Source organism: Streptomyces antnestii, from assembly GCF_004005495.1.
In the GTDB taxonomy this organism is placed as follows: Bacteria; Actinomycetota; Actinomycetes; order Streptomycetales; family Streptomycetaceae; genus Streptomyces; species Streptomyces antnestii.
Genome location: NZ_RZYA01000009.1, coordinates 1 through 111,127 on the forward strand (window position 1 = coordinate 1; position 111,127 = coordinate 111,127).

The 111,127-nt window shown below is 71.5% G+C and carries 108 protein-coding genes and 1 pseudogene (1 of these 109 cut by a window edge); 45 read left to right on the forward strand and 64 right to left on the reverse strand.

Features of this window, described 5'->3' with window-relative positions:
* Positions 1–318: 318 nt before the first annotated feature.
* Positions 319–1,011 carry a helix-turn-helix domain-containing protein gene (locus EOT10_RS19800; RefSeq protein ID WP_127829581.1) on the forward strand — a complete coding sequence of 231 codons (693 nt, stop codon included), beginning with the start codon at positions 319–321 and terminating at the stop codon, positions 1,009–1,011.
* A 127-nt stretch (positions 1,012–1,138) separates the two neighbouring features.
* A complete protein-coding gene (locus EOT10_RS19805; protein ID WP_127829813.1) occupies positions 1,139–1,594 on the forward strand; it encodes a pyridoxamine 5'-phosphate oxidase family protein in 456 nt (151 codons plus the stop codon).
* Between the two features lie 4 nt (positions 1,595–1,598).
* Here EOT10_RS19805 and EOT10_RS19810 read toward each other — a convergent pair whose 3' ends face one another.
* Positions 1,599–2,483 carry a universal stress protein gene (locus tag EOT10_RS19810; RefSeq protein WP_127829582.1) on the reverse strand — a complete coding sequence of 295 codons (885 nt, stop codon included), beginning with the start codon at positions 2,481–2,483 and terminating at the stop codon, positions 1,599–1,601.
* A 267-nt stretch (positions 2,484–2,750) separates the two neighbouring features.
* On the opposite strand from EOT10_RS19810, the gene EOT10_RS19815 reads away from it, so the two are divergent.
* On the forward strand, positions 2,751–3,434 hold the full coding sequence (locus tag EOT10_RS19815; RefSeq protein ID WP_127829583.1) for a CBS domain-containing protein: 684 nt from the start codon (positions 2,751–2,753) through the stop codon (positions 3,432–3,434).
* Between the two features lie 63 nt (positions 3,435–3,497).
* On the opposite strand, the gene EOT10_RS19820 is transcribed toward EOT10_RS19815, so the two are convergent.
* From EOT10_RS19820 to EOT10_RS19835, 4 genes are all read right to left on the reverse strand, one after another.
* Positions 3,498–4,151, reverse strand: coding sequence for a CBS domain-containing protein (locus tag EOT10_RS19820; RefSeq protein WP_127829814.1), 654 nt, complete (start codon positions 4,149–4,151; stop codon positions 3,498–3,500).
* Between the two features lie 57 nt (positions 4,152–4,208).
* Positions 4,209–4,667, reverse strand: coding sequence for a cyclic nucleotide-binding domain-containing protein (locus EOT10_RS19825; RefSeq protein ID WP_127829584.1), 459 nt, complete (start codon positions 4,665–4,667; stop codon positions 4,209–4,211).
* A 385-nt stretch (positions 4,668–5,052) separates the two neighbouring features.
* The gene (locus EOT10_RS19830) at positions 5,053–6,054 is read right to left on the reverse strand and encodes an Acg family FMN-binding oxidoreductase (RefSeq protein WP_127829585.1); all 1,002 of its coding nucleotides are present in this window, start codon (positions 6,052–6,054) and stop codon (positions 5,053–5,055) included.
* Positions 6,055–6,313: 259 nt separating this feature from the next.
* The gene (locus tag EOT10_RS19835) at positions 6,314–6,679 is read right to left on the reverse strand and encodes a hypothetical protein (protein ID WP_127829586.1); all 366 of its coding nucleotides are present in this window, start codon (positions 6,677–6,679) and stop codon (positions 6,314–6,316) included.
* Between the two features lie 229 nt (positions 6,680–6,908).
* On the opposite strand from EOT10_RS19835, the gene EOT10_RS19840 reads away from it, so the two are divergent.
* The 7 genes from EOT10_RS19840 (at position 6,909) to EOT10_RS19870 (ending at position 13,029) form a co-directional block, all read left to right on the forward strand.
* The gene (locus EOT10_RS19840; protein ID WP_189491826.1) at positions 6,909–7,523 is read left to right on the forward strand and encodes a CBS domain-containing protein; all 615 of its coding nucleotides are present in this window, start codon (positions 6,909–6,911) and stop codon (positions 7,521–7,523) included.
* Positions 7,523–8,149 carry a CBS domain-containing protein gene (locus EOT10_RS19845; protein WP_127829815.1) on the forward strand — a complete coding sequence of 209 codons (627 nt, stop codon included), beginning with the start codon at positions 7,523–7,525 and terminating at the stop codon, positions 8,147–8,149. The genes EOT10_RS19840 and EOT10_RS19845 overlap by 1 nt, the downstream gene beginning before the upstream one ends.
* A 9-nt stretch (positions 8,150–8,158) precedes the next feature.
* A complete protein-coding gene (locus tag EOT10_RS19850) occupies positions 8,159–8,815 on the forward strand; it encodes a CBS domain-containing protein (protein WP_127829588.1) in 657 nt (218 codons plus the stop codon).
* Between the two features lie 377 nt (positions 8,816–9,192).
* Positions 9,193–10,362: a site-2 protease family protein gene (locus EOT10_RS19855; RefSeq protein ID WP_189491829.1), complete on the forward strand. Its 1,170-nt coding sequence runs from the start codon at positions 9,193–9,195 to the stop codon at positions 10,360–10,362.
* Positions 10,363–10,509: 147 nt separating this feature from the next.
* The gene (locus tag EOT10_RS19860; RefSeq protein ID WP_127829589.1) at positions 10,510–11,178 is read left to right on the forward strand and encodes a CBS domain-containing protein; all 669 of its coding nucleotides are present in this window, start codon (positions 10,510–10,512) and stop codon (positions 11,176–11,178) included.
* A gap of 139 nt (positions 11,179–11,317) precedes the next feature.
* Complete coding sequence (locus tag EOT10_RS19865) at positions 11,318–12,832, forward strand: nicotinate phosphoribosyltransferase (protein WP_223281106.1); 1,515 nt, start codon at positions 11,318–11,320, stop codon at positions 12,830–12,832.
* Positions 12,784–13,029, forward strand: a complete 246-nt coding sequence (locus tag EOT10_RS19870) for a DUF1918 domain-containing protein (RefSeq protein ID WP_262985427.1) — start codon at positions 12,784–12,786, stop codon at positions 13,027–13,029. The genes EOT10_RS19865 and EOT10_RS19870 overlap by 49 nt, the downstream gene beginning before the upstream one ends.
* A gap of 38 nt (positions 13,030–13,067) precedes the next feature.
* On the opposite strand, the gene EOT10_RS19875 is transcribed toward EOT10_RS19870, so the two are convergent.
* Entirely contained in the window at positions 13,068–13,238 is a 171-nt protein-coding gene (locus EOT10_RS19875; RefSeq protein ID WP_223281107.1) for a hypothetical protein, read from the reverse strand.
* Positions 13,239–13,400: 162 nt separating this feature from the next.
* On the opposite strand from EOT10_RS19875, the gene EOT10_RS19880 reads away from it, so the two are divergent.
* The 3 genes and pseudogenes from EOT10_RS19880 (at position 13,401) to EOT10_RS42880 (ending at position 15,380) form a co-directional block, all read left to right on the forward strand.
* Positions 13,401–14,270 (forward strand): universal stress protein, encoded by an 870-nt coding sequence (locus EOT10_RS19880; RefSeq protein WP_127829591.1) that lies wholly within the window; start codon positions 13,401–13,403, stop codon positions 14,268–14,270.
* A gap of 163 nt (positions 14,271–14,433) precedes the next feature.
* Positions 14,434–14,844, forward strand: a pseudogene (locus EOT10_RS43000) (AMP-binding protein); the annotation flags it as partial.
* Between the two features lie 242 nt (positions 14,845–15,086).
* On the forward strand, positions 15,087–15,380 hold the full coding sequence (locus EOT10_RS42880) for an AMP-binding protein (RefSeq protein WP_317617353.1): 294 nt from the start codon (positions 15,087–15,089) through the stop codon (positions 15,378–15,380).
* Between the two features lie 203 nt (positions 15,381–15,583).
* Here the strand turns inward: EOT10_RS42880 and EOT10_RS19890 are convergent, their stop codons facing one another.
* Positions 15,584–16,483 (reverse strand): universal stress protein, encoded by a 900-nt coding sequence (locus EOT10_RS19890; protein ID WP_127829592.1) that lies wholly within the window; start codon positions 16,481–16,483, stop codon positions 15,584–15,586.
* A 280-nt stretch (positions 16,484–16,763) separates the two neighbouring features.
* Between EOT10_RS19890 and EOT10_RS19895 the strand changes: the two genes are divergently transcribed.
* The 3 genes from EOT10_RS19895 to EOT10_RS19905 all read left to right on the forward strand — a co-directional run bounded on the left by EOT10_RS19895 (position 16,764) and on the right by EOT10_RS19905 (position 18,789).
* Positions 16,764–17,444 (forward strand): CBS domain-containing protein, encoded by a 681-nt coding sequence (locus EOT10_RS19895; protein ID WP_127829593.1) that lies wholly within the window; start codon positions 16,764–16,766, stop codon positions 17,442–17,444.
* Between the two features lie 659 nt (positions 17,445–18,103).
* Positions 18,104–18,349: a DUF1918 domain-containing protein gene (locus EOT10_RS43170; protein ID WP_127829594.1), complete on the forward strand. Its 246-nt coding sequence runs from the start codon at positions 18,104–18,106 to the stop codon at positions 18,347–18,349.
* Entirely contained in the window at positions 18,331–18,789 is a 459-nt protein-coding gene (locus EOT10_RS19905) for a CBS domain-containing protein (protein ID WP_127829595.1), read from the forward strand. Before EOT10_RS43170 ends, EOT10_RS19905 begins: the two co-directional genes overlap by 19 nt.
* Positions 18,790–19,061: 272 nt before the next feature.
* Here the strand turns inward: EOT10_RS19905 and EOT10_RS19910 are convergent, their stop codons facing one another.
* The gene (locus EOT10_RS19910) at positions 19,062–20,027 is read right to left on the reverse strand and encodes a pirin family protein (protein WP_127829596.1); all 966 of its coding nucleotides are present in this window, start codon (positions 20,025–20,027) and stop codon (positions 19,062–19,064) included.
* Between the two features lie 125 nt (positions 20,028–20,152).
* Here EOT10_RS19910 and EOT10_RS19915 point away from each other — a divergent pair, with 125 nt between their 5' ends.
* Together EOT10_RS19915 and EOT10_RS19920 are read left to right on the forward strand one after the other, a co-directional pair.
* Positions 20,153–20,503: a tetratricopeptide repeat protein gene (locus EOT10_RS19915; RefSeq protein WP_127829817.1), complete on the forward strand. Its 351-nt coding sequence runs from the start codon at positions 20,153–20,155 to the stop codon at positions 20,501–20,503.
* A gap of 217 nt (positions 20,504–20,720) precedes the next feature.
* Entirely contained in the window at positions 20,721–21,905 is a 1,185-nt protein-coding gene (locus EOT10_RS19920) for a methyltransferase (protein ID WP_127829597.1), read from the forward strand.
* A 58-nt stretch (positions 21,906–21,963) separates the two neighbouring features.
* Here the strand turns inward: EOT10_RS19920 and EOT10_RS19925 are convergent, their stop codons facing one another.
* From EOT10_RS19925 to EOT10_RS19935, 3 genes are all read right to left on the reverse strand, one after another.
* Positions 21,964–23,169, reverse strand: coding sequence for an MFS transporter (locus EOT10_RS19925; RefSeq protein WP_127829598.1), 1,206 nt, complete (start codon positions 23,167–23,169; stop codon positions 21,964–21,966).
* Between the two features lie 4 nt (positions 23,170–23,173).
* A complete protein-coding gene (locus tag EOT10_RS19930) occupies positions 23,174–23,752 on the reverse strand; it encodes a winged helix-turn-helix domain-containing protein (RefSeq protein ID WP_127829599.1) in 579 nt (192 codons plus the stop codon).
* 122 nt (positions 23,753–23,874) lie between these two features.
* The gene (locus EOT10_RS19935; RefSeq protein WP_127829600.1) at positions 23,875–25,302 is read right to left on the reverse strand and encodes a dihydrolipoyl dehydrogenase family protein; all 1,428 of its coding nucleotides are present in this window, start codon (positions 25,300–25,302) and stop codon (positions 23,875–23,877) included.
* Between the two features lie 127 nt (positions 25,303–25,429).
* On the opposite strand from EOT10_RS19935, the gene trxA reads away from it, so the two are divergent.
* A complete protein-coding gene (trxA, locus tag EOT10_RS19940; protein WP_127829601.1) occupies positions 25,430–25,843 on the forward strand; it encodes a thioredoxin in 414 nt (137 codons plus the stop codon).
* A 137-nt stretch (positions 25,844–25,980) separates the two neighbouring features.
* Here trxA and EOT10_RS19945 read toward each other — a convergent pair whose 3' ends face one another.
* Positions 25,981–27,078 carry a LacI family DNA-binding transcriptional regulator gene (locus EOT10_RS19945; protein ID WP_127829602.1) on the reverse strand — a complete coding sequence of 366 codons (1,098 nt, stop codon included), beginning with the start codon at positions 27,076–27,078 and terminating at the stop codon, positions 25,981–25,983.
* A 118-nt stretch (positions 27,079–27,196) separates the two neighbouring features.
* On the opposite strand from EOT10_RS19945, the gene EOT10_RS19950 reads away from it, so the two are divergent.
* Positions 27,197–27,655, forward strand: a complete 459-nt coding sequence (locus EOT10_RS19950) for a type II toxin-antitoxin system PemK/MazF family toxin (RefSeq protein ID WP_127829603.1) — start codon at positions 27,197–27,199, stop codon at positions 27,653–27,655.
* Here the strand turns inward: EOT10_RS19950 and EOT10_RS19955 are convergent.
* Positions 27,640–28,530: a TIGR02452 family protein gene (locus tag EOT10_RS19955; RefSeq protein ID WP_189491832.1), complete on the reverse strand. Its 891-nt coding sequence runs from the start codon at positions 28,528–28,530 to the stop codon at positions 27,640–27,642. The two genes, EOT10_RS19950 and EOT10_RS19955, sit on opposite strands and share 16 nt — an antisense overlap.
* 216 nt (positions 28,531–28,746) lie before the next feature.
* Between EOT10_RS19955 and egtA the strand changes: the two genes are divergently transcribed.
* From egtA to egtD, 4 genes are read left to right on the forward strand one after another with little or no spacing between them, the layout of a single operon-like run.
* Positions 28,747–30,042, forward strand: coding sequence for an ergothioneine biosynthesis glutamate--cysteine ligase EgtA (gene egtA, locus EOT10_RS19960; protein WP_127829605.1), 1,296 nt, complete (start codon positions 28,747–28,749; stop codon positions 30,040–30,042).
* Positions 30,039–31,376 (forward strand): ergothioneine biosynthesis protein EgtB, encoded by a 1,338-nt coding sequence (egtB, locus tag EOT10_RS19965; RefSeq protein WP_127829606.1) that lies wholly within the window; start codon positions 30,039–30,041, stop codon positions 31,374–31,376. The genes egtA and egtB overlap by 4 nt, the downstream gene beginning before the upstream one ends.
* Positions 31,376–32,131 (forward strand): ergothioneine biosynthesis protein EgtC, encoded by a 756-nt coding sequence (gene egtC, locus EOT10_RS19970; RefSeq protein ID WP_127829607.1) that lies wholly within the window; start codon positions 31,376–31,378, stop codon positions 32,129–32,131. Before egtB ends, egtC begins: the two co-directional genes overlap by 1 nt.
* Positions 32,128–33,090 (forward strand): L-histidine N(alpha)-methyltransferase, encoded by a 963-nt coding sequence (gene egtD / locus EOT10_RS19975; RefSeq protein WP_127829608.1) that lies wholly within the window; start codon positions 32,128–32,130, stop codon positions 33,088–33,090. The genes egtC and egtD overlap by 4 nt, the downstream gene beginning before the upstream one ends.
* Positions 33,091–33,096: 6 nt before the next feature.
* Here the strand turns inward: egtD and EOT10_RS19980 are convergent, their stop codons facing one another.
* A complete protein-coding gene (locus EOT10_RS19980; RefSeq protein ID WP_127829818.1) occupies positions 33,097–34,398 on the reverse strand; it encodes an extracellular solute-binding protein in 1,302 nt (433 codons plus the stop codon).
* A gap of 244 nt (positions 34,399–34,642) precedes the next feature.
* On the opposite strand from EOT10_RS19980, the gene EOT10_RS19985 reads away from it, so the two are divergent.
* Positions 34,643–34,861 carry a dodecin gene (locus EOT10_RS19985; protein ID WP_127829609.1) on the forward strand — a complete coding sequence of 73 codons (219 nt, stop codon included), beginning with the start codon at positions 34,643–34,645 and terminating at the stop codon, positions 34,859–34,861.
* A gap of 19 nt (positions 34,862–34,880) precedes the next feature.
* Here the strand turns inward: EOT10_RS19985 and EOT10_RS19990 are convergent, their stop codons facing one another.
* Positions 34,881–35,369 carry a phosphatase domain-containing protein gene (locus EOT10_RS19990; RefSeq protein ID WP_127829610.1) on the reverse strand — a complete coding sequence of 163 codons (489 nt, stop codon included), beginning with the start codon at positions 35,367–35,369 and terminating at the stop codon, positions 34,881–34,883.
* Positions 35,370–35,463: 94 nt separating this feature from the next.
* Between EOT10_RS19990 and EOT10_RS19995 the strand changes: the two genes are divergently transcribed.
* Positions 35,464–36,474 (forward strand): LLM class flavin-dependent oxidoreductase, encoded by a 1,011-nt coding sequence (locus EOT10_RS19995; RefSeq protein WP_127829611.1) that lies wholly within the window; start codon positions 35,464–35,466, stop codon positions 36,472–36,474.
* A gap of 61 nt (positions 36,475–36,535) precedes the next feature.
* Positions 36,536–38,890 carry an ATP-binding cassette domain-containing protein gene (locus tag EOT10_RS20000; RefSeq protein WP_127829612.1) on the forward strand — a complete coding sequence of 785 codons (2,355 nt, stop codon included), beginning with the start codon at positions 36,536–36,538 and terminating at the stop codon, positions 38,888–38,890.
* A gap of 37 nt (positions 38,891–38,927) precedes the next feature.
* Here EOT10_RS20000 and EOT10_RS20005 read toward each other — a convergent pair whose 3' ends face one another.
* The 5 genes from EOT10_RS20005 to EOT10_RS20025 form a co-directional block, all read right to left on the reverse strand.
* Entirely contained in the window at positions 38,928–39,782 is an 855-nt protein-coding gene (locus EOT10_RS20005; RefSeq protein ID WP_127829613.1) for a lysophospholipid acyltransferase family protein, read from the reverse strand.
* Positions 39,779–40,549, reverse strand: a complete 771-nt coding sequence (locus tag EOT10_RS20010; protein ID WP_127829614.1) for a GNAT family N-acetyltransferase — start codon at positions 40,547–40,549, stop codon at positions 39,779–39,781. The genes EOT10_RS20005 and EOT10_RS20010 overlap by 4 nt, the downstream gene beginning before the upstream one ends.
* A gap of 288 nt (positions 40,550–40,837) precedes the next feature.
* Positions 40,838–41,587, reverse strand: coding sequence for a succinate dehydrogenase/fumarate reductase iron-sulfur subunit (locus EOT10_RS20015; RefSeq protein WP_127829615.1), 750 nt, complete (start codon positions 41,585–41,587; stop codon positions 40,838–40,840).
* Complete coding sequence (locus EOT10_RS20020; protein ID WP_127829616.1) at positions 41,584–43,533, reverse strand: fumarate reductase/succinate dehydrogenase flavoprotein subunit; 1,950 nt, start codon at positions 43,531–43,533, stop codon at positions 41,584–41,586. Before EOT10_RS20020 ends, EOT10_RS20015 begins: the two co-directional genes overlap by 4 nt.
* 2 nt (positions 43,534–43,535) lie before the next feature.
* Complete coding sequence (locus tag EOT10_RS20025; protein ID WP_127829819.1) at positions 43,536–44,207, reverse strand: succinate dehydrogenase; 672 nt, start codon at positions 44,205–44,207, stop codon at positions 43,536–43,538.
* Between the two features lie 131 nt (positions 44,208–44,338).
* Between EOT10_RS20025 and EOT10_RS20030 the strand changes: the two genes are divergently transcribed.
* A complete protein-coding gene (locus EOT10_RS20030; RefSeq protein WP_127829617.1) occupies positions 44,339–45,217 on the forward strand; it encodes a LysR family transcriptional regulator in 879 nt (292 codons plus the stop codon).
* Positions 45,218–45,459: 242 nt separating this feature from the next.
* Here EOT10_RS20030 and EOT10_RS20035 read toward each other — a convergent pair whose 3' ends face one another.
* The 3 genes from EOT10_RS20035 to EOT10_RS20045 all read right to left on the reverse strand — a co-directional run bounded on the left by EOT10_RS20035 (position 45,460) and on the right by EOT10_RS20045 (position 49,675).
* The gene (locus EOT10_RS20035; RefSeq protein WP_127829618.1) at positions 45,460–47,613 is read right to left on the reverse strand and encodes a putative bifunctional diguanylate cyclase/phosphodiesterase; all 2,154 of its coding nucleotides are present in this window, start codon (positions 47,611–47,613) and stop codon (positions 45,460–45,462) included.
* Positions 47,610–48,422 carry an SAM-dependent methyltransferase gene (locus tag EOT10_RS20040; RefSeq protein ID WP_127829619.1) on the reverse strand — a complete coding sequence of 271 codons (813 nt, stop codon included), beginning with the start codon at positions 48,420–48,422 and terminating at the stop codon, positions 47,610–47,612. The genes EOT10_RS20035 and EOT10_RS20040 overlap by 4 nt, the downstream gene beginning before the upstream one ends.
* 257 nt (positions 48,423–48,679) lie before the next feature.
* Positions 48,680–49,675, reverse strand: a complete 996-nt coding sequence (locus tag EOT10_RS20045) for an SCO0930 family lipoprotein (RefSeq protein WP_127829620.1) — start codon at positions 49,673–49,675, stop codon at positions 48,680–48,682.
* Positions 49,676–50,480: 805 nt separating this feature from the next.
* Here EOT10_RS20045 and EOT10_RS20055 point away from each other — a divergent pair.
* Positions 50,481–51,242, forward strand: coding sequence for a bestrophin-like domain (locus EOT10_RS20055; RefSeq protein WP_189491835.1), 762 nt, complete (start codon positions 50,481–50,483; stop codon positions 51,240–51,242).
* Between the two features lie 225 nt (positions 51,243–51,467).
* Here the strand turns inward: EOT10_RS20055 and EOT10_RS20060 are convergent, their stop codons facing one another.
* Positions 51,468–51,680 (reverse strand): helix-hairpin-helix domain-containing protein, encoded by a 213-nt coding sequence (locus EOT10_RS20060; protein ID WP_127829622.1) that lies wholly within the window; start codon positions 51,678–51,680, stop codon positions 51,468–51,470.
* Between the two features lie 64 nt (positions 51,681–51,744).
* On the opposite strand from EOT10_RS20060, the gene EOT10_RS20065 reads away from it, so the two are divergent.
* On the forward strand, positions 51,745–51,999 hold the full coding sequence (locus EOT10_RS20065; RefSeq protein WP_127829623.1) for a hypothetical protein: 255 nt from the start codon (positions 51,745–51,747) through the stop codon (positions 51,997–51,999).
* A 139-nt stretch (positions 52,000–52,138) separates the two neighbouring features.
* Positions 52,139–52,666, forward strand: coding sequence for a hypothetical protein (locus EOT10_RS20070; protein ID WP_127829624.1), 528 nt, complete (start codon positions 52,139–52,141; stop codon positions 52,664–52,666).
* A 110-nt stretch (positions 52,667–52,776) separates the two neighbouring features.
* Here the strand turns inward: EOT10_RS20070 and EOT10_RS20075 are convergent, their stop codons facing one another.
* A complete protein-coding gene (locus EOT10_RS20075; RefSeq protein WP_127829625.1) occupies positions 52,777–53,271 on the reverse strand; it encodes a hypothetical protein in 495 nt (164 codons plus the stop codon).
* Positions 53,272–53,605: 334 nt separating this feature from the next.
* Here EOT10_RS20075 and EOT10_RS20080 point away from each other — a divergent pair, with 334 nt between their 5' ends.
* Entirely contained in the window at positions 53,606–54,262 is a 657-nt protein-coding gene (locus tag EOT10_RS20080) for a class F sortase (protein WP_127829626.1), read from the forward strand.
* A gap of 20 nt (positions 54,263–54,282) precedes the next feature.
* On the opposite strand, the gene EOT10_RS20085 is transcribed toward EOT10_RS20080, so the two are convergent.
* Positions 54,283–55,125, reverse strand: a complete 843-nt coding sequence (locus EOT10_RS20085; RefSeq protein WP_189491838.1) for a polysaccharide deacetylase family protein — start codon at positions 55,123–55,125, stop codon at positions 54,283–54,285.
* 173 nt (positions 55,126–55,298) lie between these two features.
* Between EOT10_RS20085 and EOT10_RS20090 the strand changes: the two genes are divergently transcribed.
* Together EOT10_RS20090 and EOT10_RS20095 are read left to right on the forward strand one after the other, a co-directional pair.
* Positions 55,299–55,760, forward strand: a complete 462-nt coding sequence (locus tag EOT10_RS20090; RefSeq protein ID WP_127829627.1) for a universal stress protein — start codon at positions 55,299–55,301, stop codon at positions 55,758–55,760.
* Between the two features lie 120 nt (positions 55,761–55,880).
* Entirely contained in the window at positions 55,881–57,320 is a 1,440-nt protein-coding gene (locus tag EOT10_RS20095) for an amino acid permease (RefSeq protein WP_127829628.1), read from the forward strand.
* A gap of 3 nt (positions 57,321–57,323) precedes the next feature.
* Here EOT10_RS20095 and EOT10_RS20100 read toward each other — a convergent pair whose 3' ends face one another.
* The gene (locus tag EOT10_RS20100; RefSeq protein ID WP_317617355.1) at positions 57,324–58,469 is read right to left on the reverse strand and encodes a CapA family protein; all 1,146 of its coding nucleotides are present in this window, start codon (positions 58,467–58,469) and stop codon (positions 57,324–57,326) included.
* A gap of 322 nt (positions 58,470–58,791) precedes the next feature.
* On the opposite strand from EOT10_RS20100, the gene EOT10_RS20105 reads away from it, so the two are divergent.
* Together EOT10_RS20105 and EOT10_RS20110 are read left to right on the forward strand one after the other, a co-directional pair.
* Positions 58,792–59,346 (forward strand): sigma-70 family RNA polymerase sigma factor, encoded by a 555-nt coding sequence (locus EOT10_RS20105; protein WP_127829630.1) that lies wholly within the window; start codon positions 58,792–58,794, stop codon positions 59,344–59,346.
* A 145-nt stretch (positions 59,347–59,491) separates the two neighbouring features.
* The gene (locus EOT10_RS20110; protein ID WP_127829631.1) at positions 59,492–60,007 is read left to right on the forward strand and encodes a hypothetical protein; all 516 of its coding nucleotides are present in this window, start codon (positions 59,492–59,494) and stop codon (positions 60,005–60,007) included.
* Between the two features lie 39 nt (positions 60,008–60,046).
* On the opposite strand, the gene EOT10_RS20115 is transcribed toward EOT10_RS20110, so the two are convergent.
* The 7 genes from EOT10_RS20115 to EOT10_RS20145 all read right to left on the reverse strand — a co-directional run bounded on the left by EOT10_RS20115 (position 60,047) and on the right by EOT10_RS20145 (position 68,275).
* The gene (locus tag EOT10_RS20115) at positions 60,047–61,246 is read right to left on the reverse strand and encodes a sensor histidine kinase (RefSeq protein WP_127829632.1); all 1,200 of its coding nucleotides are present in this window, start codon (positions 61,244–61,246) and stop codon (positions 60,047–60,049) included.
* The gene (locus EOT10_RS20120; RefSeq protein ID WP_127829633.1) at positions 61,243–62,778 is read right to left on the reverse strand and encodes a sodium/solute symporter; all 1,536 of its coding nucleotides are present in this window, start codon (positions 62,776–62,778) and stop codon (positions 61,243–61,245) included. Before EOT10_RS20120 ends, EOT10_RS20115 begins: the two co-directional genes overlap by 4 nt.
* Positions 62,775–63,161, reverse strand: a complete 387-nt coding sequence (locus EOT10_RS20125) for a hypothetical protein (protein ID WP_127829634.1) — start codon at positions 63,159–63,161, stop codon at positions 62,775–62,777. Before EOT10_RS20125 ends, EOT10_RS20120 begins: the two co-directional genes overlap by 4 nt.
* 171 nt (positions 63,162–63,332) lie before the next feature.
* Entirely contained in the window at positions 63,333–64,082 is a 750-nt protein-coding gene (locus EOT10_RS20130) for a LytR/AlgR family response regulator transcription factor (protein ID WP_127829635.1), read from the reverse strand.
* 54 nt (positions 64,083–64,136) lie between these two features.
* Entirely contained in the window at positions 64,137–64,997 is an 861-nt protein-coding gene (locus tag EOT10_RS20135; RefSeq protein ID WP_127829636.1) for an Fpg/Nei family DNA glycosylase, read from the reverse strand.
* A gap of 54 nt (positions 64,998–65,051) precedes the next feature.
* Positions 65,052–67,145, reverse strand: a complete 2,094-nt coding sequence (locus EOT10_RS20140) for a SpoIIE family protein phosphatase (protein WP_127829637.1) — start codon at positions 67,143–67,145, stop codon at positions 65,052–65,054.
* A 62-nt stretch (positions 67,146–67,207) separates the two neighbouring features.
* Positions 67,208–68,275: a DUF6777 domain-containing protein gene (locus EOT10_RS20145; protein WP_127829638.1), complete on the reverse strand. Its 1,068-nt coding sequence runs from the start codon at positions 68,273–68,275 to the stop codon at positions 67,208–67,210.
* A gap of 118 nt (positions 68,276–68,393) precedes the next feature.
* Here EOT10_RS20145 and EOT10_RS20150 point away from each other — a divergent pair, with 118 nt between their 5' ends.
* A complete protein-coding gene (locus tag EOT10_RS20150; RefSeq protein WP_127829639.1) occupies positions 68,394–69,824 on the forward strand; it encodes a lipase maturation factor family protein in 1,431 nt (476 codons plus the stop codon).
* On the opposite strand, the gene EOT10_RS20155 is transcribed toward EOT10_RS20150, so the two are convergent.
* The 7 genes from EOT10_RS20155 to EOT10_RS20185 are packed head-to-tail and all read right to left on the reverse strand — an operon-like array spanning position 69,812 to position 76,688.
* Positions 69,812–70,657, reverse strand: a complete 846-nt coding sequence (locus EOT10_RS20155) for an amidohydrolase family protein (RefSeq protein ID WP_127829640.1) — start codon at positions 70,655–70,657, stop codon at positions 69,812–69,814. The two genes, EOT10_RS20150 and EOT10_RS20155, sit on opposite strands and share 13 nt — an antisense overlap.
* The gene (locus EOT10_RS20160; RefSeq protein ID WP_127829641.1) at positions 70,657–70,968 is read right to left on the reverse strand and encodes an L-rhamnose mutarotase; all 312 of its coding nucleotides are present in this window, start codon (positions 70,966–70,968) and stop codon (positions 70,657–70,659) included. The genes EOT10_RS20155 and EOT10_RS20160 overlap by 1 nt, the downstream gene beginning before the upstream one ends.
* On the reverse strand, positions 70,965–71,960 hold the full coding sequence (locus EOT10_RS20165; RefSeq protein WP_127829642.1) for an aldo/keto reductase: 996 nt from the start codon (positions 71,958–71,960) through the stop codon (positions 70,965–70,967). Before EOT10_RS20165 ends, EOT10_RS20160 begins: the two co-directional genes overlap by 4 nt.
* A 5-nt stretch (positions 71,961–71,965) precedes the next feature.
* Entirely contained in the window at positions 71,966–72,739 is a 774-nt protein-coding gene (locus tag EOT10_RS20170; RefSeq protein WP_127829643.1) for an SDR family NAD(P)-dependent oxidoreductase, read from the reverse strand.
* Positions 72,736–74,091: an L-fuconate dehydratase gene (locus EOT10_RS20175; protein ID WP_127829644.1), complete on the reverse strand. Its 1,356-nt coding sequence runs from the start codon at positions 74,089–74,091 to the stop codon at positions 72,736–72,738. The genes EOT10_RS20170 and EOT10_RS20175 overlap by 4 nt, the downstream gene beginning before the upstream one ends.
* A gap of 40 nt (positions 74,092–74,131) precedes the next feature.
* The gene (locus EOT10_RS20180; protein WP_127829645.1) at positions 74,132–75,166 is read right to left on the reverse strand and encodes an ABC transporter permease; all 1,035 of its coding nucleotides are present in this window, start codon (positions 75,164–75,166) and stop codon (positions 74,132–74,134) included.
* Positions 75,159–76,688 carry a sugar ABC transporter ATP-binding protein gene (locus EOT10_RS20185; protein ID WP_127829646.1) on the reverse strand — a complete coding sequence of 510 codons (1,530 nt, stop codon included), beginning with the start codon at positions 76,686–76,688 and terminating at the stop codon, positions 75,159–75,161. Before EOT10_RS20185 ends, EOT10_RS20180 begins: the two co-directional genes overlap by 8 nt.
* 144 nt (positions 76,689–76,832) lie before the next feature.
* Here EOT10_RS20185 and EOT10_RS20190 point away from each other — a divergent pair, with 144 nt between their 5' ends.
* Positions 76,833–78,038: an RNA-guided endonuclease InsQ/TnpB family protein gene (locus EOT10_RS20190; protein WP_223281108.1), complete on the forward strand. Its 1,206-nt coding sequence runs from the start codon at positions 76,833–76,835 to the stop codon at positions 78,036–78,038.
* A 30-nt stretch (positions 78,039–78,068) separates the two neighbouring features.
* Here EOT10_RS20190 and EOT10_RS20195 read toward each other — a convergent pair whose 3' ends face one another.
* A complete protein-coding gene (locus EOT10_RS20195; RefSeq protein ID WP_127829648.1) occupies positions 78,069–79,145 on the reverse strand; it encodes a sugar ABC transporter substrate-binding protein in 1,077 nt (358 codons plus the stop codon).
* A 179-nt stretch (positions 79,146–79,324) separates the two neighbouring features.
* On the opposite strand from EOT10_RS20195, the gene EOT10_RS20200 reads away from it, so the two are divergent.
* Positions 79,325–80,038, forward strand: a complete 714-nt coding sequence (locus EOT10_RS20200) for a FadR/GntR family transcriptional regulator (RefSeq protein WP_127829649.1) — start codon at positions 79,325–79,327, stop codon at positions 80,036–80,038.
* A 19-nt stretch (positions 80,039–80,057) separates the two neighbouring features.
* On the opposite strand, the gene EOT10_RS20205 is transcribed toward EOT10_RS20200, so the two are convergent.
* Positions 80,058–80,750: a TetR/AcrR family transcriptional regulator gene (locus EOT10_RS20205; RefSeq protein WP_127829650.1), complete on the reverse strand. Its 693-nt coding sequence runs from the start codon at positions 80,748–80,750 to the stop codon at positions 80,058–80,060.
* 129 nt (positions 80,751–80,879) lie between these two features.
* On the opposite strand from EOT10_RS20205, the gene EOT10_RS20210 reads away from it, so the two are divergent.
* Complete coding sequence (locus EOT10_RS20210) at positions 80,880–82,358, forward strand: APC family permease (protein ID WP_127829651.1); 1,479 nt, start codon at positions 80,880–80,882, stop codon at positions 82,356–82,358.
* 63 nt (positions 82,359–82,421) lie between these two features.
* Positions 82,422–84,074 carry an amidohydrolase gene (locus tag EOT10_RS20215; protein WP_127829652.1) on the forward strand — a complete coding sequence of 551 codons (1,653 nt, stop codon included), beginning with the start codon at positions 82,422–82,424 and terminating at the stop codon, positions 84,072–84,074.
* Positions 84,075–84,120: 46 nt separating this feature from the next.
* Here EOT10_RS20215 and EOT10_RS20220 read toward each other — a convergent pair whose 3' ends face one another.
* From EOT10_RS20220 to crcB (EOT10_RS20245), 7 genes are all read right to left on the reverse strand, one after another.
* Entirely contained in the window at positions 84,121–85,692 is a 1,572-nt protein-coding gene (locus tag EOT10_RS20220; RefSeq protein ID WP_127829653.1) for an alpha-L-fucosidase, read from the reverse strand.
* A 193-nt stretch (positions 85,693–85,885) separates the two neighbouring features.
* Complete coding sequence (locus EOT10_RS20225) at positions 85,886–86,365, reverse strand: GNAT family N-acetyltransferase (RefSeq protein WP_127829654.1); 480 nt, start codon at positions 86,363–86,365, stop codon at positions 85,886–85,888.
* A 57-nt stretch (positions 86,366–86,422) separates the two neighbouring features.
* Positions 86,423–86,596: a hypothetical protein gene (locus EOT10_RS41355; RefSeq protein ID WP_189491842.1), complete on the reverse strand. Its 174-nt coding sequence runs from the start codon at positions 86,594–86,596 to the stop codon at positions 86,423–86,425.
* 322 nt (positions 86,597–86,918) lie between these two features.
* Positions 86,919–87,695, reverse strand: a complete 777-nt coding sequence (locus tag EOT10_RS20230; protein WP_127829655.1) for a DUF4142 domain-containing protein — start codon at positions 87,693–87,695, stop codon at positions 86,919–86,921.
* A gap of 123 nt (positions 87,696–87,818) precedes the next feature.
* The gene (gene crcB / locus EOT10_RS20235; protein WP_127829656.1) at positions 87,819–88,193 is read right to left on the reverse strand and encodes a fluoride efflux transporter CrcB; all 375 of its coding nucleotides are present in this window, start codon (positions 88,191–88,193) and stop codon (positions 87,819–87,821) included.
* Complete coding sequence (locus tag EOT10_RS20240) at positions 88,190–88,546, reverse strand: DUF190 domain-containing protein (protein ID WP_127829657.1); 357 nt, start codon at positions 88,544–88,546, stop codon at positions 88,190–88,192. Before EOT10_RS20240 ends, crcB (EOT10_RS20235) begins: the two co-directional genes overlap by 4 nt.
* Entirely contained in the window at positions 88,543–89,028 is a 486-nt protein-coding gene (gene crcB, locus EOT10_RS20245; protein ID WP_127829658.1) for a fluoride efflux transporter CrcB, read from the reverse strand. Before crcB (EOT10_RS20245) ends, EOT10_RS20240 begins: the two co-directional genes overlap by 4 nt.
* Before the next feature lie 170 nt (positions 89,029–89,198).
* Between crcB (EOT10_RS20245) and EOT10_RS20250 the strand changes: the two genes are divergently transcribed.
* Together EOT10_RS20250 and EOT10_RS20255 are read left to right on the forward strand one after the other, a co-directional pair.
* The gene (locus EOT10_RS20250) at positions 89,199–89,804 is read left to right on the forward strand and encodes an HD domain-containing protein (RefSeq protein ID WP_127829659.1); all 606 of its coding nucleotides are present in this window, start codon (positions 89,199–89,201) and stop codon (positions 89,802–89,804) included.
* 38 nt (positions 89,805–89,842) lie between these two features.
* The gene (locus EOT10_RS20255; RefSeq protein ID WP_127829660.1) at positions 89,843–90,664 is read left to right on the forward strand and encodes an SDR family oxidoreductase; all 822 of its coding nucleotides are present in this window, start codon (positions 89,843–89,845) and stop codon (positions 90,662–90,664) included.
* Here EOT10_RS20255 and EOT10_RS20260 read toward each other — a convergent pair.
* The 6 genes from EOT10_RS20260 to EOT10_RS20285 all read right to left on the reverse strand — a co-directional run bounded on the left by EOT10_RS20260 (position 90,643) and on the right by EOT10_RS20285 (position 99,935).
* Complete coding sequence (locus tag EOT10_RS20260) at positions 90,643–92,160, reverse strand: SDR family NAD(P)-dependent oxidoreductase (protein ID WP_127829661.1); 1,518 nt, start codon at positions 92,158–92,160, stop codon at positions 90,643–90,645. The two genes, EOT10_RS20255 and EOT10_RS20260, sit on opposite strands and share 22 nt — an antisense overlap.
* Positions 92,161–92,446: 286 nt before the next feature.
* Positions 92,447–93,862, reverse strand: a complete 1,416-nt coding sequence (locus EOT10_RS20265; protein WP_127829662.1) for a wax ester/triacylglycerol synthase family O-acyltransferase — start codon at positions 93,860–93,862, stop codon at positions 92,447–92,449.
* A gap of 202 nt (positions 93,863–94,064) precedes the next feature.
* Positions 94,065–96,416, reverse strand: coding sequence for a GH92 family glycosyl hydrolase (locus EOT10_RS20270; protein ID WP_127829663.1), 2,352 nt, complete (start codon positions 96,414–96,416; stop codon positions 94,065–94,067).
* 258 nt (positions 96,417–96,674) lie between these two features.
* Positions 96,675–97,895 carry a glucose-1-phosphate adenylyltransferase gene (gene glgC / locus EOT10_RS20275; protein ID WP_127829664.1) on the reverse strand — a complete coding sequence of 407 codons (1,221 nt, stop codon included), beginning with the start codon at positions 97,893–97,895 and terminating at the stop codon, positions 96,675–96,677.
* A 95-nt stretch (positions 97,896–97,990) separates the two neighbouring features.
* Positions 97,991–99,154, reverse strand: a complete 1,164-nt coding sequence (gene glgA, locus EOT10_RS20280) for a glycogen synthase (RefSeq protein ID WP_127829665.1) — start codon at positions 99,152–99,154, stop codon at positions 97,991–97,993.
* A gap of 43 nt (positions 99,155–99,197) precedes the next feature.
* A complete protein-coding gene (locus EOT10_RS20285; RefSeq protein ID WP_189491844.1) occupies positions 99,198–99,935 on the reverse strand; it encodes a (2Fe-2S)-binding protein in 738 nt (245 codons plus the stop codon).
* Between the two features lie 218 nt (positions 99,936–100,153).
* Here EOT10_RS20285 and EOT10_RS20290 point away from each other — a divergent pair, with 218 nt between their 5' ends.
* Positions 100,154–101,230, forward strand: coding sequence for a DMT family transporter (locus tag EOT10_RS20290; protein ID WP_127829667.1), 1,077 nt, complete (start codon positions 100,154–100,156; stop codon positions 101,228–101,230).
* On the opposite strand, the gene EOT10_RS20295 is transcribed toward EOT10_RS20290, so the two are convergent.
* Positions 101,220–102,182: a M23 family metallopeptidase gene (locus EOT10_RS20295; RefSeq protein ID WP_127829668.1), complete on the reverse strand. Its 963-nt coding sequence runs from the start codon at positions 102,180–102,182 to the stop codon at positions 101,220–101,222. The two genes, EOT10_RS20290 and EOT10_RS20295, sit on opposite strands and share 11 nt — an antisense overlap.
* Positions 102,183–102,313: 131 nt before the next feature.
* Positions 102,314–103,285, reverse strand: a complete 972-nt coding sequence (locus tag EOT10_RS20300) for an acetylxylan esterase (protein WP_127829669.1) — start codon at positions 103,283–103,285, stop codon at positions 102,314–102,316.
* A gap of 176 nt (positions 103,286–103,461) precedes the next feature.
* Here EOT10_RS20300 and gndA point away from each other — a divergent pair, with 176 nt between their 5' ends.
* A complete protein-coding gene (gene gndA, locus EOT10_RS20305; RefSeq protein ID WP_127829670.1) occupies positions 103,462–104,901 on the forward strand; it encodes an NADP-dependent phosphogluconate dehydrogenase in 1,440 nt (479 codons plus the stop codon).
* A 417-nt stretch (positions 104,902–105,318) separates the two neighbouring features.
* Here the strand turns inward: gndA and EOT10_RS20310 are convergent, their stop codons facing one another.
* The 6 genes from EOT10_RS20310 to EOT10_RS20335 all read right to left on the reverse strand — a co-directional run.
* Entirely contained in the window at positions 105,319–105,774 is a 456-nt protein-coding gene (locus tag EOT10_RS20310) for a nitroreductase family deazaflavin-dependent oxidoreductase (RefSeq protein ID WP_127829671.1), read from the reverse strand.
* 39 nt (positions 105,775–105,813) lie between these two features.
* On the reverse strand, positions 105,814–106,464 hold the full coding sequence (locus tag EOT10_RS20315; RefSeq protein WP_127829672.1) for an aspartate/glutamate racemase family protein: 651 nt from the start codon (positions 106,462–106,464) through the stop codon (positions 105,814–105,816).
* 4 nt (positions 106,465–106,468) lie between these two features.
* Positions 106,469–106,825 carry a GNAT family N-acetyltransferase gene (locus EOT10_RS20320; protein ID WP_127829673.1) on the reverse strand — a complete coding sequence of 119 codons (357 nt, stop codon included), beginning with the start codon at positions 106,823–106,825 and terminating at the stop codon, positions 106,469–106,471.
* 28 nt (positions 106,826–106,853) lie between these two features.
* Entirely contained in the window at positions 106,854–107,282 is a 429-nt protein-coding gene (gene panD, locus EOT10_RS20325; RefSeq protein ID WP_127829674.1) for an aspartate 1-decarboxylase, read from the reverse strand.
* Positions 107,283–107,498: 216 nt separating this feature from the next.
* A complete protein-coding gene (locus EOT10_RS20330; protein ID WP_127829675.1) occupies positions 107,499–108,473 on the reverse strand; it encodes an antibiotic biosynthesis monooxygenase in 975 nt (324 codons plus the stop codon).
* Positions 108,474–108,479: 6 nt separating this feature from the next.
* On the reverse strand, positions 108,480–111,127 hold the 3' portion of the coding sequence (locus tag EOT10_RS20335) for a molybdopterin-dependent oxidoreductase (RefSeq protein ID WP_127829676.1). The gene runs 70 nt beyond the window's last position; the window shows 2,648 of its 2,718 coding nt (coding positions 71–2,718); its start codon lies off the right edge, out of view; the stop codon is at positions 108,480–108,482.

Sequence of the window (111,127 nt, forward strand, 5' to 3'; positions counted from 1 at the left end):
CGGCCGGCGGCAGGGGCCGGTCGGACCGGGTTCCGGGCCAGGTGGTCCCCACGCGCGTCGAGAAGGGGCCGTTGGTGCCGGGAGGTTCCGCTCGGCCGGTCAAAGAGGGCCGCCCGGCCCATGTGGCCAGCGTCGGCCGCAGGCACGCTGGACACACGGGCGCGCTCCACGCGAGAGGGCACCGGGTGCAGTTCCTGCCGTCTTGCCGGAACGGGGCAGGAACGAACGCGGAGGGCGAACGAGCTGCCCCTGGCCGTCGTTCGCGCGATCAGCAGCCGTCAGGCATAGAAAGGGATCGCCATAGAAGGGTTAGGCGCCATGTCAGAGCATGCACAGCCGGATACGGGGGCAGCATCGGCAGGCCCACAGGGCGACATCGGACGCCGCATCGCCCAACGCCGACAGGAACTCGGTCTCACTCGCGAGGAAACGGCCGCCAGAGTGGGCACCGCCCCGGATTACATCCAATACCTGGAGGAGAAGCCCAGCGCCATGCCGGGCATCGGCGTCCTGATCAGACTCGCCGACGCACTGGGCATCGCCGTATCGGCTCTACGCGGTTCCGACGCGGGCCTTCCCCCCGGCATCGGCACGGCGGCAGACCATCCCGAGCTGGCCGAGATGAGCGTGGACGAATGCTGGGAGAGGCTGTCGACGCACGGTGTGGGCAGGGTCGCCATCGACGGTCCGGCCGGACTGCTGATCGTCCCCCTGAACTACACCGTCGTGGACGGCGCGATCGCCTTCAGAACGGCGCCGGACGCGACGCCCGCCACCGCCGTCGGCAACCAGGTCGCCTTCGAGGTCGACCGGATCGACGAGGCACTCAGCCAGGGATGGAGCGTGCTGCTGCAAGGCCGGGGCCGGGCCGTGACGGATCCGGACACCGTGCGGCGGCTGAACGCGCTTGCCTACAGCGGCCCTTGGGCGGGCGGCGAGCGGGACATGTGGGTGCGGGTCGAACCGGACGCCATCTCCGGGCGCCGGATCGTGGTGCGTCGAGAGGCGTGAAGCCATCGATGCCGAGTGAAGAGGATGGGGCCTCATCCGGACGCGGGCCGATGACCGCGGACCCGTCGCTCTTACCCGGCAGGACCCAGTCGGCGGCAGGTGTACAGCAGGAGAGTTGACCGCGGTGATGTACCCCAGGGACGGCATCCGAGAAATCGACCGGCAGGAGTGCCTGCGGCTCCTGGCCACGGCCCATGTCGGCCGCATCGTCCACACGCACCACGCCCTGCCCGCCGTGCTGCCGGTCGCCTTCAGTCTGGATGACGACTTCTCCGTGGTGGTGCGGACATCGGCCCTGTCACCGCTCGCGAACGCGATCGATCAGGCGGTGGTCGCCTTCCAGACGGACGAAGTGGACCCCTCCACGGCCAGCGGCTGGAGTGTGCTGGTCACCGGGCGCGCCACCGTGGTGACCGACCCCGAGGACCACCTGCGACTGAGCCGGACCGGTCCACCCGCCTGGCGGTCGTCGCGCCACGACGTCTTCTTCCGCATCGAACCCGTGCTGGTCACCGGGAGCGCGCTCGGAGCAGGGAGCGGGGTCCCGAGGGAGACGGCTCGGCCGGGTGGCGCCGGGCGCTGAACGGTCAGTCGAAGGGGACAACGGCCACGGGCGCCGGGCTGTGGTGGATCACCGCGTGTGCGACGTGGCCGATGTGAGACCCCAACGGGGGACGCCTCCGGTGGCGCCCGACGACCACCAGGTCCGCGCCCCGCGCAGCATGCAGAAGTTCGCCCGCCGCCACGCCGACCACAGCCTTTTCCGTGACCTGGACCCCCGGAAACGTGGACCGCCATGGGCGCAGCATGTCCGTCAGCCCCTCGGACGCGTGCCGTTCGAGCTCTACGCCGATGCCCGGGTCGGTGATGGCGGCGTACCCGTACGAGGCGGGCAGGGCCCAGCTGTGCAGGACGTGCAGGGTTCCGGGCCTGCGGGCGGCCTCGCCGAACGCAAAAGCGATGAGCGGGTCGCACGGCTGGTAGATGTCGAGACCAAGAACGACATCTCCCGAGTCCAGTTCGCGAGGAGCCGGTGGCGTCGGTGACGGTGCGCCAACCTCCCTGCGCACGAGCACCACGGGTTGCGTGGACGCCGCGACGACCGCGAGGGAGACCGAGCCGATGAGGAAGCCGACGATGCCCCCGAGGCCACGCGACCCGAGCACCGTCAGATCTGCCTCGTTCGCGGCGACGGTGAGTACCTCCCCCGCCCGGCCGTGTACGTGCCGCGTGACGACCTCCAGTCCGGGGTGGTCTTTGCGTGCCTGGTCAGCCGCGTCACGCAGCAGGTTTTCGGACCACACGTCCGTGGACGGGGCGAAGGCGAGCGGAACCGACGGCGTTGTCGGCCACTCCTCCACGTGGACGAGGTACAGCGGTACGTCACGCAGAACAGCCTCTCGAGCGGCCCAACAGGAGGCCGCAAGGCTTTCGGGCGAACCGTCCACACCGGCGGTGACGTGGGGGGTCATGACAAGCCTCCTCGTGGTGCACGGGGGTTCCGGGCGCGGGAAGTACCGGGTCGGGAAAGGGAATCCGGGAGCGAGAACCCGCCATCCAGCTTCCTCGCTCCGCATGCGATGAAGGAGGGCCGACAGGGCTTGATCGGGTCCGAAGGGCCCATCCCCGGGAGCACGGTTCGGCGGGGCCGAGAGTCGGGCCCACTTGGCCCATGCCGTCGACGGGCCTCGGGCCGCAGTCTGAAGATGTCCGCAGCACCCCAAGCTCGGGAGGGCGTCATGAACGGCACGCCGACCCTCGTGAACGACGTGATGACCCGTCGGGTCGTCGCTCTGAAGAGGGGTGCCGCCTTCAAGGACATCGTGAAGGCCATGCGCGAGTGGCGGGTCAGCGCCCTGCCGGTGCTGGACGACGCGGGACACGTCGTCGGCGTCGTCTCCGAGGCCGATCTGCTACCCAAGGAGGAGTACCGCGAAGGAGACGTGGGCCGCTACGGGCAGGTGCAGAATCTGGCGGAGGTCCGCAAGGCGGACGCAGTCACCGCCGCGGAGTTGATGACTGCCCCGGCCGTCACCGTGGCGCCCGATGCCACCCTCGCCCATGCCGCCCGCGTCATGGCGCGCCACAAGGTCAAGCGGCTGCCGGTGGCGGGCCCCGACGGCGTCCTGAAGGGCATCGTCAGCCGCTCCGACCTCTTGAAAGTCTTCCTGCGGGACGACAGGGCCATCGCCGAGGAGGTCCGGAGCGAGGTCGTCGAAAGGATCTTCGGCACACACACGGAGACGATTCGTGTCGGAGTCCAGGACGGTGTCGTCACGCTTGCCGGCCGGGTCCACCAAACCGCCCTCATCCCACTCGCCACCCGGCTCTCACGTGCCGTGGCCGGTGTGGTGGACGTGCGGTGCGCACTGATTGGCGCGCCCCGCCATCCGGACCTCGACCCCGACCTCCCAGGTGCCTGAAGAACGGTCACGAGGAACGGTCACGCCGGAAGGCGATCGGGCTGAGGGGGCACCCCGTGCCGTTCACCCTCCGTCGGCCGCCGTGAGCCGGCAGTCCACTCCGACGATGCCCTCGACGCCCCGCACAAGGCGCGCGGCGAGCGGAATACGGGTGGCGTCCTGCACCGTCCCCGTCAGGGTCGCGACGCCGTTGACGACCGTGATGTGAACGGGCACCACGGGGGCCTGGAACAGGACGTCGATGACATCGCGCCGTATCTCGTCGGCGAGGTCGTTGTCCGGGCGGAGGAACACCTTCAGCAGGTCACCTCGGCTGACGACACCTTCGAGCAGGCCCTGCGTGTTCACGACGGGCAGCCGTTTCACGTGCCGGAGCGCCACGATGCGCGCCGCCTCGGCGAGCGTGGCGTCGGCGTGGACGGTGACGGCCGGAGTACTCATCAGCTCCTCGGCGCACAGCGCCCCGGCCTTGGCCATGTCGGCCATGCGGTGCAACTGGGTGAGGCGGTCCGGATCGCTGTCCCGGAATTCTTCCTTCGGCAGGAGATCGGCCTCGGACACCACTCCGATCACCCTGCCGTCGCCCTCCAGCACGGGAAGGGCGCTGACCTTCCACTGTTCCATGCGTTCGACGACGTCCTTGAAAATGGCCTTGCGGCCGACGGCGACGGCGGCACGCGTCATCACGTCACTCACACGGTAGGCACTGCTCTCCACGGTCTCCACGTTCTCCTCCTCAGAACGCCGACGGCCTCCGACCAAAAGGGCGGTCGGTCATACCCACTCGCCGCTGCCGTGAGGCGCGTAGAGGTCGAGCAGCCTGATGCGGGAGGCGTGCAGTCGGTCGGCGACCACCAGCCCGACCCAGACCGCGATCGCCCGGCCGAACTCGGGGTCGTCGGCGCACAGCGCCCGCACGGCCTCGGCGTCGAACTCCCAGGCTCTCACCGGGCTCATCGCCTCGGCGCCCAGGTGCCAGTGGTACGGCGGGAAGTGCCAGGACCAGCCGATCAGTTCGCCGTGCCCGAGCGTCTCGACAGCTGCGGGCTGACGGTCGGGTACGTGCAAGTCGAGGGCCACGGTGCCGGTCCGTACGATCCAGAAGCGGTCGGCGCGCCCGCCCTCCTCGAACAGGCGGTCCCCCACTTCGAAGGAGACCTCACGGGCGAACTCCATCAGGCGTTCGCGCTGCTCGGCGGAGAGCGCCGCGTTCATGGTGGTGGCGGTTGTCATCGCACCCGCTCCCTTCGTCGCTCGTGATTCCAGCGTCGGCGCGCCGGGGACCTCGCACAACGGGCCGCACGGGCCCGGAGGGGGGCCGTTCGGCCTGGCCGCGGGGGCCTTCGTCGCACGAGGAATCCCTGAAGCCCTACGCCGGCCGGCTGGACATCACGGCTTCCCAGGGCCTCTCGTTCGGATCACGCCGGGCTCGACGAGGACGCGCCACGAGGAACGGGCCTTTTCGGGCCGCGCACCGCGCGATCAGGATCCGCGAGAAGCGGATGACCCTTCTCCCTGCCGGCACCGACGAGACGTGAACGACGGCAGGATGAGGCCTCAACCCGGTTACCTGGAAGACCCATTGAGGCCCCCGGCTCAAGGCCCCCGGCATCCGGAGTCACACGAAGGTGAGCACGTCCTCGGCCGGCCGACGCGGCGTAGCGCGCCCCTTGGGCCCGTAGCCGAGGCGGATCACCATGTGGACATAGCCCGTCGTCGCCCCGGGATCCCGTGTGAGGGAGCGGAGTTCGGGCCACTCCACGGGCTGGGACATGAGCGACGTGGACAGGCCGTCGAGGGTGGCCTGGAGCAGCACCCGGTGCAGTGCCTGGCCGGCTGCCAGCCACTGCTCCGGTGTGTCCTGCGCCGTCCCCAGCAGAGCGATCTGGGGTGTCTTCTCGAAACGGGCCGATACGCGGCCCTGGGCACCGCGCTGGGTGTCAAAGTCACGGACCGGGGAGGTCACGTCGTACTGCCGCGGACCGAAGGCGTACGCCGGGATCCCTTCCGTCTCGGTCCCGTCGTCGGTCGCGCCGGTGCGCGTCCAGGCTGCGATCTCCGCCCGCACCGACGCGTCCGCCGACTCGAACAGCTCGGATACGTGGACCAGATCGAGCACGGTGTCCGTGTGCCACGCTCCCGGCACACCGAGCCGGCAGCCCTCCAGGAGGGCCGCGGCACGCAGCCCGTCGAGGATTTCGGCGGGGACCCGCTCCTCGGTGAACGGGAAGCGGCTGGTGTGCCGTTTCCGCAGTACGGAGTGGAGAGAAGACAGGGTCTCGTCCTCGTCCCCCTCCCCGGCGGCGTTGGGGCGGAGGCGGACGTCGGCCAGATACCAGGGATCGCCAGGGTCCGGCAACAGGTGCCCGGCGGCGTGGAGGCCGTGGTGCGCGGCGGCTACGCGCAGACCGAACAGAGCGGCGCCACAGCCGAGATGGAGGGCTCGGTGGTCGGGGTCCTCGCGCGGCATGCCGCGGGTGGGGTCTCCGTACAGTTCGACGGTGCCGGTGCCCACCCGGTGCACGAACTTCCACGGCTGCGCGTTGTGCATGGACGGTGCTGTACTGGCGTCCTCGACCAGCGAGGTGACGAGTTTGCGGGTCAGAGCGGTGATGGTCACGGTCTTTCCGTCCCGTCTTGCGTACGTGCTGCGGCCATCGTCAGGCGGACTTCGGGGGCGGTGGGTGTGGGCCGCGTCCCGGCGGCCAGATGACCCCGAGAGGCCACTGATCCGCCTCCCACCAGGTGATTCATCGCCGGGCCTCCTGTTCGAACATCCGAACGATGAGTCTCCCCTCCTACCAGCGTCCGCCTCACAGCGGTGGACCGGGTAGGGCTGAACGGTTCCACCTTCTCCTGACTTCGACCCCGGTCGTAGGTCACGTCGTCTCGCAGGACAAGCTCTGGTTCATGGCCGTCAACTTCGTGAACCCGCACGACATCACGACGACCTCACCGGCGCCGCGCCCGCGATCCGCGAGTACGCCAAGATGCTGGACGCGGTCTTCGGCCCGGCCGCCGACGACCAGCGCTGGTACGACGCCCTGAACTTCTGCCTCAACGCCATCCGCGATGCGGACCGCAGTATCGAATTCGTCCGCCGACCACGGCGAGACGGCGGGCTCCCACGGCCGAGGCCCCGCCACCCTGCGCTGAAGGGCCACTCGCTCCTGCCGGCGCTGCACGGGCAGTCCGTGCGCGATGGTGACGGCGTCGCGGCGGACGATGTGCAGGTCGACGCCCACAACTCACTAAGGTGGGGAAACAGATCGCCGAAGAGCTCATCGCACCGGGTCGAGGTCCCGGATGACGCTACGTCACAGTAATCGCGCCCCCAGTCCGTGCGCCGCACCACTGCCGCCCGCTGACCCGCAGAAGGACTGGTCAGTCCCCAGCTGAAACCCCGGACGGCCCTAGCCCATAGGGACAGCGATGCCCAGGCTCGAAGGTGAGGCCGATATTTCAGGAGGCGTGATGAAGCACCTGCGCGTCGTCGACGACGTGATGAACCACGCCGTCATCTCCGTCGGTCCAGGGACAGCGCTCAAGGACATCGTGGAGACCATGCGCCGGTGGCGGATCAGCTCCTTGCCCGTTCTTTCGACGGAAGGGCGGGTGGCCGGCGTGGTCTCCGAAGCTGACCTGCTGCTCAAGGCACGTGGCGCGGACGAGTCCCGTACCGTCACCGCCGGTGAGCTGATGACAGAACCCGCGGTCACGGTGAAAAGGGATGCCACCATCGCGGGCGCTGCCCACCTGATGGCCCGGGGCCGGCTGAAGCGGCTTCCCGTGGTCGACGACGAGAGCCGCCTCGTCGGAATGGTCAGCCAGGGAGATCTCCTCAAGGTCTACCTCCGCCCTGACGGGGACATTGCCGAGGAACTCCGTGAGCTGATCTTGACGGAGCTCATCCCCGACGGTTCGGCTGAGGTGCGCGTCCACGTCGCGGAGGGCATCGTCCACCTGACGGGGGTCATCCCCGACGCGTCCCTGAAGGACGTGCTGACGCGCGTCGCCCGCACGGTACCGGGAGTCGTGGACGTCACCACACAGTTCGACGTCGAGGTCCCCGCCGGGAGAGGACGATGATGAGGCACCGAACCGTCGCCGATCTGATGGCCCCGATGGCCGTCAGTGTCCGGCGCGGCACCCCGTTCAAGGAGATCGCCCGGCTCCTCGACGAGTTCGACATCACCGCCGTGCCCGTCGTGGACGAGGACGAACGTCCCGTGGGTGTCGTCTCCGAGGCCGACCTGCTCCACAGACGCGAGGCCGCGGGTGGCGCGATCACCGCCGCCGACATCATGACCAGTCCTGCCATCACCGCCTCACCCGAGTGGAGTGTCGTCCGTGCGACCCGCGTCATGGGCAGACACTCGGTCAAGCGTCTGCCCGTGGTGGACGCCACCGGCCGCCTTGTCGGGATCTTGAGCCGCAGCGACCTCGTGCAGCTCTTCCTGCGCCCCGACAGGTCGATCCGGGAAGAGATCGTCGAAGACGTCCTGACCCGCACGCTCCAACTCGCACCTTCGGCTCTGTCCGTCGAAGTCGACGATGGTGTGGTGACCCTCAGCGGCACGGTGGGGCGACGCATGCTCATCCCCGTGATCGTTCGGTTGTGCCACAGCGTCGACGGAGTGGTGGACGTGGTCGATCGGCTCGACTACGAGCGTGACGACATGCCGATCGGCTCGCCGACAGCCAGAGAAAAGTAGGAGAAGGCCATGAGGCATCGAAACGTGGGCGAGCTGATGACGCGGGAGGTCATCACCGTCGCCCGGACCACGGCCTTCAAGGACATCGTCCGGACACTGGCCGAACACCAGGTGTCGGCCGTCCCGGTCGTCGACTCAGAGGGGCGTCCCCTCGGCCTGATCTCCGAAGGGGACCTCCTCCGGAAATCCTCGGGCCAGGGCGACTACTTCCGGTCGCTTCCCAAACGAGAAACGGTGCCGGAGGACAAGGCCGCAGCGCTGTGTGCCGAGGAACTGATGTCCGCTCCCCCTGTGTGCGCCGGACCGGACTGGACCGTCGCCGAAGCCGCGAGACTCATGGAAGCCCAGGGCGTGAAACGCCTGCTCGTCGTCGACGAGAAGGACACCCTGCTCGGCATCGTCAGCCGACGCGATCTGCTGCGCATCTTCCTCCGTGACGACGACGAGATCCGCCACGAGATCAAGGGGGACATCCTCGACCGCACCCTGCGCCAGGACCCCGCCACCATCACCGTCGAGGTGGCCGATGGTCGCGTCGAGCTCCGCGGAACGGTGCAGTTCAAGAGCCTTGTCCCGGTCATCGAACGGCTCTGCGGCACCGTGGACGGCGTGGTCTCGGTAAGGGCGCGGCTCGCCTACGCCGTCGACGACACCGTAGATGACTGAAGGAGTTGACCAGCTCCACCGGGCATCAGCACCGAGTCGCGCAGCGCCCCGCCGGCGAAGGCACCGGTTTCACCACACCCGGGCACCTGTGGCCGTCATCGCACACCGACAGCCTCATGCGGACACTTCCTCAGCCACCACGGGCACTGACCGGACTCAGCGATCTCCCGCGCGCCCGCCGATGGCATCAGGGCCGGGCTGTCCCGCAGGAGAGCCGACCGGCCCCTCCCTGCGCGAATGAGTGCCGCCGCACTGTGAAGGTGTCGAGGACGTTGCTCCGCGTCACACGACGGCGTGTCACACGTCGCCGCGTGGCCCACGCCCGGCACACGCGTGACGGGTCTGTACGGCGAAGACCGGAGGGCGAGGCGAGATTCATGGACGAGACACTGCCCCTCGGTCGGATCGCCGGGATCCGGGTCGGCCTGCACTGGAGCGTCCTGGTCATCGTCGCGTTGGTCACCGTCGCCCTGGCGAACGGCCGGTTTCCCGACGCCCACCCGGGCCACTCCGCCGTCGCGTACTGGTCGCTCGCCGTACTGACCGCGGTGGTCTTCCTCATCTCGCTGCTTGCGCACGAGTTGGCACATGCCGTGGTCGCGCGCCGCAATGCCGTTCAGGTGGAAGGCATCACCCTGTGGATGCTGGGAGGAGCCGCGCGGCTGCGCGGCGAAGCCCCGTCGCCGGCGGCAGAAATGCGGATCGCCGGGGTGGGGCCGCTCACGAGTCTGCTGGCCGGTGCCGTACTCGCCGGAGCCGCCGTGGGACTGCACACGCTGCACGCGTCCGGACTCGTCGTGGAGGCGGTCGCCTGGCTGGCGGCCATCAACGTCCTGCTGGCCGTGTTCAACGCGCTTCCCGCTGCCCCACTGGACGGCGGACGGCTGCTGCGGGCTTACCTGTGGCACCGCACCGGCGACCGGCTGCGGGCCACCAGCGGCGCTTCCGCGGCCGGCCGGGCGCTCGGCTGGTTCATGGTCCTGATCGGGTTCGCGGACGTACTGTTCGCCGGAGACCTGTCCGGTCTGTGGCCCGCTCTGATCGGCTGGTTCCTCATCGCCGCAGCGACGGCCGAAGCCCGGCAGGCACAGATCCAGGGTGCGCTCGACGGAGTCCAGGTCAGCCGGGTCATGACGCGGGACCCGGTCACCGTCCAAGGGACAGCGACTCTGTCCGACTTCCTGGCGGAAGGACCTTTCGGCGCCTACCGGCACTCAGCATTCCCGGTCGTGGCGGCGGACGGATCCGTGGCCGGTCTGGTCACCGTGCGGCGAGTGAACGCGGAAGCACCTCAAGCCCGTACGCACACGACGGTCAGCGATGTGATGTACCCCCTCGGCGAGGTCGTGACCGCCGCTCCGGAGGATCCCGTGCTCGACCTGCTGCCTCGCTTGCAGGAGAACTCGACGCATCGCGCCCTGGTCCTCGATCACGGCCGACTGGTCGGCATCCTCGCCGTCGCCGACATCACCCGAGCTCTGGCCTGGCCCACCCCGGCCGCGCATCCCCGACACGACGGGACCCGCTGGCACCGTCCCGCAGCCTGAGCGTGCCGGCTGGTCACCCGGTCCGTGCCGCCGACGTCGGGGGACACCGCCCGGCCCGCCTCGAAGGGCCACGTGGCCCCTGTCCACCACTGCCCCACCGGCAGAGGCTGGAATCGGCAGGACCGACGCAGACCTTACGGAGTCATCATGTACGGCACCCCGCACATCGTCAGCGACGTCATGACGCACACCGTCGCCGCCGTCGGCTCACAGGCCGGCTTCAAGGAGATCGTGCAGCTCATGCAGGACTGGCAGATCAGCGCCCTTCCTGTGATCGAGGGCGAAGGACGAGTCGTCGGCGTTGTTTCCGAAGCCGACCTGCTGCCCAAGGAGGAACTCAGGGACGACCCCGATGTGGCCTACCTCCAACTGCGTAAGCCGGTCGACGTGGCGAAGGCCGACGCTCTCCGCGCAGGGGACCTCATGTCCTCACCCGCCGTCACGATCCGGGCCGACGCCACGCTGGCCGAGGCCGCGCGCGTCATGGCCCGGGAAGGGGTCAAGAGGATGCCCGTGGTGGACGACGCAGGTCTGCTGGCGGGGGTCGTCAGCCGTGCCGACCTTCTCAAGGTCTTCCTGCGCGGGGACGACAAGATCGCCGAGGAGGTCAGACGAGAGACCGTGTCCTACCTCTTCCCGCCGCCGTCGGCCATTCAAGTCGAGGTGCATGACGGGGTGGCCACGCTGACGGGCGTCATCCACGACACCGCCATGGTGCCCATCGCGGCGCGCCTGGTGCGGTCCGTCGAAGGAGTCGTCGACGTGCAGTTCGACCTCGCGCACAAGACCGCGACGCAGCGCGAGACCGCGGAGTAGGTGGGCTGTTCTGGGCGCCGCGGGCGGTCCCCGCGCTGAGGCCGAACAGACCGGGCCAAGGTCCCGGAGGCCCCTGTTCTTCCGCACATTCGCCGTCAGACTGGTTTGGGGGGACCACGACCTTGCGGCGGCGATCATCATGTCCGACGTCACCACCACCGATCTCTACGAAGTGACCATGGCCCTGTCCTACCTCCGCGAGGACATGCGGGCCCCGGCCACCTTCAGCCTCTTCGTCCGCGACCTCCCTCCTGGCCGGGGATTCCTGGTCGCGGCGGGCCTGGAGCCCGCCCTGGACTTCCTCTCCGAATACCGTGTCGAGCGGGAGGACGTCGAGGAGTTCGCCGCCGCACTGCACCGCCCGGTGCGGGACCTCGAACCTCTCCTCGGCCTCGCCTTCGACGGTGACGTACGAGCTGTACCCGAGGGGCACGCGATATTCGCCGGGGAGCCTCTGCTGGAGGTGACCGCGTCGCTTCCCCAGGCCCAGCTCGTCGAGACCTACCTCCTGAACCAGCTCTGTCACCAGACGGTGGTGGCGTCCAAGGCGGCGCGCTGTGTGCTGGCAGCCGCCGGACGGGACGTGGTGGACTTCTCTCTGCGCCGCACGCACGGTCCGTGGGCCGGCACGCAGGCGGCCCGTCTGGGGGCCATGGTCGGCTTCGCGGGAACCAGCAACGTGGCCGCGGCAGGCGCCCTCGGCATTCCGGCCTCAGGGACCATGGCGCACTCCTACATCGAGACCTTCGCGAGCGAAGAAGAGGCCTTCCGCGCCTTCGCCCGCTGCCACCCCGGCCCCGTCACCTTCCTCGTGGACACCTACGACACCGAGACGGGCGTGCGGGTCGCGGCTCGTGTCCTGTGCGACCTCCGGCGTGGTCCCGGCTGCGCGATCCGCCTGGACAGCGGTGACCTGGACGCTCTCTCGCGCCGGTCACGGGCCATCCTGGACGATGCCGGTCTGCCTGACGTGCGCATCGTGGCCAGCGGCGGACTCGACGAGTACGGCGTGGCCCGGCTCGTCGAAGCCGGTGCCCCGATCGACGTGTTCGCCGTGGGCACCCGCGTCGGTGTCGCCGCTGACGCCCCGTACCTGGACGCCGCGTACAAGCTCACCGAGTACGACGGCCGTCCCGTGATGAAGCTGTCCTCGGCGAAAGTCACGGCCCCTGGCCCCAAACAGGTCTACCGGCGCGCCGGACAACCGGACGTCATCGCCCTGTCGTGGGAGGACCCGCCGGACTCGGCGCGGCCACTGCTGCACACAGTGATGCGTGGCGGAAGGCGAACGGGTCCGGCGGACCGCTGGCAGGACGCACGCGGACGGTTCCGGGAAGACATCGCCGCCCTGCCGGCGTCGGCCCTGCGGATCCACGATCCCGAACCCGTGCCCGCGAACCGGTCCAGGGCGCTGGAGGAACTGACCACGCGGGTCCGCTCGGACATCGAGGCCAGAATTCCCTCGATGGGCTCCGCCGCACCGTCGAAGCACGGGGGCCAGGAGGCGAGCGCGCCCCCGTCCGCGCAGGACGCGACCGTGCGACGCCCAGAACCGGGATACCGAGCGGCACCCTCGTGTACGCCTGCGCCGGAGACGAGATCGTCGTGCGCGGCACGACGGCGGGCGTCATCACCCGGGACGGCGAAATCGTAGGCGTTCACCACCCCGACGGCAGCCCGCCCTACGACGTGCGCTGGGCCGACGACGGGCGGGTGAGCCTGTACTTTCCCGGGCAGGACGCCTACATCCGCCACCTGTCACATGCGCCGGGCTCAACGGAGAAGCGCCCCGACATGCCGTCGGCGCCCGTCACCCCTCGGGCCGGGCAAGACCATGTCAGCGCGGAGTGACCGCCGGTTCGGCAAGAGGCCCGAGTCGTACGCGGAACTCAGCACGGCTCGGCGAGAGTGCCCCGCCGGAGGTCCTCGGCGATCCCGTCCGCCCAGGCATCGATGGCCTGCCAGTCGCGGTGGTCGCCGTAGCGGCAGCCCATCAGCCGGAACATCGCCCGGCCGCCGGGCGTCAGGTGGCCCGCGCGCGGATGATCCCCGTTCCACACTTCCGGGCTCCGCTCCGCAGGGGTTTCCACATGCGCCGCGCAAAGGTTTGGGGTACTCCTCGAATGAGACGAGAACCGTGCAGGGCGTGCCCGCGCTGTCGCGACGGGGCGGACTCTTTCGCCCTCACCTTTCCGTCGTCGTGCGAGACGGAGGAAGTCGTCATGGAGCCAGTCGTCACCGTGGGCCTCGACGGCTCACGCGAGAGCCTTGCAGCCGCCCACTGGGCAGCCGGCGAAGCGGAGCGGCGCCATCTCACACTGCGCCTGCTGCACGCATGGCCACTGCTGGTGCCGGAGCCGACCCACACTCCCTCTGAGGTCGATCAGAACTACTGGGCGAAGCGGCTCGTACACAACGCGCGCACGGAGCTCCAAGCGCACCACCCGAGCCTCACCATCGTCGGCAGTCTGATCGCCGACGACGCTCAGAATGCTCTGCTGCAGGCGGCGGCGGAGTCCGACATGACCGTGCTCGGCTCGCGGGGGCTGCAGGCCATGGCGAGCTACTTCCTGGGCGACATCAGCATGCCCGTCGTGGCACGGGCCGAGCGCCCGGTGGTCCTGGTCCGCGCCGAACAAGAAGAAGGGCCGCAGCCGACACCAACTACGGCAGGCGATGTCGTGGTGGCGCTGAAACTGCACGGCCCCTGCGACGACCTGCTCGAATTCGCCTTCGCCAGCGCCGCGGCGCGCGGCGTTCCCCTTCGCGCCGTCCATGGTCAGAGCCTGCCTGTCAACGCCTACGTCCCCTGGGGCGTGGACCACGAAGTGGCCGACGAGATCAGACAGGACGCGCAGAAGGAACTGGTCCGGGCCCTCCGTCCCTGGCAGGAGAAGTTCCCGCAGGTGAAGCTGGTCGACAGCCTCGCGCTCGAAAGCGCCGCCAAAGCCGTCGTACGGGCTGCCGAGGGCTCCGGGATACTGGTCGTCGGCCGACGCGCACACCGTCCCGCCCTGCCGCGTCTGGGCCCCGTCGCCCAGGCCGCCCTCCATCACGCGCGCTGTCCCGTCGCCGTCGTCCCCCATCAATGAGCCGCAAGACGGGCTGGCCAGTCCCTCGGCCCGGACCGTTCGGCCCTACGGGCTCGCCGGTGAGCGGTGATGGCATGGAGGTGAGCCGAGGACAACAAGCGGCGCGCGCCCCGCGCCTGGCTCGTCGACCGCGGAACAGCGCCTGGTGCCGGGAGGAGCGCACATGCACTGGGAGACGATCCACAAGGACATCACACCGGGCGTCACACCGAATCTCACCGACTACGACCGGGCCCGTTCCGATTTCTCCTGGTCGCGGGCGCGCGCCACGCCGGCCGGTCTGCCCGGCGGAGGGCTGAACGTCGCACACGAGGCGGTCGACCGGCATGCGGGCTCGGATCATCGTGACAAGGTCGCGCTGCGGTGCGTCGCCCGTGACAACTCCGTTTCCACTGTCACGTATGCCGAACTGGCCCACCGTACGGACCGCTTCGCGAACGTCCTGCGGTCACTCGGTGTCGGCCGCGGGGACCGCGTGTTCACCCTGCTGGGCCGCTGTCCCGAGCTGTATACCGCCGTGCTGGGCACGCTGAAGAACACCAGCGTGCTGTGCCCCCTCTTCTCCGCCTTCGGCCCTGATCCGGTGGGGCAGCGGTTGCGTCTCGGTGACGCCCGTGTCCTGGTCACCACCGCGGCCCTGCCCCTGGCACCTTCACGATTCCGCCGACCTCGCCCGAGGACATGGCCCTGCTCCACTTCACCAGCGGAACCACCGGCGCGCCCAAGGGCGCAATCCATGTCAGGCCGTGGTGTGGGGCCAGGACGTGCTGGGCCTGCCCGTCCACGACAACTGGTGGCGAGGACGGCCGGGCTCTGGTGACCGAGGGGAGGGTCACCGAGGAGCAAAATCCCGGTGCCGAGGGCGAGTTGGCGCTACGTCCGGGCCGGCCGTCGATGTTCCGCGGCCATCTGCACGACAAGGAGCGGTACGAGGCCGCCTTCGCCGACGGCTGGTATCTGACCGGCGACCTGGTCAGGCGGGACGCCGACGGCTGGTCCTGGTTCGTCGGCCGCGCCGACGACGTCATCAAGTCGGCGGGACACCTGATCGGCCCGTTCGAGGTGGATCGAGAGGGCAGGGGCGGCGGGTTGACCGGAGGTGTCGGCTGATCCGGATCTGCTGCATCGCGCTCACCTACGCGGGAACCGGACGACGGGACCGAGGTCTGGTCCTGTCTTCCCACCATGCCGTCCAGGGGCGGAGCGCCCCCGGTGCCGAGGGGGGCAACCGGCCGGACCGGTCGGTCCGTACACACCGGAACCGGTCGGCCCCGGCCTGGCTCGGCCCATGTGAAGCCGGACAGCCGCATTCGTCATGGGGCACTCTCGGCAGGGGACGGGTGGTGCTGCGAGACGACGGCGACCGGGCATGCGGCATGGTGCAGCGCTCGGTGGGCGACTCTGCCGAGCTCCAGGCCGAAGAGGGCGTCCCGACGTCGCGCCCCGACGACCAGCAGGTCGGCTGCGGCGGAGCGCTCGGTCAGGACCCGATGGGCGGGTCCCTCGACCGTGTTTCTGCTCAGCCGCACCTGGGGGTGCTCGCGCACCATCGCCTCAAGGGCCTTGTCGAGGAAATCCGATGCCTGTTGCTCGAAGTGCGCAGCGAACTCGCCGGTCATGAGCGGGTGGTGCATGGGTTCGTGGGCCGATCGTCGCCAGGTGCGGACGACATCGAGTTCCGCGTCCCGGACCGCTGCCTCGCGGAACGCGAACCGGATGGCCGGCGAGTCCACGTCGTGATCACCGACGCCCAGCAGGATCCGCTCGTGGCGCGCCTCCAACGCATGCCGGTCCCCACGGACGACGACGACCGGTCCGCTGGCGCGCGCGGCCACGACGAGGCCGACCGACCCGAGCAGAAGGCCGGCCACCTCTCCCCTCCCCCGGGACCCGACGACCAGGACCATGGCTCCGTGTCCCTCGCTGAGGAGCGCACCGGACGCGTCCTCGGGGATGACGTCCATGGTGACGGAGAGGCCGGGTGCGCGTCGCCGGGCCCGCTCTGCGGCCGTGCCGACGATGTTCTCGGCGAGGACCTGGGCCGAGGGCAGGTCGGTGCTCGTCGCCGGTACGACGCCTTCGTATCGCTCCCACAGCGAGGCGTGCACGATGCGCAGCGAGCGACCGTGCCGTCTCGCTTCGTCGACTGCCCAGTCCAGGGCCGTGAGACTGGCGTCGGAACCGTCGACGCCCACCACCACGGGCGAGTCCATCGTCCCCACCGCCTTCCGAGTGCGGTCGGATCCCTCATGGCCACGCTCGCACCGGGTGCCTGCTCTCGGTAGGGCCGGTCGGATCCCGGCGCGGGCCCGTCCGTCCCTCCATCCGGCACCGCGACGGTCATCGGCCTTAGCCTCCGCCTGTCTCCGCCCTTCGGCCGTCCTCATAGGGGCCAGCAGTCCCGTGAGGGGACCGTTCGGCACTGCCGTCAGTCAGTGCCCGGGCACCACAGTGGAGGCACGGGACCGTCTCATCCCGTTCGGGAGGACCGTCATGCAGCACCGAACCGTCTTCGAGGTGATGACGCACAACGTGATCACCGCCACCCCAGCCACCCCGTTCAAGGAGATCGCCCGTCTCTTCGCGGACCACGACGTCACGGCGGTACCCGTCGTCGACGAGGACCGGCGCCCGCTCGGCGTGGTCTCGGAGGCAGATCTGCTGCGGGCCACCGCCGACCTCCCCGATCTCGAAGGCCGCGGAGCCGGCGTCCGGCCGCCTGCTCAGGAGGAGCGCGGCCCCACGGGCGCGGAGACGGCAGCCGGACTGATGTCCACGCCGGCGCTGGTGGCGCGCCCGAACTGGAACATCGTCGAGACCGCCAGGACCATGCACCGTGAGGGCGTGAAACGTCTTCCCGTGATCGACGAGAGCGGACGGCTCGTCGGGATCGTCAGCCGCAGCGATCTGCTGCGGCCCTTCCTGCGCGGCGACTCCGCCATCCGTGATGAGATCGAGCACGACGTGCTGGCCGGCATTCTGCGATACACACCCGACATGGTCCACGTGACCGTGGAGGACGGAGTCGTGACCTTGCGCGGCCGGGTCGACGGACGAGCCGACATCCCGGTACTCGTGCGTCTGTGCCGGTCGGTCGACGGGGTGGTCGCACTGCACGAGTCGATCGATTACGCCTACGACAACCTCGCTCTCGACGTGGAACCACCGCGCTAACACGTCGCCGGTCGGCCCCGGTCATGGCCGACCATGAACGGTCGCCCGATCGCGCGCGCCGTTCAGGCCTCCGGCACGGCGGGGCGCAGACGTACCGCTGTGACCTTGTACTCCGGGCAGGACGTCACGGTGTCGGTGTGCTCCGACGTCAGTTCGTGCCGTTGCCGTACCAGAACATCATGCCGCTCACACTCCCGGCGGAAGTACGGCCGGACCGGGACAGGCACGGCGTCTCCGTCCCGTTGAGGCCGGACACTCACACTGAGGCCCTGGCCACGACACGGGGCACAGGGCCGACCGGTCCCCTGTGCGGCGTCCGGTCCGCCGCGGAAGGAGACGGATGGCCTCTGGGCCGGGGTTCCCACATTGGCGCCACGACCGGCCACGTGGCGTTTACCGACCAGGCCACCTCCAGCTCCGACAGGAGTCGCGGACACCGCCCGGCGCGCGGCGCCCGGCGGTGCTCTTCAGGCCGCGCAAGTACAGCGTCATCTCTCCCGTCCGTGCCAGGTGGCCGCGAGGCCGGACCGGCCGGTGGCAACCTGGTCCCAGTGGCCTCTGGCACATACGCGACACCGGTACTTCCATGGGATTGGCGGGGCGTTCCGCGTCGGCGGGAAGCGAGAAGACCATGACCACGCCCGTACCCGTACAGCGAAGTGATCGGCGTTCACCACCCCGGTGGCAGCCCTCGCTGTGACGTGCGCTGGGCAGAGGACAGCCGGGTGACCCGGCACTTCCCCGGACCAGATGCCTGCGTCCGCCACCTGAGGCACGAGCCCGTCAGGACGGACCCGCAAGCCGATGAGCCGTCAGCTCCATGCGAGACCGCGGCGCCTCGCGGCGAACGGACAGTGATCGGAACTCGCCGGCAAGGAGGAGAAGCATGCAAGTCTCCGAGGTGATGGCTGCCCCACCCGTGTGCGTCGCGCCCCACGACTCCCTGGCTGAGGCGACCCGGCTGATGGTCGAGTCAGCTGTCGGCTCTCTCCTCGTCATCAGGGACGGAGCCGTGTGCGGCATCGTCACCGACCGCGACATCGCCGTGCGTGGCATGGGCGGCGGCCTGGACCGGGAGGCCCGGGTCGACGCTGTGATGTCGGCGAGGGTCGTGGCCGTCGAAGCTGACGACGACCTTGACATGGCATACCGGACGTTCCGCCGCACCGGGGTGCGCCGCCTTCCCGTGCTGCGCGAGGGCGAGGCGGTGGGTGTGCTCACGATCGACGATCTCTTCCTCGACGTCCTGGGGCGGCTGGCCGACCTGCTGGGACCTGTCTCCTGGAGCGTGCTGCAGGAGCCACCCGAGCCCCCGTCGGCAGTTGTGCCCTCGCACAAGCCGTGACTCGGGCTCTCGGGAACAGCGTGCTTCGATGTCGGTCCCTACGGCGTGCGTGTGGCCTGGTGGACACGGCAGAGGTCCTGATGCACCGTCAGGAAAGTCAGCATTGGGTCAGCATCAGTCTGATGAGAGCTGCCCACAGATGACGACACCTGCGACTCGCGGACGTGGGGCCAAAGCGCCCAAGAGACATTTGCGATCGCAGTGAAGAGAAGCCGGGCGAGTCGATTTGCCCCTCACCCGGCTTCGTTTGAATCACGCCACGGAGAGGCAGGTCAGCGCACTCTTCCCCGAGGTTTCAGCGGGACAGGCGGCAGTTCTGGCGCAGCCAGGGGATCTCCGTCGTATCCCTTCACTTCCCCAAACCTCGACCCGGTCATCCAGTCCTCCCGGGCCTGGGTGATGTCGTCCTGCGATCTGCCGATGAAGTTCCACCACATGACCAGTTCCTCGTCGAACGGCTCGCCGCCGAGGAGCATCACGGACGCGTCCGACTCGGCGCGCAGCGGGAGTTCGGTGCGGCCGCAGCCGAGGTAGAGCATGGAGCCCGGCAGGACCGGGACGCCGTCGACGTGGGTCTCGCCCGACATGCACAGGACCGCGTACTCGAAGTCCGGTTCCAGGGGAACGGACAGATCCGCTCCGTCGGCCAGAGTGAGGTCCGCTCCCACGATGGGCGTGTACGTCGTGCCGGGTGACGCCGCGCCGTCGAGCTCGCCGAGGATCAGCGTCGCGCTGAGGCCGGGCGCCGTGACCCTGGGCAGGTCGGCGTGGTGCTCGAAGTGGGGGTCGGTGTGGCGGTGGCTGTCCGGCAGGGCCACCCACAGCTGCGCGCCGTGCAGGAAGCGGGCGTGCGGGCGCGGGCTCTCCTCGGAGTGGCTGATGGCCCGTCCGGACGTCATGAGTCCCAGTTCGCGGGGCCTGATCGTCTGCAGACTGCCCGTGGAGTCGCGGTGCAGCACCTCGCCCTCGTGCAGCCAGCTCACCGTCTGCAGACCCATGTGGGGGTGGGGCGGTACCTGCATGCCGGGTTCGTCGGCGATGTCGTCGGGACCGTAGTGATCGACGAAGGCCCACGCGCCGACCATGCGCCGGCCGAGGTTCGGAAGCAGTCGGCGGACCTCGGTGGACTCGCCGAGCTTGACGTGACGCGGGGAGAGGAGTTCACGTACGGGCTCCGCCACGACGAAGCCCCGGCCGCCGCACAGTGTCGGCACGGCCTCGCGATCAAGATTGCTCATGCCTCACAACCTAGCCCCGAGCAGGCCGTCGCGTCAGGCGCGCGTACGGGTGGACCCGCGCAGCCACCGGGTCGGAATATGCGCCGGGTCCGTACGGTTGACGGCGGTCGAGGAGGCACGAAGTGGTGAACACGACCGACTACTACACGCAGGGCACGGCCGCGGAGCGCTGGGAGCGCGCCCGGAAGTTCTTCGACGCCAAGGAGTACACGCTCGCGGCGCAGATCCTCGACGACCTGGTCGCCGAGGTGCCGGACCAGGTGGCGGCGCGGCTGCTGCTGGCCCGCGCGTACTACCACTCGGCCCAGCTGGGCCGCGCCGAGACCGAGCTCCGCTCCGTCATCGAGCGTGACCCGGTCGAGCACTACGCCCGTCTGATGCTGGGCCGCACCCTGGAGCGGCAGGGCCGTCACGAGGAGGCGGGTCCGCATCTGCGCATGGCGGCGGCGTTCGCCGGCGACTTCGGCGACGCCTGAGCCGTACGGCAGGGGACGATCGAGCCGCACGGCAGGGGTCGCCCGAGCTGTACGGCGGGGGCGCCTGGGCCGTACGGCAGGGCGCCCAAGCTGTACGGCAGGGGCGCCTGTGGCGTACGGCAGGGGTCGGCCGCTGGGCCGGTCGGCCCCGATCCGGCCGCGCTACGGCCCCGCCCCCGGCCGCGCTGATCTGCGGCTCCGCTAGCCTGGCGGAACGATGAGCAACCGTTTCGAGACGCCATGGGGCGAGTTCGACCTCGCCCGTTTTCCCGAGGATCCCCGCGATCAGCTGCGCGCGTGGGACGCCGCCGACGAGTATCTGCTGCGGCACCTCGCCGACAGCAAGTGCGACCTGTCGGGGTCGGTGGTAGTGATCGGCGACCGGTGGGGCGCCCTCACCACGGCCCTGGCCGGGCACACCGACCGGCCGACCACGATCTCCGACTCGTACCTCGGGCAGCGCGCGACCCGCGCCAATCTCGGCCGCGCCGGTCTCGACGAGGCGGCCGTGCGCCTGCTCACCACCCAGGACGCGCCGCCGGAGCGTGTGGACGTACTCCTGGTGCGCGTTCCCAAGAGCCTGGCGCTCCTGGAGGACCAGCTGCACCGCATCGCGCCCGCCGTCCACGAAGGCACCGTGGTCGTCGGTACGGGCATGGTCAAGGAGATCCACACCTCGACGCTGAAGCTGTTCGAGCGCGTCATCGGCCCGACGCGGACGTCCCTCGCCGAGAAGAAGGCGCGGCTCATCTTCACGACGCCGCTCCCGGGGCTCGTCCGGCCGCGCAACCCCTGGCCGCACCGCTACGCGCTGCCCGACGGTGTCGGCCCCGTGTCGGGCCTGACCGTCACCAATCACGCCGGGGTGTTCTGCGCCGAGCGCCTCGACATCGGCACCCGCTTCCTGCTCCAGCATCTGCCCCGCAGCGAGGGGGCCGAGCGCGTGGTGGACCTGGGCTGCGGCAACGGTGTCGTCGGTACGGCCATGGCGCTGAAGAACCCGCGAGCCGAGATCGTGTTCACGGACGAGTCGTTCCAGGCGGTCGCGTCGGCCGAGGACACGTACGAGGCGAACGTCGACCCGTCGCGGTATCCCGAGGCGAGGGCACGGTTCCTCGTGGGTGACGGTCTCGCGGAGCTGCCCGCGGGCAGCGCGGACCTGGTCCTGAACAATCCGCCGTTCCACTCGCACCAGGCGACGACCGCCGCGACGGCGATGCGGATGTTCGCCGACGCGCGGGATGCGCTGCGGCCGGGCGGCGAGCTGTGGGTCATCGGCAACCGCCACCTCGGCTACCACGTGAAGCTGCGGCGCCTCTTCGGCAACAGTGAACTCATCGCCAGCGACCCGAAGTTCGTGGTCCTGCGCGCCGTCAAGAAGGAGCGCGGCGAGCGGTCATAGGCGTGCCGCAGCCTTGTCGTGGGCGTGCCGCAGCCTTGTCGTGGGCGTGCCGCAGCCGTCATAGGCGCGCCGAGCGCACCTCGGGTGTCGCGGCGACGCCGGCCGCCAGGAGGCAGACGGCGCCGCACGCGGCGAAGAACACCCCGGTCCCCCAGGTCGCCGCGACGAATCCGACGACGGGGTAGACGAGCGGGCTGAGGCCCAGCGTGCACAGGGTGGTCACCGCGGTGACGCGGCCTACGTAGCGGGCCTCGGTCTCCTTCTGGAGCAGGGCCTGGCCCATGACCATCGATATCCCGCTCGCGGCGCCGAGGGCGGCGCACAGGGCTGCCACTCCCCCGGGCGTCGCGCCGGGGGCGGCGAGCGCGGTGACGAGGACGGCCGTCACGAGCAGCGAGCCGGCGACGGCCGCCCCCGCCCTGGGTACGGCCCGTGCCACCGTGAGGGCGAGTCCCGTGGCCGCGCCGCCGACGCTGAACGCGGCGAGCGGCAGGGCGAGTTCGGCGGCTCCCCAGCCTCTCTCGTCCACGAGGAGTACGAGTCCTGCCCCGACCGGCCCGCTGAAGCACAGCTCGCCCAGTGCGATGACGGCGACGAGCCGCGTGAGCGCGCGACGCTCCTTCAAGTACCGCAGTCCGTCGAGGAGTTCGGCCCACGGCGACGTGCGCCCCGCACTGTCGGCGTGCGTGGGTGGAGTGGGGACCCGTACGGCTGCGAGCAGGGCGAGGGAGAGTGCGAACAGGAGGCCGACCGTGGCGAACGCGCCGGAGGCGCCACTCGCGGTGAGGATCAGCGCGGCGGCCAGGGGGCCTGCGGCGTTGGCGAGGCGCACCGCCAGCGTGCGCATGCCCTGGACCCGGACGAGCTGGTGCGACTCGGTGAGGCAGGGCGGGAGCGCGCCGACCGCGGGCATGAACACCGCGTCCACGGCGCCGAAGCACCCGGCCAGCAGGAGCAGGAATCCGAGATGCGGGCCGTCCGCGTACGTCGCCGCCGCGACGGCCAGCACGGCGACGCAGCGTACGACGTCGCTGCCGATCAGCACGCGCCGCGGCCCGAACCGATCGGCCAGCACGCCTCCCGCCGGCATCAGAACGGCCCGGGGTATCGCGCCGGCTGCGAGCACCACGCCCGCGGCGGCGGGGCCCGCGCTTCTCGTGACGGCCCAGGTGAGGGCCGTGTAGTAGATGACGTCGCCGGTGACGGAGGATGTGTAGGCGCCGAGCCAGCGCAGGATGTTGCGGTCGCGGAACGCGGGCGGCACGGGGCTACCGCCCGGTGACGTCGCGCGGAAAGGCCTGGAACTGGACGGTGACGGAGGCTGCCCCTGCGGCGGGCTTACGGTCTTGGTAGCGGTGGACGACGGCGGCCAACTCGTCCTTCAGCGAGGCCAGTTCATCCGGCGTCAGCCGCAGCTCGTAGTCGCTGAAGGCGGTGGCCGCGAACCATTCCTCGGGCATCGAGGGCACCGCCTCGGCAGCGGCGTGCCTCAGGGAGTCGGCGGCGGCGACCGCCACGGCCTGCGTGTACGCCCTGCCCTCGGCGCCGCCCCGTTCCGCCGGGTCGTGGTACGAGGTCCGGTGCACGGCGCGCCACCATCGGTCGCGCTTGTCGCCCAGTTCGGTTGCCTCCTCGATGAGGCCGCCCGCCGCAAGCCTGCGCAGGTGGTAGCTGGCCGCGCCCGAGTCGAGCTCGAACTGCGCCGCGAGTCCGCGCACGGTGGCCGGGCCGTCGCGCCGCAGCCGGTTCAGGAGGGCGAGGCGCGTGGGGTGCGCGAGGACGCGCAGGGCGGCCGCGTCGAGGGTGATGCCGTCGGCGGGCGGAGGCGTGGAGCCGGTGTCTGCCATGACCCCAGACTAGATTGCGAACATCTCTTCGCGAAAGCTTCTTCGCGAATACCTCTTCGCGAAGAGATGTTCGCGAAGAAGCTTCGCGTAGAGGTGTTCGCAGACCCTATGCCCCCGACGCCTCAGCCCCGGTACGCCTCCAGCAGTCTCAGCCACACCTCGCTCACCGTCGGATACGCCGGGACCGCGTGCCACAGGCGGTCGATGGGGACCTCGCCCGCGACCGCGACCGTCGCCGAGTGGATGAGTTCGCCCACGCCCGGGCCGACGAAGGTGACGCCGAGGAGGATCTCGCGGTCGAGGTCGACGATCATGCGGGCGCGGCCCCGGTAGCCGTCGGCGTACAGTCCCGCGCCCGCTGCCGACTCGATGTTCTTGTCGACGGCGCGGACCCGGTGGCCGGCCGCCTCGGCCTCCGCGAGTGTGAGGCCCGCCGAGGCGGCCTCCGGGTCGGTGAAGACGACCTGCGGGACGGCCGAGTGGTCGGCGGTCGCCGCGTGCGCGCCCCAGCGGTCCGTCTCCAGGAGCGGCACTCCCTTGGCGCGGGCGGCGATGGCGGCGCCCGCGATACGGGCCTGGTACTTGCCCTGGTGGGTGAGGAGCGCGCGGTGGTTCGCGTCGCCGACCGCGTACAGCCACGTACTGCCCTGGACGCGGAGGCTGTCGTCGACGGGGAGCCAGGAGCCGGGTTCGAGGCCGACGGTCTCCAGGCCGATGTCGTCCGTGCGGGGCGCGCGGCCGGTGGCGAAGAGGATCTCGTCGGATTCGAGGGTCGAGCCGTCGTCCAGAGTGGTGACGACGGTGCCTGCGCCGTCCCGGGTGACGCCCTTCACGGAGACCCCGGTCCGCACGTCCGCCCCGGCCTCGGTCAGGGCGTCGGTGACCAGCTCGCCGGCGAAGGGCTCCATCCGGGGCAGCAGCCCCTTGCCCCGTACGAGCATCGTGACCTGTGAGCCGAGGGCCTGCCAGGCCGTGGCCATCTCGGCGGCGACGACTCCGCCGCCCACGACGACGAGGCGGCCCGGCACCTTCTGGGCGCTCGTGGCCTCGCGGCTGGTCCACGGCCCGACGTCGGCGAGACCGGGCAGGTCGGGGAGGGCGGCGCGGGAGCCGGTGCAGACCGCGACGGCGTGCCGGGCCGTGAGGACCTGTTCGGTGCCGTCGGCGCCGGTGACCGTGACGCGGCGGGTGCCCGCGAGGCGCCCCTTGCCGCGGTAGAGGTCGACGCCGATGGACTCCAGCCAGCCGACCTGGCCGTCGTCTTTCCAGTGCGAGGTGTACTCGTCGCGGTGGGCGAGGACCGCGGGCGCGTCCAGTGGTCCCTGGACGGACTGCCGCAGGCCCGGTACGCGGCGGGCGTCGGCGCGGGCGATGACCGGGCGCAGCAGCGCCTTGCTGGGCATGCACGCCCAATACGAGCACTCGCCGCCGACAAGTTCGCTCTCCACGACCGCGGTGCTCAGGCCCGCCGCACGCGCCCGGTCCGCGACGTTCTCCCCGACCGGTCCGGCGCCCAGAACCACCACGTCGTATGTGTTCTCATCCGTCATGGGCCCCAGTGTGGTCGTAGGTGTGCGACGTGGCCACACGGGTACGAGCGCGGAATATGTCCATCACCAGGACCGTTGTGAACAGCGGCTTCAGCACCGCAACCAGGAAGCAGGAAGAGGGCACATCATGAGCAGCACCACCGTGGAGCTCACCAAGGAGAACTTCGACCAGACGGTCACGGACAACGAGTTCGTGCTGATCGACTTCTGGGCGTCGTGGTGCGGGCCGTGCCGGCAGTTCGCGCCCGTGTACGAGAAGGCCGCGGAGGCCAACCCGGACCTGGTGTTCGGGAAGATCGACACGGAGGCTCAGCCGGAACTGGCGTCCGCGTTCGGGATCCAGTCGATCCCGACGCTGATGATCGTGCGTGACCAGGTCGCGGTGTTCGCCCAGCCCGGAGCGCTGCCGCAGGAGGCCCTCGACGACGTGATCGGCCAGGCCAGGAAGCTGGACATGGACGAGGTCCGCAAGTCCATCGCCGAGCAGCAGGCCAAGGCGGGCGAGGACGGCGGGGCAGGCGCGGGCGCCGAGCAGGCCTGACGCCCCCTTCGAAGCCGACAGACGACAAACAACAGGCGACAGGCGACAGGCGACAGACGCCGGGTCCGTACCGTACGAACGTACGGGCCCGGCGTCAGTACCTCAGGCCTCAGGTTTCCGGCATCAGGTCTCCGGTCTCAGGTCGACTCGCGCGGCACGACCCGGGCCCGCAGCATCTCGTGCGACTCGGGCGCCGCGCCCGGGTCGCGCACCAGTCGGTCGACGAGCGCGGCGAGCTCCGGCCCGGACGGCAGTTCGATGCGTACGGTGCTCAGCCGGGGCCGCAGCAGCCGCCCGAGCATCAGGTCGTCGGCCCCGATGACGGCGGTCTCCCCCGGGATGCCGACGCCCGCGTCGTGGAGCGCCCGCATGAGCAGCATCGCGTACTCGTCGTTGTACGCGAACACGGCGTCGAGCCCCAACTCACGGATGCGCGGCACCAGTTGGGCCGCCGACTCCTCCTCGTACGCGAGCGGCAGCTCGAAGACCGCGGCGCCGGTGCCGGGGAACGCGAGCCGGACGCCTTCGAGGCGTGGGCCCGCGAAGTGGTCGAGGCCCGGCTCGGTCGGCAGGACGACCCCGATGCGGTGTCGGCCCCGTTCGACGAGATGGGCGGCGGCGACGCGGCCGACTTCGCGGTGGTCCATGAGCAGCGCGTGCGCACCCTCGACGCGCTGCGGGCCGAGCGTGATCACGGCCCTGGCGCCGGAGCGGCGGAGGACTTCCACGCCCTGCGTGCCCAGGTCGGGGGGTGCGAGGACGGCGACCGGGCGGAGTTCGGCCCAGGCGCGCGCCGCGTCGTCGCCGCGCAGGCTGACGCTGCCGTACTGGACGACCGTGTAGTCGAGGCCGCTGAGCGCCCACTGGAGGTCGTTGAAGAGCGTGCTGTAGAGCGGTCCGGCGGGGACGCGCGGGGTGGGCATCAGGACGATGCGGGTGTGGCCGGCGCGCAGGCTGCGGGCGGCCGCGTGCGGCACGTAGCCGAGGTCCCTCGCGGCGTCGCGGACGCGGCGGCGGGTGGGTTCGCTGATTCTGACGGCGCTGGTGTTGTTGAGGACGTAGCTGACGGTGGCACGCGAGACCCCGGCGAGCCGGGCGACGTCGGCACTCGTGGGCACCGGGCTCGGCGGCACCGGGCTCGGCGCGGCGGACTCCCTTGGCTTCGGTGGCGTCCGTGTCTTCCGTGGCTTCCGGGCGGGCTGCGGCTTCGGTATCTGCACCATGACGCACGGCATCCTTCCAGACGGGTACGCCCGTGTTCCCGGCCGGGCATACCTTGCGGGGCAGGCGGTCGCGGTCCAACAGCCGGGCCCGGCCCGCGAAGTGGGACGCGCAGGCCCTAACGTGGCCCGCGTGACTGCCTACATCGAAGACCCGCAAACCGATGACCAGCCCGGCCGGGCCGGCGACACCGCCACCGCCGAGGTCGAGCCGCGCACGGTGGGCCGGGTGCGCACGGAGTACGCGCCGGCCCACGACGGCGACCCCGACCCGGGCGAGATCGTCTGGACCTGGGTGCCGTACGAGGAGAACGACGGCCGCGGCAAGGACCGTCCCGTCCTCGTCGTGGCCAGGGAGGCGGCGGGCACGCTGCTCGCCGTGCAGCTGTCGAGCAAGCTGCACAACGGCGACAACGTGTGGGTGCCGATCGGCAGTGGGCCCTGGGACCGTGCGGGCCGTGACTCGTGGGTGAACATCGGCCGCGTCCTGCGGGTCCATGAGCGCGGTATGCGGCGCGAGGCGTGCGCCCTGGACCGGATGCGCTTCAACCTCGTGGTGCTGCGGCTCAAGGAGCGCTACGGCTGGCGCTGAGCACCGACCGGATCCACCGGATCCACCGGCTTGATCCGATCGACCGGACTCCGGTTCGGGAAGGCCCGTTCGAAGGCGGTCCTCGTCGCCGCGTCCCGCGTGCGGTCGAGGACACCGAACACGATGTGCCCGAAGCGGCCCGCGAACCGGCCCCCCTCGTCGAGGAGCCCCCGGAACGCGGCCGCCACCTGCGCGGGGTCGTTCTGGAACACACCGCAGCCCCACGCTCCGAGCACGAGGCGCCGGTAGCCGTTGGCCGCGGCCGTTTCCAGGACGCGTTCCGCACGCGCCGCCAGGGCCGCCGGGATCTCACCCGCCCGGTCCGGGGTGCGGCGGCGCACGACGCCCGCGTTCGGCGCCGGTGAGGTGAGGAAGCCGACGGCGTACGGCCGGTCGAGCAGGTGTCCGCGGTCGTCGCGGAAGACAGGGACGGCGGGCGAGTGGATGACACGGTCCGTGTAGAACGGGTCACGGTCCGCGCGGTGGTGGTCGTAGAAGTCGCGGGCCCGCAGCAGGCATGTGTACAGGGCCGAGGCCCGGCACAGGGCCTCTTCCTGGGCCTGCGCGCCGTTGAGGTAGCCGCCGCCGGGGTTGCGCGCGGAGGCGAAGTTCAGGGCGGCGACCGGTGGCTGTCCGGTGGTGACGAGGCGGTGCGCGGCCTCCAGGGTGGACTCCCCGGTGACCTCGATGACCGTGGGCGCGGACAGTCCCGCCTCGGGGACGTCGACCGGGTCGGGTCCGTACGTCCGTGTCGCCTCGCGGGCCGCGGCCACCTGCGCCGCGATCGGCACGGTCCGGCCGTCCGGCGCCGTGTACCGGCCCGCCGCGACGATCTCCTCCGTCTGGTGCGCGATGCCGCGCAGCCGTGCGCTCACGCCCGTCCCCCCGTGGTCGTCCTCATGAACGCATGGTGTGCGCAGGGCGACACCACGGGCAACAGATTTTCGCCACCCGAGGGGCACTCTTGTGCGATTCGACGCGAGGGTTTTGGGTGGGACGAGCATCGCCCCGGCCCGGCCCAACCCCGCCGAGTCGACGGCTCGGCCCCTACCGGGGACGATGAAGGCGTACAGATCAGGAGGATCCTGAACATGCCCGAGGGAGACTGTACGGAGCCCGGTCCGGCGGCAGCCCTGGTCACCGAGGCCGAGGTCGAGGCGCTGGTCCACGGGATCTGCTTCAAGACCGGACCGCCCCGCACCGTGGGTGTCGAACTGGAATGGCTCGTCCACGAGCCGCGCAGGCCGCGGCTCCCCCTACCGCCCGAACGCCTCGACGCGGCCTACGCCGCGCTGGGCGCCCTGCCCCTCAGCTCGGCCCTCACGGTCGAGCCCGGCGGCCAGCTGGAGCTGAGCTCCCGGCCCGCCACCTCGCTCATGGACTGCGTCTCGGCCGTCTCGGCCGATCTGACGGCGGTCCGCACCGAACTCGCCACCCGCGGCCTCGCGCTGACGGGCCTCGGCACCGACCCCTGGCGCCCGTCGCGGCGGCTGCTCCACGAACCGCGCTACGACGCCATGGAGACCTGGCTCGACCGGGCCGGGCCCGCGGGCCGCGCCATGATGTGCTCGTCCGCGTCCATACAGGTCTGTCTCGACTCCGGGTACGAGGAGCCGGGACCGCTGGGCCACGGCAGACGCTGGCGGCTCTCGCATCTGCTGGGCGCCGTCCTCGTCTCCGCCTTCGCCAACTCGCCCATGCTGTACGGGCGTCCGACCGGCCAGCGCTCCACTCGGCAGGCGGTGTGGGAGGAGATCGACCCCGGCAGGTCGGGGGCGCCGCCCCTGGACGCGGAGCCGCGCGGCGCCTGGACCCGGCACGTCCTCGACGCCCCGGTGATGTGTGTCCGCCGGGACAGCGGGCCATGGGACGTCCCGGACGGCCTGTCCCTGCGGACGTGGCTGCGGGACGGCGGCCCCCGGCCCGCCACCCGCGGTGACGTCGAGTACCACCTGACCACCCTGTTCCCCCCGGTGCGCCCGCGCGGCCATCTCGAACTGCGCATGATCGACGCCCAGCCGGGCGACGACGGGTGGCTCGTGCCGCTCGCCGTGACGACCGCGCTGTTCGACGATCCGGAGGCCGCGGAGACCGCGTACCGGGCCGTGAAACCGCTGGCCGAACGGGCGGGCCCGATGCCCGCGCCGCACAATCCGCTGTGGCGTGACGCCGCCGCGCTCGGCCCGTCGGACCCCGAACTCGCCGAGGCCGCCGTCACCTGTTTCAGAGCGGCGCTCGAAGCGCTGCCCCGGCTCGGCGCGTCACCCAGAGTCCTGACCGCCGTAACGGACTTCATGAACCGCTATGTCGTACGGGGCCGGTGCCCCGCCGACGACGTGCTCGACCACATCGAGGCACCCGTCCCCGGGAGGACCGTCACCTCATGACCGCACAGAGCGAAGACACCACCCTGGATCCCGAAGCGCTGCGGGAGCGCGCACGGACCGCGCTGCTCGCCGCGCGGGACCGCACGACGCTCCTCACGAGCTGCGTCGAGGGTCCTGAACTCACCGCGCAGCACTCGCCGTTGATGTCCCCGCTGGTCTGGGACCTCGCGCACATCGGCAACCAGGAGGAACAGTGGCTCCTGCGCGCTGTCGCGGGCCGGGAGGCGATGCGCCCGGAGATCGACCCGCTGTACGACGCGTTCGAGCACCCTCGGTCCGAGCGCCCCAAGCTGCCGCTGCTCGCCCCGGACGAGGCGCGCGAGTACGCGGCCGAGGTGCGGGGCCGGGCGCTCGACGTCCTGGACAGCACGCCCTTCCACGGCACGCGCCTCACCGAGGCGGGGTTCGCCTTCGGGATGATCGCCCAGCACGAACAGCAGCACGACGAGACGATGCTGATCACGCATCAGCTCCGGACAGGCGCGCCCGCGCTCACCGCTCCGGATCCCGGCCCGCAGGTCTCCGTGGCCTTCCACGGACCGTCCGAAGTCCTCGTGCCCGGCGGCCCGTTCACGATGGGGACGTCCGCCGAACCGTGGGCGCTCGACAACGAGCGGCCCGCCCATCCGCGCCTGGTCCCGCCCTTCCACATCGACACCACACCGGTGACGAACGGCGCGTACCTGCGCTTCATGGCGGACGGCGGCTACGAGAACTCCCGCTGGTGGACGCCGGCGGGCTGGGCGATGGTGCGGGACGGCGGCCTGGACTCGCCGCTGTTCTGGCGCCGCGAGGGCGGCCAGTGGCTGCGGCGGCACTTCGGGGTGACCGAGCCGGTCCCGCCGGACGAGCCCGTCGTGCACGTCAGCTGGTACGAGGCGGACGCGTACGCTCGCTGGGCCGGCCGGCGCCTGCCGAGCGAGGCCGAGTGGGAGAAGGCGGCCCGCTTCGATCCGGCGTCCGGGCGGTCGATGCGCTATCCGTGGGGCGACGCGGACCCGACGCCCGAGCGCGCCAACCTCGGCCAGCGCCACCTCCGCCCGGCCCCGGCGGGCAGCTACCCGGCCGGTGAATCCCCGCTCGGCGTACGGCAGTTGATCGGCGACGTGTGGGAGTGGACGTCCAGCGACTTCCTGCCGTACCCGGGGTTCGCGGCCTTCCCGTACCGCGAGTACTCGGAGGTGTTCTTCGGCCCGGACCACAAGGTGCTGCGCGGTGGCTCGTTCGCCGTGGACGCGGTGGTGTGCCGGGGCACGTTCCGCAACTGGGACTATCCGGTGCGCCGTCAGATCTTCGCCGGGTTCCGCACCGCGCGCGACGAGGAGGACGCCTGATGTGCCGGCACCTGGCCTTCCTCGGCCCGCCGGCGCCGCTCGGCGACGTGCTCGTGGCGCCGCCGCACAGCCTGCTGCGCCAGTCGTGGGAGCCGCGCCGCCAGCAGCACGGGACGGTGAACGCCGACGGGTTCGGCGTGGGCTGGTACGCGGAGGGTGACCCGGTTCCCGCGCGTTACCGCAGGGCCGGGCCCGTCTGGGGCGACCAGTCCTTCGCCGACCTCGCCCGGGTAGTGCGCTCCGGGTGCGCGCTCGCCGCGGTCCGGGACGCCACGCTCGGCGGCGCGGACGGAGAGGCGGCGGCGGCGCCGTTCGCCTCGGGCCCCTGGCTGTTCAGCCACAACGGCATGGTGACCGGATGGCCCGGCTCGCTGGCCCCGCTCACCTCGTCGCTGCCGCCCGCCGACCTGCTGTCCATGGAGGCCCGCTGCGACTCGGCGTTCGCCTGGGCGCTGATCCTCAACCGGCTGCGCGCGGGCGACGACGAGGGACAGGCCCTCGCCGACACGGCCCGCGAGGTCGCCGAGGCCGCCCCCGGGTCGCGCCTCAACTTCCTTCTCACCAACGGCGAGACGATCGCCGCGACGGCCTGGGGCGACACCCTCTGGTATCTCGCCGGACCCGGCCGCCGCACCGTCGTCGCCTCCGAGCCCTACGACGACGATCCGCACTGGCGCGAGGTGCCCGACCGCACCCTGCTCGCCGCGAGCCGCACCGACGTCCTGCTGACCCCGCTCAAGGAGCACAACGCGTGAGCCCGTACCAGCTGACCCGCACCCTGCCCGAGGACGCCACCGGCGCCGCACTGCGCGCCGACGTCCTGCACGGGCTCACCTCCGCGCCCAAGACGCTGCCGCCCAAGTGGTTCTACGACGCGCGCGGCAGCGAGCTGTTCGACGAGATCACGGCCCTGCCAGAGTACTACCCGACGCGCGCCGAGCGGGAGATCCTGCTGTCCCGGTCCCGGGAGATCGCCGAAGCCACCGGCGCCCGCACCCTCGTGGAGCTGGGTTCCGGTTCGTCGGACAAGACCCGCCATCTGCTCGACGACCTGCCGGACCTGGAGACGTACATCCCCGTGGACGTCAGTGAGAGCGCGCTGCGGGGCGCCGCGGAAGCGCTCGGCGCGGAGCGGCCGGGGCTGAGGATCCACGCCCTGATCGCCGACTTCACGCTCGGGCTCACCCTGCCGGACTCCCCCGGGCCGCGCCTGGCCGCGTTCCTCGGCGGCACCATCGGCAACCTTCTGCCCGCCGAGCGCGCCACGTTCCTGGCCTCCGTACGCGAACTGCTGCGGCCGGGCGACATGTTGCTGCTCGGCACGGACCTGGTGAAGGACGAGTCGGTCCTGGTCGCGGCGTACGACGACGCGGCGGGCGTGACGGCCGCGTTCGACAAGAACGTGCTGAGTGTCGTCAACCGCGAGCTGGGCGCCGACTTCGACCCGGACGCGTTCGAGCACGTCGCCCTGTGGGACGCGCACCACGAGTGGATCGAGATGCGGCTGCGCGCCACGGCCGCCCAGACCGTCAAGATCCCCGCCCTCGACCTGGCGGTCGAGTTCGAAGCCGGGGAGGAGCTGCGGACGGAGATCTCGGCGAAGTTCCGCGAGGAGGGGGTGCGGGCCGAACTGGCGGGCGCGGGGCTGCGGATGACGCACTGGTGGACGGACGCGCAGGGCCGCTTCGCGCTGTCCCTCAGCCGCGTGGACTGACGGCGGTCACGGCCCGCTCGCGTCGAGCTCCTCGGTGATCCGGCGGGATGCCGCCCTGGCCTCCGTGGCCGGGTCGGCCCCGTCGAGCACCTTCGACATGTACGCCTTGATCGGGTTGTCGGCCTCGACCCTCGCCCACAGCGGGGAGACGGGGGTGGCCCGGCCCCGCGCGGCGCCCGCCGCCATCGCGGCCACGCCCGGCCCGGCGGCGACGGCGCCGCTCAGGGTCGTCTTGTTGGGCACGTAGTTCATGGTCCTGGCCAGGTCCTTCTGCCACTTGGCGCCGGCCAGGGCCTTGACGACCGCGACGGCACCGTCGCGGTCGTCGGTGTTCTCGGGCACCACGAGGTCGGAGCCTCCGGTGAAGACGGAGCCCGGCTTCGCGGCGGTCCGGCCCGGGACGGGGAAGTAGCCCAGCTTCCCCCTGAGTCCGGGGTTCTTCTCTTCCACGGCCTGGGCGGTGCCGGGTACGGCGACGATCTGGGCGACGTCGCCCTTCGCGAACTCGCCGGACTGTGGCGGGTGTTCCTCGTCGGCGTTCCTGGGCCCCCGGCCGAGCGCCTGGAGCTGCCGGTAGAACGCCATGCCGCGCAGCGCAGCGGGCGTGTGCAGGCTGCCCTCCCAGATGCCGCCGGTCTCCTTGGCGAGGTCGCCGCCCTCGTCCCAGATGAACCCGGCGAGCGTGTACCAGTCCTGGCCGGCCAGGTAGATGCCCTGGTCACCGCCGGTGTTGAGGCGCCGGGTGTCGTCGATCCACTCGGCGCGGGTGCGGGGCGTCCGCTTGATGCCGGCCTTCGCGAAGAGGTCCTTGTTGTAGATCACCACCCGGTTGGCCGCGTACCAGGGGATGCCGTACTGGCGGGAGTGGAACATGCCGGGGTCGGCGAGTCCGGGCAGCCAGTCGTCCATGCCGAGGTCGCGCGCGGACTCGAGGCTGAGGTCGAGCAGGCCGCCCTCGTCGACGTACTGGGGGACCTGCGTGTTGCCGACCTCGATGACGTCGGGGGCGGGGCCGTCCGCAGCGTCGCCCTTTGCCCGGGCACCCGGCTTCCGGGTGAGGGCCGCGCTCACCTTCGCGCCGATGCCGGTCCACTCCTGGATGCGGATGTCCAGGCGCAGGCCTGGGTTCTCGTCCTCGAAGCTCTTCGTGAACCGGCGCAGGAACGCGTCCGACGCGCTGTCCTTCATCAGCCAGACGGTGACGGTGCGCTGTTCGTCGCCTCCGCCCGGAAGGTAGCCGCAGCCGGTGAGGAGGGCGGCGGACACGAGGCCGAGGGAGACGAGGGTCGCGGCGGTGCGGCGGAGCATCACGTGGGTCACTTTCTGCCTGCGGACAGGGAGGGGCGGCCCGACGGTGGGGGAGAGCGCGGTGCTCGCGCACGGGTGTGGCTGGGATTTTGGTATGGACCAATGGAGCGGTCAAGGGGTGGTCAACGGGTATCTGCGAGTAAGCCGAACTTCCGCATCCTCTCGCTCGCGGTCCCGGGCGACCTGAGGCACCGTGGAGGGACGTCCTTCACAGACGTCCACCGCACGGGCCGAGGAGGCCTTCATGTCCCACCACACGTACCGGGTCACAGAGATCGTCGGCACCTCCCCCGACGGAGTCGACCAGGCCATCCGCAACGGCATCGCCCGCGCCTCGCAGACGCTTCGCGGTCTGGACTGGTTCGAGGTCGGCCAGGTGCGCGGCCACATCGAGAACGGACAGATCGCGCACTACCAGGTCAGCCTGAAGGTCGGCTTCCGCCTGGAGGACGAGGCCTCCTGAGCAGGCCTGCCGGGCCCGCTCAGGTGCGGCCCTCCCGTTCCTGGGCGTCCTTCAGCGCCTCGGACTCGCTCGCCCACCGGGCGCGGACGACGGAGAAACCCGCCCGTTCGGCCTCGTCGCACACGAGCTCGTCGTCGTCGACCAGCATCCGCACGTCCCGGCCGCGCGAGAGCGTGCGCAGCGTCTCCAGCTTGGTGCTGCGCGCGGGCCTGCGGTCGTCGTTGCGGCGCATCCACACGCGCCCGTCGGGCAGCCCCTGCGCGGCCAGCCACGCCACCGTGTCGGCGCGGCACCGCTCGGGGCGGCCCGTGAGGTAGACGACCTCGCACTCGAGCGCGCTCTCAAGCACCAGGGCCACGCCCCGGGCGAGCGGCGGGTCGTCGGGGGCGGCGGCGAAGAAGCCCGCCCAGTCCCGGGGGGAGCGCTCCAGGAAGCGCTGCCGGTGGGCCGTGTCCGCGAGGGTGTTGTCGAGGTCGAACACGGCCAGGGGTCTGTTGTTGTCGGTCACCCGTCAAGGGTAGGGATCCCCAAGGGCAGAGGGCGGGGAATCCCGAAGGGCACTGAGCGGGGAATCCTGGCGCGGCACAGACGTTGAACGGTGTGTGAGCAGCTCAGTGATCGCTTCGACCCGGTTCTCCGTCCTCGACCGTTCGCGCACCCGTGAGGGGCACGACGGGCCCGGGGCGCTGCGCGACACCGTGCGCCTGGCGCGGGAACTCGAAGCGCTCGGCTACCACCGCCTGTGGGTGTCGGAACACCACGGGGTGCCGGGGGTCGCGGGTTCGGCGCCGACCGTGCTCGCCGCGGCGGTCGCCGCCGCCACCCGCACGATCCGGGTCGGCACCGGCGGCGTGATGCTGCCCAACCACCAACCCCTCGTCGTGGCCGAACAGTTCGGGGTCCTGGAGTCCCTGTTCCCCGGCCGGATCGACATGGGGCTCGGCCGCTCGGTGGGATTCACGGGCGGGGTGCGCAAGGCACTCGGCCGGGACAAGGACGACGCCGGGGACTTCGCCGGTCAGCTGGCGGAGCTCCTCGCGTTCTTCCGCGGCACGTCCGCGACCGGGGTGCGGGCCCGCCCCTCGGACGGCCTGAGCGTCCCGCCGTTCGTGCTCGCCCTCGGCGAGGGCGCGACGATCGCCGCCGAGGCCGGACTCCCGATGGTGATCGGCGACCTCAGGAACCGCGAGAAGATGCTGCGCGGCATCGACCAGTACCGCGCGGCGTTCCGCCCGTCGGCGTGGGCGGCCGAACCGTACGTCGTCGTCTCGGGCACGGTCGCCGTCGCCGGGACACCGGAGGCGGCCCGCCGCCTGCTGGTCTCCGAGGCCTGGTCGATGGCGTACTCCCGCACCCACGGCACGTTCCCGCCGCTGCCGCCCGCCGAGCGGGTGGAGGCGCTGGCGATGACCGCGAAGGAGCGGGACTTCTACGAGTCCGGGCTGCGCGGCCACATCGCGGGCACCGAGGACGAGGTCGCGGAGGAGCTGGAGACGCTGATCAAGGAGAGCGGCGCACAGGAGATGCTGGTCACGACCAGTACGTACGACCGGGAGGGGCTGCTCGACTCGTTCCGCGGGCTCGCCCGGGTAGCGGGTCTCGGCGCCGCCTAGAATCGTGGGGTTTGCCATTCCCTGGATCACCGCACCCGAGCCGCCGTACGGAGCCCGCCCCATGGACGACCCCCACGACCCGTTCGTCCGCGTCCGGGGTGCCCGCGAGCACAATCTGCGGGGCGTGGACGTGGACATCCCGCGTGACGTGATCGCCGTCTTCACCGGGGTCTCCGGCTCCGGGAAGTCCTCGCTGGCGTTCGGGACGATCTACGCCGAGGCCCAGCGCCGCTACTTCGAGTCCGTGGCCCCGTACGCGCGTCGCCTCATCCACCAGGTCGGTGCGCCCAAGGTCGGCGAGATCACCGGGCTTCCGCCGGCCGTGTCGCTCCAGCAGCGCCGATCGTCGCCCACGTCCCGTTCCTCCGTCGGCACCGTGACCACGCTCTCCAACTCGCTGCGCATGCTGTTCTCGCGGGCGGGCGACTACCCGCCGGGCGCGGAGCGGCTCGACTCCGACGCCTTCTCGCCGAACACCGCGGCGGGGGCGTGCCCCGAGTGTCACGGGCTCGGTCTGGTGCACCGCACGACGGAGGCGCTCCTCGTACCCGATCCGTCGCTGTCGATCCGCGAGGGGGCGATCGCCGCGTGGCCGGGTGCGTGGCAGGGCAAGAACCTGCGCGACGTGCTGGACGCGCTCGGGTACGACGTCGACCGGCCCTGGCGCGAGCTGCCGCAGGGCGAGCGGGACTGGATCCTGTTCACGGACGAGCAGCCGGTCGTCACGGTCCACCCCGTACGGGACGCCGGGCGCATCCAACGCCCTTACCAGGGCACGTACATGAGCGCGAACCGCTATGTGCTGAAGACGTTCGCGGACTCCAAGAGCCAGACGCTGCGCACGAAGGCCGAGCGGTTCCTCGACAGCGCGCCCTGTGCGGTGTGCGGCGGGGCGCGGCTGCGGGCCGAGTCGCTGGCCGTGACGTTCGCGGGCCGGACGATCGCGGAGCTGGCGCATCTGCCGCTCACGGACCTCGCGAGGATCCTCGACGTGCCGGACGACGCGTCGGAGACCGCGCGGGTTCTCACGGCCGATCTGCTGGCCCGGATCGCCACCGTCACCGAGCTCGGCCTCGGCTACCTCGGCCTGGACCGCGCCACCCCCACGCTCTCCGCCGGAGAGCTCCAACGCCTGCGGCTGGCAACGCAGTTGCGCTCGGGCCTGTTCGGCGTGGTCTACGTGCTCGACGAGCCGTCGGCGGGCCTGCACCCGGCCGACACTGAGTCGCTGCTCACGGTCCTGGACCGGCTCAAGGCGTCCGGCAACTCGGTGTTCGTGGTCGAGCACCATCTCGACGTCATGCGCCGGGCGGACTGGCTCGTCGACGTGGGGCCGCTCGCGGGCGAGCACGGCGGCCACGTGCTGCACAGCGGTCCCGTCGCGGACCTGGCGTCCGTCGCGGAGTCGGCGACCGCCCGGTTCCTGTTCGGCCGCGAGCCCGCACCTGAGCGCACGGTGCGGGAGCCGCGCGGGTGGCTGAAGGTCGGCCCGGTGACCCGGCACAATCTGCGGGACGTGTCGGCGGACGTTCCGCTCGGCGCGTTCACCGCCGTCACGGGTGTCTCCGGGTCCGGGAAGTCCACCCTGATCGGCTCGATCACGGAGGAACTGGAAGGCGTGGGGCGCCTGGTGGTCGTCGACCAGAAGCCGATCGGGCGCACCCCGCGCTCCAACCTCGCCACGTACACGGGTCTCTTCGACGTCGTACGGAAGGTGTTCGCGGCGACCGACGAGGCGAAGGCCCGTAAGTACGGCGTGGGGCGGTTCTCGTTCAACGTGGCGGGCGGCCGCTGCGAGACCTGCCAGGGCGAGGGGTTCGTCAGCGTCGAGCTGCTCTTCCTGCCCAGCACGTACGCGCCCTGCCCGGACTGCGGCGGCGCGCGCTACAACCCCGAGACGCTCCAAGTCGCCTACCGGGGACGGAACATCGCCGAGGTGCTCGACCTGACGGTGGAGGGCGCCGCAGCGTTCTTCGAGGAGGCGGGCGACGACGCGCCGGCGGTCATCCGCAGTCTGCGCACCCTCCTGGACGTGGGGCTCGGCTATCTGCGCCTGGGCCAGCCCGCGACCGAGCTGTCCGGCGGCGAGGCCCAACGCATCAAGCTGGCCAGCGAGTTGCAGCGGCTGCGCCGGGGCCACACGCTGTATCTCCTCGACGAGCCGACGACGGGTCTGCACCCGGCCGACACCGAGGTCCTGATGCGCCAACTGCACGGGCTCGTCGACGCGGGCAGCTCCGTCGTCGTGGTCGAGCACGACATGGCGGTCGTGGCGGGCGCGGACTGGGTGATCGACCTGGGGCCCGGCGGGGGCGACGCGGGCGGGCACATCGTCGCCGCGGGCCCGCCGGCCGAGGTGGCGCGGTCGGGCGACAGCCGTACGGCGCCCTATCTGGCGCGGGCGCTGGCCGGATGACACCGGGCAGACCGGGGAGGGGAGGCAGTCGCGCCCCCTACCCGGCCGCCCGCACATCGGCTCTGGGTGACGCCCGCAGTGTGTGCCGCGTGCGCGGTTCCACGCCGTGGCCGATGGTCGCCTCCACCGCGTCCGCGAGGCTCTTGCGGTGAGGGTGATCGCCCGGCGCGATCGCCGGAAGGACCTCCATCTCGGCGACGAGACCGCGCGCCGTGGCGACCCGCCACAGGGACGCGAGCAGCACGTCGTCGCCGACGAACGCGGGCGCGGCGCTGAACGCTCCCCCGCCGCTCCGATAGGAGATCCGTAGCGGCTGGACGGGCACGCCGGCGTCCAGGGCGGCCTGGAACACGGCCCGGCGGAACGGGCCTTGGGCGCGCCCGCACCACGTACTGCCCTCCGGGAACGCGACGACGGCCGCGCCGGAGCGCAGGGCGTCGGCGATCCGCGCGACGGTGTCCGGCAGGGCCCGCAGCCGGTCGCGCTCGATGAAGAGGGTGCCGCCGCGCGCGGCGAGCGGCCCGGCGACGGGCCAGGTGCCCACCTCGCGCTTGGCGAGCATGCGGGCCGGGCGGGCGGCGGCGGTCAGCGGGATGTCGAGCCACGAGATGTGGTTCGCCACGACCAGGACTCCCCCGTCCGGTACGGCGGCTCCGGTGATCCGTACCCGTACCCCCACCGACCGCACCACGGCCCGGCACCAGCGTGCCACCAGGGCGTCGCGCACCCGGGGCGGGCAGCGTCCCACCACCGGTGACAGGACGACTCCGAGGGCGGTGACGAGGACGAGTGCCAGGAGCCGGAGCGCGGCGCGCGGGGCGCCCGCCACGGCTGTCCCGGCGCGGGCGCACCCCTGCGGGGTGCAGGGCCCGGTGGGCAGCCAGGCGCTCACCACGACGGGGCGAGCGAGAGGAAGTGACGCAGGTAGCGCGGGTCGACGCGGCGCATGGACAGCAGCACGTACAGGTCGGCGACGCCGAAGTCCGGGTCGTGGGCCGGCTCTCCGCACACCATGGCGCCGAGCCGCAGATAGCCGCGAAGGAGTGCCGGCAGTTCGGTGCGTCCCTGGCGCTCGACGCCCTCGGCGGACCAGGGGAGCCGGGGTCGTACGCGGTACTCCTCGGGCGCGAGGTACTTGTCCCGTACCCGGTCCCAGGTTCCGGCGGCGAGCTGCCCGCCGTCGGCGAGCGGCAGGGAGCAGCAGCCGGCCAGCCACTCGTGGCCGCCGCGCTCCATGTAGCGGGCGATGCCCGCCCAGATCAGGCCGATGACGGCGCCGTCGCGGTGGTCGGGGTGGACGCAGGAGCGGCCGACCTCGACGAGGCCGGGACGTATCGCGGCGAGGGGGCCGAGGTCGAACTCGCCCTCCGAGTAGAGCCGTCCCGCGACCGCGGCGCGCTCGGGCGGCAGCAGCCGGTAGGTGCCGACGACCTGTCCCGTGGTGGTGTCGCGGACGAGCAGGTGGTCGCAGTAGGCGTCGAAGGAGTCGATGTCGAGGCCGGGTTCGGGGGTGCTGAGGTGGGCGCCCATCTCGCCGGCGAAGACGTCGTGGCGCAGCCGCTGCGCGGCCCGGACGTCGGCCTCGTCGCGGGCGATGGTCACGGTGTAGCGGGTGCCCGTCGCGGGCGGCGGGGCGGGGGCGAGGGTGGAAGCGGTCATGGCTCTCTCCCGGGGCAGGGCCTGTTCGGCACGTCGGCGGACAGGGCCGCTGGGGTTCGCGGCCCTTGCGGTTACGTTCTTCCGCCGTCCGCTGGCGTGCGCGTGGCCGTCAGCGGGATCCCGGATGTGCGGATGTTGAATGCCAGGAACCCGGGGCGCGCCCAGGTGGTGCCCCGGAGTGGTTCCGGGGCCGGAAATCCTGACGGGACCGGGGGATTGAGCACCACTCCCGGTCCCGCCCGCCCGCGCTGTGCCGCGGGACGTCTTTCCTGTGCCTGCCTTAAGGTGTCAGGCCCTCTTCACCTTCCGGGTCGCCCGCAGCCACTCCTTGTTCATGGCGGCGATGGACGGCAGCGGGATGCCCTTCGGGCAGGCGGTGGCGCACTCGCCGGTCAGGGTGCAGCCGCCGAAGCCCTCCGCGTCCATCTGCCCGACCATGTCGAGGACGCGGGTCTCGCGCTCGGGCGCGCCTTGCGGGAGGACGTTGAGGTGGTTGACCTTCGCCGAGGTGAACAGCATCGCCGAGCCGTTCGGGCAGGCCGCCACGCACGCTCCGCAGCCGATGCACTCGGCATGCTCGAACGCGAAGTCCGCGTCGGGCTTGGGTACGGGCGTGGAGTGGGCCTCGGGCGCGGCACCCGTGGGGGCGCTGATGTAGCCGCCGGCCTGGATGATGCGGTCGAACGCGGTGCGGTCGACGACGAGGTCCTTGACCACCGGGAACGCGGAGGCGCGCCACGGCTCGATGTCGATCGTGTCGCCGTCGTTGAAGGACCGCATGTGGAGCTGGCAGGTCGTGGTGCGCTCGGGGCCGTGCGCGTCGCCGTTGATCACGAGCGAGCAGGCGCCGCAGATGCCCTCGCGGCAGTCGTGGTCGAACGCGACCGGGTCGTCGCCCTTGAGGATGAGCTCCTCGTTGAGCGTGTCGAGCATCTCCAGGAACGACATGTCCTGCGAGATTCCGTCCACGTCGTAGGTGGACATGGCGCCTTCGGCGTCGGCGTTCTTCTGGCGCCAGACGCGCAGGGTGAGCTTCATGCGTAGCTCCGCTGGGTGGGGTGGACGTACTCGAAGACGAGGTCTTCCTTGTGGAGGGTGGGAGCCTCGCCCGTGGCCGTGAACTCCCAGGCGGCGGCGTACGAGAACTCCTCGTCGACGCGCGCCGCTTCACCGTCCGGGGTCTGCGACTCCTCGCGGAAGTGGCCGCCGCAGGACTCGGCGCGGTGCAGGGCGTCGAGGCACATGAGCTCGGCGAGCTCGATGTAGTCGACGATGCGGTTGGCCTTCTCCAGCGACTGGTTGAACTCCTCGCCGGTGCCGGGCACCTTGATGCGACGCCAGAACTCGTCGCGGATCTGCGGGATCCGGTCGAGGGCCTTGCGCAGGCCCTCCTCGGTGCGGGCCATGCCGCAGAACTCCCACATGAGTTCGCCGAGTTCGCGGTGGAAGGAGTCGGGGGTGCGGTCGCCGTCGACGGCGAGGAGCCGGGCGAGACGGTCGTCGGTCTCGGCGAGGACCTCGCGTACGGCGGGGTGTTCAGCCGATACCTCGTCGTGGTGCGGGTTGCGGGCCAGGTAGTCGTTGATGGTCGACGGCAGGACGAAGTAGCCGTCCGCGAGGCCCTGCATGAGCGCGCTCGCGCCGAGGCGGTTGGCGCCGTGGTCGGAGAAGTTGGCCTCACCGATCGCGAACAGGCCCGGGATCGTGGTGGAGAGGTCGTAGTCGACCCACAGGCCGCCCATCGTGTAGTGCACGGCTGGGTAGATCCGCATGGGGGTCTCGTACGGGTTCTCCGCGGTGATCCGCGCGTACATGTCGAAGAGGTTGCCGTACTTCTCCTCGACGGCCTTGCGGCCCATGCGGCGGATGGCGTCGGCGAAGTCGAGGTAGACGCCCTGGCCGCCGGGGCCCACTCCCCTGCCCTCGTCGCACACGTTCTTCGCGGCGCGCGAGGCGATGTCGCGGGGCACGAGGTTGCCGAAGGAGGGGTAGATGCGCTCCAGGTAGTAGTCGCGCTCGTCCTCGGGGATCTCGCCCGCCGGACGGGTGTCCCCCTTGGCCTTCGGGACCCAGATCCGGCCGTCGTTGCGCAGCGACTCGCTCATCAGCGTCAGCTTCGACTGGTGGTCGCCGGTGCGCGGGATGCAGGTGGGGTGGATCTGGGTGAAGCACGGATTGGCGAAGTAGGCGCCGCGCCGGTGCGCCCGCCAGACCGCCGTGGCGTTGCTGTTCATGGCGTTCGTCGACAGGTAGAAGACGTTGCCGTAGCCGCCCGACGCGAGGACGACGGCGTCGGCGAAGTACGTGTCGATCTTGCCGGTGATCAGGTCGCGGGCGACGATGCCGCGGGCCTTGCCGTCGACGACGACCAGGTCGAGCATCTCGGTGCGGGCGTGCATCTCGATATTGCCGGCGGCGATCTGCCGGGACAGGGCCTGGTACGCGCCGAGCAGGAGCTGCTGCCCAGTCTGGCCGCGGGCGTAGAAGGTCCTGGACACCTGGACGCCGCCGAAGGAGCGGGTGTCGAGCAGGCCGCCGTACTCGCGGGCGAAGGGCACGCCCTGGGCGACGCACTGGTCGATGATCTCGACGGAGATCTGGGCGAGGCGGTGCACGTTCGACTCGCGGGCGCGGAAGTCGCCGCCCTTGACCGTGTCGTAGAAGAGGCGGTGGACCGAGTCGCCGTCGTTGCGGTAGTTCTTCGCGGCGTTGATGCCGCCCTGCGCGGCGATCGAGTGGGCGCGGCGCGGGGAGTCCTGGTAGCAGAACTGGACGACGTGGTAGCCCTGTTCGGCGAGCGTCGCGCCTGCGGAGCCGCCGGCGAGGCCGGTGCCGACCACGATGACGGTGTGCTTGCGGCGGTTGGCCGGATTGACGAGCTTCGCCTCGAAGCGCCGCTTGTCCCAGCGCTCGTTGACGGGGCCTTCGGGGGCCTTGGTGTCGGCGACCGGCTCTCCGGTCGTGTACGCGGCGTAGGAAGTCATGGTCAGCTCACCACTCCGGTCATCACGCCCACGGGTACGGCGATGAAGCCGGCCGTGAGCAGCAGCGCGAGAACGTTGGCAACGGTCTTCAGGACGCGGTCGCGGGTCGCGTTGCCCACGCCGAGGGTCTGGGCGGCGCTCCAGAATCCGTGCCGGATGTGCAGGCCGAGCGCGAGCATGGCGACGATGTAGACGACGTCGCCGTACCAGGTGGAGAAGGTGTCGATCACGTTCTGGTACGGGTGGCCCGGCTGGAAGCCGCCGGGGTGCGCGGTGCCGGTCGTCAGGTCGAGGAGGTGCCACACGATGAACAGCGCGAGGATGATCCCGCCCCAGCGCATGGTGCGCGTGGCGTAGCTCGAACGCGCCTTCTTGTGCACGTACTTGGCCGGCCGCGCCTTGATGTCGCGCCGGCTCAGCTGATACGCCGACGTGGCGTGCGCGACGACGGCGGCCACGAGGACGATCCGGACGAGCCAGAGCGTCCACTCGTAGTGCATGAACGGCTCGCCGACGGTGCGCAGCCAGTGCGCGTAGTGGTTGAACTCGCCGGCGCCGAAGAAGATCTTCAGGTTGCCGATCATGTGGACGACCAGGTAGAGCAGCATGATCAGGCCGCTGACGGCCATCACCGTCTTCTTGCCGACGGACGAGTCCCAGAGCGTACGCGTCATGGACGGCCGTCGGTCCGTCCTTGTTGCCAGAGCCATGTCTCGCACGCTAGAGCGGCAAGGCCCGATCGGTCCAAGACATGGTCCGGCTCATTTCCATAGGCTCAGGCTATCGACCGATTACCCTGGGGGTCATGCAGTTCCAGCAGCTCCAGTACTTCGTGGCCGTCGCCGAGACCCGGCACTTCACCCGGGCCGCCGAACTCGTCCACGTCGCCCAGCCGTCGCTGTCCCAGCAGATCCGCTCCCTGGAGCGGGAGCTGGGCGCGGATCTCTTCCTGCGCGCCCGCGGGAACATCACCCTCACCGACGCGGGCGAAGCGCTGCTGCCGCTCGCCCGGCGGATCCTCGCGGACGCGGACACGGCGCGGCAGGAGGTGCAGGAGCTGGCACATCTCAGGAGCGGGCGGGTGCGGCTCGGCGCCACGCCGTCGCTGTGCACGGGCCTGCTGCCGGACGTGCTGCGCGCCTTCCACGACCGGTATCCGGGCATCCGCCTGATGATCGAGGAGGGCGGCTCCCACGACCTCGTACGGGAGCTGGCGCGCGGAGCGCTCGACCTGGCGCTCGTGGTGCTGCCGCTGCCGGCGCCGGCGCCCGCGCTGACCACGGTCGAGCTGCTGCGGGAGGACCTGGTGGTGGTCTCGTCGCCGGACGCGCGGCGCCCCGGGCGGGGGCGGACCGTGCGCATCGCTGACCTGGAGGGCGAGCGGATGGTCATGTTCCGGCACGGGTACGACCTGCGGGAGCTGACGGTGGCCGCGTGCCGGGCGGAAGGCTTCGAGCCGGACTTCGCGGTGGAGGGGGGCGAGATGGACGCGGTGCTTGGCTTTGTGCGGGCGGGGCTCGGGGTGGCCGTGGTGCCTGACATGGTCGCCCGGCGCGCGGGGGGTGACCTTCGGGTCACGCCACTTGCCCGTCCCGGGCTGTCCCGGACGATTGCGCTGGCGCATCGGTCGGATGTGGCTCCGCCGCGGGCTGCGCGGGAGCTTCAGCGGATGCTTTTGCGGTGACCGGGGGTGTGGGGGGCCGGGGTTTCTTTTGCGCAGTTCCCCGCGCCCCTTATGGGGGGTGGCTGCGGGCCGGTGGGGGATGGGCGCGCCCCGCGGCGGAGCCGCTGATGGACACAGCCCCGCGCCCCTGAAGGCGAGCGGCTTCGCCGCTCGCCTTCATCGGGGAAATGCGGCACGCAGTGCCTGCATTTCAGGGGCGCGGGGAACTGCGCGACCAGCCACAAACAAGCCGCACCCGGCGATCAACCCGTCGCGTCCGCCAGTGCCAGCTCGTGCAGACGGTCCGGCGGGCCGGGACGTGCGTAGTACCAGCCCTGAGCCGTATCGCAGCCCAGGTCACGGAGTTGCTCCGCCTGCGCTCCCGTTTCCACGCCCTCCACGGTGACCGCCAGGTCCAGGCTGTGCGCCAGCGCGACGATGCCCTCGACGATCTTGAGGTCCACCGGGTCCGCCGGAAACCGCTGCATGCCCTGCGTGAAGGAGCGGTCCAGCTTGAGGACGCTCACCGGGAGCCGCCGCAGGTTCGCCAGGTTCGAGTAGCCCGTGCCGAAGTCGTCGAGCGCGATGTCCACGCCCATCTCGGCGAGCCGCCGCAGCGGCTTCAGCAGATCGTCGTCCGCGCCGATCAGCGCGGACTCGGTGACCTCCAGGCACAGGGCGCCCGGTGCGAGCCCGAGGCGTTCCAGGATGTCGACCGTGTCGGAGACGAGCCCGGGGTGCGTGAGCTGGCACGGGGACAGGTTCACGTTGACCCGCAGCGGTCCCGCGTCCGCGCCGTCGGGAGTGCGCGCCTGCCACGTACGGGCCTGGCGCACGGACTCCTCCAGGACCCAGCGTCCGAGCGGGACGATGAGGCCAGTGTCTTCGGCGAGCGGGATGAACTGGTCGGGCCCGAGCACCCCGTGCTGCGGGTGCAGCCACCGTACGAGCGCCTCCGCGCCGCGCACACTGCCGTCGCCGAGGTGCACGAGCGGCTGGTACTCGATGAAGAACTCGCCGCGCTCCAGGGCCGCGGGCAGCGCGGTCGTGAGGCCGTGGCGCGTGATGGCGCGCGCGTCGGCCTCGGGGTCGGCGAGCTCGAAGCGGTTGCCGCCGGCGGACTTGGCCCGGTACATGGTGATGTCGGCGCTGCGCAGGACCTCGGCGGGACTGCGCTCGCCCGCCGCGGGACCCTCCACGATGCCGATGGAGCCGCGCACGGTCAGCTCACGGCCGTCGATCCGAATGGGGGCGGCGAGCGCGTGCATGATGCGCCCGGCCAGGTCGTCGACCTCCGCCGCCGTGTCGCGGCCGGTGGTCAGGGCGACGAACTCGTCGCCGCCGAGCCTCGCCACCATCTCGCCGGCGGCGGTGGCGCAGGCCTGGAGACGGTCGGCGACCTCGACGAGGAGGCGGTCGCCCGCCGCGTGGCCGAGGCTGTCGTTGATGGTCTTGAAGCCGTCGAGGTCCAGGTAGCACAGGCCGAAGCGCATGCCGTCGCCGGCGGCCAGCGCCTTCTCCAGGCGCTCGAAGAACAGGGTCCTGTTGGGGAGCCCGGTGAGGGCGTCGTGGGTGGCCTCGTAGCGCAGGCGCAGATTCAGCAGGCGGCGCTCGGTGGTGTCCTCCATCAGCGCGAGCTGGTACTGCGGCGCACCCTCGGCGTCGCGCAGCAGGGAGACGGTGAGGTTGGTCCACAGGGCGGTGCCGTCGGGGCGGCAGAACGCCTTCTCCACGCGGTAGTGCTCGCGTTCGCCGCGCACCAGTTCCTCGTAGAGGCGCCACACGTGCGGGGCGTCGTCGGGGTGGGTCCACTCGACGACGTTGCGGCCGCGCACCAGGTTCTCGGCGCCGCCGAACATGCGCACCAGCGCGTCGTTGGCCTCCAGGACCGTGCCCTCAAGGTCGGCTATGCCGATGCCGATGGCCGCGCCGTGGAACACCGCGCGGAAGCGCGCCTCGCTGGCGTGCAGGGCCTCGGCGACCGCGCTGCGCGCGCTCAGGGCGGCCCTCGAGATGGCCTCCTGTTCGGCGAGGGTGCGCTCGCGCAGGGCGCGGGCGAAGCCGGCCGCGACAGCGTGCTGGAGGCGGGCGCAGCGGGCCCGCAGCTCCTCCTCGCGCCGGTCCTCGTCGTCACGGCAGTACAGGACGAGGTACGCGTCGACCACGTCGAGGGTGCGGCTGAGTGCCTCGGGGTCGGTGCAGTGCACGCCGATCAGCGCGGCGCCGACCGACTGGGCCGCGGGCGCGTCCAAGGCGCGTTCGCCGAGCGCGTCCCGCAACCGGCGGGCGAGCGGCAGGAGTTCCTTCTCGAACTCGGCCCGGGTCAGGGAGGTCGCCGTCACCGGGAAGATCGCCCGGCTCCAGATGGTGGCGAATCTGCGCAGCCGGTCCTCGGGGCTGTCCGGCTCGCCGTTCACGCCTTGCGCCCGACGCCGGCGTAGCCGGAAAAGGCGTACGGGTCCTCGTCCGCGGGCGCGTTCTCCGGGCGCCAGTCGGCCATCGGCACGAGTCCGGGTTCGGCCATCTCGTACCCCTCGAAGAACCGCGCGATCTCGTCGCGCGAGCGCATGATCAGCGGCTGGCGGATGTTCTTGTACACGTCGACGGTTCCGGCGGCGCGCTCGGCGGGCAGCGGGATGCCCTCGTACGCGGCGTGCGTGACGATCAGGAGGCTGCCGGGCGCGAGCGCGTCGCGCAGTTCGGCGACGGCGCGCCGCGGGTCGTCCGCGTCCTCGACGAAGTGCAGGACGGCGACGAGGAGCAGGGCCACCGGCCGGTCCAGGTCGAGGAGGCCGCCGACCTCGGGGTGCGCCAGGATCTCCCGGGGCTTGCGCAGGTCGGCGGCGAGGACGGCCGTACGGTCGTCGCCCTCCAGGACCGCTCGGCTGTGCGCGACGGCGACCGGGTCGTGGTCGACGTAGACGACGCGCGCTTCGGAGTCGGCCGCCTGCGCCACTTCGTGAACGTTTCCGAAGGTGGGAATGCCGGAGCCGATGTCGAGGAACTGAGTCACGCCCTCCTGGACGGCGTAGCGCACCGCCCGGCGCATGAAGGCACGATTCGCCTGCATGATCTTCGGGAGTCCCGGCATGAACTCCATCGCCTTGCGCGCCGCTTCCCGGTCCACCTCGAAGTTGTGCGAACCGCCGAGGTAGTAGTCGTAGATCCGGGACACGCTCGGCACCGAGATGTCGATGCCCTGAGGGGCCCAGGCGGGTCGCTCCATCAATGTCTCCAAGGCGTAGGCGTGCCGGTGTTCGAGCTGAGGCTACTGATCGACCGCCAATGGAGCGAGTCAAAACGGAAATTGACCGTCCGTTCTCGGTCACTGCCTCCGGCAAGTGCCGAATGGCAATGATCCGAAATCACCCCGAAAGCCTCTCTGTCGCAACGGAAAAGAACCGGTCCGTTCCGCTCCGCGACATCCATGGAGGGAAACGAACCGGCCTTTCGCCAAATCCTTACCGACTCTACGCCGTACGCCTACTTCGGCGCCCCCAGGGGTTTTCCGTCGGGTGAGGCGGCGTACCAAGTCCCGCCCACGCCCTGCCCATTGACGTCACCCGGCCTCTTGTCGCCGGAGAACGTGTAGAGCGGCCAGCAGTTGATCGTCTGCTGCTTGCCGCCGTCGGGGCGGACGTACGTCATGAAACCCTTCTTGAGGATGCCCTTCGTGTCGTTCCTGGTGACGGGCGCGACGGCCGGCCACTTATCCGCGCAGGCTCCGGCGCAGTTCGACTTGATGGGCCAGGCCGAGTCCTTGAGGAATCGGTAGACGGTCATGCCGTTGCGGTCGACGACGATCTCGCCGAGTTCCGGATCCCTGCGCGTGGAGAGGCCCGCGCGTCCGGCCGGACGCGCGGCCGCGGGGCTCGCCTTTCCGCCGTCGGGCGCGGCGGCGTGCCAGACGCCGCCCACACCCTGCCCCTTGGCGTCGCCCGGCTTCGTGTCCATGGCGTACCGGTACATGGGCCGGCCGTCGATGGTCAGCTGCCGGGTGCCGTCGGCCGCGGTGACCTCGCCGAGCAGCGACGGGGCGACGCCCGGAGCGGCCTTGGCGCCGTCGGCGGGCACGGCGGGCCAGGCCTTGAGGCACGCGTCGTCACAGTTCGACCTGGGCGGCCGGGCGGTGTCCTTGTCGAAGCGGTACATCGTGAGGCCCGCGCTGTCGGTGACCACCTGGCCAAGTTTCGCGCTGTCCCAGGCGGCCAACTGCCCGGCGGGCTTCACCCCGACGCCCCCGGTCGCCCCGGCCGCCCCGGTTGCCCCGGCCGCCCCCGCGCCCTTCGCGTCCCCTGATCCGTAGCCGTCACCGCCGCCGTACGCGTCCCCGCTGCCGTAACCGCCTTGCGCCGGGGCGGCGTTGCCCACGTTCTGGCCGGCCGGCGACTGGTCGCCCTGGTCCTGACCGCACGCCGTCGTCAGCGCCAGCAGGGCCGCGGCTGTCGCCACGAGTGAGGCGCTCCGCCAGGTGTCCATTGCCAACTCCCGCTGCTCGATGGGTTGTTGCGCGATCCCGGGAGAGTCCGCGCTTGGCCCTGGGTACGGGCGGTGACGGCGGATGTGTTCAACGCGTGGCCGGAATATTCGTCCGGGGAGGGGGCGCGGGGCAGCATCGGCGCGGGTCGCGCGTGCGCTCCGGGGCCCCCGGTCAAACTTGGCGCCCCCCAGGTCCCCACGTTCGGACCAATCCGCGGCGGCCCGGGCGTGGCGGCATCCGGCGCTGCCCATGATCTCCGGCGTGTACGGATCCAGAGGGGCCAGGTCGACCCTGGCCACACGGGTGGTGGCGGTGCTCGCGCTTGCCTGGCTCGCGGGTGCGCCCGCGGCCGGTGCCACGGCGGCCGCCCTCGCCCCGGCCGACAACTGCGCGTACGCCTCGATCGGTGACGGCGGCGGGGGTGACGCGATCGCCGTCTCGGGTGACGGCGTGGTGTGCCGTGCGGGACCCACGAAGCCTCCGCCGAAGAAACCCGCGCCCGCGCCGCCCCCGGCCCCCAAACCCCCGCCACCTCCACCACCGCCTCCTCCCCCACCCCCTCCGCCGCCTCCGCCCCCGCCTCCGCCTCCGCCGCCCGTGAAGCCTCCGCCGCCACCGAAGCCGAAGCCGACCGTGCGGCCCAAACCCTCGCCGAAGCCGGTGAGTTACCCCGTGTACCGTCCCGCGCCGCGCAAGGCGCCGCCCCGCGGCGGCCCTTCCCTCGTCTCGCTCACCCTGCTCATCACCGCGCCCGCGGTGCTCGCCGTCGCCGCCCTGCGCCCGCGCTGACCGCCGGAGGTCCCGATGTCGGAATGGCTTGTTCTCACCCTCGCGATGGTGGCCGCCTGCGCGGTCGTCCTCGTCGTGACCGTCCTGCAGCAGCGCCGGATCGGTGACGACGACGACCCGAGCGAGACCCCGGACGTCATCGAGTACATGACGATGATGATCGGCGTGGTGTACGCGATCGTCCTCGGTCTGGCCATCGCCGGGGTCTGGGAGGGCCGCAGCGCCGCCCAGGACCACGTCCGCAACGAGGCGCAGGCCCTGCACGAGGTCCATGAACGCGTCCGCGTCTATCCCACGGAGGTCCGGAACCGGATCCGCGCGGATGTCGACACCTATGTCAGCCATGTCGTCACCACCGAGTGGCACACGATGAAGACCAAGGGCCATCTCACCGCCGAGGGCACCCGGCTTTTCGACCGGGTGCGCCACGACGTGACGGACTACCAGCCGAAGACCGACTTCGAGGCGCAGGCCTACCAGCCGCTCGTCGACCAGGTCACCGCGGCGGACGACGCCCGCAACGCGCGCGCCGACTCCACCGGCGCCACCATGCCGGGCGTGGTCTGGTTCGGCCTGATCACCGGAGCGCTCGTCACGATCGGCATGGTCTTCGCCCTGCAGATCCGGCGGACGGCACGCGAACTGGTCCTCGCCGGGCTGTTCTCGGCGCTGATCGCGTTCCTGCTCTTCCTGGTGTGGGACCTGGACGCGCCCTACAGCCGGGGGGTCGCGGCCACCGTGGAACCGTTCCGCATGCTGTTCCCGCACGCCGGGTGAGACCGCCCCGCACAGGACCCGCGGGCCACGCCGGCCCGCGGGTCAACTCGCCCGGGGGGGGCTCGACCGGCAGGTCGGCTCGGACCGGGGGGTGACTCGACCGGCGGATCAGCTCGACCGGCGGGTCGGCTCGGCCCTCGGGTCACCTCGTCCAGTGGGTCACCTCGGCCCTCGGGTCCGCTCGGCGGCGGTCACCTCGACCGGCGCGTCAGCTTGGCCCCCGGATCAGCTCGGCCCTCCCAGCGCGAGCCCCCTCTCGGCCAGTGCCTCGCCCAGGACCCGCAGCGCCTTGGGCCCCATGCCGTGCAGCGCCTTCAGTTCGTCCACGGGCACGCCCGAGAGCTGGGCGAGATGCGTGTATCCGGCCGCGTTCAGGGCGCGTGTCGCCGGCGCGCCGATGCCGCGCGGAAACCCGGTGGGTGCGGTGCCGTCCGTCATCACTGCCTGCCTCTCCCGGCGGGCGCGGGCTGCGACGCGCGCGCCCGCGGCGCACTCTGGTGCCATGACTGCCTGGCACACCCCTATCGTCGTACACCCTCTCGCGCCCGAGGGCGGGCGGCACGTCACCGTGCGGGGACGGGCCGTCGGGCTCGCGCACAGCGATCAGGACCTCATCCGGCTGCTGCGTGCGGCCGGGCTCGGGGAGGCCGACATGACGCTCGACGACCCCCATCTGGTCGAGTGGCGGGGCGCGGGCCCGCACGTGTGGCACCCGGCGGAGCCCGGGGAGCCGTCGCCGCACCACCCGGTCCCCTGACCGGCCCACACGATTGCCCCGTTCGCGCTACACGGATCGCGGCCGTCCGGCGCGGTACCTAGCGTTTCCGGCATCGAGGTGCATTCCCGACACGGCGGAACAGGTCCGCAGTTGCCCCTCGGGACCCGGAGGACTGACCATGCACGCGATACGCGCCGCTTCCGCCGCCGTGCTCGGCCTCACCGCGCTGACCCTCACCGCCCCCGCCGCCTTCGCCGGGGACTCCCGGCATTTCGAGGTGAGCGTCTCGCCCTCGACCGTCGCCGCCGGCGGGCAGGTCACCCTCCACGCGAGCGGCTGCCACGGCGACACGACCGTGTCCTCCGGGGTCTTCGACACCACCGTGATCCGCAGGGACTCCGGCTCGGCCACGGCGACGGTCGACCGGGACGCCAAGCGGTCCGCGGTGTACTCGGTGACGTTCGCCTGCAAGCACGGCCCGACGAAGAACGTCGACCTGACCATCGCGGCCGGCCGCCCCGACACCCCGACCCGCGAGCCGGAGCGCCCCCTGACTCCCGCGCAGCGCGGGGTGCACGCCGGTGTGGGCGGCACCGCCGGAGGCTTCGACCTGCAGAAGATCGGCCTCGGCGCGGCGCTGGTCGCGGGCGCGCTCGGCTCCGCGTACTCCTGGCAGCGGCGCCGCTCGGGCGACCACGACGCCTGAACCGCCCGGCGCCGCACGGACCTTCGCCCCGGCTCCCGCGCGGGGAGAACCAGCGGGGAGAACCGGGGGCGAGGGGCCGTTCACGTGCGAGCCGTTCCGAAGGGTGAGCGTCAGGCCTTGCTCTCCGCCCGGCGCCGCATCCAGAACACACCGCCCCCGACGACCGCGGCCGCCACCAGGCCGCCGCCGATGACCATGTCGGCCCGGGTGGCCCCCGTGGTCGTGCTGCCGCCGAGACCGCCGCGGACACCGCCGCGGATGACGGTGAAGGCGTTCGGCCTGGTGAGCGTCCTGCCCTCACCGCAGTGGACCGTGATGTCGTACGCACCGGGCTCGGCGTTGCGGTTGACGGTCGGGGTCGCACTCGACGTGTTGCCGCTCGTACGGCTGAGGGGCGTCGTCGGGAACGCCGGTGAGGAGACGGAGCTTCGGGGATTCTGGCACGACGTGCCGTCGACCGTCACGGTGAGCTTCCCGCCCGGCACGATGACGCTCGGCACGGCGACGATGTTGCTGGGGTCGGTCCAGGCGGATGCGGCCGGGGCGGCGAGCCCCACTGCGGCGACCGCGACTGCCGAGACCGCCAGGGCACGGGTGGTACGCATTGTGATCCTCCGCGGGAGGCGCCCGGGGAGTCTTCCCCGGGTCGGTCGGCGAGAGCACCTCCCAGACAGACCCTCAGATGCCGTGCACAGAGCCGCATTTCGGGAATCGGCCGTACCGGTGAGACGACACGCCGGTCGAATTCCGCACGGGCCGATATTGCCGCAGGTCACGGACTGTCAGAAATTTAATCGGCGGACCGGACTCGGATGGCGCACCGCGCCTCTGGCCACCACCCGTTCGCGCCTGCTCTGTCGCCCCGCGCGTGCGCCGCGCTTAGCGTTTTCGTAAGTGCAAGTGACGTGGTCTCGCCACCGCGTCGAGAGGGGTGAACGCATGTCTTCGTCCCAGCCGGCCGACGAGGAGGGTCAGCAGAGGAAGCGGGCGCCGTGGGGCGTGATAGCGCTGGTTCTGCTCACCGGTCTCGCGCTGATCCGTAATGGATCGGGGGAATTCGACATCGGCCCCCCGCAGCCCGCTTCGGCGGCCGCGGCGGACGCCCACGCCCCCGCGCGGCCCGGCGCGCCCGCGCCGCTGCCGTTCTCCGTGCCGGACCGGGTGCAGATCCCGGCGATCCAGGTGGACGCCCCGGTCACACCCGTGGGGGTCGACCCGGACGGCTGGGTGGACGCCCCGCCTCCCGAGGACCCCAATCTCGCGGGCTGGTTCACGGGCGCGGTGACGCCGGGCGAGAAGGGCACGGCTGTCGTCGTCGGCCATGTCGACAACAAGCAGGGACCGGCGGTCTTCTACGGCCTGGGTGCGCTCAAGAAGGGAAATCGCGTGAAGGTCCTGCGCAAGGACCAGAAGACCGCCGTGTTCGAGATCTACGGCATCGAGGTCTTCGAGAAGGCGAATTTCCCGGGGAACCGCGTCTACGGCAGCACCGGTGCGCCCGAACTCCGGGTGATCACCTGTGGCGGCGGTTTCTCCCAGCAGAACGGCTACGACGGCAATGTCGTCGTCTTCGCCCGCCTGGTCGAGGTGCACTGACCCGGCGGGCGAATTACGGCTCAGACCTCTCGGCGGCGTGGGACCGCGACGCGGTAACCCGAGTCGAGGAGTTCCGGCAGATAGGTGCGCAGGGCGGCGACACTCTGGGAGCGGTTGCCGCCCGCGTCATGGCTGAGGACGACGACTCCCGGCGCCGCCCCGTCCCGGACCGCCCGGATGATGGAGCGGGTGCCCGGCTCCATCCAGTCGTTCGTGTCGACGGTCCACGCGAGGGGCTCCATGCCGAGTTCGGCGCCGACCCGGAACACGTTGCGGTTCCAGGCCCCGTAGGGCGCGCGGAACCAGGCGGGCGGCTCGCCGGTCGTGTCGTCGATGATCTCGCAGGTCCGCTCGATCTCGTAGCGGACGGCCGAGCGCGACATCTTGGTCAGGAGCGGGTGGGTCCAGGTGTGGTTGCCGATGACGTGTCCGTCGTCGGCCATCTCGCGCAGCAGGTCCTTGTTCCATTCGGCCTGCTCCCCGCAGACGAAGAACATGGCGCGGACGTCGTACTCGCGCAGGGTCCGCAGGATGCCCGGGGTGTAGGCGGGGTCGGGTCCGTCGTCGAAGCTGAGGACGATGATCTTGTCGCGGGTGTCCATGCGGAGGATCGGCTCGCGCCGTACGGGCAGCCGGCCAGGGGCCTCGTGGGGTGCGCCGTACCCGGCCATGGGCCGGAGGCGGTACGTGGAGGGCCTCATCGCCCTGGCCGCCCCGGGTCCGGCGGCGGCGGGCACGCTCGGGGAGGCCGCACGGCCGGGGGCGCCGGCCTTGTCGGTGCAGCCGGCGACCGCTGCCAGGCCGAGGAGCGCGGCGCCGCGGACCAGCGCCCGCCGGCCTTGGCTGATCTGATCTGATTTCATGACTTATGCCTCGCACGGCGACCGTCGCGGGCCGCACTCCAACACCGCGCCGCCCGTCGAAAGCACCCGATGGGACCAGCGGCGAAGCGGGGGTGCCCGGTGCGGACGTACCCGGTACGGAAGTCCGCGCCCCGGCGGCTGCGGGAGGCGGGGATTCCGCTAGCCTCGGCGCTGTGACCGAACAGCAGCCACACCAGTTCGAACGCGGCACGGACGGCCCCAAGGTGATCGTGGTCGGGGTGGACGGCTCCGATTCGTCGCTGCGTGCCGCGGCCTACGCCGGCGGCCTCGCGCGGCGTCAGCGCGCGCTCCTGGCCGTCGTCTACGTCCAGCCCGTCATGGCGACCGGCGCCGCGCTCGGCGTCCCCGTGGCCGACACGACGGACGAGATCGCCGAGGGCCTGATCGCCGAGATCAGGGCGGCGACGGAGCGCGTGAAGGACATATTCGAGGTGCGCTGGGAGTTCCACACGTTCCGCGGCGACCCCTACAACGGTCTGGTCACGGCCGCCGACGACCTGAAGGCGGACGCGGTGGTCGTCGGCGCGTCCGAGCAGGCCGGTCACCGGATCGTCGGCTCGGTCGCGGTGCGCCTGGTGAAGGCCGGTCGCTGGCCGGTCACCGTGGTCCCGTAACCAGCGGACTTTCCCGCGAACCCGCACACTGGGGTGAGGCGTGCCTTCTTCCTAAGCCGCCACGGGTGGGCCATCCTGATCGCCCGTCAGCCGAGTGCCGTCCGCGAAGAGGTGGAGCCCATGGCCGGTCCCAGAAGACTCCGGATGGGTGAGGGCGTACTGCGCCGCAAGCCCATCGAACACATCGAGGAGGCGGAGGGCGGCGCGACGCAGCAGCTGACGCGTTCCCTCGGCCTGGTGCAGCTCACGGCGATCGGTGTCGGCGGCATCATCGGCGCCGGCATCTTCACCCTCGCCGGCACGGTCGCCAACGGTACGGCCGGGCCCGCGGTCCTGATCTCGTTCCTCATCGCGGGCGTCGCGAGCGCCTGCGCCGCACTGTCCTACGCGGAGTTCGCCGGCCTGATCCCGAAGGCCGGCTCCGCCTACACGTACGGGTACGCCGTCCTCGGCGAGCTGGTCGGCTGGTTCATCGGCTGGGACCTGCTCCTGGAGTACACGGCGATCGTCGCGGTGGTGGCCATCGGCATCTCGGGCTACTTCGGTTTCCTGCTCGGCGAGGTCGGCCTCGATCTGCCGAAGTGGATGCTGGGCGCGCCGGGGACGGGCGACGGTCACCGGGTCGACCTGTTCGCCGCGCTGCTGTGCATCCTGATCGCGTATCTGCTGACGCTCGGCATCAAGAACGCGGCCCGCTTCGAGACGATCGTGGTGGTCCTGAAGGTCGTCGTGGTGGTGGTCGTCATCACCGTGGGCTTCTTCCACATCAACACGGACAACTACACGCCGTTCTTCCCGTTCGGCATCAGCGGCGCGTTCACGGGTGCGGCCACGGTGTTCTTCGCGGTCTTCGGCTACGACGCGATGTCGACGGCCGCGGAGGAGTCGAAGGACGCCCAGCGCCACATGCCGAAGGCGATCATCTACTCGCTGGCGATCTCGATGGTGCTGTACGTGCTGGCCTGTCTGGTCCTCACCGGCATGCAGAACTACAAGGACATCGACCCGGAGAGCGGCTTCTCCACGGCGTTCAAGTCGGTGGGCCTGAGCGGGCTCGCGGACGTGATCGCGGTCGGCGCGATCATCGGCATCCTCACCGTGATGTTCACGTTCATGCTGGGCGTCACGCGCGTGTGGTTCTCGATGAGCCGCGACGGGCTGCTGCCCAAGTGGTTCTCGAAGACGCACCCGACGCGGCACGTGCCGACGCGTGTGACGTGGATCGTCGGGTTCGCCTCGGCGATCATCGCGGGGTTCATCCCGATCGGCGAGGCGGCCGAGCTGACCAACATCGGCATCCTGCTGGCGTTCGTCGTGGTGTGCATCGCGGTGATCGCGCTGCGCTACCGGCAGCCCAACCTGCCGCGCACCTTCCGCACACCGGGCATGCCGTTCGTGCCCGCGCTCGGGGTCGTCTTCTCGATCTGGCTGATCACGTTCCTGCAGTGGCAGACCTGGGTGCGGTTCGCCGTCTGGTTCGTGGTCGGGCTCGGCATCTACTTCGGCTACTCGTACAAGCGCTCCGAGCTGGCGAAGACGGAGCCGTCGGCGGGGTCCTGACCGCTACTCGCCCATCGTCAGGCCGTCCTCGGCCGCGCCGCGGCTGAGGACGACCCGGCGGATCCGGTCGCGGACGCCGGTGAGGTCCGCTCCCCGGCCGATGGCCTGGTTGACGTTCACGACGCGCCCCGCGCCGAGGTCGAACCACTGCGGGACGAACTCGGCCTTGCGCACCTCCCAGCGGCCGCCGGGCCGGGCGGGCGGCGCGAAGGTGAAGCGCCCGATGGTGCTCTCGTTGCCGCGCGGGTCCTGGGCGCCGTCGTAGTTGAACATCTCGCCCGCGATCTGGTCGCCCATGCCGTAGATCACCCAGGTGCCGTTGACCTTCTCGTAGGCCTGCGGGATGTGTGCGTGGGTGCCGAGGATCAGGTCGATGTCGGGGCGGCCGCCGGTGCGGGACGCGGTGAGTTCGCCGCCCAGCCGCAGCTGCTGCTCGTCCGGCTCGTCCTGCCACTCGGTGCCCCAGTGCAGGGAGACGACGACCACGTCCGCGCCCGCCTTCCGGGCCGCCCTCGCGTCCTCGACGATCTGCTGACGGACGATCATGTTCACTGCCCACGGCCTGCCTTCGGGCTGCGGGAACCCGTTCGTCCCGTACGTGTAGGCGAGGTGGGCGACCCTGGCGTCACCGGCGCGCAGCCAGCCGGGGCTGCGGCTCTCGGCGGCGGTGCGGGCCGAGCCGGCGTGCCGGACGCCCGCGCGGTCGAGGGCGCCGAGGGTGCGGTCGATGCCGGCGGCTCCGTCGTCCAGGGTGTGGTTGGAGGCGGTCGAGCAGGCGTCGTAGCCGGTGGCGCGCAGGCCGCGGGCGACCTGCGGCGGGGACTTGAACGTCGGGTAGCCGGTGTAGTCGCCGTCGGCGCCGTAGACCGTCTCCATGTGACAGATCGCCAGGTCCGCCTTGGAGACGACCGGTTTAACGCCGGACAGCATCGGCGCGAAGTCGTAGCCGGGGCCGCCCGCGTCGGCGTTCGCCTTCTCGATGATCTCGGTGTGGGGCAGTACGTCGCCGGAGGCCACAAGCGTGAAGCCGCGCTGCCCGCCGGTGGTGCCGCCCGCGGCCGACGCCGCCGGGTGTCCGGTGGCGTGCGGCGTCACGTGCCGGGTCCCGTCGGCGGGCCCGGAGCAGGCCGCGGCCGAGGCGGCGAGCACGGCGGCCAGGACCGCGATTCCCTGACGTGAGTGCCGCGATGGCCGTGTGTGGTGTGCGTGGCGTGAGTGGCGTGGGTTCCCCGTGCGCTGCGTCATCGACCAGGCTCCAAGATTCGGTGGATAAGGTGATTTTCGACATACGCATAGACGTACGAGCGCAATCCCGAGTCAAGGCTCCATACCGCCGCAGTCCCTGGAACGGCGTCACGTTCCGCCGCCGTCGGCCCCGTTCACCGCACCGCTCGCCGACCGCATCGACCGCCCGCCGCAGACCCCGGCGCGCCCTCTGGGCGTGAGCGGCGGGCTGCGCTGGCATACGGCCATGACGACTGCCACGAAGACCGAAGGACACGGCCGAACGGCAGAACGCGAGCTGGCGGAACTCCAGCGCGAGCACGGCGGGCCGCTTCTCTGCTTCCTCCTGCGGCTGTGCGACGGCGACCGGCAACGGGCGGAAGACCTGGTCCAGGAGACGTTCGTGCGTGCCTGGCAGCATCCGGAGGCGCTGAGCGCCGACTACGCGTCGGTGCGGCCCTGGCTGTTCACCGTCGGCCGCAGGCTCGCGATAGACGCCCGGCGCGCGCGGCTCGCGCGGCCCCCGGAGACCGTCGGCGCGGTCCTGGACAGCGCGCGGGTCTGCGCCGACCACGCGGAGCGCTCGGCGGCCGCGCTCGACGTGCGGGAGGCGGTGGCGACCCTGAGCCCGGAGCACCGGGCGGTACTCCTCCAGGTGTACTTCCGGGGCGCCTCCGTCGCCGAGGCCGCGGCGGCGCTCGGGATTCCGCCCGGTACCGTGAAGTCCCGCGCGTACTACGCGCTGCGCGCACTGCGCAGGGTGCTGCCGGGCTACGAGGCGAACCCGTCCGTCCCGCGCTGAAACCGGACGGCGGGTCAAGCCTCGGTAAAGCGCCTTGCCCGGTGCCCCGGTCCTCGATTGAGTAATCGGCTGTCCTCCCCTGCGAGTCGGGACGTGAGGGCCCGGGGGCCGGCGGAGCGCACGGACCGGAGGAAGGCAGGAAGGGATGTTGCACGGGAGCAAGGAAGGCACGTCGGGGGCCGACGGGGGCGAACTGACGGTGCCGATGGCGTGGTTGTACGCCGAGTACATCGCCGATGAGCTGCTGCGCACCGGTGATCTGATGCCGCCCACGTCCTTCGAGTTCCGGGCCGGGCGCGACGCGCTGGCCCTGACGATCTTCCTGTCGGACACGAAGGGCGAGCTGTCCGGCATCCGGGTCGTGTCCCAGCTGGAGACCTGGCTGTCGCTGACGGCGTACGACCAGCCGTGGCAGGACTGGGTGCGGGAGCACCTGACGCGCCTCGCCTCGCGGGCCCGCGAGCAGAACACGCCTTCGCCCGACCTCGAACTGGCCGAGGCCGCGTGGCGCTGGCTGGAGGAGACCGAGCTGCTGGCCCCGGACCTGGACTCGGTGCCGGACGGCGGGCCCCTGCCCGACGAGGACGACGGGCCGAGGGTGTGGACGCCGGCCTGGCAGCTGGGGCTGCCGCTCGGGCATCTGGCGATCCACCTGTTCTGAGCCCGCCGCCAGCCGATTCCTCCGCTTCTGAGCCCGCCGCTAGCCGATCCCTCCGCCTGAAGAGTGCACGCCCGCACGGTACTTGGGGATCCGTACGGTGATCTTCATGCCCGCGCCGGTGCCGGTCTCGATGACGAGGCCGTAGTCGTCGCCGAACACCTGCCGCAGCCGCTCGTCCACGTTCGACAGGCCGATCCCGGCCGAGGCGCCGCCCTCGCCGCGCAGGATCGCGCGCAACTCGCCCGGGTCCATGCCGACCCCGTCGTCCTCGATGACGACCTCCGCCTCCGCGCCCGCGTCCCGGGCGCCGATCGTGATGCGGCTGCGGGTCACCGCGCCCTCCAGGCCGTGCTTCACGGCGTTCTCGACGAGGGGCTGCAGACACAGGAAGGGCAGCGCGACCGGCAGTACCTCGGGCGCGATCTGGAGCGTGACCGAGAGCCGGTCGCCGAACCGGGCGCGGACCAGGGCCAGATACTGGTCGATGGAGTGCAGTTCGTCGGCGAGCGTGGTGAAGTCGCCGTGGCGGCGGAACGAGTAGCGGGTGAAGTCGGCGAATTCCAGCAGGAGTTCACGGGCCCGCTCGGGGTCCGTACGGACGAACGAGGCGATGGCGGCGAGCGAGTTGAAGATGAAGTGCGGCGAGATCTGCGCACGCAGCGCCTTGATCTCGGCCTCGATGAGCCGGGTGCGGGAACGGTCGAGCTCGGCCAGCTCCAGCTGTACGGAGATCCAGCGGGCCACCTCCTCGGCGGCGCGGGCGAGGACGGCGGACTCGCGGGGCGCGTAGGCGACGAGGGCGCCGAGCACGCGTCCGTCGGTGACGATCGGGGCGGCCACCGCCCAGCGCAGCGGACAGTCGAGGGCCCCGCAGCCGCAGCCGAACGCGGCGCTGCGCCCGGTGTCGAGCAGTCCGTCGAGATGCTCCATGACCCGCTTGCGGTGCTGGTCCCCCGTGCCGTCCCAGGCGAGGACGGCGGAGCGGTTGGTGAGGCAGAGCGCGTCGGTGCCGAGCAGCGTGCGCAGCCTGCGGGCCGATCTGCGCGCGGACTCCTCGGTGAGCCCGGCCCGCAGCGGGGGCGCGGCGAGCGAGGCGGTGTGCAGGGTGTCGAAGGTGGCCCGTTCGACGGGTGTTCCGACGTCGCTGCGGCCCGAGGGGTGCGCGGTGCGGCGGCCGAGGACGAACCCGCCCGCGAGGAGGAGCGGGCACAGGGCGAGGAGGACGGCGGTGGCGGTCACGGCCGCCCTCCCGGTTCGCCCGTGGGGATCGTCCCGCGCGTGCTCAGCGACTCCGGGAGGTGCAGCCGCGTCATGGTGGCGCTCGTGTGCGGCGGTACGGAGTCCGGGGTGGCGAGCGAGACGAGGATCATGGCGAGGAAGCCGACCGGCACCGACCACACCGCGGGCCAGGCGAGGAGCGTGTGCAGCCAGCCGTCGCGCGCCACGCCGGCGACGGTCAGGGTGACGGCGACGAGGGCCGAGCCGCCGCCGAGGAGCAGGCCCGCCCGCGCGCCGGGCGGGGTGAGCCGCCGCCACCAGATACCGAGGACGAGCAGCGGGCAGAACGAGGACGCCGACACCGCGAACGCCATCCCGACGGCGTCCGCGACCGGCACCCCGCTGACCAGGAGCGCCCCGCCCAGCGGCACGGTCATCGCGAGCAGTGTCGCGAGGCGGAAGTGCCGTACGCCGCGGGCCGGCAGGACGTCCTGGCTGAGGACGCCCGCGACGGCCATCGTCAGCCCGGAGGCGGTCGACAGGAACGCGGCGAAGGCGCCGGCGGCCACCAGGGCGCCGAGCAGGTCCCCGCCGAGCCCGCCCACGGCCCGGCCCGGCAGGAGCAGGACGGCCGCGTCGGCGTCCTGGGTGGCGCGCAGTTCGGGGGCGTACAGGCTGCCGAGCCACCCGTAGACCGGGGGCAGCAGGTAGAAGAGGCCGATGAGGGCGAGCACGGCGACGGTGGTGCGGCGGGCGGCGCGGCCGTTCGGGCTGGTGTAGAAGCGGACGACGACGTGCGGCAGGCCCATCGTGCCGAGGAACGTGGCGACGACGAGGCCGTACGTCGCGTACAGCGGGTGGTCCGCCCGGCTGGTGGCGAGCGGCTGCCCGGAGCCGGCGCTCGACCACGGCATTCCGTCGACGGCGGGCGGTGCGCCGCCGTCGCCGTGCCAGGCGAGGACCAGGAAGAAGGCGGGTACGAGCAGCGCGGTCAGCTTCAGCCAGTACTGGAAGGCCTGCACGAAGGTGATGGAGCGCATGCCGCCCGCGGCGACGGCGAGTACGACCACGGCGGCGACGAGCGCCCCGCCGAACCAGCGCGGCGCGCCCGTGAGGATCTGCAACGTAAGCCCGGCGCCCTGGAGTTGGGGCACGAGGTAGAGCCAGCCCGCGCCGACGACCAGGATGCTGACGACCCTGCGGACGCTGCGGGACTCCAGGCGGCCCTCGGCGAAGTCGGGCAGCGTGTAGGCCCCTGAGCGGCGCAGCGGGGCGGCGACGAACACGAGCAGGACGAGGTAGCCGGCGGTGTAGCCGACCGGGTACCAGAGCATGTCGGGGCCGTGCACGAGGAGCAGGCCCGCGACGCCGAGGAAGGAGGCGGCGGAGAGGTATTCGCCGCTGATCGCCGCCGCGTTGAGGCCGGGGCCCACCGAGCGCGAGGCGACGTAGAAGTCGGAGGTGGTGCGGGAGATGCGCAGGCCGAAGCCGCCGATGAGGACCGTGGCCAGGACGACCACGGCCACGGCGGGGATCGCGTACGCCTCGTTCACCGTGCTCCGTGCCGGTCGCGGACGGCCCGGCCGCGCACGAGGCGGGCGAAGTCGCGTTCGTTGCGCTCGGCGGTGCGCACGTACCACCAGGCGATGAGGACGAGGACCGGGTAGCAGCCGAAGCCCAGGACGATCCAGACGACGGTGGGGTTGTGCAGGGCCTCGAAGAAGAGCGGCAGGGTCACGACGGGCAGCGCGAGGACGGCGAACGCGGTGAGTCCGGCCCGCAGTTGGCTGCGCATCAGGGAGCGGACGTAGGCCGCGCCGAGCGTGGTCTGCTCGTCGATCTCCCACTGGGTGGGGTGGCCGGGCAGCCGGCGCGCCGCGCGGGGCTCACCGGTCACGACCTCGCGGCGGGGAGCGGGCTCTGCGGTGGCGGACACGGCGGGAGTGTAGGCGGGGGCGGGCGCCGAGCGGAAGGGGTGCGACGGGTATCGGCCCAGGTCACGCGGTTTCCGGTCACGCACTTCCGGTCACGCACTTCCGGTCACGCACTTCCGGTCACGCACTTCCGGTCACGCACTTCCGGTCACGTACTTCCGGTCACCCAGTCGTCAGCCGCCCGCGCGTCGCATCAGGAGTTCGCGGACGCGGCTGGCGTGGCGGCGGCTCACGGCGAGCTCGGCGTCGCCGATCCGCACGCTCATGCCCCCGCCGTCGAGCCGGAGTTCGTCGATGCGGTGCAGGGCGACGAGGTGGCTGCGGTGGATGCGGACGAACCCGTGCGGCTGCCAGCGTTCCTCCAGGGTCGTCAGCGGGATGCGGACGAGGTGGCTGGCGTCCTCGGTGTGCAGACGCGCGTAGTCGCCCTGGGCCTCGGCGTACGTGATGTCGGCGACGGCGACGAGGCGGGTGACGCCGCCCAGTTCGACGGGGATCCGGTCGGCGGAGAGGTCGACGGCGGGCCGGGCGGCCGCGGCCTGTTCGGCGACACGGCGCACGGCCTCCGCGAGGCGTTCCCTGCGGACGGGCTTGAGGACGTAGTCGACGGCTTTCAGGTCGAAGGCCTGCACGGCGAAGTCCTCGTGCGCGGTGACGAAGACGATCATCGGGGGCCTGGCGAACCCGGCGAGGAGCCGCGCCACGTCGAGGCCGGTCAGCCCGGCCATCTGGATGTCGAGGAAGAGCACGTCGACGGCGTGGTCGTCGTCGGCGCCCGCGTCCAGGGCGCGGCCGATGCGGCGCAGCGCCTCGTTGGCGTCGGTCGCCCCCTCGGCGCTGCGCACCCGCGGGTCGGCCCGGAGCAGATAGAGCAGCTCGGCGAGTGCGGGTTCCTCGTCGTCCACGGCCAGTACGCGCAGCATGCCGCTGGAGTGTAGGTGGTCGCCCCGTGCCGGCCAATCCTGGGGCGCCGCCCGCTACTTGAGCAGCTTCGACATCCGCCGGTCCGCGAGCGGCTTGCCGCCCGTCTGGCAGGTCGGGCAGTACTGGAGCGACGAGTCGTGGAAGGACACCTCGCGGATCGTGTCGCCGCACACCGGGCAGGGCTCCCCCGCTCTGCCGTGCACCCGAAGCCCGCTCTTCTTCTCGGCCTTGAGCCGCCCGGCGGCCACCCCGCGCGACCGCTCGACGGCCTCGGCCAGGGTGTCGCGCAGGGCCTCGTAGAGGACGGACACGTCGTCGGGCGTCAGACTCGACGCGAGCTTGAACGGGGACATCCTCGCGGCGTGCAGGATCTCGTCGCTGTACGCGTTCCCGATGCCTGCGATGAGGCTCTGGTCGCGCAGGGCCCCCTTGATCTGCCGCCGCTCGCCGTGCAGGAGGGCGGCGAAGCGTGCCTCGTCGAAGTCGTCGGCGAGGGGGTCGGGGCCGAGTCTCGCCACGCCGGGGACGTCGGCCGGGTCATGGACGACGTACACCGCGAGGCGTTTCTGGGTGCCCGCCTCGGTGAGGTCGAAGCCCTCGCCGTCCTCCAGGGCGACGCGCAGGGCCAGGGGCCCCTTACCGGGGCGCGGGGCGCCGTCGGGCAGCCGGTCCTTCCAGTGCAGCCAGCCCGCGCGGGCGAGGTGCGTGACGAGATGCAGCCCGTCCGCGTCGAGGTCGAGGAACTTGCCGTGCCGGGTGACGCCCGTGACGGTGCGGCCCTCCAGGGCGGCGGGCGGCGGGTCGTACGTCTTCAGGACGCTCACGGCGACGGGCAGGACGCGGACGATCTCGTGCCCCACCAGATGCTCGGTGAGGAAGTCCGTCAGCGCTTCAACCTCGGGAAGTTCCGGCATGGGTCCAGGGTGCCACCGGGCACCGACAGCGCCAGGCGAGCGCGCGCCGCCGGGTCAGTTCCGGGCCGGCACCACGAACTCGCACCACACGCACTTGCCGCTCCCCCGCGCGTCCACGCCCCACACGTCCGTGAGCAGGTCCACGAGGAGGAGGCCGCGCCCCGAGACGCCGTCCTCGCCCGCCTCGCGCCGGCGCGGCAGCGCGCTGGAGGTGTCCTCGACGTCCACGCGCAGCCTGCGGTCGGAGGCGGTGATCACGCGGAGGGTGACGACGGCGGGGCCGTCGGTGTGCATCAGCGCGTTGGTGATCAGCTCGTCGGCGACGAGTTCGATCTCGTCCGCGCGCTCGCCCGCGCCCCAGGCGCGCACGGCGGCCCTGATCATGTGCCGGGCCTCGGTCAGGGCCGCCGGGTCGTTCGGCGCGACGTGCTGCTGGAGGCGCCCGCCGGACTGCGGGGCGCCGATGCCGCGGCGGCGCAGCAGGAGCAGGGCGACGTCGTCGTCACCGCCGCGTTCGTCGACGCTCTCGCACAGCCGGTCGGCGAGGTCGCCCAGGTCGTGGGGGCCGGTGCCGACGAGGGCCGTGAGGGTCCGCAGTCCGTCGTCGAGGTCGGCGCCGGGCTGCTCGACGAGGCCGTCGGTGCACAGGATCAGCGCCTGGCCCGGGCCGAGTTCCACGGTCCCGACGGGGTACTGGAGCCGGCCGAACTCGGCGGAGAGTCCGAGCGGCAGGCCGCCTTCGACGGGCAGCCTGCGGCAGGTCCCGTCGGTGAGCCGGAGCAGCGGGTCCAGGTGACCGGCGCGCACGAGCTGGACGACGCCGGTGGACAGGTCGGCCTCGGCGTACAGGCAGGTCGCGAAGCGTTCGGTGTCGAGTTCGTGGAGGAAGACGGAGGCGCGGGCCATGACGGTGGCCGGCGTGTGCCCTTCGGCGGCGTACGCGCGGAGCACGATGCGCAGCTGTCCCATGACGGCGGCGGCGTGGGTGTCGTGTCCCTGGACGTCGCCGATGACGGCGCCGACGCGGCCGCCGGGCAGCGGGATCACGTCGTACCAGTCGCCTCCGATGTCGCGGCCGAGGGAGGCGGAGCGGTAGCGGACGGCGATGTCGGCGCCGGACACGGCGGGGATGCTGCGGGGCAGCATGGCCTGCTGGAGGCTCTGGGCGAGGTCCTTCTCCTGTTCGTAGAACATCGCTCGCTGGAGGCTCTGGGCGATGCTGCTGCCGAGGGCGACGAGGACGTTGCGCTCGTCCTCGGTGAAGCCCTGCTTGTCGTCGTAGAGCAGGCCGAGCGCGCCGATGGGGCGGGCCTGTGCGATGAGCGGCAGATAGGCGGCGGCCGTGATCCCGAGCTGGGTGATGTGCGGCCACAGCAGCGGGTAGTTCCGGGCGAAGTCCTCGGGGGACTCGATGAAGCGGGGCGTGAGGGTGCGCACGACGTCGCCCATGGGGTACGGCTCGTCGATGCGGGTGACCTGGGTGCCGGGCACGAAGCTGCCCGGGGGGCCCTCGGCGACCAGGTGGATGCGGCCGGCCCGCACGAGCCCCATGACGAGACTGGCCGCGCCGAGGTGCTGGAGGCCGTGGCTGTCCTTGAGGACGTCGATGACGTCCTGGACGGTGCGGGCGTGGGCGAGTGCGGCGGTGGTGCCCTGGACGACGCTGGTCTGGCGGCGGCGCAGGGCGTCCTGTTCGCGGCGGGCCGTGCTGTCGCTGAGTTCCTGGGTGGCGTCGCGGACGATGCCCACGATGCGGCGGGGGCGGCCGGTCCCGTCGCGCCGGATGTAGCCCTGGGTGTGGGTCCAGCGCATCCTTCCGTCGCGGCAGCGGATGCGGAAGTAGGAGCCGTAGTTCTCGCTGCCGTCCTTGAGGGCCGTCGAGACGATCTCGTCGAGGCGGGTGCCCTCGGTCGGCGGGACGCGTATCGCGAGGGTCTCGGGGCGCTCGTCGTATTCGTCGGGGCGTATGTCGAAGATCTCGTGGGCCTTGGCGTCCATGTGCATCAGGCCGGTGTCGAGGTCCCAGTCGAAGCTGCCGATGCCGAGGTGGTCACCGAACTCGGCGAGGAAGCAGCAGGCGGCGTCCCCTGCCACCCTGCCGCAATGGGCGCACGCGCCCCGCTCCACGCCCCCCGTCCCTGCTTCCATGGGCTAACGCTAGGCGCAGGGCGAATCCCGCGCACGCGGTGCGGTCGGCTGTCTCGGATGTGTCAGCTGTCGTGGACGTTCGCGATGGACGTCGCGTCGGGGACGAGGCCGCCGCCGGGCTGGTCGGGGCTGTCGGGGACGGTGTCGGGGCCCAGGTCCTCGCCGGAGCCGTCACCGGACGGCGACTGTGTGTCGGTGCTCCCGGGCGAGGTGGCCGGCCGGCTCTGGGAGTCCGTGGCGGGCGACGACGAGGAGCCGCTGGAGGGCGGCTGCGACGCCGACGTGCTGGGTGAGGGGCTCGGCGACGTGGACGACGAGGGCGGCCGCGACGTGTGGGAGGGGCTGGGCGGCGGCGGGACGGGCTTGTCGTGCCGGCCCTCGTCGCCGGACTTCCGTTCGATCCATGTGTTGTCGGTGATGTTCACGATGACGATGTTCGTGATGATCTGCGGGGCCGGCGTGACGACCACGACCTCGGTGGGCCGGAAGCCGGACCACTGCTGCCCCTGCGGTCTCGGCGTCCCCCGGAACGCGACCGGGGGCTTCAGCGGGTTGCCGCACGCGCACCGCACCCGGGGCATGCCCCGCTCGTCGACGAGTACGGCGGTGCCCGCCTGGAGCACGGACTGGAAGCCGGTCGCCTCTCCGGCGCGGAAGCCTTGGTTGGTGACCCGGGTGTCGGACCGCAGGACGACGGGCGTGAGGCCGCGCAGGAAGCCCGGGACGGACGCCTGGGAGATGCCGGACGCGCTCGCGAAGGCACCCTCCTTGGCCTGGTCCGCGGTGAGGAACGCGACCTGTTTCTCCACGTCGCAGCTTCCGACGGACCGTGTTCCGCCGTAGAGGCCGGGGGTGTCACCCGACGTGACGTACCCGCCCTCGGCGGTGGTGCTGCCGGGCGCTGACGGCTGCGGCGTTCGGGTGACGGGCGCGGGGGGCTCGGCGGCCTCGGCGGTGGAGTGGGTGAAGGGGTCGGGGCCCTGGTCCGCGACGGGCTCGAGGAAGAGCTCACCCTTGGCCGGCGAGGCGCTCCTGGAGACGTTGATTTCGCTGCTGCCGGAGCATCCGGCGACCAGGATCGCCGCGGAAATCGCGAAGGCAGTGACATGGGTCCTGGTCGGTGAGCGCACCGTGTTCTCCCGCCTACATATGGGCACTTTGGCCCATTGTTTGCGGGGTGAACGGACTTCTCGCAAGCCGAATACGCTCGCTCTCCGTCACCCTGGAGGTCTCCGTCACACTAGAAGCGTGGAGTGGTTCAGCTCGTCCGGGTACTGGCTCGGCCGCCTGATCTTCCAGCGCGGTCTCGCCGCGCTGTATCTCGTGGCCTTCGCGGGGGCGGCGCTGCAGTTCCGGGCGCTCATCGGTGAGCGCGGGATGCTGCCGGTGCCGCGCTATCTGGCGGGTGTGCCGTGGCGGCGGGCGCCGACACTGTTCCGGGCGCACTACTCGGACCGGTTCTTCGCGTGCTGCGCCTGGGGCGGGGCCGCACTCTCGGCCGCGCTCGCCGCGGGCCTGGCGGACCTGGTGCCGCTGGGCGCGGCCATGGCCCTGTGGGTGGTGCCATGGGTCCTCTACCTCTCGATCGTGAACGTCGGCCAGACCTGGTACGCGTTCGGCTGGGAGTCACTTCTCCTGGAGGCGGGGTTCCTCGCCGTGTTCCTGGGCAACGACCGGGTGGCGCCGCCTCTGCTCGTGCTGCTGCTCCTGCGCTGGGTCCTGTTCCGTGTCGAGTTCGGCGCGGGCCTGATCAAGATGCGCGGGGACGCCTGCTGGCGCAAGCTCACCTGCCTGTACTACCACCACGAGACACAGCCGATGCCGGGCCCGCTGAGCTGGTTCTTCCACTGGCTGCCGCGCCCCCTGCACCGGGTCGAGGCCGGGGCCAACCACGTCACCCAACTCGTCGTGCCCGTCCTCCTGTTCACCCCGCAGCCCGTCGCGACGGGCGCGGCCTGTCTGATGATCCTGACCCAGCTCTGGCTGGTCCTGTCGGGGAACTTCGCCTGGCTGAACTGGATCACGATCCTGCTCGCCGTCACGGCGGTCGACTTCTCCCCGCTGCGCACACCGCCGAGCACGTCCGGGGCCCCGCTCTGGTACGAGGTCCTCGTCATCGCCCTCACCGTCTTCGTCCTGGCCCGGAGCTACCAGCCCGCCCGCAACCTGCTCTCCCCGCGCCAGGCCATGAACCGCACCTACGACCCGCTGCACCTGGTGAACGCGTACGGCGCCTTCGGCTCGGTCGGGCGCATCCGCCACGAGATCGTCGTCGAGGGCACGGCCGACCCGGTGCCGCGCGAGGACGCCACGTGGCTGGCCTACGAGTTCCGGGGGAAGCCGGGCGATCCCCGGCACTGGCCGCACCAGTTCGCGCCGTACCATCTGCGGCTCGACTGGTTGATGTGGTTCGCGGCGATCTCCCCCGCGTACGCGGGCTCCTGGTTCGGCGGGCTCATGGAGCGGCTGCTGACCGGCGACCGCGACACACTGCGCCTGCTGCGCCGCAGCCCGTTCCCGCCCGAGAGCCCGCCGCTGTACGTCCGGGCCCGGCTCTACCGCTACCGCTTCACCACGTGGAGCGAGCTGCGGGACACGGGGTCCTGCTGGGACCGGACGTACATACGCGAGTTCCTGGGGCCGACCCACCTGGTCGCGTCGCGCGGTCAGAGCCGGTAGACGCGGGTCGCCGTCCCGCCGAACACCGCCTCGCGCTCGCCGGCCGTGAGCGAGCCCGTCAACTCCTGGGCAGCTTGCGTCACTTGCTCGTACGTCGCCGCGAGCGTGCACACCGGCCAGTCGGAGCCGAACATCACCCGGCCGGGACCGAACGCCTCCAGGACCGTGTCGGCGTACGGCCGCAGCACGTCCGGCGTCCACGTCGCCGGGTCCGCCTCCGTGACGAGGCCGGAGAGCTTGCAGACGGTGTTGGGGAGCGCGGCGAGCGCCCGCAGGGAACCGGCCCAGGGTTCGACGGCTCCCGACGCCACGGGGGGCTTGCCGCAGTGGTCGAGGACGAAGGTGAGGCCGGGCAGGGCCGCGGCCGCACCGGCGCACGCGGGGAGCTGGTGGGGCAGGACCACCAGGTCGTAGACGAGGCCGGCGTCGGCGACGGCGGCGAGACCCCGGAGCACGTCGGGCCGCAGCAGCCACTCGGGGTCGGGTTCCCCCTGGACCTGGTGGCGGATGCCCTTCAGATAGCGGCCGCCGGGCAGCGCCGCGAGCCGGGCCAGGGTCTCGGCGATGTCGGGGCGCGTGAGGTCGGCCCAGCCGACCACCCCGGCCACCAGTTCGTGCCCGTCCGCCAGGGCCAGGAACTCCGGCGTCTCCTCCTCGACCGTGACCGTCTGCACGAGGACGGTGGCCGTGACGCCGGACTTGTGGGCGAGGGGCGCGAGGTCGCCCAGGGTGAAGTTCCGCCGGATCGGGGCGAGTTGCTCGCCGGTGATCCAGTCCTGGTCGCGCACGGACAGGTCCCAGACATGGTGGTGCGCGTCGACGACCGCGGGCATCACAGCTCCCAGACGACGGGCAGGCCCGCGCCCGCGCCGTCGGCGGAGTAGTCGTGGACGACGTCGAGGAGTTCGGCCATGCGGGCCTGCCAGGCGATGTTCACCGGCAGCTTGTCCAGCTCGGCGAGCATCCGCCCGTAGTCCTCGCACTCCAGGACGTGGAACAGGTCGGTCCCGCTGCGCCAGATCGTCCACGAGGTGGCGCCGGCCGCGCGGATGGCCTGCCGGAGTTCGGCCGGGACCTCGCGGTGGGCGGCCTCGTACTCCTCGACGCGGTCGGCGCGGACCTTGGTGTGCAGGGCGATTCTCACGCGGGCTCCTCGGCGGGTACGGGGACGTCGGCGGGCAGCAGGTCCGCGGCGCGTGCTTCCGTCCAGAACTCGGCAGGCACACCGGCGGCGAACTGCTCGGCGGCGTCCAGGACTTCGTACGGCGAACGGGTGCCCACCAGGACGCCGGCCACCGCCGGGTGACCGAACGGGAAGGCGAGCGCGGCGGCACGCAGGGTGATGCCGTGGCGCTCCGCGAGCGCCTTCAAGTGGTAGGCGCGGTCGAGGAGTTCGCGGGGCGCGGCCGCGTAGTCGTACGTCGCGCCGGGCTTGGGGTCGGCGAGGAGTCCGGAGTTGAAGACGCCGCCGACGACCACCGACGTGCCGCGCACCGACGCCTCCGGCAGGAGTTCCGCGAGCGCACTCTGGTCGAGCAGGGTGTAGCGGCCGGCGCACAGGACGGCGTCCACGTCGGTGTCGCGGACGAACCGGGTGAGCATCGCCGTCTGGTTCATGCCCGCGCCGATCGCCCCGACGACCCCCTCCGCGCGCAGACGCTCCAGGGCCGGGTAGGCCTCGCGGAACGCCTGCTCGCCGTGGTCGTCCGGGTCGTGCAGATGGACGATGTCGACGCGGTCGAGGCCGAGCCGGGTCAGGCTGTCCTCCAGGGAGCGGCGCACGCCGTCCGCGCTGAAGTCCCAGACGCGGCGGTGCGTGGCGGGCACGGCGAACCCGTTCGCCAGGTCGTCTCCCCCGCTCGTACCGGTCGGCTCCAGCAGGCGGCCGACCTTGGTGGAGATCGTGTACGCGGCCCTGTCGCGGCCTGCGAGTGCTTCTCCGAGGCGCCGTTCGGACAGGCCGAGCCCGTAGTGCGGCGCGGTGTCGAAGGAGCGGATACCGGCGTCCCAGGCAGCGTCGACCGCCGCGCGGGCGTCCTCTTCGGAGACGGGCGTGTACAGGTTGCCGATGCCGGCGGCGCCGAAGGACAGCGGGCCGACCTCGACGCCGCTCCGGCCCAGGGTGCGGGAGCGCATGGCGGTCACCGGCCCGCCGGGCGGAGGCGCAGGCCCTGCATGCCGCCGTCGACGGCGAGGGCGGTACCCGTCGTGGCGCCGGACAGGGGGCCCGCCAAGTAGGCGACGGCGCCCGCCACTTCGTCGGCGGTGACGAGGCGTCCGGTGGGCTGGCGGGCGGCGAGCGCGGCCCGTTCGGCGGCCGGGTCGGGGGCGGCGTCGAGGAGGCGGCCGACCCACGGGGTGTCGACGGTGCCGGGGTTGACGCAGTTGACGCGGATGCCTTCGCGGACGTGGTCGGCGGCCATGGCGAGGGTCAGGGAGTAGACGGCGCCCTTCGACGCGGAGTACAGGGCGCGCTGCGGGAGGCCCGCGGTCGCGGCGATGGAGCAGGTGTTCACGATGGCCGCGTGCGCGGACTCCCTGAGGTGGGGCAGGGCGGCGCGGGTCGTGCGGACGATCCCGAGGACGTTGACGTCGAGGACGCGGTGCCAGTGGTCGTCGTCGTTGTCCTCGACGGTGCCCTGGGCGCCGATGCCCGCGTTGTTGACGAGGACGTCGAGCCCGCCGAGGTCGGCGACGGCGGCGGCCACCGCCGTGCGCACGGAGGCGTCGTCCGAGACGTCGGCGGTGTAGCCGCGCAGCGGCTTGTCGACGGTGCTCGGGTCGAGGTCGAGCACGGCGACACTCGCGCCGCGGGCGGCGAGGAGTTCGGCGGTGGCGCGGCCGATGCCGGAGGCGCCGCCGGTGACGAGGGCCCGGAGCCCGTGGAAGTCGTTGACAGCCGTGCCGTCGGTCATGCCGCTGCACCCTTCTGGTCGGTGAGGCCCTGCCGGGCGAGGTCGGCGGCCCAGAACGTGCCGCCGGGGTAGGTGAATTCGGCGATGGACTCGGGCCGCATCGCGGCGGAGAAGCCGGGCGTGGTGGGCGCCGCGTAGTGGCCGTTCCGGATCACGACCGGGTCGAGGAAGTGGCCGTGCAGATGGTCGACGTACTCGATGACGCGGTCCTCGGTGGTGCCCGCGAGGGCGACGTAGTCGAACATCGAGAGGTGCTGCACGAGTTCGCACAGGCCGACGCCGCCCGCGTGCGGGCACACGGGGACGCCGAACTTGGCGGCGAGCAGCAGGATGGCGAGGTTCTCGTTGACGCCGCCGACGCGGGCCGCGTCGAGCTGCAGGATGTCGATGGAACCGGCCTGGAGGAGCTGCTTGAAGACGATGCGGTTCTGGACGTGCTCGCCGGTCGCGACCTTGACGGGGGCGACGGCCTTGCGGATCGCGGCGTGGCCGAGGACGTCGTCGGGGCTGGTCGGTTCCTCCACCCAGTACGGGTCGAACTCGGCGAGCGCCCTGGTCCACTCGACGGCCTCGCCGACGTTCCACCGCTGGTTGGCGTCGATCGCCATGCGGATGCCGGGGCCGATCACCGAACGGGCGGTGCGGCAGCGCCGGATGTCGTCGGCGAGGTCCGCGCCGACCTTCAGCTTGATCTGCGTGAAGCCTTCGGCGACGGCCTGCCGGGCGAGCCGGCTGAGCTTCTCGTCGGAGTAGCCGAGCCAGCCGGGTGACGTGGTGTACCCGGGGAAGCCGCGCTCCCGCAGGACGCCCTCGCGCTCCACCGCGCCCTCGCGGCCCGAGTTGAGGAGCGCGAGGGCCTCGTCGGGCGTGAGCGCGTCGGCGATGTAGCGGAAGTCGAGCTGCGAGACGAGCCACTCAGGGGTTGCGTCGGCGAGGAACTGCCACAGCGGTTTGCGGGCGCGCTTGGCCGCCAGGTCCCACACGGCGTTGACGACGGCTCCGATCGCCATGTGCATCACGCCCTTCTCGGGACCGAGCCAGCGCAGCTGGCTGTCGCCGATCAGGTCGCGGTTCAACGTCCCCGGGTCGGCGCACAGTTCGTCGACCCCCCGGCCGACGACGTGGTGCCGCAGGGCGTCGATCGCGGCGACCTGGACATCGTTGCCACGGCCGATGGTGAACGTGAATCCGTGCCCCTCGATTCCGTCTTCGGCGTCGGTGCGGAGCACGACGTAGGCGGCGGAGTAGTCGGGGTCCGGGTTCATGGCATCGGAACCGTCCAGCTCCCGGGAGGTGGGGAACCGGATGTCATAGGTGTCGACCGCGGTGATTCGGGCGGCAGTTGGAGACACGAGTGGCCTTTCTTACCGAAACGTCACGCTGATGCGGGGGTCAGTCCTGGGCGCGGCCGGTCGTGACACGGGCGATCATCAGGGCGAGGAGGATGATGCCGCCGTAGATGGCCTGGATCCAGAACGACGGCACCTGGGCGAGGGTGAGCAGGTTCTGGACGACGCCGAGCAGCAGGACGCCGGTGAGGGCGCCGAACATGGTGCCCTTGCCGCCGTCGAGGCTGATGCCGCCGATGACCGCAGCCGCGAACACCGTGAAGATCATGTTGTTGCCCTGGTTGGCGCTGATCGCGCCGACGTAGCCGGTCTGCATGATCCCGCCGACCGAGGCGAGGACGCCGGCGACGACGAACACCCCGAGCATCACGCGCTCGACGCGGATCCCGGCCGCGCGGGCGGCGTCGGGGTTGCCGCCGATCGCGTACAGGGCCCGTCCGACCCGGTGGTACTTGAGGACGAGGCCCGTCACGCCGAACGCGATCGCGGCCAGCCACACCGACATCGGGATGCGCAGGAACGTCGTGGTGGCGAGGGAGAAGAACGCGTCCGGCATCCCGAACAGCGTCTTGCCCTTCGTCGCGCCGACGAGCAGGCCGCGCAGGACGATCAGCATCGCCAGCGTCACGATGAAGGCATTGAGCTTGAACTTCACGACGAGGACGCCGTTGAAGGCGCCGATCACCGCGCCCACGGCGAGGATCGCGAGCAGCGCGAGGACGGTCGGGAACTCGGTGCCGAAGCCGGACTGGGCGACCGGCAGGACGAGCAGGGCGCCGAGGGCGGGCGCGATGCCGACGACCGACTCCAGGGACAGGTCGAACTTGCCGGTGATGAGGACGAGCGACTCGGCGAGGACGACCATCGCGAGGGCGGCGGACGCGCCGAGGATGGAGATGAGGTTGCGTTCGGTGAGGAACGAGTCGTTGACGACCGCTCCGAGCACCATGAGCAGCAACAGGGCGGGAACGAGGGCGAGTTCGCGTGCCCGGCGCAGCAGAACGGTCTTCGCGGAGCCCTTGCCGGGCAGCCGTACGGGGGTGGCGGGTGAGGCCGACGGGGCCTTGATGTCAGCCATGGTCCACTCCTTCGATGGAGGCGATCAGCTCGTGGTCGTGCCAGCCGGCCGCGTGCTCGGCGACGACCTTTCCGTGGAAGAGGACGAGGACCCGGTCGCAGCGGCGCAGGTCGTCGAGCTCGTCGGAGACGACGAGGACGGCCGTGCCGTCCTCGCGGGCGCTGTCCATGCGGGACAGCAGGGACTCCTTCGACTTCACGTCGACGCCCGCGGTGGGGTTGATGAGGACGAGGAGGCGGGGGTCCGAGGCGAGGGCGCGGGCCATGACGACTTTCTGGGCGTTGCCGCCGGAGAGGTCGGACACGGGCTGCTCCGGGCCCTCGGCGTGGATGTCGAGGCGCTCGATCAGCTCGGCCGCGAAGCGGCGCTTGCGGTCGGTGGCGACGAAGCCGTGCCGGCCGAGGCGCCCGAGCACGCTCATCGTGGCGTTGTCGCCGATGGTCATGCCGGGGACGAGCCCCTGGTCGTGCCGGTCGCGCGGCACGCAGCCGACGCCGGCCGCGAGCGCGCCGCTGACGTCGCCGAACGGCAATGGTTTTCCTGCTAGTTGAGCCGTTCCGGCAGTCGGCGTGTGCAGTCCCGCGAACGCCTCGGCGAGCTGGATCTTGCCGCTGCCGCTGGATCCGGCGAGCCCGACGACCTCGCCGCTGCGCACGGTCAGATCGACGTCGTCGTACGCCTCGGAGGTGAGGCCGCGCGCGTCGAGCAGGACGGTGGCATCGGGCTCGTGCTCCACGGCGGCGCGGGCGGCGGCCCGCTCCTCGGCGATGACCTCGCCCGCCATGGCCTCCACCAGGGCCGCGCGGGGCAGTTCGGCGACGGGGGCCGTGGTGATCCAGCGGGCGTCGCGCAGCACGGTGACCGTCTGGCAGACCTCGTACACCTCCTGGAGGTGGTGCGAGATGAACAGGAAGGTGACGCCGGACTCCTGGAGCGCGCGCATGCGCGTGAAGAGGCGTTCGATCTCGCGGTTGTCGAGCTGGGCGGTGGGCTCGTCGAGGACGATGAACCGGGCGCCGCCGCTCAACGCCCGGGCGATCTCCACCATTTGGCGGTCCTCGACCTTGAGGTCGGCGGTGCGGGCGTCGGGGTCGACGTGGATGTCCCAGGTGTCGAGGACGCGCGTGGCCTCGTCGCGGAGGGTGCGCCAGGAGAAGAAGCCGCGGCGGCTGCCGGGCTGCCGGTTGATGAAGAGGTTCTCGGCGACCGTCAGTTCGGGGACGACCGTCGGCTTCTGGTAGACGCAGGCGACCTTGGCGCGCCAGGCGTCGCGGTCGCCGAGCGGGGGCGCGGGCTCGCCGTCGAACAGGACGGTTCCCGCGTCCGGCGCCTGGAGTCCGGTGAGGACCGTGACCAGGGTGGACTTGCCGGCGCCGTTGCGGCCCACGAGGGCGTGGGACTCGCCGGGCAGGACAGTCAGCCGGCCGTCCCGCAGGGCGACCGTGGGCCCGTACCGCTTGGCGATGCCCGACGCCTCGACGAGCGGCCTGACCGCCGGCGTGATCGTCGTCGAGGTGATCATCAGGTTCCTCCGTGGATACTCCGCTTCAGGGCGGAGGGGAAACGGACTCCTGGGGAGCATGGCAAGGAGCTGTGATGCTCCGTCAGGGCGGATTGCGGTGCTGCGCCACGCAGATTTGGGCTTAAACCGCAGTCGCATTAGTTTGTGAGCGTGACAACGACCTGTGTGAAGCGGGCGTTCAAGTACCGCTTCTATCCGACCGATGCGCAAGCGGCCGAGCTGTCGCGCACGTTCGGCTGCGTGCGCAAGGTCTACAACCTCGCGCTTGTCGCCCGCACCGAGGCGTGGGCGCGGCAGGAGCGAGTCAACTACAACGCCACCTCGGCGATGCTGACCGCGTGGAAAAGGACCGAGGAACTGGCGTTCCTCAACGACGTGTCGTCGGTGCCGTTGCAGCAGACGTTGCGGCACTTGCAGACGGCATTCACTAATTTCTTCGCCAAGCGGGCAAGGTATCCGCGCTTCAAGTCGCGGAAGAAGGCCCGCAAGTCCGCCGAGTACACCACCAGCGGGTTCCGCTTCCGTGACGGCCGCTTGACGCTGGCGAAGATGAACGAACCGCTCGACATCGTGTGGTCGCGCCCGCTCCCCCTGGGAGTGAAGCCGTCCACGGTGACCGTTTCGCAGGACGCGGCGGGACGCTGGTTCGTCTCCCTGCTGTGCGAGGATCCGTCCGTGTCGCCGCTGCCGGCATCCGGTCAGGCGGTCGGCATCGACGTGGGCCTCGAACATCTCCTGACCCTGTCCACCGGCGAGAAGATCGCCAATCCCCGGCACGGACGCAAGGACCGTGCCCGCCTGGCCAAGGCCCAGCGAAAGCTCTCCCGCAAGGCCAAGGGTGACGGCGCCAACCGGGCCAAGGCCCGGCGAAAGGTCGCCAGGATCCACGCCCGCATCGCCGACCGGCGCCGCGACCACCTGCACAAACTGACCAGTCGACTCGTGCGCGAAAACCAAACGCTCGTGATCGAGGACCTGACCGTACGCAACATGGTCAAGAACCGGAGCCTTGCCCGCGCCATCAGCGATGCCGCGTGGTCGGGCTTCCGGGGCATGCCGGAGTACAAGGCCGCCTGGTACGGGCGGGAAGTGATCGCTGTCGACCGCTTCTTCCCCTCCTCCAAGCTTTGCGGCCACTGCGGCACCCTCGCAAAGAGGATGCCGCTGCACGTTCGAACCTGGACCTGCGGCAACTGCGGAACGACCCACGACCGGGACACGAACGCAGCGAACAACCTGCTGGCCGCCGGACTGGCGGTGACAGCCTGTGGAGCTGGTGTAAGACCTCAACGGAGAACTCCGGGCGGGCAGTCGGTAACGAAGCAGGAAGCCCCACGGCGCGAGCCGTAGGAATCCCCCTCATTCACGAGGGGGAGGAAGTCAATTGACCGTGTTTCCCCAGAGCTTCGGGTCGTCGACGTTGTCCTTGGTGACGAGTGGCGCGGGCAGCTGGTCCTCCAGGATGCCGCTGGGCAGCTTGACGATCTCGGAGTCGTGGTCGGTGGGACCGGGCTTGAACGTCTTCCCCTGCATCGCCGCCTTGATGTAGTACATGCCGTACTTGGCGTAGGCGTCGGCGGGCTGGGAGACGGTGGCGTCGATCTGGCCCTTGCGGATCGCGGCGAACTCCTGCGGGATGCCGTCGTTCGAGACGATCGCGATGTGGCCCTTCTCGCCGGTCTTCTTCAGCATGCCCTTCGACTTGAGGGTCTGCAGGGTGGGGGCGAGGTAGACGCCGCCCGCCTGCATGTAGATGCCCTTGATGTCGGGGTTGGCGTTGAGGAGGGTGTCGAGCTTGGACGCGGCGGTGTCGGACTCCCACTTGGCCGGGATCTCCAGGACCTTGAGGCCCGGGTACTTCTTCTTGGCGCAGTCGCGGAAGGCCTGCGAGCGTTCGCGGCCGTTCACGGAGGCGAGGTCGCCCATGATCTGCACGACCTTGCCGGTCTTGACCTGCTGACCGAGGTAGTCGCAGGCCTTCTCGCCGTACGCGACGTTGTTCGCGCGGACGACCATGGCGACCTTGCCCTTCTCGGGCGCGACGTCCACGGCGACGACGGGGACGCCCTTGCGCTCGGCCTGGTCGAGTCCGGCGGAGATCGCGGCGCTGTCGAGGGGCGCGACGACGAGGCCCTTGACGCCCTGGTTGAGCTGGTTGTTGATGTCCGTGATCTGCTGCGAGGGGTCACTGTTGGAGTTGACCGTCTTGAGCGCGTCCACGCCCTCGGACGTGGCCATCTTCGGCACGTAGTCGTTGTACGACTGCCAGAACGGCGAGGTGAGCAGGGGCAGGATGACTCCCACCTTGCCCTTTCCGTCGCCGCCGCCCTTGCCGCCGGAGGCGACGTCGTCCTTCGTGCTGCCGCACGCGGAGAGCACGAGGGCGGCGCAAGCGGCCACCGCCGCCGCGCCGACGATCCGCGACCTGTTCCGCTTGCGCACTGTTCTGCCGGCCATCTGACGGCTCCTCACCGAGCGAGATCGAGCGACTTCCCGTACCTGATGGCGGAAATATTTATCAGACCACTTGGCCCCCACAACACCCCTCGTAGCCAACTTTTCCGCGTTTCAAGCCGTAGTGGTCCGACCACATCTCTGGCTAGACTGCGGCGCACCCGGCAAATCGAGGAGCCCACGTGGAACAGACCGCCCCGCAGAAGGGCACCGTGACGCAGCGGGCCATCGAGCAGATCAAGGCGATGATCGGCGAGGGTCTGCTGGAGCCCGGCCAGCGCCTGCCCACGGAGCGGGACCTGGCCACGCAGCTCGGCATCTCACGCAGTTCGATGCGCGAGGCGATCAGGGCGCTCACCGTCCTCGGCGTACTGGAGGCCCGGCACGGCTCTGGCATCTACGTCACGCAGCTGGACGCCGGTGACCTCCTGGAGACCTTCGGCGTCGTCGCCGACCTCTCGCGCGGGCCGCGTCTGGTGGAACTCCTCGAAGTGCGCCGGGTCCTGGAGTCGACGGCGACCGCGCTCGCGGCGGCACGCATCACACCCGGCCAACTCGCCGAGGTGGAACTGCACTTGGCGGCGATGGCGGCCACGGACGACCCCGAGGAGATCCTCTCCCACGACCTGGCGTTCCACCGCGCGATCGCGAAGGCAGCCGGCAACGACACGATGGCCGCGATCCTGGACGGCCTGTCCTCACGGACGTTCAGGGCGCGCGTGTGGCGCGGCTACCAGGAGGAGGGCGCCTTCGAGCGCACGGGCCGCGAGCACGCCCGGATCCACCGCGCGCTCGTCGCCCGCGACCCGGAGGCGGCGCGCGCCGCGGCGGCCGCGCACGTGGGCGAGGTGGAGGCGTGGATGCGCGGCCAGCTCGACGCGGAGGAACTGGCCTGACCGGTTCCCCCGAAGCGGGTCAGCGCGGCGCCCGCGCCTCAAGGGCCGAGAGCAGCAGCTCGAGCGCCGTCTCGAAGGGGCTCTCCGCCATGAGGGGCAAGTGCCCCCGTACGGCGGCGATCTGGGGATGTGTCTCGGCGGGGAGCGACTGGTACGTGTCGGTCCACGCGCCGTGGTCGCGGGCGCGGCGCTCGGGCGGCAGCGCCAGATGTGCGGCGTCGAGCGCCGCGTGCCCGAGCGCCGTGTCGACGAACGCCGCGTAGTACCGCACGGCCGTGGCGCCGTCGAAGCCCGCCCGGCGCAGCAGCCCGATGCCGGTCTCCACCGCGTGCACCTCGTGGATGCGGCGGGTCACCCGGTACGCGGCGAGGGCGGCGATCCGGGGGTGCTCGCTGTAACCGCGGTGGATCCGGTGCCCCATGTCCCGCAGGCCCGCGACCCAGTCGTCGCCGGGTTCGAAGCCGGCCATGCTCTCGCCGATGACCCGGTCGGCGACGGCGAGGAGCAGGTCGTCCGTGTTGCGGAAGTACCGGTAGACGGCGCTCGGGTCGCAGCCGAGGGCGGCGCCCAGCCTGCGCACGCTCAGCGCGTCGGGCCCGTGCTGCCCGACGAGGCGCAGCGCGCAGTCGACGATCAGGTCGGCGGAGAGCAGCACCCCTGACCTGGTCGGTCTGCGCCGCCGCCGCTCCGCCGGTATCCGTCCCTCGGCCATGCCGAATCCCCTCTCGTCGCCCGGGTCGCTTCGCGCGACGCCCCCTTATGTCAACACCATTGACGCAACATTGACAAGGGTTGTTTGATCGCTGCCACCCTCCCCTCCTCCGGCCTCAGGAGTGTCCGTATGAGCAGCGAACCACCCGGCCTGCGCCGTTCCCTCGGCGTGGTCGACGGCGTCGCCATCGCCGCGTCGAGCACGGCCGCCACCACGAGCATCGGCATCGGCATGGGTGCGCTCGCCGCGACGGTGGGCCTCCAGGCCCCCGCGATCCTCCTCGTGGCGTTCCTGCCGATCCTCGGCATCGCCTCCGCGTACGCCCGGCTCAACCGTTCCGAGCCGAACATGGGCAGCGGCTACGTCTGGGTCGGCAGGTCGCTCGGCCCGTGGCCCGGCTTCATCACCGGCTGGGTCACCCTGGTCGGCACGGTGATCTTCATGGCGTACACCAGCGCCGTCACGGGCTCGGTGTTCCTCCAGTTCGCGAACAAGGCCGGCCTGCACGACCTCGCCGGACTCGCCCTCGACCCGAACTCGACGGCTCTGAGCACGGCGGTCGGCCTGGTGGTCCTGGCCGTCGTGACCTACACGGCGATCACCGGCGTCCGCAGGGCCACCCGGCTGCAGACCTGGCTTCTCGTCTTCGAGTACGCGGTCCTCCTTGTCTTCTGCGCGCTGGCCCTCGTCTCGGGCGACCACGCGTTCCAGTGGTCGTGGCTGAACCCCTTCGCGATCCACGACGGCACGGCGTTCGCCCAGGGCCTGGTGCTCGCGGTGTTCTTCTTCTGGGGCTGGGACGCCGCGTTCAGCGTCACCGAGGAGACCAAGGACGTACGGGACGCCGGCCGGGGCGGCTTCATCGCCCTGTTCACGATGCTCGCGATGTTCCTCTACGGCGCTGTGGCCTTCCAGCGCGAGATGAGCCTGCCCGAGCTGATCGCCCAGGGCCCGCAGGGCCTGACGTACCTGGGCGCGAAGCTCGCCTCCGAACCCTGGGCCACGCTGCCGCTGCTCGCGCTGCTGTTCTCCGCGGTGGCCTCGCTCCAGTCGAGCGTCATCCCCACGGCCCGCGGCCTGCTCGCGATGGGCCGCGACCGCACGATGGGCCCGGTGTGGACCCGCGTCAGCGCGCGCTACGAGTCACCGGCCCTGGGCACGGTCCTCATCATGTCGATCTCCGGCGGGGTCTCCCTGCTCGCCCTGGCCATCCCCCAGCTCAACCAGATGATCCTCGCCGCCGTGAACTCCATCGGCCTGGTCGTGGCCCTGTACTACGGCCTGACGGCGCTGGCCTGCGCGGTCCGCTTCCGCGAGGCGCTGCGCGGTCCGCTGTCCGGGGCGCTGCGCGCGGTCGTGGCGCCCGCGCTGAGCGGGATCGCGCTCCTCGGCATCGGCGTGTACCTGGCCCGCTCGTACCTGACGATGAGCGACCACTTCGAACTCAGCCCGGACAATGGGTGGTTCATGCTCGCGGTGCCCGTCGCGATCGTCGCCTCCGGCCTGGTGATGGCCGCCTACGCCAAGTACGTGCGCCGCTCCCCCTACTTCGTCACCGGCCGCGGCACGGCGGCCGAGACGGTCCGGCTCACCTCCGACCGCACCTGACCCCACACCCCGACAACACCCCCACACCACCCCGACAGCATCCATCGACAAAGGAGTTGCCCCATGCCGGACACCGCACCCGCCGACCTCGTCTTCACCGGCGGCCCGGTCCACACCCTCTCCCCCGCCCGGTCGCGCGCGACCTCGGTGGCCGTACGCGGCGAGCACATCGTCGCCGTGGGCCACGACGAGGTACGCGAACTCATCGGACCGGCCACCGAAGTCGTGGACCTGGCAGGCAAGTTGCTCATCCCGGGCTTCCAGGACGCGCACGCGCACCCGGTCGGCGGCGGCATGGAGATGGGCCAGTGCGACCTGAGCGGCGCGACGACCCTGGAGGAGTACCGGCGCCTCATCTCCGCGTACGCGCAGGCGCGCCCCGACGACGAGTGGATCACCGGCGGCGGCTGGTCGATGGAGGCGTTCCCCGGCGGCCTGCCCACGGCCGCGGAGCTGGACGCCCTGGTGCCCGACCGCCCCGCCTACCTCGTCAACCGTGACCACCACGGCGCCTGGGTCAACTCCCGTGCCCTGCAAGCGGCGGGGATCGACTCCCGTACGCCCGACCCCGCCGACGGCCGCATCGAACGCGACGCCGACGGCGCGCCGACCGGCATGCTCCAGGAGGGCGCGGCGAACCTGATCGGCCGGCTGCTGCCGTCCGCCACCCTTGAGCAGCGGATCACGGGGCTGCTGCGCGCGCAGGAGCTGATGCACTCTCTCGGTGTCACCGCGTGGCAGGACGCGCTGCTCGGTGTGCACGCCAATCTCACGGACCCGACGGACGCGTATCTCGCGACCGCCGGGGACGGGCGGCTCACCGCACGGGTCGTCGGTTCGCTGTGGTGGGACCGGGCGCGCGGCATCGAGCAGATCGACGAGCTGGTGGCGCGGCGCGCGGCGGGCACGCGCGGGCGGCTGCGCTGCACGACGGTGAAGATCATGCAGGACGGCGTCGCCGAGAACGGCACGGCGGCCCTGCTCGGCCCCTACCTGGACGGCTGCGGCTGTGCCTCCGACAACAGCGGCATCAGCTTCGTGCCGCCGCTCGATCTCCAGAAGTACGTGACGGAGCTGGACGCGCGCGGCTTCCAGGTGCACTTCCACGCGCTCGGTGACCGGGCCGTGCGCGAGGCCCTCGACGCGGTGGAGGCGGCGCGCCGCGCCAACGGATTCACCGACACGCGCCCCCACCTCGCACATCTCCAGGTGGTCCACCCCGACGACATCGGCCGGTTCCGGGAGCTGGGCGCGACGGCGAACATGCAGGCCCTGTGGGCGGCGCACGAGCCGCAGATGGACGAGCTGACGATCCCGTTCCTCGGTCCGGAGCGCAGCGCGTGGCAGTACCCGTTCGGCGATCTGCACCGGGCGGGCGTGACGCTCGCGGCGGGCAGCGACTGGCCGGTGAGCAGCCCGGACCCGATCGAGGCGATCCATGTCGCGGTCAACCGCGTCCTGCACGACGCGCCCCCCGGTACCGAGGTGTTCCTGCCGGGTCAGCGCATCGGCCTGGACGCGGCGCTCACCGCGTACACGGCGGGCAGCGCGTACGTGAATCACCTGGACGACGTGACGGGTTCCATCACGCCGGGGCGTCTCGCCGACCTGGTGGTGCTCGACCGGGACCCGTTCGCGGGCCCCGCCGAGGAGATCGGCGCGACGCGCGTCGTGGAGACGTTCGTGGGCGGCGAGCGGGTGTACGCCGCCGCCTGACGGGGCGTGCGTGTGGGGCGGCCCGCGTCGGTCGGGCCGCCCCCTCTCACACCCGGGAGCGGTAGAGGCCGAACAGCGATATGTGCGGGTCGTTGCGGTGCTGTGTGACGCGCAGGCGCCATCGGCGGGCCCTGACCGGCACCGGCAGGACCAGGACGCGGCTCGCGCCGATCGTGCCGGCGTGTGCCACCTCGGTCCAGGCGCCGCCGACCTGTGCCTCGACGACGAACTGCTCGACCTGCTGGCCGTGCCGGATGTCCTCGGCGAGCCGGATGCGGTCGACCTCCTGGTCGGTGCCGAGGTCGACGGTGCGGGTGCCCTCGTCGTCGTCGCTCACGCGGGCGCCGGCCGCCAGGTCCTCGGGCAGTTCGCGGTCGATGCGTTCGCGGAACTCCTTGAGGCGCGCCACGTCCGCGGCGGGCAGGAGGCCGTTCCTGTCCGGCGGGATGTTCAGCAGGAGGACGGAGTTGCGGCCGACGGACCGGAACCAGATGTCGGCCAACTGGTCGACGCTCTTGGGCCGTTGGTCCGCGTGGTAGAACCATCCGGGCCTGATCGAGACGTCGCACTCGGCGGGCCACCACTGGAGGTACTGGGCCACGGAGCGGGACTGCGCGAGGGCGTCCCGGCTGCCCTGGTCCGGCGCGTAGTAGTGCAGGGCGTAGTCGATGCTGCCGTTGCCCGTGTCCTTGACGGGGATGACGCTCCATTCGTTCTCGCGCGCGAGCCCGCCCTCGTTGCCCACCCAGCGCACATCGGGCCCGCGCACGGCCACGGTGGCCTGGGGAGCGAGTTCGCGGATCACGGCATACCAGCTGTCCCAGTCGTACGTCTCGGCCTTGCCCTCCGGGATGCGGCCCTGCGAGCCGTCGAACCACACCTCGTCGACGGGCCCGTACTCGGTGAGGACCTCGTAGAGCTGGTTGAGCATGTGGGCGCCGTAGTCGGTCGCGTCGAGCGTGAACGTCGTCAGGTCGCCGCCGGCCCGGTCGTCGCCGTCGACGAGGGTGGGGATGGTGCGGGTGGAGCGCTTGCTGCCGTTGGCGTAGACACCGTCGGCGTACTGGTTCTCGTCGGCGGGCGAGATGTAGACGCCGACCTTGATGCCGTACTTGCGCATGGAGTCGGCGAAGGAGCGCAGCACGTCGCCCCGGCCCTGGCGCCAGCTGCTCGACGCGACGCTGTGCCGGGTGTAGCGGGACGGGTAGAGGACGAAGCCGTCGTGGTGCTTGACCGTGAGGATGGCGAGCTTGAACCCGCCGTCGCGCAGCGCGCGGGCCCACTGGTCGGTGTCGAGTCCGGTCGGCTGGAAGACGTTCGGGTCCTCGTCGCCGGTGCCCCATTCGAGCCCGGTGAAGGTGTTCACGCCGAAGTGCAGGAAGGCGGTCTGCTCCAGCTCCTGCCAGGCGATCTGCCGCTTCGTCGGCCGCACGCGGGCCGCCTTGGCGAGCAGCTGCTCGGGGGTGTCGTCGGGACCGATCGGGATGCGGTAGTTCGGCTCGGCGGGGCCGGCCGCCCCGCCGGTCGCCGCGTGGGCCAGGGAGCCACTCGATACGGCGACGACCGTGGTGACGGCGGCCGCGAGGAAGACGCGACGGTCGATCGTGTGCTCAGCCATTCCACTCCACCCTTGGATTCATCGGAGGTCTGATGATGGTGGGGTGCCGTGGAAGCGTCAATGGGTCGCGCAGAGGGGAAAGTTGAGGGAGTGATCCGATGACCTGCCGGAGCGCACACGAACCAACGAATGTCCGAAAAGGGTCGCCCGTCAGCCGCTGTCAACGGCTGTCAGCGGCTGCGGAACATGGACGTCACAGTGCGCGGTACATGATGTGCAGCCCCACCCGGCCGTGCCGGGGGTGCTCGAAGGCGTCCGGGACGGTGCCCAGGATCGTGAAGCCGAGGGAGGTCCAGAGCCCGACGGCGGGGTTGGTCTCGACGACCGCGTTGAACACCATGCCGCGATAACCGTCGGCCTTCGCCCGCTCCAGCACGTGCTCGGCGAGGGCCCGGCCGATGCCACGGCCGCCGCGGGCGGGGTCGACCATGAAGCCCGCGTTCGCGATGCCCTCGGCGGGCCCGCCATAGTTCGGCTTCACGGAGGCCGAGGCGACGACAGCACCGTCGGACTCGGCGACATAAACACGCTTGCCCGGACCCATCCAGAGGGTCCGGGCCTGCGCCTCGGGGGTCTGCGGGTCCCACGCATAGGTCTCGCGGGATCCGACGATCTGCCGCCAGAACGGCCAGATCTGCGCCCAGTCACTGTCGACGGCGTCTCTGATCAGCATGCGCGCGAGTCTGGCACGCGGCCGGTCAGCGTCGAAAGCCGTTTTCCGGGGGGACGGTCAGTCGACGCTCGGCAGGATGTGGGGCTCCGCGAGGTCGTCCTCGTAGCCCGCAAGCCTGATCGGGGCCGAACGGGCCCAGACGTCGAGGCTGCCCAGCTTCTCCGGGCGCCGGCGGGGGCGTTCCTTGCGTTCGCCGGGACGCTGCTCGCGATTCGTCTTCTCTGGTGTCACCGCGCACTCCTTGTGTGTCGGGTAACCCTTCCGGCGCAGCCGGCCCGGCGTTTCCCGTCGGGGCGTCCGGAGCCCGGTCGGGCTTGGTTTTCGATACCGGTTCGGGCGCGGTGGCGCCGGTTTCCTGCTTGGGCGGCCCGTGGTGACCGGGCTGTCCGGCGACGGACCACGGGTACTGGTAGGACCACGTTGTGCTGTCCGTCTGCTACAGACTAACCAAATGAGCATGGTCCCGCTCGATGGGGACGCAACCTGAGATACAACCGTTAGCCACCGGGGGTTTATTCGGCCACCGTCAATATGACACCTGAATGATCCCGGTCTACCAGGTTTCGGGCCGGTCCGTGTTGATCGATCGCCCCGGGTCGGTGGTGGACCCGGCCGACGGCCGGGACGTCAGAACGGGTGAACCCGAGGGCCCGGCCGGGCTCGGGAGCGGCGGCGGCGCGCCTCCCGGGGGCGGCGGACCGGTGGGACTGGCGGTGGCGGTCCCGGCCGCCTCGTTCGCGATGGCGTCGAAGTCCACGTCGCCGGTGTTCTCCAGCATGGTGATGTGGTCGAGGACGGTCTGGTTGGCGTCGGTGGCCAGCTCGCGCACCAGCGTGTTGCGGGTGGTGTGGCGGACCTGCGCGACCAGCGCGAAGACCTTGCCGTGCGAGTCGCGCAGCAGGTTGGCGAACTTGTTCTCGTAGTCCTTGCCGCGCGCGGCTGTCAGCTCCCGGAGCCAGCCCTGCTGCTGCGGATTTGGCTGGTTCGGCAGCTCCACGCCGAGCCGGCCCGCGACCGAGCGCACCCGCGCGTCGAGGTCGGTGTGGCCGACGACGAGATGGTCGCCCGCCGCCCTGATGGCCCGCGTCGGCGCCCGCTCCATCGCCTGCTGGCCCGCCGGTATCTCCCAGAGCCCGGCGAGCCGCACCTTGACCAGGAAGTCCCGGTCGGTGGCCGAGAGAGGGCCCCACGGGGTGGCCACGCTGCCCGCGTTCAGGTCGGCCTGTCCGGTGCCCGAGCGGTCGGCGTACGACCAGATCGGGAAGGCCAGGGCGCCCAGGGTGGCGACCAGGGCGGCGATGACGAGCGCGGTCCCGTTGATACGTCGCAAGCGGTCCTCCCGGTACCGGAGTCAACTCGCCGCCGGGGCGAGCCACTTGTTGGTACGGAAGGGTACGGACGTGACGGGGGTCGCGTTCAGCCTTCTTCGCGCGACACGTACGCGAGGGGGCGCTCAGCCCCAGAAGGCGTCGGCGAGCGAGACCCCCGCGAAGGCGGCCCCGAGTCCGGCGACGACGCTCGCCACGACGTTGGCCACGGCGAACATCCGCGCCCCGTCCTCGCCGAGGCGCAGGGTCTCGTACGAGAACGTCGAGTATGTCGTCAGGGCGCCGCACAGGCCGGTGCCGACGAGCAGCTGCACGTGCGACGAGGCGGCGCCCGCGGCGACGGCGCCGGTCAGCAGGCCGAGCGCGAGGCAGCCGCAGACGTTCACCGTGAACGTCCCCCACGGGAAGACGCTGTCGTGCCGGCTCTGCACGGCCCGGTCGGTGAGATAGCGCAGGGGCGCGCCGACCATCGCCCCGGCGATCACGAGCAGCCAGTTCACGCGCGCGTTCCGCCGTCCTCGCGGCCCACGTACCGGATGACCTCGCAGTCGTCGAGGATGACCAGCCCCTCGGACACCAGCTCGTCGAGCTCGGGCAGGAAGGCGCGGACCCGCTCCTCGGTGTCGACGATCACGACGGCCACCGGCAGGTCCTCGCTGAGCGAGAGCAGCCGCGAGGTGTGGATCAGGGAGGACGCGCCGAACCCCTCGATGCCCCGGAAGACGCTCGCGCCCGCGAGGCCCGCCTTGTGCGCCCGGTGCACGATCTCGCTGTACAGGGGCTTGCGGTGCCAGGTGTCGTGCTCGCCGATGAAGACCGTCACCCGCAGGGCGCGGCCCGTGAGTCGTGTCATCGCATCCTCCACGCCAGTACGCGGCGCGCCAGCGCCACCGCGAGCCAGACCGCGGCGAGCGCCACCAGGAGCGTCACCGCGAGATAGACCAGGCCCGCACGGACCCGGCCGCCGTCCAACAGTTTCTGGATGTCCACCGCGTACGTGGAGAACGTGGTGAAGCCGCCCAGGACGCCGGTGCCGAAGAACGGCCGCACCAGGCGGTGCGCCGCCCACACGTCGGTGATGACCACCATGAACACACCGATCACGAAACAGCCGAGCGCGTTCACCCACAGCGTCGTCCACGGAAACGCACCGGCGGCCGTGGGCCACAGGAGTGCGGCGCCGTAGCGGGCGCTCGCCCCGATGGCCCCGCCGAGCGCCACCACCGCGACGACAGGCCCCTGCTCGCGCAGGCCCGCACGGCGCCGGACGGGCACGCCGAGGCCGGCGTCCGGGTCCGTCGGCTCATGCACCGTCGATGGCTGCCGGCGTGTCATCCGTGTCCGTCTCCTCCTCGGTCCCGCGGCCGTCCCACCAGCGGGGATCACGGCCTGCGGCCAGCCTATCCCCGGGCCGTGAGCGCCGTTCACGTGCCGTTGGCTCCGCCGAAAGGCGACCATGGTGTCCTGCCAGGACACCGGCATCCTGATCCCGGGAGGAGTCACACATGACACGGGTCGAACTGCGCACCGTCGACGAGCTGATGGATCTCCTGCACGCCTGCCGCGGCGCGTGGGACACCCCCGACCGCAGCGGCGACCCCGTGGATCTGCACGACCACGCCCTGCAGACCGCCGCGCTGCTGCGCCGGTCCCGGCCCAGTGACAAGGAGCTCCAGCTCGCGGGCCTCGTGCACGACATCGGCCATCGCCTGCGTCCGGGGGACGACGCGGGCCACGCCGACACGGCGGCGGACGCGGTACGCCCGCTGCTCGGGCAGCGGGTCGCGCGTCTGGTCCGTCTGCACGTCCCGGCGAAGCGGTACCTCGCCATGTCGGACCCGGCCAGGGGCCTGTCGCCGCAGAGCGCGCTGACGCTGGAGGTGCAGGGCGGGCCGATGACGCCCGCGGAGGCGGCGGCGTTCGCCCGGGACCCGCTCGCCGAGGACGCGGTGACGCTCCGTCAGGCGGACGACGCGGGCAAGGTCGTGGGCCTCGACGCCGGGGTCCTCGAGGACTGGCGGCCGGTGGCGGAGATGATCGCCGAACGGGTCCGTCACAACAGCCTGGAGCAGGCCCACTTCACCGACTTCACACCTTCTCTGCGCTCCTGACGGCTCCATCTGACGCCCCGTCATGAGACATTGCGCGCATGGATACTCAGCGCTCTCTGGCGGGCAGGGTGGCCGTGGTGACCGGGGCCTCGCGCGGGATCGGGCACGCCGTCGCCGTGGCGCTCGCGGAGGCCGGGGCGCGGGTGTGCGTCACGGCGCGTGACCCGGAGGGTGTGCGCGGGAGTGTCGACGCGCTGCGCGCCCTGGGCGCCGAGGCCACCGGGCTCGCCGGATCCGTCGCGGATCCCGCCCATCTGCGGGAGGTGACGGAGCGCGCCATGGACGCGTTCGGGCGCCTGGACATCGTCGTGAACAACGCGGCGACGAACCAGCCGTACGGACCGCTGATGGAGGCGGATCCGGACGACTGGCGCGAGGCGTTCACCGTCAATGTGGAGGCGGCGCTGCGGCTCGTGCAGTACGCCTGGCGGGCCTGGATGTCCGAGCACGGCGGCGCGGTCGTGAACGTGTGCACGGAGGGCGCGGCACATGTCGGCCGGAACCTGGGCGCGTACTGCACGAGCAAGGCGGCGTTGCTGCATCTGACGCAGCAACTCGCGGGCGAGCTGGGCCCGTTGGTGCGGGTCAACTCGGTGTCGCCCGGCCTGGTCCGCACGGAGATGGCGCGCTTCGTGTGGGAGCGCGCCGGGGAGTCCGTGGCGGCGGGTCTGCCCCTGGGGCGGATCGGGCGACCAGAGGATGTGGCGTCGGCGGTGCGCTGGCTGGTGTCGGACGAGGCGTCCTGGGTCACCGGTACGGATCTGCTGGTGGACGGCGGTACGCGGGTGCGCGCCGCGTCACCGGGCGGCGCCGCGCACGCCGTCCACCGGCCGGGGTCCTACCACTTGCCGGGCGCGTAGTCCTTGAGGAAGACGCCGTACAGGTCCTCGCCGGCCTCGCCGCGGACGACCGGGTCGTAGACGCGGGCGGCGCCGTCGATCAGGTCGAGCGGGGCGTGGAAGCCCTCGTCGGCGAGGCGCAGCTTGTCGTAGTGCGGTCGCTCGTCGGTGATCCAGCCGGTGTCGACCGAGGTCATGAGGATGCCGTCGCTCTGGAACATCTCCTGGGCGCTGGTCCGCGTCACCATGTTCATCGCGGCCTTGGCGGCGTTCGTGTTCGGGTGGCCCGCGCCCTTGTAGCCGCGGCCGAAGACGCCTTCCATCGCCGAGACGTTGACGACGTAGGCGCGTCCGCTCGACGCCTTCTTCGCCGCGTCGGCCATGGCCGGGCGCAGCTTGCTGATCAGGATGAACGGCGCCGTGTAGTTGCACAGCTGGGTCTCGAGGAGCTCCACCGGGGAGATCTGCTCGATGGTCTGCACCCAGGTGTTGCTGTCGACGACGTCCGGGACGAGGCCGCCGGCGTCGATGGCGCTGCCGTCGCGGTGCCGGGCGACGGAGGCGTTGCCCGCGACCAGGGCGAGGTCGGCGACCTGCTGGGCGTCGATGCCGGAGATCCCGGCGGGCAGCGCGGCGAGGCCGTCGACCGCTCCGGAGTTGAACGCTCCGATCACGTGGTGGGCGGGCAGCTCACCGGCCGGCAGGGGCGCGCTCTCGCCCTCGACGAGGGCGGCGTACGCGGTGGGCAGGCGGCGTACCGTCTGCGTCGCGTTGTTGATCAGGATGTCGAGGGGGCCCTGCTCGGCGACCTGCTCGGACAGGGCGACGGCCTGCGCCGGGTCGCGCAGGTCGATGCCGACGACCTCCAGGCGGTGCATCCAGTCCGCCGAGTCGTCCATCGCCTTGAAGCGGCGGATGGCGTCCTTGGGGAACCGCGTGGTGATCGTCGTGTGCGCGCCGTCACGCAGCAGGCGCAGCGCGATGTACATGCCGATCTTGGCGCGGCCGCCGGTGAGCAGGGCGCGCTTGCCGGAGAGGTCGGCGCGGACGTCGCGCTTGCCGCGGTTCAGGGCCGCGCACTCGGGACAGAGCTGGTGGTAGAAGTAGTCGACTTCCACGTACCGGGTCTTGCAGGTGTAGCAGGAGCGCGGGCGCTGGAGTATCCCGGCGAGCTTGCCCTCCTCGACGCGCGAGGACGGCAGGAGGCCCTCGGTCTCGTCGTCGATGCGCTCGGCGGAGCCGGTCGCGGTCGCCTCGGTGACGGCCTTGTCGTGGGCGGTCTTCGCGGCGCGGCGATCCTGGCGGCGGCGCTGCTTCACGGTCCGGTAGATCCCGGCGGTGGCGCGCCTGACCTGGATCGCGTCCGGGTGGTCGACGTCCAGCTTGTCGAGCTCGTCGAGCACGCTCAGGCAGACGGCGAGCCGCTCCGGGTCGATCCCGGGGCCGAACGACTCCGGCCCTTCGGGCGCCACCGTGGCACCCGTGGCGCCCGTCGGGGTGTCCTCTGTCATCGTCATGCCGCTGCGTTCCTCGTGTCACTCGGACCGCGGCGTGCTGTGAGTGACCGCGGATGCTCCCAAAAGGCGGAACCTTACGACCCCCGTCGACACTCCGCCAAGTGGGAAGTTTATCCCGCTCACGGACCCGGCCGGGAGCGCCGGCCCCGGACCTTGATCCACACCTTGATCGACACCTTGATCCACAGCAGTCGGAGGGCCCGCCGGACGGTCCCGGGCACACGCCGGGCCGCCCGCTCACGTCAGACGTGCCCGCCCGCTTCCGCCGGACGGCAACCCGCTCATGTCAGACGGGCCGCTCCACCGCCTCGCACGCCCGCACCAGGTCCGCTAGTTCCGCGCGGATCCCGGTCGCGAGCACGTCCAGGTCGGGGACCGCCGCCGCGTCGGCGACCAGGCCGTAGTGCACGCGCCCCCGATACGTGGACACCGCGACCGCGAGGGACTGGCCCTGGGCGAGCGGCGCGAGGGGGTAGACCTCGGTGAGCGGGCAGCCGCCGAGCCGAAGGCCGAGGCTCGGCAGCGGCACGCTCGTGACGAGGATGTCGAACAGGAGCCGGGCCGCCTGGGCGACGACGGGCCCGCCGATCCGGTGGCCGATCGGCGGCACGTGGTCGGCGAGCAGGGCCACGGCGCCCGCGCCGCGCTGGGGGCCCGCGTCCTTGTTGTGGTCCATGGCCCGGCGGACGGAGCGCAGCCGGGCGAGGGGGTCGCCCTCGTCGACGGGCAGCTTGACCAGATAGCCGGAGAGCCGGTTGCCCTGGGGGTGGGCCGTGCGGGGCCGTCGCCGCGACACGGGGATCAGGGCGCGCGGCCGCACGCCTTCGCTGCCGTCCCCCCGTTCGTCGAGCCAGCGCCGCAGGGCTCCGGCGACGACGGCGATGAGGACGTCGTTCACGGTGCCGCCGACCGACTTGCGGACCCGGTGCACGTCGTCGAGTTCGAGGACGACGCCCTCGGTGCGCCGGGTGCCCGTGGGGTGCGAGGAGAAGGCGGGTGAGGAGCGCACGTCCAGGGTGGCGCGGACGACGGAGGCGCCGATGTCGAGCGCGGTGACGGCGCTGGACGCGCTCTCCCGCACGAGGCCGGGCAGCTTGCGCGGGTCGAGGTCGCCGAGCCGGAGGTCGCGCATGCCGGGGAACGGCAGCCGCAGGCCGCGGGGCGCCTCGGGGGCGGGCGCGGGGCGGGAGGGGGGCAGGTCCATCGGGTCCATGACGCCGGCGGCGAGCGTGAGCGCCCGCAGTCCGTCGGCCAGCGCGTGGTGGAACTTGAACAGGACGGCGAACGAGGTGCCGTCGGCGCCCGGCAGGACGTGGGCCTCCCAGGGGGGCCTGGCCCGGTCGAGGGGGCGCTCCATGAGGGCGCCGGCCGCCGCGTGGAAGTCGGCGGTGGGCTGCGCGAGCTGTACGTGGCCGAGCGGGTCGAAGTCGGGGACGGGCTCCCGGGCCGCGCCGCCGACGGGGATCCGCACCCCCCTGATGCGCATCCGCAGGCCGGGAACGCCGGCGGCCCGGGCGGCGAGGAGTTCCGCGGCGTGCTGGGCGTCGCCGGGCGACCCCGCGGCGAACACCCCCAACGCGCCCAGGTGCATGGGGTGTTCGGCGGTCTCGATGTTCCAGAACGCCAGGTCGAGTGGTGCGAGGAGGTCCGGGCTCTGCGTGGGCCGAGAGTGCTGGGACTGCTGCGAGTGCTGAGACTTCACTGAGGCCGCTCTCACGTCGACGACGGGATGAGGGCAGTCAACCGTTGTCCAGTGATTACGGTCAAGTACGATCAAGCTACGCACAGTAAACAACAGATTAAGACCCGCCTCTTCGGTGAAGAGGCGGGTCTGATGGTGCGTAGGTGGCGCATGTGACGCCGCGTCCGCTGCTTCGGCGGCTACTACGCAGCGCGGGCGGCGATTACCGCAGCGCGGGCGGTGCCGCGTCGGCCGACGTGCCCCAGGCGGACGGCTTGTCGCCGACCGTGAAGGACAGCACCCGCAGCCCGCGGATGTCGTCCGTCGTCAGATACGTCTTCCCGAAAGCGGTCCCGTCGGCTTGGGCCGACTGGATGTACCGCGCCGAGTCCGACGTCCCCGGAGCCTTCACGGTGAGGTGCCCCCCGGGGTAGTACCGCCGGTCGAGGGTCAGGTCGACCCGCTCGAAGACGGGCGTCGAGAGGCCCCAGGTGTCCGTGCCGGGCTGGACCGGGAAGACGCCGATCGACGACAGGACGTTCCAGGCGGACATCGTGCCCAGGTCGTCGTTCCCCGTCATGCCGGTCGGGGTGTCCGTGAACAGGGTCAGCGCGCCGTGCACCACGTCGGTCGTCTTCCAGGGCTGACCGGTCGACAGGTACGTGTAGGGCGCGATCAGGTCGGGCTCGTTCTGCGGGTTGTACTTGTCCGCGTTGTAGTAGTCGTAAGGGCCGTTGACCCACACCTCACGGGCCGTCCTCGCCGGGTCCTTCACCAGCTGGTCGTAGGCGAAGAAGGAGTCCAGGCGGTCGTTGGCCGCCTTCGTGCCGCCGATCAGGCCGACCATGCCGGGCAGGTCCTGCGGGACCAGCCACTGGTACTGCCACGACGTGCCCTCGTGGAAGCCCTCGCTCCTGGCGGGGTCGGCCGGGCCCGTGAAGTTCCCGGCGGCGTCCCGCGCGCGGAAGAAGCCGGTCGAACTGTCGAAGATCTTCCGGTAGTTCTGCGCCCTCCGCGTGTACCGCGCCGCGTCGTCCTCGTGGCCCAGGTCCTTCGCCATCTGCCCGAGCATCGCGTCGGACAGCGCGTACTCCAGGGTCGCGGAGGCGCCGTGGTCGTAGTCGGAGTCGCCCGGCTTCACATGGGCGCGGTTCTTGACGTAGGGCGCGAAGCCGCCGGCGATGTACTCCTTGTTGGCCTCGCGGCCCACCGGCGCCGAGTCGGCGGGCGGCACCCCGTCCGCGTTCTTCTTCAGCGCGCGGTACGCCTGCTCCGCGTAGCCCTCGGATCCCTTGAGCAGCCCCTGCTGGTAGGCGTTCGTGAGGAACGGGGTGACCGGGTCGCCGGTCATGATGTTCGTCTCGACCGTGCCGTAGCCCCACTTGGGCAGCCAGCCGCTCTCCTCGTCGATCTTGATGACGGAGATCGCCATGTCGCGGGACTCGCGCGGCGCGAGCAGCGACAGGAGCTGGGCCTGGGTGCGGTAGGTGTCCCACAGGGACCAGTTCTGGTAGTACGTGTAGCCCTTGGCCCGGTGGATCTTCTGGTCCCAGCCGGTGTAGCGGCCGTCGGCGTCGCTGCCGATGTTCGGCGCGAGGAACGAGCGGTAGAGGGACGAGTAGAAGGTGCGCCGGAGGGTGTCGCTGCCGCCCTGCGCCTTGACGTCCTCGAGCCGGTCCTCCCAGGCGGCCTGCGCCGCCTGCTCGACGCGGTCGTAGGAACGGCCGCCCTCGGAGCGGAGGTTGAGCGCGGCGCCCTTGGCGTCGACGTACGAGATCGCCGTGGTCGCCTCGACCGTGCGGTCCTTCGTCGTGTCGAAGCGCAGGAACGCGCCGCTGCGTTCGCCGCCGGCCGCCGACTCCCTGGAGCCCTCGGTGACGGTGTCGCCCTTCCACGTGCCCGAGGTGGTGAAGGGCCGGTCGAAACGGGTGATCGTGTAGACCGTGTACGGCTTGGTGTCCTGGCAGAAGCCGCTGCCGGTGATGGCCGTGCGCACGGTGCGGCGGTCGAGGATCTCGACCTTGGTGCGCAGGGTCTTGTGGAGCGACTGGCCCGCGTTGACGAGGACGTTGGCCTTGTCGGTGGCGGGGAAGGTGTAGCGCTGCACACCGGTGCGCTTCGTCGCGGTCAGCTCGGCCTCGATGCCCGTCTTCAGGCCGACCTTGTACGAGCCGGGGCTCGCCTTCTCGTCGTCGTGGCTGAACTCGGCCGCGTACTTGGCGTAGTCCGTCGTCGTGATGTCGCCCGTGGTGGGCAGTACGGGCAGGTCGCCGCCGAGGCCGCAGCCGACGCCGGACAGGTGCACGGTGGAGAAGCCGCGGATGTGGTTCTGGGAGTGGTCGTAGCCGGTGTTGTGCCCGGTGTCGGGCGAGAACTGGACCATGCCGAACGGCACGGCGGCGCCCGGGTAGGTGTTGCCCTCGTTCTCGGTGCCGATGAACGGGTTGACGAGGTCGGTGAGCCGGCCGGGGCCGGGGTCCGCCGCCTGGGCCGACGGCACGGCGAGCGCCCCGCCCAGGAGCGCGGCGGCCGCCACCGCCGTCCCCGCTCCGCGCAGCCGTTGGGTCCATCTCATGGCGAGACCGCCTCCTCGAATCGTGAAGTCCCGGAGTTCTGGCGAGTTCTGGTGAGTTCTGGCAAGTTCTGGCGGGGTTCTGGACAACGTTGTCACGACGCAGCGCGGTCATTCTTCTGGCGCATGCGCGGACGAGTCAAGAGTTGCGGACGTGTCGGATGAGGCGTACGCGCGTGTGGGTGAGCGGGGCGTGGGTGGGTGAGCGGGGCACGGGCGGCGGCCGGGACCGCCACCCCACCCCACAGCTGTCGACTCGCGTCAGCCGGCGACCACTTGCCCCTTGCCGAGCGCGATCACGCCACCCTTGGAGACGGTGTACAGCTCCGCGTCCCGCTCCGGGTTGACGCCGATGGTCGCTCCCGGCGGGACGTCCACGTTCTTGTCGAGGACGGCTCCGCGCACGACGGCGCCCCTGCCGATCCGGACGTTGTCGTGCAGGACGGAGCCCTGGACGACGGCGCCCTCCTCGACGGTGACGCCCGGGGAGAGGACGGAACGGGTGACCTGCCCGCGGATGACGCAGCCCGGGCTGACGATCGACTGACCCGCGATGCCGCCGGCGAGAAACTTGGCGGGGGCCAGCTGCCCGGGGTGGGTGTAGATGGGCCAGCGCCGGTTGTCGAGGTTGAAGGCGGGCTTGTCGGAGAGCAGGTCGAGGTGGGCCTCGTAGTACGCGTCGAGGGTGCCGACGTCCCGCCAGTAGCCGTGCTCGTGGGTCGTCTCGCCGGGCACGTGGTTGCCTTCGAAGTCGTAGAGCTGGGCGACGCCCCGGTCCGTGAGCATCGGCAGGATGGAACCGCCCATGTCGTGAACGGAGTTGGGCATCTCCGCGTCCTGCTGCAACGCGTCGATCAGCGTCTTCGTCGTGAAGATGTAGTTCCCCATCGAGGCGAAGACCTGGTGCGGCGAGCCCGGGATGCCGGGCGGGTCGGCGGGCTTCTCCAGGAAGCGGTCCACGCGTGTGCCGTCGCCCGCCGGGGTGATGACGCCGAACGACGAGGCGTCCGCGCGGGGTACGCGGATGCCCGCGACGGTGACGCCCGCGCCGCTCTCGATGTGCTGCTTGAGCATCTGGCGCGGGTCCATGCGGTACACGTGGTCGGCGCCGAACACCGCGATGTAGTCCGGCTGTTCGTCCTGCACCAGGTTCAGTGACTGCAGGATGGCGTCCGCGCTGCCGAGGTACCAGCGGGGGCCGAGGCGCTGCTGGGCCGGCACGGGGGTGACGTAGTTGCCGAGCAGGCTCGACATGCGCCAGGTCGTCGTGACGTGCCGGTCGAGGGAGTGCGATTTGTACTGGGTCAGGACGCAGACCCGCAGGATGTCCGCGTTGACGAGGTTGGAGAGGACGAAGTCGACGAGGCGGTACGTGCCGCCGAACGTGACCGCCGGTTTCGCCCGGTCCGCGGTGAGGGGCAGCAGCCGCTTGCCCTCACCGCCGGCCAGTACGATCCCGAGCACCGAAGGTCCACCGCGCATCCCAGCCCCCAGTTTCACCTTGAGGTTCTCTGTCGCTTCGAGGAATACCTGGCCCTGAGGCCTACCTCGCTCCGAGGTCTACCTCCCTCTGTGGTCTACCTCGCCTTGAGGATCTCGTCGTACACGTCGGCCGTGCGCCGGGCCACGGTGTCCCAGCCGAACTCGCGCCGTGAGCGCTCGCGGCCGGCGGCGCCCATGCGGGCCGCCTCGGCGGGATCGTCCACCAGGCGGTTCAGAGCCTGCGCGAGCCCGCTCTCGAACGTGTCCGGGTCCCGTTCCTCGTAGGGCACGAGGAGTCCCGTCGCCCCGTCGTCCACGACTTCGGGGATGCCGCCGACCGCCGAGGCCACGACGGCGGTGCCGCACGCCATCGCCTCCAGGTTGACGATGCCGAGGGGCTCGTACACCGACGGGCAGACGAACGCCCTCGCGTGGGTGAGGAGTTGGACCACTTCGGTACGGGGCAGCATCTGCGGGATCCAGTGGACGCCGTCCCGTGTGGCGCGCAACTCGTCGACGAGAGTGCGGAATTCCTGCCCGATGGCGGGAGTGTCGGGTGCCCCGGCGCACAGCACGAGCTGCGCCGACGGATCGAGCGCCTTGGCCGCCCTCAGCAGATGAGGAACGCCCTTCTGCCGCGTGATACGTCCGACGAAGACGACGTACGGGCGGTCCTGGTCGACGCCGATGCGGTCGAGGACGTCCGTGGCGGGGTCGGGGCGGTAGAGGGCGGAGTCGATGCCGTTGTGGACGACGCGGACCCTCGCCGGGTCGATCGCCGGGTAGCAGGCCAGGATGTCGTCGCGCATGGCTCCGGAGACGGCGATGACGGCGTCGGCCGCCTCGACCGCGGTGCGTTCCGCCCAGCCCGACAGGGCGTATCCGCCGCCGAGTTGCTCGGCCTTCCAGGGGCGCAGGGGTTCGAGGGAGTGGGCGGTGACCACGTGCGGGATGCCGTGCAGCAGCTTGCCGAGGTGGCCCGCGAGGTTGGCGTACCAGGTGTGGGAGTGGACGAGTTCGCGGCCTTCGAGGGCGGCGGCGATGGACAGGTCCACGGAGAAGGTGCGCAGTGCGTCGTTCGCCCCGTCGAGGGCCTGCCAGGCGCGGTGGCGTCGCAGCCCCTCGGCGCCGCCCTCGCCCCACGTGTGCACGTCGAGGTCGACCAGTGGGCGTAACTCCCTTGCCAGGAACTCGACATGGACGCCCGCTCCGCCGTAGACGTCCGGCGGGTACTCCCGGGTCAGCAGCCCTACTCTCATGCAGAACCCCCGTCGTCCGTACGTTCCCGGCGCTCCTTCATGGTCACCCAGAAGCGGCCGGTGGGGAAGAGTGCTGCGGTGGCCGCTCGAAGCAGCAGTCGCCGCAGAGTCCGCCGCCGGGGACGCGGTAGTAGAGGCAGCAGCTCGTGCGGCGGAAGGCGGATCCGGTGCGCGTGCCGGTCCCGGCGAGGCGCGGGTCCTCGAAGAGTTCGGCGGTGAGGAGGCGGGCGCGGGCGGCGATGTCGGAGCGTCCGGCGCGCCGTGCCCAGCGGCTGATCTCCCGGGCGGCGCCGGCGAGGGCGGAGCCCGCGTTGCCGCGCAGCAGGGGTGCCGAGACGCGGTGGCGGGCGCGCAGCGCGGCCGACAGCGGTTCCAGGTGGCGGTCCAGGACGAGGGCGCGCAGGCTCGCGCCGTCGGCCGGGAGGTCTCGCGGGCCGGCGGCCAGGAACAGGTCGTCGGGCGCGCTCGCGTCCGGGTCCCAGCGCAGCAGCGCGGGGTCGAGATCCGGGACGCGCCCGAAGAGGGCGGCGCTGCCGAGCGACACCGACCAAAGGCGTGCCGCGAGCCCGAGTTGGGCCACGGACACGGCGACGCGTTCCTCGGCCACGGAGAGTGCCCGCGCGACCTTCCCGACACGGAACCCGAGGGGGTCGCGGTCGACGGCGCCGGTCTGATAGGCACGCCCCAGAGTCACCAGGCCACTCTCCGCGCAACTCGCGTCACGCAGAGCGAAAAATGGCCCGAGGGTACCGAGTTCGCGCAGGTCGATGGGTGCTGTCACGGCCTCAGTACAGCAAGTAGGCGTCCGCAGGTCACGGGTGGGGTGCGCGGCGGCTCCCCCACCGGGTGGAGGGCCGGCACGGGTTCGTACTCCATCGGCAGTAGGACCCGGTGCGTGCTCAGGTACGACGACGGGAGCGCCGGAAAGAGAGATCGTAGAGGTATGGAACTGGATCGTCCGCCGCGCCGCGGGGTGCGCCGCGCAGTGGGGAGCCCCTCATGAGCGCACTCACGCTGGCCGTGCTGCTTTCCGTGATGTCCGCGATCGCGTACGCGGGCGGGGCGATCCTGCAGGAGCGGGTCGCGGTGGCCACGCCCGAGCACACGTACGCGCCGCTGCGCCGCCCGGTGTGGTGGTGCGCGGTCGTGCTCAACGGCCTGGGCGCGTTTCTGCACGTGGCGGCCCTGGCCTACGGGCCGTTGAGCCTCGTGCAGCCGCTGGGCGCGCTGACCATCGTGTTCGCGCTGCCGATGGCGGCCCTGTTCGTGCACCGCGGGGCGGGTGCCACGGCCTGGCGCGGGGCGATCATGGCGGCGGTGGGTCTCGCCGGGCTGCTGTCCCTCACGGGACCGGCGTCCGAGAAGAACTTCGAGGGCGGGGAGCGGCTCCTCGTGGCCGTCGTGACCGGCGGCACGATCCTCGCCCTGATGACGCTCGCCCACGCCGTGCACCGTCATCCCGTGGTGCGCAGCGTGCTGCTCGCGGGGGCGGCCGGTGTCGCGTTCGGCATCGCGTCGGTGTTCACGAAGTCCGTGGCGGTGGAGTGGACGGAGGACGGCTCGCTGGCGACGTTCCCGACGTTCGTGGTGATCGCGGTCCTGGCCGCGTCGGGCCTGCTCCTGTCCCAGGCGTCGTACCGGGGCGCGGGCCTCGCGGCGCCGCTCGCGACGGTGACGGTGGTGAACCCGGTGGTCGCGGCGGCGGTCGGGCTCACGCTGTTCGGTGAGTCGTTCCGCTACGGCGCGACCGGCACGGCGCTCGCGCTCGGCTGCGGTGTCGTCGCCGCGGGCGGCCTGATCCTGCTGACCACCGAGCGGATCAGCGGAGACCGTCGGACGGCGGGAGAGCAAGTCGTCGCGGCGATGCCCGCCCAGCCGCTCACCATGTCGTCGCGCACGGTCACGGACGAAGAGCCGCTCACCACGTCGTCGCGCACGGTCACCGGCGAAGAGCCGCTGACCCGGCGCGTCGACGCCCTCGCGCGGGACACCGCGTTCCGCCGCGGCCACAAGAAGGGCCGGACCGGCCACTACGACGAGTGGCCCCGGCCCCGCGACGACCGCATCAGATCCTGACGCCGTGCGCCCGCAGGTACGCCAGCGGGTCGATGTCGGAACCGAAGCCGGGCCCCGTCCGCACCTCGAAGTGCAGATGCGGGCCCGTGCTGTTGCCCGTGGAGCCGGAGCGGGCGATGCGCTGGCCCGCGACGACCCGCTGCCCCGCCTTGACGCTCAGCGCCGAGAGATGCCCGTACTGCGTGTACTTGCCGTCGGCGTGCCGGATCACGACCTCGTAGCCGTACGAGCCGCCCCAGCCCGCAGAGACGACGTGGCCGGCGGCGACGGCCCTGACGGTGGTGCCGGTGGACACGGCGAAGTCGACGCCCGTGTGGTAGCCCTTCGACCAGGAGGAACCCGTCGCGTGGTACGGGGTGCCGATCCTCGCCGTGACGGGGGCGGTGACGTCGTGGGCCGTGGCCGGCTTCCCCGTCCGCTGCCCGCTCGGCGCGGGCGTGTCGGTGCGGCTGTGACGGTGGCCTGCCGTCTTCCCGGCGGGCCGGTCACTCCGGTGGGGAGCGGGGTCACGCGGTGTGGCCGAGGGGTGGAGGGCGAGCCGCTGTCCCGGCAGGATGAGGTCGGGGTCCGCGCCGATGGTGCGGCGGTTCGTCTCGTACAACGGCCGCCAGCCGCCCGGTACTTCATGGGACTCGGCGATGGTGGAGAGCGTGTCGCCGCTGACGACGGTGTACATCTCGGCCGTGCCCGCCGTCGACTGAGGGGTGACCTCGGGCTTGACGTTCTTGATGCCCTTGGCGTTCGTGATGCCCTTGACGTGGGCCTCGCCGCCCCGGGTGAGGCCGGCGGACTCGTGGGCCGCGACCTTGTTCCAGGTGTTCACGTCGGCCGCGTGCGCCGCCCCCGCGCCGATGAGGGGGATCGCCATGCCCGCGCCGCCCGCCGTGACGGTGAGCGATGCCCGGTTGATCCGGTTCGGCTGATACCGGCGATGCCGGCCGTGTACGGCCATGGAAGCCCCCTCGGACACGCGTCAGGAGCGGCAAGTTAGCGGCTCCGACGTACTGATCACAAGACCTGCAAAGGCGTGCCGCGAGCGGTCGAACCGGACCAAGAGAGCTTCTCTCAGGCGCAGTTCGCGCGTCAGCCGCGCAGGCGGGCCGGCAGCCAGTCGAGCTGTGCGGCCTGGTGGAAGGGGCCGCCGCCCTCGTGGTCGTTGAAGGTGTACACCTTGATCGTCTTGTCCTGCCCGGCATAGGAGTTGAACGCCGCGAAGACCGTGGAGGGCGGGCAGGTCTCGTCCTCCAGGGCCACCGAGAAGAGGGCCGGCGCCGTGCCGCGGGCCGCGAAGTGCACGCCGTCGAAGTAGGAGAGCGTGCGGAAGACCTGATCGTCGGCGCCGATGTGCGCCTTGAGGTAGAGCGCGATCTCGCGGTACGGGTGGCGCTCGGTGAGGGTGGCGGCGCGCGGGAACTGGCACAGGAACGGCACGTCGGGCGCGATGGCGGCGAGGCCGGGCACGAGGCCGCCGACCGCGATCGTGATGCCGCCGCCCTGGCTGCCGCCGATCGCGGCGACGCGCGAGGCGTCGACCAGCGGGTGCGAGCGGGCCGCCTCGACGGCGCGCACGGCGTCGGTGAAGACGCGCCGGTAGTAGTAGTCGTGCGGGTCCTCGATGCCGCGCGTCATGAAGCCGGGGTGCGCGGGCCCGCTGCCGACCGGGTCGGGGGTGTCGCCCACCCTGCCGCCCGACCCCTGCCCCCGGGTGTCCATCACGAAGTGCGCGAAGCCGGCGGCGGCCCACATCAGGTTCGTGTGGGGCAGGCCGCGGCCGCCTCCGTAGCCTATGTACTCGACCACGGCGGGCAGGGGCACGGTCGTTCCCGCGGGCAGGACGAGCCAGCCCTTGACCGGCTGCCCGCCGAATCCGGCGTATGTGACGTCGAGGATGTCGACCGCGGGGAGCGGCACGTCGACCGGAGTGAACGTCGCGTCGAGGTCGTGCTCCCGCGCCTCGGCCAGGGTCTTCTCCCAGAACGTGTCGAAGTCCTCGGGTGGCGCCAATGTCGGCCGGTAGGTGCGCAGTTCGTCGAGCGGCAGGTCGAAGTGAGGCACGGGCGGCTCCTTCGTACAGACCCCGGAGAGGCGCGTCGAAACGTCACGCTACGCCTCACCACGCTACAAATGAACAAGAACGACCACTCCTCACCGCAGGAACGACCACTCCTCATCTCAGGAACGACCACTCCTCATCTCAGGAACGATCCCCTTCTACTTCAGGAGCGACAGGCATGAGCACTTCAGCCCAGATCGGCGTCACGGGGCTCGCTGTCATGGGGCGCAACCTCGCCCGCAACTTCGCCAGGAACGGCTACACGGTCGCCCTGCACAACCGCACCGCGTCCCGCACGCACGACCTGGTCGCAAAGTTCGGCGGCGAGGGCGACTTCGTCCCCACCGAGACCGCCGAGGAGTTCGTCGCCGCGCTCGAACGCCCGCGCCGCCTGGTGATCATGGTCAAGGCCGGTGACCCCACGGACGCGGTGATCGAGGAGTTCGCGCCGCTCCTGGAACCCGGCGACATGATCGTCGACGGTGGCAACGCGCACTTCGCCGACACCCGGCGCCGTGAGCGCGCACTGCGCGAGCGCGGCATCCACTTCGTCGGCACGGGCGTCTCCGGCGGCGAGGAGGGCGCCCTGAACGGGCCGAGCATCATGCCCGGCGGCAGCGAGGAGTCGTACGCCGCGCTCGGCCCGATGCTGGAGAAGATCTCCGCGAAGGCCAAGGACGGCGCCCCGTGCGTGACGCACGTCGGCCCGGACGGCGCCGGCCACTTCGTGAAGATGGTCCACAACGGCATCGAGTACGCCGACATGCAGCTCATCGGCGAGGCCTACCAGCTCCTGCGCGACGTGGCGGGCTACTCCCCCGCGCAGATCGCCGGCATCTTCCGGAAGTGGAACACCGGCCGGCTCGACTCGTATCTGATCGAGATCACGGCCGAGGTCCTGTCGCACGTGGACGCGGCGACGGGCAAGCCCTTCGTGGACGTGGTCGTCGACGAGGCGGGGCAGAAGGGCACGGGGCGCTGGACCGTGCAGATCGCCCTCGACCTGGGCGTCCCGGTGTCGGGCATCGCCGAGGCCGTCTTCGCGCGCTCACTGTCCGGGCACGCGGACCTGCGGGCCGCGTCGAAGGACCTGGCGGGCCCGACGCCGACCGCGCTGAGCGAGCCGGAGGCGGCGGCCTTCGCCGACCGCGTCGAGCAGGCCCTGTACGCGTCGAAGATCGTGTCGTACACGCAGGGTTTCCACGAGATCGCGGCGGGCAGCGAGGCGTACGGCTGGGACATCGACCTGGGCGCCGTCGCCTCGATCTGGCGCGGCGGATGCATCATCCGGGCCGCGTTCCTCGACCGGATCACCGCCGCGTACGACGCCCGGCCCGACCTGCCGAGCCTCCTGGCGGACAAGACGTTCGCCGGGGAGATCGGCGCGGCGCAGGACGACTGGCGTGCCGTCCTGGTCGCCGCGACGGTCGAGGGTGTACCGGCACCGGGCTTCGCCGCGGCACTCGCGTACTACGACGCGCTGCGCGCCGACCGTCTGCCGGCCGCGCTCACGCAGGGCCAGCGGGACTTCTTCGGGGCGCACACATACCGCCGCACGGACCGCGACGGCGCGTTCCACACGCTGTGGGGCGGCGACCGGTCCGAGGTGCCGGCGTAGCGTCCGAAAGGAGTTCTGCCCGTTCGTCGCGTCCCGCGTCTGCCCCCTGCGTCTGTCCCCGCGTCTGTCTCTCGTGTCGGCCCCGCGTCTACATGGGTGACGGCTGGGGCTCGGGAGGTGCCGGTTCCGGGTCCGGGTTCGGCGGGCCCGGGACCGGCGGCGGCGAGGGCTTCGGAGCGGGGGGCGGCGGCGTCGGGATCGGGTCGGGGAACGGCCCGGGGTCGGGGACGTCGGGCCCCGGTGTGGGTGGGGTGGCGGGGTCGGGGGGGAAGGGGTGAGTCATCGGTTCGTTCCTCCAGAGGGTCGGAGGCCGGCCGCGCTCCGGCGGGGCGTGAACCGGCCCCTGCCACTGTCTACCGGCACGCGTGCCCACGCCCGCCGGGTCCATTCCCCGACCGTCCCCGACCCGCCCGGCGCTCAGCCCTCGATACGGGTGAGGCGTACGACGGGAATGTCCCGCTCGGTCGTCTTCTGGTACCCCTCGTACGGGGCGAAGAGCTCCACCAGATGGGGCCACACCCTGGCCTTCTCCTGCGGCGACAGGGTCTCGGCGCGGGCGGCGAACCGCTCCGTCCCGACGCGCAGCCGGACCTCCGGGTCGGCCTGGATGTTCAGGTACCACTGGGGGTGCCGGTCGGAGCCGCCGTACGAGGCGACGATCAGGTAGTCGTCGCCGTCGCGGTCGTAGATCAGGACGGTGCGCCGCCACTGGCCCGTGCGGCGCCCCCGGTAGTCGAGCAGCAGACAGGGCGCGCCCTGCATGGTGGTGCCCTCGGTGCCGCCGGACTCCTCGTAGAGGCGGGCCTGGTCGGCCACCCAGCTCGTGGGGCTGATCACGGTGCCGGTGCCGGTGCCGTTGTCGTCCTGGGCCATCTCGCTCTCCTCGCTCCCTCGGTCACGCGGTTCGCCGGATCAACTCGACTCAGCGTAGGCCGTGTTGCGAACCGCCGCCCGCAGACCGGGGCGGGGGCTGGAGAGTACGGGGACGTGCGTGGTGGTCCGTTCGGCGGCGGGCGCCATGGACGCCTGGGCGAGCACGACGGCGTCGACGCCGTCCAGGGCGTCCACCGCGGTGGCCACCAGGTCCGCGCTGCCGTCGAGGTCACCGGCCTGGAAGCGGTCCCAGGCACCCTCGACGAACAGGGTGGTCACCTCGACCGGCCGGCCGGCGCGGGCCGCCTCCTCCTCGACGAGGGCGACGGTGGGCGCCAGGGTGCTGGCCACGGTGGCGACCACGGCCACGTTCCGCCCTGCGGCGACGGCGGCGGCGGCCATGGGCCGGTCCACGCGCAGGACGGGGACGCCGACGGCGGCGGACTGCGCCTCGGCGACGGCGCCGATGGTCGAGCAGGTGCAGAGAACGGAGCCCGCCCCTTCGGCCGCCGCGGCGGCGAGGTGGGCACGCACGTCTTCGGTGACGGCGTCGGGCCCCTCGGCCCGCGCCCGTTCGAGGAGGCCCTCGTCCACGAAGTGGCGCAGGACGAGCCCGGGGTGGTCGGTGTCCCGCAGCGCGTCGAAGACGGGAATGTGGGCCGGGGAGGTGTGCAGCAACGCGAGTGTCATGCGGTCACCACTTGGCCGGGTCGGCGGCGAGCGCCAGCTTCGCGGCCTTCATCAGCTCGGGCGAGGCGACGGGCGCCTCGCCCGGGTGCCGTGCGGCCCACTTCGAGACGAACGGGCACAGGGGTGCTACGGCGACGCCCTCGCGGGCCGCCATGGCGTACAGCTCGCGGGCCAGAGACCCCGCGATGCCCCGGCCCTCGTTCTCGGGCTCCACGATGGTGTGCACCGGCACGAGGGCGGCCTCGGGCGCGTCGAGGACGAAGTACTGGACGTATCCGAGGGCGGCCCCTTCGGGCTCACCCGCCGCGTGGGCCACGAGGAGGCCCTTGTCACGCTCGTCGCGGATCTCGATGTCACTCATGGGCTCTCCTCGTGTCTGCGCGGGACGGTCAGACGGCGCCGGCCGCGACCGCCTGGGGGCTGCGCTCCGCGTCCCCGCCCGGCACGGGCTCGGACGGGTCGGCGCCCAGGGCCACGATCCTGTTCTCCCGGTCCACGTGCACGACCTTGGGCTCCAGGACACGCGCCTCGGCGTCGTCGACCTGAGCGTAACTGATGATGATCACCAGGTCACCGGGGTGCACGAGATGGGCGGCCGCACCGTTGATCCCGATGACACCGCTCCCCCGCTCCCCCTCGATGACGTACGTCTCCAGACGGGCGCCGTTGTCGATGTCGACGATGTGGACGAGCTCACCGGGCAGCAGATCGGCGGCGTCCAGCAGATCACGATCGATGGTGACGGACCCGACGTAGTGCAGGTCGGCCTGGGTCACGGTGGCACGGTGGATCTTGGATTTGAACATTGTACGAAACACGGAGAAACTCCCGATTCTTCTGCTCCCTGCCTGCTTTTTTGCAGGTCAAGGGCGTTCTCCGGAGACTACAACGCTTCGCATCTTCGGTCAGCTGTCCCCGGGTGTTTCAGGACTCACACCGACCCATTGCCGAGTTTCCTGATGCCATGCCAGAGACAGGCCAATTCCCACCTGTACACGGCCCTCCCTGACGACGACCGTCCGTGCGGTCGCCGATCAGGGCAGCGTCCACAACCGGACCGTGACGAGGTAGAAGACGACAGCCCAGAAGGCCATCACCACAGCGACGACACCGAGGCCACGGAGGTTGGTTCTTGCCGCCGGTTCGTTCGGGGGTGGCCGCAGCCATCGCCCGAGCAGCGGGTTCACGTAGTACGGCATGGTCAGGAAACTCATGATGAGACTCGACAGCAGGTTGCCCACGAGCAGGCCGATCCAGAGCGGCATGTGCAACGGGGACAGGGCGAGCGTCAGCAGCACGACAGTCGGGTACAGGCCGACCCAGATGGCGAGGGAGGTCCTGGTCTCGGAGGGCGGCGGCGGCGCCTCCTTGCCGTTGCCTTCGAAGGCGAACCAGCTGCCGAACGAGTTGTCGATCGTGTGCAGCTTGAAGTCGCTGAACTTCTCGCCCTCGGCCAGGATTTCCTGCCGTTGGGGCGACGTCAGCCAGGCGTCGAGGTGCTCGGCGGTGTCGTAGCGGTACAGCGTGGTCCATTCCTCCTGGAGCCCCTCGATGGGGCGGAAGAGCTCGGTCCCGCGAAACCCCTCGAACTTGCTCTCCTCCTGAACCATGTGGTGCTGCCAGGCGAGGAAGTCGTCGACCTGGTTCGGGTGGACGCGGTGGGTGACCACCACGGTGACCAGCGGATCCAGTGACTGGGTGCCGCTGCTGACCACCTGCTGGGTCGCCGGACCGTCGAAGTACTTGGCGCCGACGTCGAGATACGTCTGCCTGGTCCCGCTGTTGATCCACGCCTGCAGATGCGCCACCGAGTCGAACCGGTACACGACGACCCAGTCGGGTTGCAGCGGTGTCGGCCGGGAGATCTCGGCGCCGAGGAAACCCGGGTAGTAGGCGGCCGCGGCGTTGAGGTCCTCCTGCCACGACTCGAACTCCCGGTCCATCCCGGGCAGGACCTTCTGGCCGATGATCGCCGTCGCCGCGGCGGCTACGTTCTTTCCGGTGTTCATGGTGGCTCAACCCGCCGACACCGACTGCTCCGCGGGGAGTCGGCCGTAAATGCGTTCCGGAGTCAGCGGCAGTGCGCGGTAGCGGACGCCCGTGGCGTCATGCACCGCGTTCGCGAGTGCGGGAGCCACCGGGTTGATGCAGCACTCCGCCATCCCCTTCGCCCGCATGGGCCCCACCGAATCCGCCGAGTCCACCAGGAGGACCTCGGTACGGGGGATGTCGGCGTAGGCGGGGATGCGGTAGTTCCGGAGGTTCGGATTGACCATGACGCCGTTGTCGTCGACGTGATGGTTCTCGGTCAGCGCGAAGCCGATTCCCTGGGCGACACCGCCCTCAATCTGTCCCCGGACCTGCACCGGGTTGATGATTACCCCGGCGTCCGCGGCCTGCACGCTGTACAGGATCCGTATCTCACCCGTCACGCGGTGCACGGCGACCCGGAACCCCTGCGTGTTCGAGGTGACGCTCCGGGGCGAGCCGTATGCCTTGCGTGCGGCGGTGAAACGGATTCCACGCGTCCGGGCCAGCGCGACAAGTTCGGCCAGCGACACCCGCCGGTCGCCGCAGACGACACCGTCGTCGTCCATCGTGCACATCACGACATGGACGCCGGTGTGCGCCGCGGCGAAGTGCAGGATGCGGTCGCGCACGGCATTGGCCGCCCGCAGGACCGCGTTGCCCGCCACGAAGAGACCCGCACTCGCGAAGGCACCGGTGTCGAATCCCGTGCGGTCGGTGTCGGACTGCACCAGACGGATCCGCGACGGCGTCGTGCCCAGCTGGTTGGCCGCGATCTGGACATGGGCCGTGGAGGTTCCCTCCCCGAACTCGGCGGTCCCGACGGCCAGTTCATAGATGAGATCGTCGCCCAGGGTGACCCAGGCCTCGGAGAGGTGTTCCGTCGGGGGCGCGGTCTCGTGCAGGGAACTCGCCACGCCGGTTCCGACGAACCACTCCGGGCCGGGAGGCGGCCGGTCGGCCGTACGGGCCAGTGCGTCGCCCACCAGGTCGATGCACTTGGCGAGTCCGTCCTCGGTGAAGATCACGTCGTCGGGGCCGTCGTGCATCGCGACCAGGGGCTCACCCGGCCGAACGATGTTGCGCCGGCGCAGTTCCAGCGGGTCGAGGTGAAGGGCGCGGGCCAGTTCGTCCATCGCCGACTCCACGGCGAACGCCGGCTGCGTCATCCCGTAACCTCGCAGCGCCCCGCTCGGCACGGTGTTCGTGTAGACGGAGTACGCGTCGTACTTCTTGTTGGGGCAGCGGTAGATCATGACGGCGGCTCCGCCCGCGTACAGCGTTTCGCCGCCGTGGTTCCCGTAGGCGCCGGTGTTCGACACGTTGCGTACCTGGAAGGCGGTGAGCGTTCCGTCGGCCTTCGCGCCGAGTTTGACCGTCAGGGTCATCGGATGCCGCGGCGAGGCCGTGGTGAACTCCTCCTCACGGGTGTACTCGAGACAGCTGGGCCGACCGGTGTCCAGGGTGGCGAGCGCGACCAGGTCCTCCGCGATCACCTCCTGCTTGCCGCCGAATCCGCCGCCCACGCGTTTGCAGAACACCCTCAGCTGGTCCGGGCGCAGCGCGAACAGGTGCTGCAGCTTGACCTTCGCGATCGACGGTGACTGCGAACTGGTGCGGACGTTCAGCCGGCCGTCCTCCATCCAGGCGATCGAGCCGTGAGTCTCCAGATGCGCGTGCTGCACCCGCGGTGAGAAGTACGTGCCTTCGTGGATCACGTCGGCCGCGGCGAATCCGGCGTCGACCTCGCCGATGTGCGAGTGGAGTTCGACGAGGATGTTGTGGACGGGGTCGCGGACGAACGGATCGTCGGAGCCGTGCAGCTGGGGTGCGCCGTCGGCCATCGCCGCGTCGGGGTCGAACACCGCCGGCAGCACCTCGTACTCGACCACGAGACGCCGGCAGCCCTCCTCGGCCGCCCCGACCGTGTCGGCCAGGACCGCGGCGACACGCTGGCCGGCGAAGCGGACCGTGTCATCGAGGACGTAGGTGTCGTCCGGGTCGACCAGGTGGTCGGTGTGGATCGCCGTGCTGAAGCGTCTGCGGGGGACGTCTTCCCAGGTGTAGACCCGGTGCACGCCGGGCACCGCGAGGGCGGCGCTCTTGTCGATCGAGAGGATCCGGGCGCGCGCGTGGGGTGAGTGCAGCACCTTGAGGTGCAGCATGCCGTCGATCCGCGTGTCCATGGTGAACTCGGCGTGACCCGTCACCACGTCGTGGCCGGCGGGCGCGCCGACGCTCGTCCCGACGGCCTTGCCCGGCGCTGCCGTCTCCACCGCGCTGACGCCCTTCACGGCGTCCTCGATCGCCCGGTATCCGGTGCAGCGGCAGAGGTTGCCCTTCAACGCCCGTGGCAGATCCGCCTTCTGATCCTCGGTGAAGGTCGCCGACGTCATGATCATCCCTGCGGTGCAGAAACCGCACTGGAAGCCAGGGGCGTCCTCGAACTGCCGCTGCATCGGATGCAGGGCGCCGGGCCGTCCAAGGCCCTCGATCGTCGTCACCTCGCGGCCGTCCGCGCGGAACGCCGGGGTGATGCAGCTGTGTACCGGTGCGCCGTCCAGCCACACCGTGCAGGCGCCGCAGTCGCCCGCGTCGCACCCCTTCTTGACGCCGAAGTGGCCGAGTTCGCGCA

Bases quoted from the DNA above. Each gene is read 5' to 3' on its own strand.
- EOT10_RS19800 (WP_127829581.1), top strand. From the start codon at position 319: ATGTCAGAGCATGCACAGCCGGATACGGGGGCAGCATCGGCAGGCCCA.
- EOT10_RS19805 (WP_127829813.1), top strand. From the start codon at position 1,139: ATGTACCCCAGGGACGGCATCCGAGAAATCGACCGGCAGGAGTGCCTG.
- EOT10_RS19810 (WP_127829582.1), bottom strand. From the start codon at position 2,483: ATGACCCCCCACGTCACCGCCGGTGTGGACGGTTCGCCCGAAAGCCTT.
- EOT10_RS19815 (WP_127829583.1), top strand. From the start codon at position 2,751: ATGAACGGCACGCCGACCCTCGTGAACGACGTGATGACCCGTCGGGTC.
- EOT10_RS19825 (WP_127829584.1), bottom strand. From the start codon at position 4,667: ATGACAACCGCCACCACCATGAACGCGGCGCTCTCCGCCGAGCAGCGC.
- EOT10_RS19840 (WP_189491826.1), top strand. From the start codon at position 6,909: ATGAAGCACCTGCGCGTCGTCGACGACGTGATGAACCACGCCGTCATC.
- EOT10_RS19845 (WP_127829815.1), top strand. From the start codon at position 7,523: ATGAGGCACCGAACCGTCGCCGATCTGATGGCCCCGATGGCCGTCAGT.
- EOT10_RS19850 (WP_127829588.1), top strand. From the start codon at position 8,159: ATGAGGCATCGAAACGTGGGCGAGCTGATGACGCGGGAGGTCATCACC.
- EOT10_RS19855 (WP_189491829.1), top strand. From the start codon at position 9,193: ATGGACGAGACACTGCCCCTCGGTCGGATCGCCGGGATCCGGGTCGGC.
- EOT10_RS19860 (WP_127829589.1), top strand. From the start codon at position 10,510: ATGTACGGCACCCCGCACATCGTCAGCGACGTCATGACGCACACCGTC.
- EOT10_RS19865 (WP_223281106.1), top strand. From the start codon at position 11,318: ATGTCCGACGTCACCACCACCGATCTCTACGAAGTGACCATGGCCCTG.
- EOT10_RS19880 (WP_127829591.1), top strand. From the start codon at position 13,401: ATGGAGCCAGTCGTCACCGTGGGCCTCGACGGCTCACGCGAGAGCCTT.
- EOT10_RS19890 (WP_127829592.1), bottom strand. From the start codon at position 16,483: ATGGACTCGCCCGTGGTGGTGGGCGTCGACGGTTCCGACGCCAGTCTC.
- EOT10_RS19895 (WP_127829593.1), top strand. From the start codon at position 16,764: ATGCAGCACCGAACCGTCTTCGAGGTGATGACGCACAACGTGATCACC.
- EOT10_RS19905 (WP_127829595.1), top strand. From the start codon at position 18,331: ATGCAAGTCTCCGAGGTGATGGCTGCCCCACCCGTGTGCGTCGCGCCC.
- EOT10_RS19910 (WP_127829596.1), bottom strand. From the start codon at position 20,027: ATGAGCAATCTTGATCGCGAGGCCGTGCCGACACTGTGCGGCGGCCGG.
- EOT10_RS19920 (WP_127829597.1), top strand. From the start codon at position 20,721: ATGAGCAACCGTTTCGAGACGCCATGGGGCGAGTTCGACCTCGCCCGT.
- EOT10_RS19930 (WP_127829599.1), bottom strand. From the start codon at position 23,752: ATGGCAGACACCGGCTCCACGCCTCCGCCCGCCGACGGCATCACCCTC.
- EOT10_RS19935 (WP_127829600.1), bottom strand. From the start codon at position 25,302: ATGACGGATGAGAACACATACGACGTGGTGGTTCTGGGCGCCGGACCG.
- trxA (WP_127829601.1), top strand. From the start codon at position 25,430: ATGAGCAGCACCACCGTGGAGCTCACCAAGGAGAACTTCGACCAGACG.
- EOT10_RS19945 (WP_127829602.1), bottom strand. From the start codon at position 27,078: ATGCCGTGCGTCATGGTGCAGATACCGAAGCCGCAGCCCGCCCGGAAG.
- egtA (WP_127829605.1), top strand. From the start codon at position 28,747: ATGCCCGAGGGAGACTGTACGGAGCCCGGTCCGGCGGCAGCCCTGGTC.
- egtB (WP_127829606.1), top strand. From the start codon at position 30,039: ATGACCGCACAGAGCGAAGACACCACCCTGGATCCCGAAGCGCTGCGG.
- egtC (WP_127829607.1), top strand. From the start codon at position 31,376: ATGTGCCGGCACCTGGCCTTCCTCGGCCCGCCGGCGCCGCTCGGCGAC.
- EOT10_RS19980 (WP_127829818.1), bottom strand. From the start codon at position 34,398: ATGCTCCGCCGCACCGCCGCGACCCTCGTCTCCCTCGGCCTCGTGTCC.
- EOT10_RS19985 (WP_127829609.1), top strand. From the start codon at position 34,643: ATGTCCCACCACACGTACCGGGTCACAGAGATCGTCGGCACCTCCCCC.
- EOT10_RS20000 (WP_127829612.1), top strand. From the start codon at position 36,536: ATGGACGACCCCCACGACCCGTTCGTCCGCGTCCGGGGTGCCCGCGAG.
- EOT10_RS20010 (WP_127829614.1), bottom strand. From the start codon at position 40,549: ATGACCGCTTCCACCCTCGCCCCCGCCCCGCCGCCCGCGACGGGCACC.
- EOT10_RS20015 (WP_127829615.1), bottom strand. From the start codon at position 41,587: ATGAAGCTCACCCTGCGCGTCTGGCGCCAGAAGAACGCCGACGCCGAA.
- EOT10_RS20020 (WP_127829616.1), bottom strand. From the start codon at position 43,533: ATGACTTCCTACGCCGCGTACACGACCGGAGAGCCGGTCGCCGACACC.
- EOT10_RS20025 (WP_127829819.1), bottom strand. From the start codon at position 44,207: ATGACGCGTACGCTCTGGGACTCGTCCGTCGGCAAGAAGACGGTGATG.
- EOT10_RS20030 (WP_127829617.1), top strand. From the start codon at position 44,339: ATGCAGTTCCAGCAGCTCCAGTACTTCGTGGCCGTCGCCGAGACCCGG.
- EOT10_RS20040 (WP_127829619.1), bottom strand. From the start codon at position 48,422: ATGGAGCGACCCGCCTGGGCCCCTCAGGGCATCGACATCTCGGTGCCG.
- EOT10_RS20045 (WP_127829620.1), bottom strand. From the start codon at position 49,675: ATGGACACCTGGCGGAGCGCCTCACTCGTGGCGACAGCCGCGGCCCTG.
- EOT10_RS20055 (WP_189491835.1), top strand. From the start codon at position 50,481: ATGTCGGAATGGCTTGTTCTCACCCTCGCGATGGTGGCCGCCTGCGCG.
- EOT10_RS20060 (WP_127829622.1), bottom strand. From the start codon at position 51,680: ATGACGGACGGCACCGCACCCACCGGGTTTCCGCGCGGCATCGGCGCG.
- EOT10_RS20065 (WP_127829623.1), top strand. From the start codon at position 51,745: ATGACTGCCTGGCACACCCCTATCGTCGTACACCCTCTCGCGCCCGAG.
- EOT10_RS20070 (WP_127829624.1), top strand. From the start codon at position 52,139: ATGCACGCGATACGCGCCGCTTCCGCCGCCGTGCTCGGCCTCACCGCG.
- EOT10_RS20075 (WP_127829625.1), bottom strand. From the start codon at position 53,271: ATGCGTACCACCCGTGCCCTGGCGGTCTCGGCAGTCGCGGTCGCCGCA.
- EOT10_RS20080 (WP_127829626.1), top strand. From the start codon at position 53,606: ATGTCTTCGTCCCAGCCGGCCGACGAGGAGGGTCAGCAGAGGAAGCGG.
- EOT10_RS20085 (WP_189491838.1), bottom strand. From the start codon at position 55,125: ATGAAATCAGATCAGATCAGCCAAGGCCGGCGGGCGCTGGTCCGCGGC.
- EOT10_RS20095 (WP_127829628.1), top strand. From the start codon at position 55,881: ATGGCCGGTCCCAGAAGACTCCGGATGGGTGAGGGCGTACTGCGCCGC.
- EOT10_RS20105 (WP_127829630.1), top strand. From the start codon at position 58,792: ATGACGACTGCCACGAAGACCGAAGGACACGGCCGAACGGCAGAACGC.
- EOT10_RS20110 (WP_127829631.1), top strand. From the start codon at position 59,492: ATGTTGCACGGGAGCAAGGAAGGCACGTCGGGGGCCGACGGGGGCGAA.
- EOT10_RS20130 (WP_127829635.1), bottom strand. From the start codon at position 64,082: ATGCTGCGCGTACTGGCCGTGGACGACGAGGAACCCGCACTCGCCGAG.
- EOT10_RS20135 (WP_127829636.1), bottom strand. From the start codon at position 64,997: ATGCCGGAACTTCCCGAGGTTGAAGCGCTGACGGACTTCCTCACCGAG.
- EOT10_RS20140 (WP_127829637.1), bottom strand. From the start codon at position 67,145: ATGGAAGCAGGGACGGGGGGCGTGGAGCGGGGCGCGTGCGCCCATTGC.
- EOT10_RS20155 (WP_127829640.1), bottom strand. From the start codon at position 70,657: ATGCCCGCGGTCGTCGACGCGCACCACCATGTCTGGGACCTGTCCGTG.
- EOT10_RS20165 (WP_127829642.1), bottom strand. From the start codon at position 71,960: ATGCGCTCCCGCACCCTGGGCCGGAGCGGCGTCGAGGTCGGCCCGCTG.
- EOT10_RS20170 (WP_127829643.1), bottom strand. From the start codon at position 72,739: ATGACCGACGGCACGGCTGTCAACGACTTCCACGGGCTCCGGGCCCTC.
- EOT10_RS20180 (WP_127829645.1), bottom strand. From the start codon at position 75,166: ATGGCTGACATCAAGGCCCCGTCGGCCTCACCCGCCACCCCCGTACGG.
- EOT10_RS20185 (WP_127829646.1), bottom strand. From the start codon at position 76,688: ATGATCACCTCGACGACGATCACGCCGGCGGTCAGGCCGCTCGTCGAG.
- EOT10_RS20195 (WP_127829648.1), bottom strand. From the start codon at position 79,145: ATGGCCGGCAGAACAGTGCGCAAGCGGAACAGGTCGCGGATCGTCGGC.
- EOT10_RS20205 (WP_127829650.1), bottom strand. From the start codon at position 80,750: ATGGCCGAGGGACGGATACCGGCGGAGCGGCGGCGGCGCAGACCGACC.
- EOT10_RS20210 (WP_127829651.1), top strand. From the start codon at position 80,880: ATGAGCAGCGAACCACCCGGCCTGCGCCGTTCCCTCGGCGTGGTCGAC.
- EOT10_RS20215 (WP_127829652.1), top strand. From the start codon at position 82,422: ATGCCGGACACCGCACCCGCCGACCTCGTCTTCACCGGCGGCCCGGTC.
- EOT10_RS20220 (WP_127829653.1), bottom strand. From the start codon at position 85,692: ATGGCTGAGCACACGATCGACCGTCGCGTCTTCCTCGCGGCCGCCGTC.
- EOT10_RS20225 (WP_127829654.1), bottom strand. From the start codon at position 86,365: ATGCTGATCAGAGACGCCGTCGACAGTGACTGGGCGCAGATCTGGCCG.
- EOT10_RS20240 (WP_127829657.1), bottom strand. From the start codon at position 88,546: ATGACACGACTCACGGGCCGCGCCCTGCGGGTGACGGTCTTCATCGGC.
- crcB (WP_127829658.1), bottom strand. From the start codon at position 89,028: ATGACACGCCGGCAGCCATCGACGGTGCATGAGCCGACGGACCCGGAC.
- EOT10_RS20250 (WP_127829659.1), top strand. From the start codon at position 89,199: ATGACACGGGTCGAACTGCGCACCGTCGACGAGCTGATGGATCTCCTG.
- EOT10_RS20255 (WP_127829660.1), top strand. From the start codon at position 89,843: ATGGATACTCAGCGCTCTCTGGCGGGCAGGGTGGCCGTGGTGACCGGG.
- EOT10_RS20260 (WP_127829661.1), bottom strand. From the start codon at position 92,160: ATGACGATGACAGAGGACACCCCGACGGGCGCCACGGGTGCCACGGTG.
- EOT10_RS20270 (WP_127829663.1), bottom strand. From the start codon at position 96,416: ATGAGATGGACCCAACGGCTGCGCGGAGCGGGGACGGCGGTGGCGGCC.
- glgC (WP_127829664.1), bottom strand. From the start codon at position 97,895: ATGCGCGGTGGACCTTCGGTGCTCGGGATCGTACTGGCCGGCGGTGAG.
- glgA (WP_127829665.1), bottom strand. From the start codon at position 99,154: ATGAGAGTAGGGCTGCTGACCCGGGAGTACCCGCCGGACGTCTACGGC.
- EOT10_RS20290 (WP_127829667.1), top strand. From the start codon at position 100,154: ATGAGCGCACTCACGCTGGCCGTGCTGCTTTCCGTGATGTCCGCGATC.
- EOT10_RS20295 (WP_127829668.1), bottom strand. From the start codon at position 102,182: ATGGCCGTACACGGCCGGCATCGCCGGTATCAGCCGAACCGGATCAAC.
- gndA (WP_127829670.1), top strand. From the start codon at position 103,462: ATGAGCACTTCAGCCCAGATCGGCGTCACGGGGCTCGCTGTCATGGGG.
- EOT10_RS20310 (WP_127829671.1), bottom strand. From the start codon at position 105,774: ATGGCCCAGGACGACAACGGCACCGGCACCGGCACCGTGATCAGCCCC.
- EOT10_RS20315 (WP_127829672.1), bottom strand. From the start codon at position 106,464: ATGACACTCGCGTTGCTGCACACCTCCCCGGCCCACATTCCCGTCTTC.
- EOT10_RS20320 (WP_127829673.1), bottom strand. From the start codon at position 106,825: ATGAGTGACATCGAGATCCGCGACGAGCGTGACAAGGGCCTCCTCGTG.
- EOT10_RS20330 (WP_127829675.1), bottom strand. From the start codon at position 108,473: ATGAACACCGGAAAGAACGTAGCCGCCGCGGCGACGGCGATCATCGGC.